The 115,343-nt window shown below is 44.3% G+C and carries 97 protein-coding genes and 1 tRNA gene (1 of these 98 running past the window's edge); 42 read left to right on the top strand and 56 right to left on the bottom strand.

From position 1 onward, the window contains the following. The 4 genes in view from AB4589_RS02865 to AB4589_RS02850 are tightly spaced (at most 16 nt apart) and all read left to right on the top strand, a layout consistent with a single transcriptional unit that may run on beyond the window. On the top strand, nucleotides 1–882 hold the final stretch of the coding sequence (locus AB4589_RS02865) for a penicillin-binding protein activator (protein WP_017098302.1). Its footprint begins 936 nt before the window's first position; 882 of the gene's 1,818 nt are visible here — the last part of the coding sequence; its start codon lies beyond the left edge, outside the window; its stop codon occupies nucleotides 880–882. Beyond that, nucleotides 869–1,267: a YraN family protein gene (locus AB4589_RS02860; protein ID WP_135382847.1), complete on the top strand. Its 399-nt coding sequence runs from the start codon at nucleotides 869–871 to the stop codon at nucleotides 1,265–1,267. The genes AB4589_RS02865 and AB4589_RS02860 overlap by 14 nt, the downstream gene beginning before the upstream one ends. A 2-nt stretch (nucleotides 1,268–1,269) precedes the next feature. Continuing rightward, nucleotides 1,270–1,860 (top strand): phosphoheptose isomerase, encoded by a 591-nt coding sequence (locus AB4589_RS02855; protein ID WP_004729817.1) that lies wholly within the window; start codon nucleotides 1,270–1,272, stop codon nucleotides 1,858–1,860. Nucleotides 1,861–1,876: 16 nt separating this feature from the next. Then, a complete protein-coding gene (locus tag AB4589_RS02850; protein ID WP_012603205.1) occupies nucleotides 1,877–2,482 on the top strand; it encodes a BON domain-containing protein in 606 nt (201 codons plus the stop codon). Between the two features lie 164 nt (nucleotides 2,483–2,646). Here AB4589_RS02850 and sspB read toward each other — a convergent pair whose 3' ends face one another. The 8 genes from sspB to zapE all read right to left on the bottom strand — a co-directional run bounded on the left by sspB (nucleotide 2,647) and on the right by zapE (nucleotide 8,986). After that, a complete protein-coding gene (gene sspB, locus AB4589_RS02845) occupies nucleotides 2,647–3,141 on the bottom strand; it encodes a ClpXP protease specificity-enhancing factor (RefSeq protein WP_012603204.1) in 495 nt (164 codons plus the stop codon). Nucleotides 3,142–3,147: 6 nt separating this feature from the next. After that, nucleotides 3,148–3,783, bottom strand: coding sequence for a stringent starvation protein SspA (gene sspA / locus AB4589_RS02840; protein WP_009848943.1), 636 nt, complete (start codon nucleotides 3,781–3,783; stop codon nucleotides 3,148–3,150). Nucleotides 3,784–3,880: 97 nt separating this feature from the next. After that, nucleotides 3,881–4,618: a cytochrome c1 gene (locus AB4589_RS02835; protein ID WP_009848942.1), complete on the bottom strand. Its 738-nt coding sequence runs from the start codon at nucleotides 4,616–4,618 to the stop codon at nucleotides 3,881–3,883. After that, nucleotides 4,615–5,880, bottom strand: a complete 1,266-nt coding sequence (locus tag AB4589_RS02830) for a cytochrome bc complex cytochrome b subunit (protein WP_009848941.1) — start codon at nucleotides 5,878–5,880, stop codon at nucleotides 4,615–4,617. Before AB4589_RS02830 ends, AB4589_RS02835 begins: the two co-directional genes overlap by 4 nt. Continuing rightward, nucleotides 5,880–6,470 (bottom strand): ubiquinol-cytochrome c reductase iron-sulfur subunit, encoded by a 591-nt coding sequence (petA, locus tag AB4589_RS02825; RefSeq protein WP_010434692.1) that lies wholly within the window; start codon nucleotides 6,468–6,470, stop codon nucleotides 5,880–5,882. The genes AB4589_RS02830 and petA overlap by 1 nt, the downstream gene beginning before the upstream one ends. 330 nt (nucleotides 6,471–6,800) lie before the next feature. Then, the gene (gene rpsI, locus AB4589_RS02820; protein ID WP_004740758.1) at nucleotides 6,801–7,193 is read right to left on the bottom strand and encodes a 30S ribosomal protein S9; all 393 of its coding nucleotides are present in this window, start codon (nucleotides 7,191–7,193) and stop codon (nucleotides 6,801–6,803) included. A 13-nt stretch (nucleotides 7,194–7,206) separates the two neighbouring features. Beyond that, nucleotides 7,207–7,635, bottom strand: a complete 429-nt coding sequence (rplM, locus tag AB4589_RS02815) for a 50S ribosomal protein L13 (protein WP_010434689.1) — start codon at nucleotides 7,633–7,635, stop codon at nucleotides 7,207–7,209. A gap of 247 nt (nucleotides 7,636–7,882) precedes the next feature. Further along, complete coding sequence (zapE, locus tag AB4589_RS02810) at nucleotides 7,883–8,986, bottom strand: cell division protein ZapE (RefSeq protein WP_017102961.1); 1,104 nt, start codon at nucleotides 8,984–8,986, stop codon at nucleotides 7,883–7,885. A 219-nt stretch (nucleotides 8,987–9,205) separates the two neighbouring features. Here zapE and zapG point away from each other — a divergent pair, with 219 nt between their 5' ends. The 3 genes from zapG to degS all read left to right on the top strand — a co-directional run bounded on the left by zapG (nucleotide 9,206) and on the right by degS (nucleotide 12,366). Further along, on the top strand, nucleotides 9,206–9,661 hold the full coding sequence (gene zapG, locus AB4589_RS02805; protein WP_372099267.1) for a Z-ring associated protein ZapG: 456 nt from the start codon (nucleotides 9,206–9,208) through the stop codon (nucleotides 9,659–9,661). A gap of 126 nt (nucleotides 9,662–9,787) precedes the next feature. Next, complete coding sequence (locus tag AB4589_RS02800) at nucleotides 9,788–11,143, top strand: Do family serine endopeptidase (protein WP_372099304.1); 1,356 nt, start codon at nucleotides 9,788–9,790, stop codon at nucleotides 11,141–11,143. Nucleotides 11,144–11,301: 158 nt separating this feature from the next. Then, nucleotides 11,302–12,366 (top strand): outer membrane-stress sensor serine endopeptidase DegS, encoded by a 1,065-nt coding sequence (gene degS, locus AB4589_RS02795; protein ID WP_029225535.1) that lies wholly within the window; start codon nucleotides 11,302–11,304, stop codon nucleotides 12,364–12,366. 137 nt (nucleotides 12,367–12,503) lie between these two features. On the opposite strand, the gene parC is transcribed toward degS, so the two are convergent. The 6 genes from parC to nudF form a co-directional block, all read right to left on the bottom strand. After that, nucleotides 12,504–14,762 carry a DNA topoisomerase IV subunit A gene (parC, locus tag AB4589_RS02790; protein ID WP_372099265.1) on the bottom strand — a complete coding sequence of 753 codons (2,259 nt, stop codon included), beginning with the start codon at nucleotides 14,760–14,762 and terminating at the stop codon, nucleotides 12,504–12,506. Between the two features lie 3 nt (nucleotides 14,763–14,765). Then, entirely contained in the window at nucleotides 14,766–16,646 is a 1,881-nt protein-coding gene (gene parE / locus AB4589_RS02785) for a DNA topoisomerase IV subunit B (RefSeq protein ID WP_372099263.1), read from the bottom strand. Between the two features lie 239 nt (nucleotides 16,647–16,885). Further along, nucleotides 16,886–17,491 carry an esterase YqiA gene (gene yqiA / locus AB4589_RS02780; protein ID WP_009848964.1) on the bottom strand — a complete coding sequence of 202 codons (606 nt, stop codon included), beginning with the start codon at nucleotides 17,489–17,491 and terminating at the stop codon, nucleotides 16,886–16,888. Then, nucleotides 17,491–18,315: a 3',5'-cyclic-AMP phosphodiesterase gene (gene cpdA / locus AB4589_RS02775; RefSeq protein WP_372099261.1), complete on the bottom strand. Its 825-nt coding sequence runs from the start codon at nucleotides 18,313–18,315 to the stop codon at nucleotides 17,491–17,493. The genes yqiA and cpdA overlap by 1 nt, the downstream gene beginning before the upstream one ends. Nucleotides 18,316–18,374: 59 nt before the next feature. Then, complete coding sequence (locus tag AB4589_RS02770) at nucleotides 18,375–18,815, bottom strand: DUF1249 family protein (RefSeq protein ID WP_009848962.1); 441 nt, start codon at nucleotides 18,813–18,815, stop codon at nucleotides 18,375–18,377. Between the two features lie 4 nt (nucleotides 18,816–18,819). Further along, on the bottom strand, nucleotides 18,820–19,449 hold the full coding sequence (nudF, locus tag AB4589_RS02765; protein WP_372099259.1) for an ADP-ribose diphosphatase: 630 nt from the start codon (nucleotides 19,447–19,449) through the stop codon (nucleotides 18,820–18,822). Between the two features lie 226 nt (nucleotides 19,450–19,675). Here nudF and tolC point away from each other — a divergent pair, with 226 nt between their 5' ends. Next, entirely contained in the window at nucleotides 19,676–20,986 is a 1,311-nt protein-coding gene (gene tolC / locus AB4589_RS02760) for an outer membrane channel protein TolC (protein WP_017102956.1), read from the top strand. A 160-nt stretch (nucleotides 20,987–21,146) separates the two neighbouring features. On the opposite strand, the gene hldE is transcribed toward tolC, so the two are convergent. From hldE to AB4589_RS02745, 3 genes are all read right to left on the bottom strand, one after another. Next, on the bottom strand, nucleotides 21,147–22,577 hold the full coding sequence (hldE, locus tag AB4589_RS02755) for a bifunctional D-glycero-beta-D-manno-heptose-7-phosphate kinase/D-glycero-beta-D-manno-heptose 1-phosphate adenylyltransferase HldE (RefSeq protein WP_009848977.1): 1,431 nt from the start codon (nucleotides 22,575–22,577) through the stop codon (nucleotides 21,147–21,149). 176 nt (nucleotides 22,578–22,753) lie between these two features. Then, a complete protein-coding gene (gene glnE, locus AB4589_RS02750; RefSeq protein ID WP_372099256.1) occupies nucleotides 22,754–25,603 on the bottom strand; it encodes a bifunctional [glutamate--ammonia ligase]-adenylyl-L-tyrosine phosphorylase/[glutamate--ammonia-ligase] adenylyltransferase in 2,850 nt (949 codons plus the stop codon). A gap of 254 nt (nucleotides 25,604–25,857) precedes the next feature. Next, the gene (locus tag AB4589_RS02745) at nucleotides 25,858–27,114 is read right to left on the bottom strand and encodes a methyl-accepting chemotaxis protein (RefSeq protein ID WP_012603193.1); all 1,257 of its coding nucleotides are present in this window, start codon (nucleotides 27,112–27,114) and stop codon (nucleotides 25,858–25,860) included. 97 nt (nucleotides 27,115–27,211) lie between these two features. Here AB4589_RS02745 and AB4589_RS02740 point away from each other — a divergent pair, with 97 nt between their 5' ends. After that, entirely contained in the window at nucleotides 27,212–27,961 is a 750-nt protein-coding gene (locus AB4589_RS02740) for a potassium channel family protein (RefSeq protein WP_017100419.1), read from the top strand. A gap of 39 nt (nucleotides 27,962–28,000) precedes the next feature. On the opposite strand, the gene AB4589_RS02735 is transcribed toward AB4589_RS02740, so the two are convergent. Continuing rightward, nucleotides 28,001–29,518: a CYTH domain-containing protein gene (locus AB4589_RS02735; RefSeq protein WP_371701391.1), complete on the bottom strand. Its 1,518-nt coding sequence runs from the start codon at nucleotides 29,516–29,518 to the stop codon at nucleotides 28,001–28,003. Nucleotides 29,519–29,725: 207 nt separating this feature from the next. Between AB4589_RS02735 and AB4589_RS02730 the strand changes: the two genes are divergently transcribed. From AB4589_RS02730 to AB4589_RS02720, 3 genes are all read left to right on the top strand, one after another. Then, on the top strand, nucleotides 29,726–30,406 hold the full coding sequence (locus tag AB4589_RS02730) for a TIGR00153 family protein (RefSeq protein ID WP_029223984.1): 681 nt from the start codon (nucleotides 29,726–29,728) through the stop codon (nucleotides 30,404–30,406). Nucleotides 30,407–30,534: 128 nt separating this feature from the next. Further along, the gene (locus tag AB4589_RS02725) at nucleotides 30,535–31,797 is read left to right on the top strand and encodes an inorganic phosphate transporter (protein ID WP_012603189.1); all 1,263 of its coding nucleotides are present in this window, start codon (nucleotides 30,535–30,537) and stop codon (nucleotides 31,795–31,797) included. A gap of 205 nt (nucleotides 31,798–32,002) precedes the next feature. Beyond that, nucleotides 32,003–32,614: a TIGR04211 family SH3 domain-containing protein gene (locus tag AB4589_RS02720; RefSeq protein WP_086050104.1), complete on the top strand. Its 612-nt coding sequence runs from the start codon at nucleotides 32,003–32,005 to the stop codon at nucleotides 32,612–32,614. 132 nt (nucleotides 32,615–32,746) lie between these two features. On the opposite strand, the gene AB4589_RS02715 is transcribed toward AB4589_RS02720, so the two are convergent. Both AB4589_RS02715 and AB4589_RS02710 read right to left on the bottom strand, forming a co-directional pair. Further along, nucleotides 32,747–33,718 (bottom strand): general secretion pathway protein GspB, encoded by a 972-nt coding sequence (locus tag AB4589_RS02715; protein ID WP_372099253.1) that lies wholly within the window; start codon nucleotides 33,716–33,718, stop codon nucleotides 32,747–32,749. Next, a complete protein-coding gene (locus AB4589_RS02710) occupies nucleotides 33,718–35,406 on the bottom strand; it encodes an AAA family ATPase (RefSeq protein WP_372099251.1) in 1,689 nt (562 codons plus the stop codon). The genes AB4589_RS02715 and AB4589_RS02710 overlap by 1 nt, the downstream gene beginning before the upstream one ends. 36 nt (nucleotides 35,407–35,442) lie before the next feature. On the opposite strand from AB4589_RS02710, the gene AB4589_RS02705 reads away from it, so the two are divergent. Then, nucleotides 35,443–36,759, top strand: a complete 1,317-nt coding sequence (locus AB4589_RS02705) for a multifunctional CCA addition/repair protein (protein WP_372099248.1) — start codon at nucleotides 35,443–35,445, stop codon at nucleotides 36,757–36,759. A 113-nt stretch (nucleotides 36,760–36,872) separates the two neighbouring features. Here the strand turns inward: AB4589_RS02705 and AB4589_RS02700 are convergent, their stop codons facing one another. The 3 genes from AB4589_RS02700 to folB are packed head-to-tail and all read right to left on the bottom strand — an operon-like array spanning nucleotide 36,873 to nucleotide 38,530. Then, nucleotides 36,873–37,676: an undecaprenyl-diphosphate phosphatase gene (locus AB4589_RS02700; RefSeq protein ID WP_004735967.1), complete on the bottom strand. Its 804-nt coding sequence runs from the start codon at nucleotides 37,674–37,676 to the stop codon at nucleotides 36,873–36,875. 15 nt (nucleotides 37,677–37,691) lie between these two features. Further along, nucleotides 37,692–38,174 carry a 2-amino-4-hydroxy-6-hydroxymethyldihydropteridine diphosphokinase gene (gene folK, locus AB4589_RS02695; RefSeq protein WP_004735968.1) on the bottom strand — a complete coding sequence of 161 codons (483 nt, stop codon included), beginning with the start codon at nucleotides 38,172–38,174 and terminating at the stop codon, nucleotides 37,692–37,694. Beyond that, a complete protein-coding gene (gene folB / locus AB4589_RS02690) occupies nucleotides 38,171–38,530 on the bottom strand; it encodes a dihydroneopterin aldolase (RefSeq protein ID WP_004735969.1) in 360 nt (119 codons plus the stop codon). The genes folK and folB overlap by 4 nt, the downstream gene beginning before the upstream one ends. A gap of 138 nt (nucleotides 38,531–38,668) precedes the next feature. Between folB and plsY the strand changes: the two genes are divergently transcribed. After that, a complete protein-coding gene (gene plsY, locus AB4589_RS02685; RefSeq protein WP_004735970.1) occupies nucleotides 38,669–39,265 on the top strand; it encodes a glycerol-3-phosphate 1-O-acyltransferase PlsY in 597 nt (198 codons plus the stop codon). 92 nt (nucleotides 39,266–39,357) lie between these two features. Here plsY and AB4589_RS02680 read toward each other — a convergent pair whose 3' ends face one another. Both AB4589_RS02680 and tsaD read right to left on the bottom strand, forming a co-directional pair. Further along, nucleotides 39,358–40,173: an alpha/beta fold hydrolase gene (locus AB4589_RS02680; protein WP_372099245.1), complete on the bottom strand. Its 816-nt coding sequence runs from the start codon at nucleotides 40,171–40,173 to the stop codon at nucleotides 39,358–39,360. 124 nt (nucleotides 40,174–40,297) lie between these two features. After that, a complete protein-coding gene (gene tsaD, locus AB4589_RS02675; RefSeq protein ID WP_009847795.1) occupies nucleotides 40,298–41,314 on the bottom strand; it encodes a tRNA (adenosine(37)-N6)-threonylcarbamoyltransferase complex transferase subunit TsaD in 1,017 nt (338 codons plus the stop codon). A gap of 258 nt (nucleotides 41,315–41,572) precedes the next feature. On the opposite strand from tsaD, the gene rpsU reads away from it, so the two are divergent. From rpsU to AB4589_RS02645, 6 genes are all read left to right on the top strand, one after another. Continuing rightward, nucleotides 41,573–41,788, top strand: coding sequence for a 30S ribosomal protein S21 (gene rpsU / locus AB4589_RS02670; protein WP_004396009.1), 216 nt, complete (start codon nucleotides 41,573–41,575; stop codon nucleotides 41,786–41,788). Nucleotides 41,789–41,813: 25 nt separating this feature from the next. Further along, a complete protein-coding gene (locus tag AB4589_RS02665) occupies nucleotides 41,814–42,257 on the top strand; it encodes a GatB/YqeY domain-containing protein (RefSeq protein ID WP_009847797.1) in 444 nt (147 codons plus the stop codon). Nucleotides 42,258–42,376: 119 nt separating this feature from the next. Beyond that, nucleotides 42,377–44,128, top strand: coding sequence for a DNA primase (gene dnaG, locus AB4589_RS02660; RefSeq protein ID WP_372099243.1), 1,752 nt, complete (start codon nucleotides 42,377–42,379; stop codon nucleotides 44,126–44,128). A gap of 99 nt (nucleotides 44,129–44,227) precedes the next feature. Beyond that, nucleotides 44,228–46,072, top strand: coding sequence for an RNA polymerase sigma factor RpoD (gene rpoD, locus AB4589_RS02655; protein WP_009847799.1), 1,845 nt, complete (start codon nucleotides 44,228–44,230; stop codon nucleotides 46,070–46,072). A 163-nt stretch (nucleotides 46,073–46,235) separates the two neighbouring features. Further along, nucleotides 46,236–46,311 (top strand) — tRNA-Ile (locus AB4589_RS02650). A 200-nt stretch (nucleotides 46,312–46,511) separates the two neighbouring features. After that, complete coding sequence (locus AB4589_RS02645; RefSeq protein ID WP_372099241.1) at nucleotides 46,512–47,780, top strand: O-acetylhomoserine aminocarboxypropyltransferase/cysteine synthase family protein; 1,269 nt, start codon at nucleotides 46,512–46,514, stop codon at nucleotides 47,778–47,780. 346 nt (nucleotides 47,781–48,126) lie between these two features. Here the strand turns inward: AB4589_RS02645 and AB4589_RS02640 are convergent, their stop codons facing one another. Next, a complete protein-coding gene (locus AB4589_RS02640; protein ID WP_372099239.1) occupies nucleotides 48,127–48,942 on the bottom strand; it encodes a helix-turn-helix transcriptional regulator in 816 nt (271 codons plus the stop codon). Nucleotides 48,943–49,017: 75 nt separating this feature from the next. Here AB4589_RS02640 and AB4589_RS02635 point away from each other — a divergent pair, with 75 nt between their 5' ends. Beyond that, on the top strand, nucleotides 49,018–49,911 hold the full coding sequence (locus AB4589_RS02635) for a DMT family transporter (RefSeq protein WP_372099237.1): 894 nt from the start codon (nucleotides 49,018–49,020) through the stop codon (nucleotides 49,909–49,911). A 117-nt stretch (nucleotides 49,912–50,028) separates the two neighbouring features. Here the strand turns inward: AB4589_RS02635 and manA are convergent, their stop codons facing one another. The 3 genes from manA to malX all read right to left on the bottom strand — a co-directional run bounded on the left by manA (nucleotide 50,029) and on the right by malX (nucleotide 53,962). Then, the gene (manA, locus tag AB4589_RS02630) at nucleotides 50,029–51,132 is read right to left on the bottom strand and encodes a mannose-6-phosphate isomerase, class I (protein WP_065105570.1); all 1,104 of its coding nucleotides are present in this window, start codon (nucleotides 51,130–51,132) and stop codon (nucleotides 50,029–50,031) included. Then, a complete protein-coding gene (locus tag AB4589_RS02625; RefSeq protein WP_135384553.1) occupies nucleotides 51,129–52,301 on the bottom strand; it encodes a MalY/PatB family protein in 1,173 nt (390 codons plus the stop codon). The genes manA and AB4589_RS02625 overlap by 4 nt, the downstream gene beginning before the upstream one ends. A gap of 83 nt (nucleotides 52,302–52,384) precedes the next feature. Further along, nucleotides 52,385–53,962 (bottom strand): maltose/glucose-specific PTS transporter subunit IIBC, encoded by a 1,578-nt coding sequence (malX, locus tag AB4589_RS02620; RefSeq protein WP_372099234.1) that lies wholly within the window; start codon nucleotides 53,960–53,962, stop codon nucleotides 52,385–52,387. Nucleotides 53,963–54,209: 247 nt separating this feature from the next. Here malX and AB4589_RS02615 point away from each other — a divergent pair, with 247 nt between their 5' ends. After that, entirely contained in the window at nucleotides 54,210–55,232 is a 1,023-nt protein-coding gene (locus AB4589_RS02615) for a Mal regulon transcriptional regulator MalI (RefSeq protein WP_065105567.1), read from the top strand. A 246-nt stretch (nucleotides 55,233–55,478) separates the two neighbouring features. Here the strand turns inward: AB4589_RS02615 and glmS are convergent, their stop codons facing one another. Together glmS and AB4589_RS02605 are read right to left on the bottom strand one after the other, a co-directional pair. After that, entirely contained in the window at nucleotides 55,479–57,311 is a 1,833-nt protein-coding gene (glmS, locus tag AB4589_RS02610) for a glutamine--fructose-6-phosphate transaminase (isomerizing) (RefSeq protein WP_065680160.1), read from the bottom strand. A gap of 107 nt (nucleotides 57,312–57,418) precedes the next feature. Then, nucleotides 57,419–58,189 carry a DeoR/GlpR family DNA-binding transcription regulator gene (locus AB4589_RS02605; protein WP_004736011.1) on the bottom strand — a complete coding sequence of 257 codons (771 nt, stop codon included), beginning with the start codon at nucleotides 58,187–58,189 and terminating at the stop codon, nucleotides 57,419–57,421. 429 nt (nucleotides 58,190–58,618) lie between these two features. Between AB4589_RS02605 and pykF the strand changes: the two genes are divergently transcribed. Then, complete coding sequence (gene pykF, locus AB4589_RS02600) at nucleotides 58,619–60,031, top strand: pyruvate kinase PykF (protein ID WP_012603178.1); 1,413 nt, start codon at nucleotides 58,619–58,621, stop codon at nucleotides 60,029–60,031. A gap of 176 nt (nucleotides 60,032–60,207) precedes the next feature. After that, the gene (locus tag AB4589_RS02595) at nucleotides 60,208–60,879 is read left to right on the top strand and encodes a GntR family transcriptional regulator (protein WP_371695455.1); all 672 of its coding nucleotides are present in this window, start codon (nucleotides 60,208–60,210) and stop codon (nucleotides 60,877–60,879) included. Nucleotides 60,880–61,310: 431 nt separating this feature from the next. Here AB4589_RS02595 and ilvN read toward each other — a convergent pair whose 3' ends face one another. The 9 genes from ilvN to AB4589_RS02550 all read right to left on the bottom strand — a co-directional run bounded on the left by ilvN (nucleotide 61,311) and on the right by AB4589_RS02550 (nucleotide 74,409). Further along, nucleotides 61,311–61,805, bottom strand: a complete 495-nt coding sequence (gene ilvN / locus AB4589_RS02590; protein WP_004735875.1) for an acetolactate synthase small subunit — start codon at nucleotides 61,803–61,805, stop codon at nucleotides 61,311–61,313. A gap of 1 nt (nucleotide 61,806) precedes the next feature. Further along, a complete protein-coding gene (locus AB4589_RS02585) occupies nucleotides 61,807–63,564 on the bottom strand; it encodes an acetolactate synthase 3 large subunit (protein WP_371695454.1) in 1,758 nt (585 codons plus the stop codon). A 460-nt stretch (nucleotides 63,565–64,024) separates the two neighbouring features. Further along, complete coding sequence (locus AB4589_RS02580) at nucleotides 64,025–65,833, bottom strand: long-chain fatty acid--CoA ligase (RefSeq protein WP_135382999.1); 1,809 nt, start codon at nucleotides 65,831–65,833, stop codon at nucleotides 64,025–64,027. A 201-nt stretch (nucleotides 65,834–66,034) separates the two neighbouring features. Further along, on the bottom strand, nucleotides 66,035–66,994 hold the full coding sequence (leuO, locus tag AB4589_RS02575) for a transcriptional regulator LeuO (RefSeq protein ID WP_017100430.1): 960 nt from the start codon (nucleotides 66,992–66,994) through the stop codon (nucleotides 66,035–66,037). 347 nt (nucleotides 66,995–67,341) lie between these two features. Then, the gene (locus AB4589_RS02570) at nucleotides 67,342–68,397 is read right to left on the bottom strand and encodes an MJ1255/VC2487 family glycosyltransferase (RefSeq protein ID WP_372099230.1); all 1,056 of its coding nucleotides are present in this window, start codon (nucleotides 68,395–68,397) and stop codon (nucleotides 67,342–67,344) included. A gap of 94 nt (nucleotides 68,398–68,491) precedes the next feature. Then, on the bottom strand, nucleotides 68,492–69,016 hold the full coding sequence (locus AB4589_RS02565) for a phosphatase PAP2 family protein (protein ID WP_009847812.1): 525 nt from the start codon (nucleotides 69,014–69,016) through the stop codon (nucleotides 68,492–68,494). Between the two features lie 292 nt (nucleotides 69,017–69,308). Further along, complete coding sequence (locus tag AB4589_RS02560; protein ID WP_372099228.1) at nucleotides 69,309–72,416, bottom strand: efflux RND transporter permease subunit; 3,108 nt, start codon at nucleotides 72,414–72,416, stop codon at nucleotides 69,309–69,311. Continuing rightward, nucleotides 72,413–73,750, bottom strand: coding sequence for an efflux RND transporter periplasmic adaptor subunit (locus AB4589_RS02555; protein WP_371709219.1), 1,338 nt, complete (start codon nucleotides 73,748–73,750; stop codon nucleotides 72,413–72,415). Before AB4589_RS02555 ends, AB4589_RS02560 begins: the two co-directional genes overlap by 4 nt. Then, nucleotides 73,750–74,409, bottom strand: a complete 660-nt coding sequence (locus tag AB4589_RS02550; RefSeq protein WP_371709220.1) for a TetR/AcrR family transcriptional regulator — start codon at nucleotides 74,407–74,409, stop codon at nucleotides 73,750–73,752. The genes AB4589_RS02555 and AB4589_RS02550 overlap by 1 nt, the downstream gene beginning before the upstream one ends. A 567-nt stretch (nucleotides 74,410–74,976) precedes the next feature. Here AB4589_RS02550 and leuA point away from each other — a divergent pair. From leuA to AB4589_RS02525, 5 genes are all read left to right on the top strand, one after another. After that, nucleotides 74,977–76,524 carry a 2-isopropylmalate synthase gene (leuA, locus tag AB4589_RS02545; protein WP_009847816.1) on the top strand — a complete coding sequence of 516 codons (1,548 nt, stop codon included), beginning with the start codon at nucleotides 74,977–74,979 and terminating at the stop codon, nucleotides 76,522–76,524. A gap of 97 nt (nucleotides 76,525–76,621) precedes the next feature. Then, the gene (gene leuB / locus AB4589_RS02540; protein WP_372099225.1) at nucleotides 76,622–77,713 is read left to right on the top strand and encodes a 3-isopropylmalate dehydrogenase; all 1,092 of its coding nucleotides are present in this window, start codon (nucleotides 76,622–76,624) and stop codon (nucleotides 77,711–77,713) included. A gap of 116 nt (nucleotides 77,714–77,829) precedes the next feature. Further along, nucleotides 77,830–79,242, top strand: a complete 1,413-nt coding sequence (gene leuC, locus AB4589_RS02535) for a 3-isopropylmalate dehydratase large subunit (RefSeq protein WP_371701418.1) — start codon at nucleotides 77,830–77,832, stop codon at nucleotides 79,240–79,242. Nucleotides 79,243–79,256: 14 nt separating this feature from the next. Beyond that, on the top strand, nucleotides 79,257–79,859 hold the full coding sequence (gene leuD, locus AB4589_RS02530; RefSeq protein ID WP_009847819.1) for a 3-isopropylmalate dehydratase small subunit: 603 nt from the start codon (nucleotides 79,257–79,259) through the stop codon (nucleotides 79,857–79,859). A 156-nt stretch (nucleotides 79,860–80,015) separates the two neighbouring features. Beyond that, nucleotides 80,016–80,798, top strand: a complete 783-nt coding sequence (locus tag AB4589_RS02525; RefSeq protein ID WP_372099223.1) for a DUF547 domain-containing protein — start codon at nucleotides 80,016–80,018, stop codon at nucleotides 80,796–80,798. A 97-nt stretch (nucleotides 80,799–80,895) separates the two neighbouring features. Here AB4589_RS02525 and AB4589_RS02520 read toward each other — a convergent pair whose 3' ends face one another. Beyond that, a complete protein-coding gene (locus AB4589_RS02520) occupies nucleotides 80,896–81,441 on the bottom strand; it encodes a DUF924 family protein (protein ID WP_372099221.1) in 546 nt (181 codons plus the stop codon). A 58-nt stretch (nucleotides 81,442–81,499) separates the two neighbouring features. Then, entirely contained in the window at nucleotides 81,500–82,354 is an 855-nt protein-coding gene (gene djlA, locus AB4589_RS02515; protein ID WP_372099219.1) for a co-chaperone DjlA, read from the bottom strand. A gap of 149 nt (nucleotides 82,355–82,503) precedes the next feature. Here djlA and lptD point away from each other — a divergent pair, with 149 nt between their 5' ends. The 6 genes from lptD to AB4589_RS02485 all read left to right on the top strand — a co-directional run bounded on the left by lptD (nucleotide 82,504) and on the right by AB4589_RS02485 (nucleotide 89,288). Beyond that, nucleotides 82,504–84,861 carry an LPS assembly protein LptD gene (lptD, locus tag AB4589_RS02510; RefSeq protein WP_372099217.1) on the top strand — a complete coding sequence of 786 codons (2,358 nt, stop codon included), beginning with the start codon at nucleotides 82,504–82,506 and terminating at the stop codon, nucleotides 84,859–84,861. Between the two features lie 43 nt (nucleotides 84,862–84,904). Beyond that, entirely contained in the window at nucleotides 84,905–86,200 is a 1,296-nt protein-coding gene (surA, locus tag AB4589_RS02505; RefSeq protein WP_135444494.1) for a peptidylprolyl isomerase SurA, read from the top strand. Continuing rightward, on the top strand, nucleotides 86,190–87,179 hold the full coding sequence (gene pdxA, locus AB4589_RS02500) for a 4-hydroxythreonine-4-phosphate dehydrogenase PdxA (protein WP_167855767.1): 990 nt from the start codon (nucleotides 86,190–86,192) through the stop codon (nucleotides 87,177–87,179). Before surA ends, pdxA begins: the two co-directional genes overlap by 11 nt. Then, nucleotides 87,176–87,991 carry a 16S rRNA (adenine(1518)-N(6)/adenine(1519)-N(6))-dimethyltransferase RsmA gene (gene rsmA / locus AB4589_RS02495; RefSeq protein WP_009847826.1) on the top strand — a complete coding sequence of 272 codons (816 nt, stop codon included), beginning with the start codon at nucleotides 87,176–87,178 and terminating at the stop codon, nucleotides 87,989–87,991. Before pdxA ends, rsmA begins: the two co-directional genes overlap by 4 nt. Nucleotides 87,992–88,072: 81 nt before the next feature. Continuing rightward, nucleotides 88,073–88,453 carry a Co2+/Mg2+ efflux protein ApaG gene (gene apaG / locus AB4589_RS02490; protein ID WP_371709225.1) on the top strand — a complete coding sequence of 127 codons (381 nt, stop codon included), beginning with the start codon at nucleotides 88,073–88,075 and terminating at the stop codon, nucleotides 88,451–88,453. 31 nt (nucleotides 88,454–88,484) lie between these two features. Next, the gene (locus AB4589_RS02485; protein ID WP_371709226.1) at nucleotides 88,485–89,288 is read left to right on the top strand and encodes a symmetrical bis(5'-nucleosyl)-tetraphosphatase; all 804 of its coding nucleotides are present in this window, start codon (nucleotides 88,485–88,487) and stop codon (nucleotides 89,286–89,288) included. Between the two features lie 81 nt (nucleotides 89,289–89,369). Here the strand turns inward: AB4589_RS02485 and folA are convergent, their stop codons facing one another. The 6 genes from folA to rplU form a co-directional block, all read right to left on the bottom strand. Then, nucleotides 89,370–89,849 (bottom strand): type 3 dihydrofolate reductase, encoded by a 480-nt coding sequence (folA, locus tag AB4589_RS02480; protein WP_371709227.1) that lies wholly within the window; start codon nucleotides 89,847–89,849, stop codon nucleotides 89,370–89,372. A 40-nt stretch (nucleotides 89,850–89,889) separates the two neighbouring features. Further along, on the bottom strand, nucleotides 89,890–90,363 hold the full coding sequence (locus tag AB4589_RS02475) for a threonine/serine exporter family protein (RefSeq protein ID WP_371709228.1): 474 nt from the start codon (nucleotides 90,361–90,363) through the stop codon (nucleotides 89,890–89,892). Continuing rightward, nucleotides 90,363–91,130: a threonine/serine exporter ThrE family protein gene (locus tag AB4589_RS02470; RefSeq protein WP_269335457.1), complete on the bottom strand. Its 768-nt coding sequence runs from the start codon at nucleotides 91,128–91,130 to the stop codon at nucleotides 90,363–90,365. The genes AB4589_RS02475 and AB4589_RS02470 overlap by 1 nt, the downstream gene beginning before the upstream one ends. A gap of 167 nt (nucleotides 91,131–91,297) precedes the next feature. Beyond that, nucleotides 91,298–92,470, bottom strand: coding sequence for an Obg family GTPase CgtA (gene cgtA / locus AB4589_RS02465; protein ID WP_009847831.1), 1,173 nt, complete (start codon nucleotides 92,468–92,470; stop codon nucleotides 91,298–91,300). A 322-nt stretch (nucleotides 92,471–92,792) separates the two neighbouring features. Next, on the bottom strand, nucleotides 92,793–93,050 hold the full coding sequence (gene rpmA / locus AB4589_RS02460; protein WP_004735905.1) for a 50S ribosomal protein L27: 258 nt from the start codon (nucleotides 93,048–93,050) through the stop codon (nucleotides 92,793–92,795). A 19-nt stretch (nucleotides 93,051–93,069) separates the two neighbouring features. Next, the gene (gene rplU / locus AB4589_RS02455; RefSeq protein WP_004740823.1) at nucleotides 93,070–93,381 is read right to left on the bottom strand and encodes a 50S ribosomal protein L21; all 312 of its coding nucleotides are present in this window, start codon (nucleotides 93,379–93,381) and stop codon (nucleotides 93,070–93,072) included. A gap of 268 nt (nucleotides 93,382–93,649) precedes the next feature. Between rplU and ispB the strand changes: the two genes are divergently transcribed. Then, nucleotides 93,650–94,621, top strand: coding sequence for an octaprenyl diphosphate synthase (gene ispB, locus AB4589_RS02450; protein ID WP_371709230.1), 972 nt, complete (start codon nucleotides 93,650–93,652; stop codon nucleotides 94,619–94,621). 70 nt (nucleotides 94,622–94,691) lie between these two features. Here ispB and AB4589_RS02445 read toward each other — a convergent pair whose 3' ends face one another. Further along, a complete protein-coding gene (locus AB4589_RS02445) occupies nucleotides 94,692–94,883 on the bottom strand; it encodes a hypothetical protein (protein ID WP_009847833.1) in 192 nt (63 codons plus the stop codon). Between the two features lie 129 nt (nucleotides 94,884–95,012). Continuing rightward, nucleotides 95,013–95,948, bottom strand: a complete 936-nt coding sequence (gene mdh, locus AB4589_RS02440) for a malate dehydrogenase (protein ID WP_009847834.1) — start codon at nucleotides 95,946–95,948, stop codon at nucleotides 95,013–95,015. A 332-nt stretch (nucleotides 95,949–96,280) separates the two neighbouring features. On the opposite strand from mdh, the gene argR reads away from it, so the two are divergent. From argR to AB4589_RS02420, 4 genes are all read left to right on the top strand, one after another. Continuing rightward, nucleotides 96,281–96,751, top strand: coding sequence for a transcriptional regulator ArgR (gene argR, locus AB4589_RS02435; RefSeq protein WP_004735909.1), 471 nt, complete (start codon nucleotides 96,281–96,283; stop codon nucleotides 96,749–96,751). Between the two features lie 343 nt (nucleotides 96,752–97,094). Continuing rightward, the gene (locus AB4589_RS02430) at nucleotides 97,095–98,063 is read left to right on the top strand and encodes a TAXI family TRAP transporter solute-binding subunit (protein ID WP_009847835.1); all 969 of its coding nucleotides are present in this window, start codon (nucleotides 97,095–97,097) and stop codon (nucleotides 98,061–98,063) included. Nucleotides 98,064–98,318: 255 nt separating this feature from the next. Further along, entirely contained in the window at nucleotides 98,319–100,898 is a 2,580-nt protein-coding gene (locus tag AB4589_RS02425) for a TRAP transporter permease (protein ID WP_009847836.1), read from the top strand. A gap of 107 nt (nucleotides 100,899–101,005) precedes the next feature. Then, the gene (locus AB4589_RS02420; RefSeq protein WP_029222921.1) at nucleotides 101,006–101,443 is read left to right on the top strand and encodes a universal stress protein; all 438 of its coding nucleotides are present in this window, start codon (nucleotides 101,006–101,008) and stop codon (nucleotides 101,441–101,443) included. Nucleotides 101,444–101,535: 92 nt separating this feature from the next. On the opposite strand, the gene AB4589_RS02415 is transcribed toward AB4589_RS02420, so the two are convergent. Next, complete coding sequence (locus AB4589_RS02415) at nucleotides 101,536–102,498, bottom strand: D-2-hydroxyacid dehydrogenase (RefSeq protein ID WP_371707661.1); 963 nt, start codon at nucleotides 102,496–102,498, stop codon at nucleotides 101,536–101,538. A gap of 34 nt (nucleotides 102,499–102,532) precedes the next feature. After that, nucleotides 102,533–103,267 carry a bifunctional tRNA pseudouridine(32) synthase/23S rRNA pseudouridine(746) synthase RluA gene (gene rluA / locus AB4589_RS02410; RefSeq protein ID WP_371707662.1) on the bottom strand — a complete coding sequence of 245 codons (735 nt, stop codon included), beginning with the start codon at nucleotides 103,265–103,267 and terminating at the stop codon, nucleotides 102,533–102,535. Nucleotides 103,268–103,425: 158 nt separating this feature from the next. Here rluA and AB4589_RS02405 point away from each other — a divergent pair, with 158 nt between their 5' ends. Next, a complete protein-coding gene (locus AB4589_RS02405; protein ID WP_372099212.1) occupies nucleotides 103,426–104,697 on the top strand; it encodes an NRAMP family divalent metal transporter in 1,272 nt (423 codons plus the stop codon). A 116-nt stretch (nucleotides 104,698–104,813) separates the two neighbouring features. On the opposite strand, the gene rapA is transcribed toward AB4589_RS02405, so the two are convergent. Continuing rightward, on the bottom strand, nucleotides 104,814–107,723 hold the full coding sequence (gene rapA / locus AB4589_RS02400; protein ID WP_372099210.1) for an RNA polymerase-associated protein RapA: 2,910 nt from the start codon (nucleotides 107,721–107,723) through the stop codon (nucleotides 104,814–104,816). Nucleotides 107,724–108,142: 419 nt separating this feature from the next. Here rapA and AB4589_RS02395 point away from each other — a divergent pair, with 419 nt between their 5' ends. After that, a complete protein-coding gene (locus AB4589_RS02395; protein WP_009847842.1) occupies nucleotides 108,143–109,522 on the top strand; it encodes a PhoH family protein in 1,380 nt (459 codons plus the stop codon). A gap of 116 nt (nucleotides 109,523–109,638) precedes the next feature. Here the strand turns inward: AB4589_RS02395 and tldD are convergent, their stop codons facing one another. From tldD to AB4589_RS02380, 3 genes are all read right to left on the bottom strand, one after another. Continuing rightward, the gene (tldD, locus tag AB4589_RS02390) at nucleotides 109,639–111,084 is read right to left on the bottom strand and encodes a metalloprotease TldD (RefSeq protein ID WP_009847843.1); all 1,446 of its coding nucleotides are present in this window, start codon (nucleotides 111,082–111,084) and stop codon (nucleotides 109,639–109,641) included. A 19-nt stretch (nucleotides 111,085–111,103) separates the two neighbouring features. Further along, nucleotides 111,104–111,916 carry a carbon-nitrogen hydrolase family protein gene (locus AB4589_RS02385; RefSeq protein WP_017098898.1) on the bottom strand — a complete coding sequence of 271 codons (813 nt, stop codon included), beginning with the start codon at nucleotides 111,914–111,916 and terminating at the stop codon, nucleotides 111,104–111,106. 75 nt (nucleotides 111,917–111,991) lie between these two features. Further along, a partial coding sequence (locus tag AB4589_RS02380) for a YhdP family protein (RefSeq protein ID WP_372099208.1) occupies nucleotides 111,992–115,343 on the bottom strand: 3,352 nt, incomplete at its 5' end.

The raw sequence follows: 115,343 nt of genomic DNA, 5'->3' as shown, positions 1-115,343 counted from the left end.
ATTAAAGCGAAACTGGAAGAGAATAACGTTGATTTCATCGTTGGCCCTCTGATTAAGAGCAATATCACTAAGCTTCAACAAGCGCAGAAAAACCACGAAAACTCGATTCCAGCATTAGCTCTTAATATTCCAACTCAGCTAGAACCAGATACTAATATTTGTTATCTCGCTTTATCGCCAGAACAAGAAGTCGCTCAGGCTGCGAAACACCTTTTTGCACAAGGCTATAAGTACCCACTTATTCTTGCACCCAAAGGACGCTTAGGTGACCGCGTTAAGCAAGCATTTAACGAAGAGTGGCAGAAATACAGCAACAACGACGTTGCAATCAGCTTCTTCTCTGACAAACGCCAACTGCAGCGTAATGTGAATCAGATTTTCGGTTTACAAGAGAGCCAACAACGTATCGCTCAAATGGATGGGCTACTTAACCTAGACCTAGAAACAGAGCCACGCAGTCGTCGTGATATCGATTCTGTCTACATTGTCGCTAAGAACTCAGAGCTAACACTCATCAAACCCTTCATTGAAGTTGCAATTAACCCTGATGCTAGCCAACCTGCACTGTTTTCAAACTCACGCAGCAACAGCGGTGACAAGCAATATGAAGACCTAACGGGTGTCTTCTACAGCGATATCCCGCTATTGGTCGAGAACAAAAACGAGCTTAACAAAGCGCTTAATGACCTATGGCCTTCACACTCGAACAGCCAAAAGCGTCTACAAGCTCTAGGAATGGATGCATACTATCTAATGGATGCACTACCACAGATGAAAGCCGTACAAGATTACAGCATTACAGGTGAAACCGGCGTATTAACCATCGACAACAACTGTGTTGTTCAACGTGAAATCAGCTGGGCAGAGCATGGGGCTTTTTAGCCGTAAGTTCCTATCCAAGCCATCAATCACCCACAAACAAGTGGGTGATAAATACGAAGCCGTGGCAAAAAATTATTTAGTTCGCCACGGTTTATCGTTAATTGAAGAAAACTTCATAGCAAAATGTGGCGAGATTGATCTTATAATGCGCCATAACAAAACAGTTGTGTTTGCTGAGGTAAAATACCGCAAGCAAACACGCTACGGACATGCCGCTGAAATGGTGACAGCCAAAAAGTCACAAAAGCTACTCAAAACAGCCAATGTTTGGCTTATGCAGCAAGGCTTGTCGGTACACTCTACAGATTACAGGTTTGATATCATTGCCATCGAAGGGCCGAATGACACTATCGACTGGATTCAAAACGCTATTACCCAAGGATAAACATGCTAGACAGCATCAAAGAAAGTTTTACAGAAAGTATTCAAATCCAAATTGCGGCGGCAGAAGCTCTGCCAGACGCAATCACGCATGCCGCTCAAGCAATGGTTGCAACCCTGCTTAACGGAAACAAGATTCTTTGTTGTGGTAACGGTGGTTCGGCATCGAATGCTCAGCAATTTGTCTCTTGCCTACTTAATCGCTTTGAAACCGAGCGCCCTAGTCTTCCAGCAATGGCTCTCACTGCTGATAACACCACACTAACGGCTGTGGCAAACGACTACCACTATGAAGAGATCTTCTCTAAGCAGGTACGTGCGTTTGGTCAAACTGGTGATATTTTACTGGCTATATCTACTAGTGGTAACAGTAAAAATATCATCAAAGCAATGGAAGCTGCGGTAACACGTGATATGACAATCATCGCCTTTACTGGTAAAGATGGTGGTGAAATGGCTGGCCTGCTTGGTGAGCACGATGTAGAAATTCGTATTCCCTCACACCGTACAGCACGTATCCACGAAGTACACATGGTGACACTACACTGCTTATGTGACCTAATCGATCAAGTACTCTTCCCAGCTCACGAAGAGTGATATACGGAGCATCACGATGAAATCATTAACTTCTATGAAGCTGCTTAAGCTGATTAGTGTTTCGCTACTTACACTGTCGTTATCTGGTTGTGCTGGTCTTTTCATTGCTGGTGCAGCAACTACTGCAAATCTAGTCACAGATACACGAACCACCAAAGAGATTTGGAGCGACAACAATATCGAATTTGAAGTTGCAGCTATGACAAATAAACCGCCATTTCGCGGCAATGTCAGTATCACAGCAAGCTCTTACCGTGGTTCAGTAGTTCTGATGGGGCAAGCAACGACAGATGCTGAACGTCGTGCTTTTGAAAGCCAAGCTAAAGCAGTAACGGGAGTTGAAAGTATACACAACCAGATCCGAGTGAAAGAGCCACTGTCTGTTAGTGCTATCAGCAAAGACAGTTGGATTACCACTAAAGTGAAGTCTGCCCTACTTGCCAAGTCTGAGCTTAACGGTATCAAAGTCAAAGTCATTACTGAAGATTCAGAAGTATTTCTGCTTGGATTAGTTTCTCGAGAACACGCTGATATCGCGACAGAAGTTGCGCGTAATATCTCTGGTGTGAAGCAGGTGATTCGAGCGTTTGAATATGGTGAAGAAGACGCTTCTGTAAACTAACTTACTTTGAATTTACTTAGACAAGTTAGCTGCTTATTAGCTGGTTGGTTGGCTGGTAAAGCCTAACGAAATGAATCAGATTAATAAAAGTCAGTTAGCACAAAAAGAAAAAGCAGCGATAAATCGCTGCTTTTTTTGTATTTGGAGTTATTTAAAAAATAACGCTATTTGATAACACGAAGGCTTGGGCGACCTTTCGCTGGACGAGATGGCTCAGGTTCTGAGTCAGACTCTTCAGCATCTACGTCTGCTGTTGCAACACTCAAAGATGGGCCTTTTTCTGGTTCTTCAAAAGGACTTTCTTCAATTCCTTCTTCAAACGCTTCCATGTAAGCCTCTTCAGGTTCAAACATGGTACCAGCACCATTCTCACGAGCATAAATTGCTTGTACTGCGTATAGCGGAACGATCACAGAGTGTGGACGACCACTAAAGCGAGCACTAAACGTCACAGCTTCGTTACCCAGTTCAAGTTGTCCAACCGCACGAGGCGCGATGTTCAGAATGATCTGACCATCTTGAACAAACTCGTCTGGAACTCTCACACCCGGCAATGTTGCTTCAACAACCAAGTGTGGAGTCAGTTCGTTATCAACCAGCCATTCATAAAATGCACGAAGCATGTATGGTCGCCGTGGAGTCATATTTGAAATATCCATAAACGCTTAGCGAACGAGTCGCATCTCACGCTCAGCTTCTGTTAGAGAAGCTAGGAATGAATCACGTTCGAATACGCGGTTCATGTAAATCTTAAGTTCTTTAGAACCAGGACCAATCAGTTCGATACCAAGCTCAGGTAAACGCCATAGTAGCGGAGCTAGGTAACAATCAATTAGGCTAAACTCTTCACTCATGAAGTATTCATACTCAGCGAAGATAGGAGCAAGAGTTAGTAGGTCGTTGCGTAATTTCACGCGAGCTGCTTCAGATTCTTCAGCGTTGCCTTTAACGATCTTCTCTGCAACTGAATACCAGTTACGCTCAATTCGGTACATCATTAGACGACTGTTACCACGAGCAACCGGGTATACTGGCATCAATGGTGGATGAGGGAAACGCTCATCTAGGTATTCCATGATGATCTTAGAGTCATATAGAGCAAGCTCACGATCGACAAGAGTAGGTACTGATTTGTACGGGTTCAGTTCAACAAGCTCTGCTGGTAGATTTTTTTCATCAACCAACTCAACTTCAACACTTACGCCTTTTTCAGCAAGAACAATGCGCACCTGATGGCTATACATATCAGAAGCACTTGAGAAAAGAGTCATTACAGAACGTTTATTGGCAGCTACAGCCATGGAGCCCTCCAGTACACTTTAAATAAAAACAATGGAGGCCTAAAGCCTCCATTGAACATTAACATAATTTGGGAATTAGCACGGTATTATAGCACAATTAGTGCACATCACGCCAATACTCTTTCTTCAGCAAAATCACGATGATAGTGAAGATTACTAAGAAGGCCATTACCCACCAACCCATAGCATGACGCTCAAGTTGAACAGGGTCGCCCGAGTAAACCAAAAAGTTAACAAGGTCACGAACTGCTTCGTCATATTCACCAGCACTTAATTCGCCAGAGCCATCCGTTTCAGTACCAACAACAACCTTAACTTCCTCACCATCGACCATGTGAGTATCGTAGATTGGCGTTGGGATACCTTGTAGCTCTTCAAGAACATGCGGCATACCAACACTTGGGAAAACCAGGTTGTTCACACCAAATGGACGAGACGGATCTTCATAGAAAGTACGAAGGTACGTGTATAGCCAATCTGCGCCACGAACACGAGCAACCAATGTTAGATCTGGTGGTGGAGCACCAAACCAACTAGCAGCTTGCTCAGAAGGCATAGCGTTAACCATCAAGCTACCAATTTTCACTTCAGGATCGAAGATCAGGTTTTCCTTCATTAGGTCTAAAGGAATCTCCAAATCATTCGCAACACGTTCATAACGTTGGTACTGCGTTGAGTGACAAGCGAAACAGTAGTTCATGAACATCTTAGCGCCATTTTGTAATGAAGCTTTGTCTGTTAAATCATTGTTTGCTTTGTCTAATGGTACGCCTGCACCCGCTGCCATCGCTAGTGACGGCAACATAGCAAATAAAATTACAATCCACTTTTTCATTTGAATGTCACCCTTTCTGGTAATGGTTTCGTCGCTTCATTTTTACTGTAGAACCACAGCAGAACGAAGAACATGAAGTAACCTAAGCTAAAGATTTGAGCTAATAGCGTGTATGTTGGCGTTGCTGGAAGCGCACCAAGTACACCAAGCGCAATAAAGCTTATTGTGAATTGGATGATGTTAATCAAATGCAATTTGCTACGGTAACGGTAAGAACGCACTTTACAACGGTCGAACCATGGCAGTAGGAATAGCACAACAATTGAAGCGCCCATTGCAACTACACCTAACAGCTTATCTGGAACAGCACGAAGTACAGCGTAGAACGGCGTGAAGTACCAAACTGGAGCAATATGCTCAGGTGTTTTCAGCGGGTTTGCAGCTTCAAAGTTAGGCGGTTCAAGGAAGTACCCCCCCATTTCTGGGTTAAAGAACAGCACGTAACAGAACAAGAATAGGAAACCAGCAACACCAACCATATCTTTTACCGTCCCGTATGGGTGGAAAGGAATAGAGTCAATGATGTCGTATTTCTTAGTGTAATCCTTGTGGAATGGGAACTGAGTTTTGTAGTCGTCGCCCATTGTGCCTTTAGGAAGCTTGGTTTCGATACCGTCTGGGTTGTTCGAACCCACTTCGTGCAGCGCTAGTACGTGAAGTACGATAAGCAGCAGAAGTACAATTGGCAGAGCAATAACGTGCAGTGCGAAGAAACGGTTCAGCGTTGCACCAGAGATGATGTAGTCACCACGGATCCAAAGCGTTAGGTCATCACCTATAACAGGGATCGCACCAAACAGAGAAATGATTACCTGAGCACCCCAGTAAGACATTTGACCCCATGGTAGTAGGTAGCCCATGAAAGCCTCAGCCATAAGCACTAAGAAGATCAACATACCGAAGATCCAAAGTAACTCACGAGGCTTTTGGTAAGAACCGTAGATTAGACCACGGAACATATGCAGGTAGATCACAACGAAGAATGCCGATGCACCTGTTGAGTGCATGTAACGCAGTAGCCAACCGTATTCCACATCACGCATGATGTATTCAACAGAAGCAAATGCACCCTCACCAGACGGTACATAGTTCATTGTCAGCCAAATACCCGTAAGGATTTGGTTAACCAGTACTAACATTGCTAAAGAACCAAAAAGGTACCAAAAGTTAAAGTTCTTAGGCATTGGGTATTCAGATAAATGCTTCTTGTAAGCATTCATCGCGGGTAGACGTTTCTCTACCCAATCAAGCAATCCTTGCATTACGCGTCTCCCTCGTCCACACCGATCATGATCTTAGTGTCACTCAAATACATATGCTTTGGTACAACAAGATTCAATGGAGCAGGTACGCCTTGGAATACTCGACCTGCCATATCAAACTTTGAACCATGGCAAGGACAGAAGAAACCAGACTTAACACCCTGAACTTGTTCTGCAAAAGAATCTGGCAGGTAAGTTGGAGAACAACCTAAGTGCGTACAGAAACCAACAGCAACGAAGAATTCCGGCTTAATTGAACGAAACTCGTTCTGCGCGTATTCTGGTTGTTGTTCAGCTTCAGATTGAGGGTCACGAAGTTGACCACCGATCGCTTTTAGATTCTCTAGCACCGATTCAGCACGGCGTACAACCCATACAGGTTTACCTTGCCACTCGACACGAACCATTTGTCCCGGCTCTAACTTACTGACTTCCACTTCCACCGGTGCGCCTGCAGCTTTCGCCTTGGCACTCGGGTTCCATGATTTAATAAAAGGCACGGCTACAGCAGCTGCTCCTAAACCACCAACAACGGCTGTTGTTGCGGTTAAGAAACGCCTGCGACCGTTATTTAAAGGCGCGTTGCTCATCCAAACATTCTCCCATTTGCTCCTTATGGATTGAAATAATTCCGAATAAAGAGCATGGCTAACAAAATATGTATTTAGTTCTATTTATTGACGGCAAATGATAAATAAAACCCTACTTTTTGACAAGATAAAGCTACCTTTTTGTAACAATCATGAGGCAAAGCGCACATTGGGTTACAAAAGCTTTCAAAATATAAGAATTTGGAAATAAAACGAGGGAGGGAAAGCGTTTAGAGGGGGCATAAAAACAAAAAGCCCGGCATATAGCCGAGCTTTGAACCACAATTCCAGTCGAAAAACTGGGAGCGTGTACTTTTTCGTAAAGAAAAATTAACGCTTAGAGAATTGAGGTTTACGACGTGCTTTACGTAGACCAACTTTCTTACGTTCAACGCAACGAGCGTCACGCGTAACATAGCCAGCTGCACGTAGAGCAGGACGTAGAGTTTCATCGTATTCCATAAGAGCACGAGTGATACCGTGGCGGATTGCGCCAGCTTGACCTGAAATACCACCACCAGAAACAGTGATGTAAAGGTCAAGTTTCTCAGTTAGTTCAACTAGCTCAAGAGGTTGTTTAACAACCATACGAGAAGTTGGACGACCGAAGTAAACATCAAGGCTGCGCTTGTTGATTACGATCTCACCAGAGCCTGGTTTGATGAAAACACGAGCTGCTGAGCTTTTGCGACGACCAGTGCCGTAGTATTGATTCTCTGCCATTGTCTTAATCCCCTTAGATGTCTAGTACTTGTGGCTGTTGAGCAACATGGTTGTGCTCAGTACCAGCGTACACTTTAAGCTTACGGTACATCGCGCGGCCTAGTGGACCACGTGGAAGCATACCTTTAACTGCTAGTTCAAGAACCATTTCTGGTTTCTTAGCAATTAGCTTTTCAAAAGTGATAGTTTTAAGACCACCTGGGAACTCAGAGTGACGGTAGTAAACCTTACCCTTAGCTTTGTTACCAGTTACAGCAACTTTCTCAGCGTTAACAACGATGATGTAATCACCAGTGTCTACGTGAGGAGTGTATTCTGCTTTGTGCTTGCCGCGTAGGCGAGAAGCGATTTCACTTGCTAGACGGCCAAGAGTTTTGCCTTCAGCGTCTACAACATACCAGTCGCGTTTTACAGTTTCTGGTTTAGCAACGAAAGTTTTCATGCTAATAATTACCTATTTAAAAAATTTACACTTAAGGAATACTCGCGTATTCCCACTGTCTAAGAGTTACCATTCATCACCCCTTCGAGTGTTGGAAAACTCTTGGCATAACGTGATTTTACTCATCGCTAGAGGCCCGCAGTAACGGTAGGTCGCAGGATTATAGAGAAGAGCGAAGAAAAAATCACCTCTTTTTGAACAAAATCACGATTTTTTTAATTCTCTTTCTTATTCGAGATAATCAAAGCTAACTTAAGTGTTCTTTTGCCAAATACTCATGGCTCTGCATTTCAATTAAACGCGACTGACAACGTTTAAACTCAAACTCTAGTTGACCATGGGTGTATAGTTTTTCTAGCTCCACTTCCGCTGAAATAATCAGTTTCACATTGCGCTCATAGAACTCATCAACTAACGCAATAAAGCGTCTAGCAGCGTCATCGGAAGTCGCGCCCATTTGCAACACATCAGCCAATAGAACCGTGTGATAAACCCGAGACAACTCAATATAATCGTTCTGGCTACGAGCCGACTGACAAAGCTGAGCAAAAGTACCATGCAGCACGCCATCACTCGCTTCGACTACATCTAATTGACGGTGATTAACCTCTATCTGCTTAAGCTTCTCTTTATCTTCACCAACAAGCTGCGCGTAATATGTTTCGAGGTTAATGTTCGCTTGGCTATCCAGTGGGTAATGGTAGATCTCAGCCTGCTCTAAGGTTCTCAGACGATAATCAATTCCGCTATCAACATTAAGAATATGACAGTTGTCTTGAATGAGCTTAATAGCGGGTAAGAAACGCGCTCGCTGTAACCCGTTGCGATACAGATCCGCAGGTGGAATATTAGAGGTCGCAACCAAGATAACGTTTCGAGCGAATAACTCTTGGAACAAGGTTCCTAAGATCATGGCATCCGTGATGTCTGAAACAAAGAATTCATCAAAACAGATAATATCCGCTTCTTCTTTCAACTTATCTGCGACTAGAGGCAACGGGTCGCTAACATTACCTAGTGCCCTTAGCTCATCATGGACTCGATACATAAAGCGGTGAAAGTGAACGCGCATTTTTTTTGTGGTCGGTAAGGCATCGTAGAACGTATCCATTAAATAGGTTTTACCGCGCCCGACGCCGCCCCAAAAATAGAGGCCTTTTGGTGGCAGTGGCAGTTCTGGCTTTTTGCCCATTAACTTCTGGAATCGAGTCAGTTGAGGAATAGGGGCATTCATGTAATCTTGGAATTGATGAAAGAGTTCATCTAAAGATTTAACGGCTTGCTCTTGTGCTGGATCTCTTTGAAATCCATGTTCTTTTATATCTTGTTCGTATTTTTTAATGGGATTCATGACGACATTTCCACAATGAAAGCGATATCAGACAGCAAATAAAAATGAGCCCAAACAGTATGAGACATGTCGCTATGCGGTGAATAATTCAGCATCAAACTGCTAACTAGCGCACACGAATTTCTCTTTATACTGCGGCTTTCTCATAGTACCATGGAGCCGTATCACGTGTAACTAAGCAGTAACAAACATGTTAAAAAACAATAATAAGGAGCTGTTATGCCTTGGATGTATGCCGTTGCCGGTTTACTAGTCGGAGTTATTTTAGGGGTCGCTATTTCTCGTCTCATGACACCTGAATACAAAAAACAAAAGAACGTACAGAAAGAATTAGATAGCGCAAAGTTTGCCCTGGAACAGCAGCGACAAGAGCTAGCTGACCACTTTGCGAAATCAGCAGAAATGTTGGACACCTTAGGTAAGGACTATACAAAGCTTTACCAACACATGGAAAAAACAAGCTCAGAGCTACTCCCTAGCCTGCCAGAGCAAGACAACCCATTTGTGAAAACAGCCGCTGCTCATTCGGATAAGCCACAAGATAAGTCTTCAGTTAAAGAGTCGACGCTTGAAGAACAACCGAAAGATTACGCTAATGGCGCAACCGGTTTATTTACAGAGCAGAAGAAAGAAATCATGGATGCTCCCGATGTGGTAACAGCAAAAGCATCGTAAACATTTAACACTTCTGTGAACTTTACAAAGGTTTTTGAGTCATAACTTTCACTCAGGTCATTTGAAACTTCTCATACTTATTAAACGTATAAGAGGGTTAAGACCTTAACTAGAGAGGAGTTTATGATGAAAAAACCTTTGCTTGCTTTATCAGTACTGACTTTAAGCTTAAGTTCAATCATCACCCCCATTCAAGCTACAGCCGCACTTCCATTAAGTGTGGGTAATGAACAATTACCAAGCCTTGCTCCTATGCTTGAACAAGTAACCCCCGCTGTGGTTAGTATTGCCGTAGAAGGCAAACAGGTACAACGTCAGCAAATCCCTGAACAATTTCAATTCTTTTTTGGTCCAGAACAAACACGAGAGCGTCCATTCCGCGGGCTAGGCTCTGGTGTCATCATTGATGCCAAGAAAGGCCATATTGTCACCAATTACCATGTCATCAATGGTGCCGACGATATCAAAGTAAAACTGCATGATGGTCGAGAGTACGATGCAGAACTCATCGGCGGCGACCAGATGTCTGATATCGCGCTATTAAAACTCGAAACAGCCAAAAACCTTACCCAGATAAAAGTCGCAGATTCCGACAAATTGAGAGTCGGCGATTTCAGTGTGGCTATCGGCAACCCATTTGGGCTTGGTCAAACCGTAACATCCGGTATCGTTTCAGCGTTAGGACGTAGCGGTCTCAATCTAGAGAACTTCGAAAACTTCATTCAAACCGATGCCGCGATTAACAGTGGTAACTCTGGAGGTGCGTTAGTGAATCTTAACGGTGAACTGATTGGTATCAACACGGCCATCCTAGGACCTAACGGAGGCAATGTCGGTATCGGCTTTGCCATTCCATCCAATATGATGACAAACCTGACTGAACAGATTCTCGATTTCGGTGAAGTAAAACGCGGCATGCTTGGTGTCCAAGGTGGAGAGGTCACCTCGGAATTGGCTGAAGCGCTTGGTTATGAGTCCAGCAAAGGTGCTTTTGTTAGCCAAATTGTACCCGACAGTGCTGCAGACAAAGCAGGATTGAAAGCGGGCGATGTCATTGTCTCCATTAACGGTAAGCGTATTGATACTTTTAGTGAGTTAAGAGCCAAAGTAGCCACCCTAGGTGCAGGTAAACAGATCGAGTTAGGCGTGGTTCGTGACGGTAAGCATAAGACCTTTGACGTCACGCTTGGTGAATCCACAAATAGTAAGACACAAGCTGAAAAGCTCCATGAAGGACTTGCCGGTGCAGAGCTCACCAACACAACCGACAGCGATTCAGCGACAGGCGTCAAGGTATCAAGTGTCGCTCAAGGTTCGCCAGCAGAAGCTTATCAGCTTCTTAAAGATGACATCATCATCGGGGTAAACCGCCAACCAGTTAAGAACCTTGCTGAATTTAGAAAGATTCTTGAAAAACAACCTGGCGTATTGGCACTTAATATCCAGCGAGACGATAGGACTATCTATCTAGTTATTCGATAGCCATACGTCAGCGTAATTACAGGGAGGCTCAGTAAGTTTGCTTTAAACTTACTCAGTCTCCCTTTTCTTTAGATCAATCAAAATGCTATGCTTCACTGATAATCAAGTCAGTCATCCATTGACGGATGCTTCATACCTTACTTGTTGAAGAGGGAAACATGCTGTCCTTTCTATTTCGTTCTATTTCCCTTGGACTCGTTTCAGCGGCGCTTATTCTTCTCGCATTCCCGAGTTTAAGGCCGGCGATTGTTGCAGACGTCACGAACCCTCAAGTCGATAATATTGGCTCTCTTCAGATCTCATTTAACCAAGCGGTGCGACGAGCTGCACCCGCTGTGGTCAATATTTATAGTCGTAAATACGCAGAAAGCGATCGCAACAAGCTACTAACTCAAGGATTAGGTTCAGGGGTGATTGTTAGCGAAAAAGGCTACATCATTACCAACTTCCATGTTGTTGCTCAAGCTGACCAAATAGTCGTGGCACTTCAAGACGGACGAGTAGCGGCCGCACAACTTGTCGGCTCAGACAAACGCACCGATATTGCGATACTCCGAGTCAGCGGTGACAACTTACCTGTTATTCCACTGAACCCGAATTACAAAGCAAATGTCGGCGACGTGGTGCTGGCTATCGGTAACCCATACAACCTAGGGCAAACGACAACCTTTGGCATTATCTCTGCAACAGGTCGTTCTTCGATCAGTGCAGATGGTCACCAAGCCTTTATCCAGACTGATGCCGCAATCAATGAAGGTAACTCAGGTGGTGCACTGGTTAACTCACAAGGTGAGCTCGTCGGAATCAACACGGCTTCTTTCCAACAAGCTACCGACATGGAAACCTACGGGATCTCATTTGCAATCCCCTACTCACTTGCTAATAAAATCATGGAGAAGATCATCGCCGATGGTCGTGTCATTCGTGGTTATATTGGTATCGACGGACAAGACATCAATTCGGTGACATCACGCTTGCTCGGTACTAAGAACATCGGTGGTATTGTTGTCTTAGGCATTGACCCGAATGGTCCTGCAGCCGATGCCGGCTTTGAAGCACAAGATATCATTATCAGCATCAACAACACCCAAATTAGCGGACGACAGAGCGTAATGGACATTGTTACTGACCTTCGCCCGGGTACTATCATTGATGTTGGTGTATTGCGCAAAGGTGAAAACAAGACACTCAAGGTCACCATTACCGAAGACACACGCCTGTAGTCTTTATTTAGTTTGATTGCTAATAGCTAGTAACTCAAACCGCCAATTACAGAGACAAAAAGTATAGATACAAAAAACCCAGCTCTTAAGCTGGGTTTTCTTTTATCAATCAAAGCTAATGATAAACTCAATCAAAACTAGGCGTCACTAGGTTCATCGATATCGATGCGAGTCACACGCTGCAAACCTCTTGGGAGCAGACCACCACGACGACCACGCTCACCACGGAAGTTTTCAAGATCCGCAGGTTTCAAGCCAAGTTTACGTTTACCCGCGTAAATAGTCAGCGTTGCATTCTCTGGAATAGCCATCAGATGCGATACAAACTCTTCACGCTCTTTTGCTTTCGCAGAAGGGATGTTGATGATCTTGTTGCCTTTACCTTTGCTCAGCTGAGGTAGGTCTTTAATAGGGAACAACAACATACGGCCTTGGTTAGTAATCGCCAGAATCTGGTTACTGTCCAAGTCTGCAATAGGGCTTGGCAACATCACTTCAGAAGCTTGTGGCAAGTTAACTAACGCTTTACCGCTCTTGTTCTTAGACAGCAGATCGCTACCCTTACAAACAAAGCCATAACCAGCATCAGAACCGACTAACCATAGCTGTTTATTCTCTCCCATCACCACTTGGCGAATCGAAGAACCCGGACTGACGTTCAGGCGGCCTGTAATTGGCTCACCTTGGCTACGTGCCGACGGTAATGAATGAGATTCAAGGGAGTAGCTTCGGCCATCACTGCCAAGGAACACCGCTTGTTGGTTACTCTTACCCTTAGCACTCGCTAAGAACTTATCACCAGATTTGTAGTTCAAGCCTTCAGCATCAACTTCATGCCCTTTAGCATGACGAATCCAACCTTTCTCAGACAACACAACCGTGATTGGTTCGCTTGGTACTAAGTCGCGTTCTGTTAGCGCTTTCGCTTCAGCACGCTCAATCAGAGGTGAACGACGATCATCGCCGTATTTATCTGCATCGGCTTGGATTTCTTTCTTGATCAACGTATTCAAGCGACGCTCTGAACCGAGTAGCTTTTCAAGCTTTTCGCGTTCAGCTTCAAGCTCTTCTTGTTCCGCTCGGATTTTAAACTCTTCTAACTTAGCTAAGTTACGAAGTTTAATATCAAGAATCGCATTGGCTTGAATTTCAGAAATGTTGAAACGGCTCATTAATACAGGACATGGTTCGTCTTCTGTACGAATGATTTCAATCACTTCATCGATATTAAGATAAGCAGCAAGCAAACCTTCTAAGATGTGCAAACGTGCTAGTACTTTATCTAAACGGTACTGCAAACGACGGCGAACGGTCGTGCGACGGAACTCAATCCACTCTTTCAGAATTTGAACTAGGCCTTTAACTTGAGGACGATTGTCTAAACCAATCATGTTCAAGTTAACGCGGAAGTTTTTCTCTAGATCCGTCGAAGCGAATAGGTGACTCATCAATTGGTCACAGTCGATACGGTTTGAACGAGGAACGACAACTATGCGCGTTGGGTTCTCGTGATCCGATTCATCACGCAAGTCGTCAACCATTGGCAGCTTCTTAGCGCGCATCTGGTTAGCAATTTGCTCAAGTAACTTCGCACCTGACACCTGATGAGGTAAAGCCGTGATAACAATATCAGAGCCTTCCTTGTGCCAAACCGCGCGCATCTTGATGCTGCCACGTCCAGTACGGTAGATCTTTTCGATGTCCGACTTCGGCGAAATAATCTCAGCCTCTGTCGGGTAATCAGGGCCTTGAATGAAACCCATCACATCTGGAAGTTCAGCTTTCGGCGTATCAATCAAGTGAATCGCTGCGTTCGCCACTTCACGGACATTGTGAGGCGGGATGTCAGTCGCCATACCTACCGCGATACCAGTGATACCGTTCAGAAGAATATGAGGCAGACGAGCTGGCAACATTTGAGGCTCTTTCATGGTGCCATCAAAGTTTGGTTGCCAATCAACGGTACCCTGACCTAATTCACCTAGCAGAACCTCAGCAAACTTAGACAATTTCGCTTCGGTATAACGCATTGCAGCGAACGATTTCGGGTCGTCCGGAGCACCCCAGTTACCTTGACCGTCTACCAATGGGTAACGGTAAGAGAAAGGCTGCGCCATCAATACCATGGCTTCGTAACAAGCAGAGTCACCGTGTGGGTGGTACTTACCTAGAACGTCACCAACGGTACGAGCTGATTTTTTATATTTCGATGCAGCCGATAAGCCCAGCTCAGACATCGCGTAGATAATACGACGCTGTACTGGCTTCAAGCCATCACCGATATACGGCAATGCACGATCCATGATCACGTACATTGAGTAATTTAAGTAGGCATCTTCGGTGAACTTGCGCATTGGCAACTGTTCAACGCCATCATATGTAATTTCGTTAGACATCCATTATACCTCGGCCATATCACCGTTAGTCTGTAGCCATGTACGGCGATCATCTGCACGTTTTTTACCAAGCAGCATGTCCATCATCTCGTTGGTCGCTTCGTTATCATCAATCGTTAATTGAACAAGACGACGAGTGTTTGGATCCATGGTGGTTTCACGCAACTGAAGTGGGTTCATTTCACCCAGACCTTTGAATCGTTGCACGTTGATCTTGGCTTTCTTCTGCGACAGTCGCTCAAGCACACCATCTTTCTCTGCGTCATCAAGTGCGTAGAACACTTCTTTACCGCAATCGATACGATACAGAGGGGGCATTGCCACATAGATATGACCCGCTTCAACCAATGCATGGAAATGGCGAGTAAATAGTGCACATAGCAGTGTCGCGATATGAAGACCATCCGAGTCCGCATCGGCAAGGATACAGATCTTACCGTAACGCAGGCCTGACAAGTCATCGTTATCAGGGTCGATACCCAGAGCAACCGAAATATCATGTACTTCTTGTGAAGCCAATACTTGGTCCGCTGACACTTCCCATGTATTTAGGATCTTACCGCGAAGTGGCATAACCGCTTGGAACTCACGATCACGTGCTTGTTTAGCAGAACCACCCGCCGAGTCCCCTTCCACGAAGAAGATTTCGGTACGACTTAAATCTTGAACCGAACAATCGGTTAGCTTACCCGGCAGTGCTGGGCCTGAAGCAATCTTCTTACGCACAACCTTTTTGCTTGCGCGCATGCGACGGTGAGCATTCGCAATACAAGCTTCAGCTAACTGTTCTGCCAGTTGTGGTTTTTCGTTCAACCACAAGCTAAAGGCATCTTTTACCACCCCAGACACAAACGCTGCGGTTTGACGAGAAGAAAGACGTTCTTTTGTTTGACCAGCAAATTGCGGATCTTGCATCTTCACCGATAAGACGTACGAACAACGATCGAAAATATCGTCACCCGTTAACTTAACGCCACGCGGTAGAAGGTTACGAAATTCACAGAACTCACGCATTGCATCAAGCAGGCCTTGTCGAAGACCGTTTACGTGTGTACCACCTTGCTTAGTTGGTACTAAGTTCACGTAACTCTCGGTGATCATATCACCGCCTTCTGGCTGCCAAATAATCGCCCAGTTCGCCATTTCTGTTTCAGCAACGAATTCGCCAACATAAGGTTCCTCAGGCAGTAAGGTGTAACCTTTCACACCTTCTGCAAGGTAGTCTTTTAGACCATCTTCATAGAACCATTTATGTTCTTCACCGCCAACCTTGTCGATAAAGGTAATTTCTAAACCTGGGCAAAGAACTGCTTTTGCACGTAGGTTGTTAATTAGACGAAGTGTCGAAAATTTAGAGCTATCGAAATATTTTGGATCTGGCCAAAAATGTACCGTCGTACCGGTATTGCGATGACCACAAGTACCTGTAACAGTAAGATCCGTTACGGCATGACCACCTTCAAGGGCAATTTCATGTACCTGACCGTCACGGCGAACCGTCACTTCAACACGTTTTGACAACGCGTTTACCACCGAGATACCTACCCCGTGCAAACCACCTGAAAACTTGTAGTTATTGTTCGAGAACTTACCGCCAGAGTGGAGCTTAGTTAAAATCAGCTCAACACCTGAGATCCCTTTTTCAGGGTGGATATCAACCGGCATACCACGGCCATCATCCGTCACTTCTAACGATTGGTCAGCATGCAACACGACTTTAATCTTCTTAGCGTGTCCCGCTAGTGCTTCATCAACCGAGTTATCAATGACTTCTTGGGCAAGGTGGTTTGGTCTTTCTGTCTCGGTATACATTCCCGGGCGATGTCGCACGGGGTCGAGACCTTCAAGTACCTCGAGGTCTTTTGCATTATATTGTTCAGTCATAATACGGAGTTTACTCAAAAAGTTTGCGTCAGTTCGCTGGCTCTAGTTTGACTAAAGCGAAATCATTACTATGAACCGTCATAGTAGAGCGAACGAGCGAAGTATTGGGGAATATAGTCTGGAAGCTGAGTAATGATGTCAAGCTAGTTCAAAAACTAAGGCATCAAACTATGATATTTCACCACTGATAGATGAAATAACAGTCAAACAAGAGAAAATTACTTGATTGCTGAAACAGATTAAAGATTTAGAAAGGTGATGATTTGTTGGGGGTAGCGTTCAAAATTAACAAAGCTATGATCCCCCCCCTCTTCTACTGTCTGTACTGCACCTTGGTACTTCTCTACCGCTTGTCGGTAATCCAGAACTTCGTCTTCCGTTTGCTGAAGTAACCAGAAGTCACTCGGCTGAGCGATAGCCGGAACCTCTAACGCCTTCAGTTCATTGATATGTTTTGTTTCCAGAACATATCGCTCTTCTGTATATGGATTTACTTGTTCACCTAAATAGTCAGCAAGAAGCTCATACGGCTTAACGGCTGGGTTCACAACCACAGCTTTAAAGCCATAGTGACTATTCAGCCATGTTGAAAGATAGCCACCCAACGAGCTACCTACCAACGCTATCTGATATTGCTCTTTATATTGCTCCACCAGTTGCTGCAAATAAATGGCCGCTTGCTGAGGAAAACTCGGCAGTTGAGGTGTCATCACCTTGATATCAGGACGATGCTCCGCGCAATAGTCAGTCATCACCGTTGCTTTGTGAGAACGTGATGAACTGTTAAAACCGTGAATATAGAGAAGCAGTGGCGGCTTAGCGGCTTGCTGTTCAGAATCAAACATCAATAACCTGCCGCTTCAAAATCAGGTAAGAATTGTCCATGAGGTAAACGGCGTACTTGCGTACTTACTGATCCATCTTGATGCAATTCAATCTCTCTCCAACCAGGCGACAAAGTATCAACCGCAAAGTCATCTGAGTTAGGTTTGAATTGCACACAAGTCGACGGTGTTGCCATGACTTGTACACCATGATGATTGCGATTCATATCTTGATGAACGTGACCACACAGTACCGCTTTCACATTGGTGTGCTGTTGAACCACTTCCCAAAATTGATCAGCATCTTTCAGATTATGTTGATCCAGCCATGCACTGCCAACCAATAGTGGATGGTGGTGCAGCAGAACCAAGGTATTACGTTCGGGAAATTCGGTTAGCTTTTGTTCTAGTAGATCAAGCTGTTGATCACTGAGACGTCCGTGAGGCACACCAACCACTTGCGAGTCCAGCATCACCATCTGCCAATTATTACCTAGCAAGACATGCTCAACGCATTGTATTTGTGGTGATGGTAAAACACTGCCCATATTCGGTTTGAAGTCATGATTCCCTGGCAACCAGTAACACGGTTTATCCAAAGGTTGAATTCCTGACTCAAATTTTTGGTACGACTCAGCACTGTGATCTTGAGAAATATCACCGGTTGCTAAAATCGCTTGATAGTCAAAGCCCTGACTAACAATGGCATCGACTACAGCACGAAAGCTATCTTGAGTGTTGATGCTTAATAAGCTGCCATTGCTCGGCGCAAATAAATGCGTGTCCGTTAGCTGTACAAGCTTAATACTGCTCTCATCAAATTTTGAAGTGTGTGATAATTCCAAAATAACAAATCCAGATACGTTACTGTTTAGACTTTAAAAGTGTTTTTAAGTAGGCTCAATTAAAAAGAAACTGGAGTTCGGCTGATGCCCGTTTTTAAACAAAACGTTAACCATTCCCCAAGAAATTTGTTCAATTGAAATTTCTCATCCTTTTGCAGAAGTTTTGTGTTGGGATAGTCATATTTTGCTTTGACTCGCGAAAAATCCCCGCTAGCGCACACTTCTGCAACTCGAGCGTCGTGATATAGCCTGACAGACATTTTTGGCAAAGGAAACACTGGCATCGCGTCACTCTGACATATATCTATTAATGTGGTGTATTTTGTGACCTCATTCACTGTCAATTGATACACCATATTAACGGCTTGGTAACAGCGAACGTCACCAACCTCATGCTCAACCGGTAACAGAGCATTAAGTTTGGCATAGTTAGTCTCGTAAACTCGCATCAATTCAGCCAGATCGACATGATACGGTTTTTTGACTGCTATATTTGGCATGACGTTAATCTATCCGCTCTAACTGTAATTCTTGGTAGTTCAATTGTAGCCACTGCAGCGCAATGATCGTGGCGCCATTTTCAAACACACCGTCTTTTACTAACTGATAAGCCGCTTCGCGACTCATCACTTGCACGCGAATATCTTCACCTTCGTAATCCAATCCGTGAACCCCTTTTGCTGTCGTTGCATCAACACAACCAACAAAGACGTCGAGCTTTTCTGAACAACCGCCGGATGAAGGATAATACGAAGTAATAGGCAATACAGATCCGACGTCGACCCCCGCTTCTTCCATCGCCTCACGACGAGCAACATCTTGTGGTGATTCATCGGTATCAATAATCCCCGCAACAATTTCATATTGCCACGGGTTCTCATGCTCTAGAGCACCGACACGGATCTGTTCGACGATCACGACTTCGTCACGTACAGGATCATAAGGTAGCAAAGCGGCAGCATGTCCACGCTCAAACATCTCACGCTCGATTGGTTGGCTCCAGCCGCCCTCAAACAGTCTATGTTTAAATGTGTACTTAACCATTTTGAAAAAACCACGAAACAGCGTCTCTTTTGAGACTATTTCCACATCTTGCGGAGTAAACTCATGTCGTTGATTGTCATACTGTTGCATTTGATACCTCACTAAGTGATCTTATAGTTTACTCATTGTCCGAGTTAACTACCAAGGATAAGGTTCAACTTTTAGTATAAAACTTATAATTAAAGTTAAGTTTTAAAAAATAAATATTGCACAAGTGGACAGTTAACTGTAAAAAAGTGCAAAGTTTCGAGTAAATTACCACCAAACTGGGTTAAACTCTTTTAAAGAAAATTCCATTAAAGGCAGGAATAGGAAAATGAAAAAACTGCTTCCACTATTTATCAGTGCAGCAATTGGCAGCCTGAGTTCGTCAGCTTTCGCTGATACGCTAGCTGAGGTTTACGACCAAGCAAAACAGAACGATCCTCAACTTCTTCGTTCAGCAGCGAAGCGCGATGCCGCTTTTGAAGCAGTAACGTCAAACCGTAGTGATTTGCTACCACAAATTGACTTGAGAGCTAACTACGACATCAACCGTGGTGAGCGAAGTGATGTAAATAATGACAGCAATCAATGGGGAGCTGGAATTTACTTTTCTCAGGAGCTGTACAAGCGCTCTTCTTGGATCACGCTAGATACAGCAGAGAAAAAAGCTCGCCAAGCTGATTCTTCATACGCAGCAGAGCAACAAGCTCTGATCCTTCGTGTTGCTACCGCTTACTTCGAAGTACTTCGTGCTCAAGATAGCCTAGAGTTTGTTCGTGCAGAAAAAGCCGCAGTTGCTCGTCAACTGGAACAAACTAAGCAGCGCTTTGAAGTTGGCCTTTCTGCCATCACCGATGTGCATGATGCGCAAGCTCAGTACGATGGTGTTTTGGCTGATGAAGTTTTAGCAGAGAACACTCTGATTAATAACTACGAAGGTCTACGTGAAATCACAGGTCAAGAGCACTCTAACCTAAACATCTTAGATACAGACCGCTTCTCAGCAAGCAAGTCTTCTGAATCTGCTGTTGCACTGGTTGAGCAAGCTCAAGAGAAAAACCTGAAGCTATTGGCATCACGTATTGATCAAGACATCGCTAAAGATAACATCACGCTAGCAAGCTCAGGTCATCTACCTAGCCTAACGTTGGACGGTAGCTACTCTCTTGCCGATCAATCAAGCAGCCCTAGTGATTACGACCAAGATAACCTAAACGTTGGTTTAAACTTAGTTGTTCCTCTATATACGGGTGGTAGCACAACTTCTTTGACTAAACAGGCTGAATACAACTATGTTGCAGCAAGTGAAGACCTAGAGGCGACTTACCGTAGCGTTGTAAAAGACGTTCGTGCCTTCAACAACAACATCAGCGCTTCAATTGGTGCGCTACGCGCTTACGAACAGTCTGTTGTTTCTGCTCAGTCGGCTCTAGAAGCTACAGAAGCAGGTTTTGATGTAGGTACTCGTACTATCGTTGACGTACTAGATTCAACTCGTCGTCTATACGATGCCAACAAGAACCTTTCAGATGCTCGTTACAACTACATCCTAAGTGTACTTCAGCTTCGTCAAGCTGTTGGTACGCTAAGCGAACAAGACATTGTTGATGTAAACGCAGGTCTAAAAGTCGCAAGTAAGTAATGCTTAAATCCTAGTTAAATACTCTAACCAGAGTCTTTAATAAAGTGACTAGATTACCGTTACAAAAATGCCGCTCAATGAGCGGCATTTTTATTATCTGTTGAAAGCTAATTCTCAGCTTAACCCAAAGGTTGAGACGAGAAAGCTAGAAGACTAAGAGTTAGCCTCGACCACCTTTAATCGCTTTAATGATTTCAGTCGTAGAGCAACCATCTTCAAAGTTAAGTACTTTAACTTCACCGCCAGCCGCAATCACTTCCGCGCCACCAGCAATCTCTTCAGGTTTGTAATCACCACCTTTCACAAGAATGCTTGGAAGAACTTCAGAGATCAAACGTTGCGGTGTATCTTCAGAAAACGGAACAACCCAATCAACCGCACCTAAACCAGCCAGTACCGCCATACGACGATCAGTTGGGTTCACAGGACGACCTGGACCTTTTAAGCGTTTCACTGATTCATCCGTATTCACAGCAACGATCAAACGATCACCTAACTCAGCAGCATGGTTCATGTAAGAGACATGTCCCGCATGCAGGATATCAAAGCAGCCATTAGTCATAACGACTTTCTCACCTTTCGCACGAGCACGTTTCACAGCTTCAACTAGGGCAGCTTCAGAGATCACACCGTAGTCAGTATCTTGGCTACCATGAATCGCTTCCGCTAACTCAATCGTAGACAACGTCGATGTACCTAGCTTGCCGACTACCACGCCAGCTGCAGCGTTTGCTAATGCACACGCTTCATCAAGTGGCTTACCTGCAGCAACTGAAGCTGCTAATACTGAAATAACCGTATCACCAGCACCAGTAACGTCATACACTTCTTTTGCTTGAGTCGGTAAGTGGAATGGTTCTACGCCTTTGCGGAGCAATGTCATGCCATGCTCACTGCGAGTCACTAACAAGGCTTCAAAATCAAACTCTTCGATTAACGCGAGCCCTTTTTCGATCATTTCATCTTCAGACTTAACCTTACCGGCAACCAGCTCAAACTCCGCCATGTTTGGCGTAAGTAATGTCGCACCACGGTAGCGTTCAAAATCTGCACCTTTAGGATCGATAAACACCGGAACGTTCGCTGCGCGCGCTTTTTGAATAAAGCTCTGCACATGCTCCAAAGCACCTTTCGCATAATCAGATAAGATTACCGAGCGTACATTAGGCAGTGCTTGCTCCATGCGAGATAAAACAAGCTCAGGATCCGTGTTCTCAAATTTGTCTTCAAAATCAAGACGGATCAACTGCTGTCCACGGCTCATGACACGCAATTTTGTGATGGTCGGGTAATCGTCCAACTCAACAAAATCACACTTAACCTTTAATGCACCCAAGGTATTTTTCAATACCTCAGCTGGCTCATCTTTTCCAGTTAAACCAACGATATGAGCATGACCACCAAGAGAGGCAATATTCATTGCTACGTTGGCAGCACCACCAGGGCGCTCTTCGTTATTTTCTACTTTAACAACGGGCACAGGTGCTTCTGGTGAAATACGGCCAGTAGGGCCATACCAGTAACGGTCAAGCATTACATCACCGACAACAAGAACGCCTGATTGGCTGTAGTCAGGTAGAATTGGTTTCATTGTGGATCTCCAAAAATCGAATCTGGCTAGAGTCTAGCACACTGATTACAGTGGCTAAACCATAGAAAAATGAGTGAAAGCCTAACTCGATAGATACTCTAGTAGCTAATAAGCAGCTAAGAAGTCGATAAGCGATCACTAAATGATAATGACGTAACCGTTAAGAAATAGTTCCGTTACGCTTCCATCCATTGCTTCCATGCCTGAACAACATGTTCCCTTTCCATTTTAAATTTATCAATCGCCACGTCCGCATCAAGGTTGAGTAGGTTTCGGTGATGGATTTCATCTCTTAATGTTGTATAGGCATTAGTTAATGCCATGCCTTGCTGTTCGTCCATGATCCCTTGTGACAACAGACTTTCAAAGATTCGTACATTGTCACACCAACGAGTCAACTTAGGTTTTTCATTACTGTATCGAAGTACTAAATATTGCGCCAAGAACTCAATATCAGTAATACCGCCCGCATCTTGTTTTAGCATGAATCGATCGGCTTTTTTTCCTCCGAGGTGCCCGCGCATTTTTTCACGCATATCGACAACGGATTTTTTAAGTACAGCTTCATCTCGAGTCAAACACAAAATCTCATGGCGAGTCTTGTTAAATGCCGAAGCCAATAAGTCATCACCATAAATCATACGAGCGCGAGTCAAAGCTTGGTGCTCCCAAGTCCACGCGTCATTATGCTGATACTCATCAAAGGCATAGGTTGGACTCACTAATAGACCAGAGACACCTGAAGGGCGCAAGCGAGTGTCGACCTCGTACAAAATACCAGAAGCAGTTCTGGTCGAGAAAATATGAATAATGCGCTGTGCCAACCTCAGATAAAACTGGCGTCCATCAATCTCTTTCTTACCATCAGTATAGATGTGTACTGGGCAATCGTGCATGAACACAATATCAAGATCGGAGTTGTAACCCAGCTCCCAGCCACCAACTTTGCCATAACCAACCACCGCAAAACCGCGCCCTTCTCGATCTTTCACATGAGTGGGCTCACCGAACTTAGCCGACACTTGCAGCCATGCTTGATTAATACCCGCCTCAACAATCGCTTCCGCTAAATAGGTAAGGTGATCACTGACCTTCATTACAGGCAAAGCGCCCGCAATATCCGCGGCAGCAATTCTCAGAATACAAGTCTGCTTAAACTGACGCAGACCTTCCATCTGCTGCTCCATGTCATCTTCAGGAATACGGGCTAGATAATCACGTAACTCGGTCTTGTAAGACTCTAAAGGCACGGGATTATAGAGTTGCTGCGGATCAATAAGTTCATCTAACAGGATTGGATAGCGACCCAACTGCTCCGAGATCATCGGGCTCGCTGTACATAAGCGAACGAGTTGAGTGAGGGCCGCGGGGTGCTCATCCAATAGCTCAAGATACGTGGTACGCGTAACAATTTTTTGCAGCAGGTGCAGTACTCGAGACAAACCAAATTCAGCATCCTTGGCGGTGTAGAGCGCTTGAAACACTTTGGGCATTAATCGATTGAGTACCTCACGTCCACGAGGGCCAAGGGTTTTCTTAGCCAAATCAGCTTTGAATTGGATAATGGTTTTCGCCGCTTGCTGCGGGTTAGCAATCGCGATGTCATGCTCTAGAACCTGCTCAATCACATCTTGCTTATGAGCCATATCCCACAACTCACTAAAGTGACTCGCGATTGGGTTAGCATCATCTTCATCAACCCCAATTAGGTCTTCGAATACGGTGTGAACATTCGCCATATGAGCACGGGTCGCATCAATCAAACCGTCCCAATCTGCAAACTGCATGGCGACAGCAAGTTGCAACTGTTCGAAATCGCCATCAGGTAATGTTTGAGTTTGCTTGTCGGCCATCGCTTGTAATAGGTTCTCAAGGCGGCGTAAAAACAGGTATGCCTCACGTAAGTGACCGACCTCTTCTGCTTCTAATAAATGAAGAGATTCAATCGCACTTAACGTCTCCAACAAACCTCGACCACGAAGGCTCGGTTCACGTCCACCACGAATCAGTTGAAAGACTTGAGCAATAAACTCGACTTCACGAATACCACCAGAGCCAAGCTTAATGTTGTTTGATAAGCCGCGACGTCGCACTTCGCTACTGATCATCGACTTCATTCGACGCAAAGATTGAATGGCACTGAAATCAATATAACGACGAAAAACAAACGGACGCAGCATCTGGCGGAGCTCTTGGTATTCAGGGTACATTTCGCTGCCCATCACACGCGCCTTAACCATTGCGTAGCGTTCCCAGTCACGGCCTTGTTCTTGGTAATAGTCTTCAAGAGCAGCATAGCTCATGACCAAAGGGCCGCTCTCCCCGAATGGACGCAAGCGCATGTCGACTCGATAACAGAATCCGTCAAAGGTTTGCTGATCAAGCGCCTTGATAATACGTTGCCCCAAACGCGTGAAGAACTGCGCGTTGGCGATACTTCTTCTTGCTCCTTGGGTTTCACCATTCTCAGGGTAAGTAAAAATTAGATCGATATCGGAAGAGAAATTCAGCTCACCGCCACCTAACTTGCCCATACCTATGATCAACATAGGCTGCGCTTCACCTTGCTCGTTACAAGGTGTGCCCCACTCTTTACAACAAATATCGTACTGCCATTGATAGGTCTCGAAGATCATCGCCTCTGCTAGCATCGACAAATGATTTAAGCTCTGTTCTAGATCCCATGAGCCCATAAAGTCACGCCAAGCAATGTAGGTCATCTCACGATTACGGAATTGACGCAGTACACGTTGACCGCTCATTTCATCAACACAACCTGAAAGTAACTCGGCCAAACGCTTACGATACCCTTCCGCACGCTCTTGGCATCTCAGCACCTCTGGCAAGGTGCTGGATAAAATCGAGTCACGCTGTAAACAATCACCCACAAAACAGCTCAAGCCTAATACACGCTTGAGATCGGCAATCAATGGCTCAGGCCAAGTGTTAATGGCGTCACTTTGATGCTCTAATAATTGCTCAAAAGCAGACTGGGAATGAGTGACGAGTAGAGAAGGCAATGGCATGTTTCTTCCTTGTGTAAGCTGCGCACCGAACAATTGGTTTGTCGGTTCGGTTCTTCAATAACGAGTTCTAAAAACTAATGATTAGTTATACCAAAGTTCTGCCAATAAAAAACGCCCACATTAGCAATGTGGGCGTTTTATCAGTGAACTTATCAAGTTGAGTCTCTATCTCTAATAACAAGTCTCCGTGGCCAAACCTCTAGGAATAGACCTATAGATCTTGCGAACTAGAGCTCAAGACCGAGAACAGGGGATTAAACCTTAAACTGCTTAATCTTACCGTCTAGCTCTTGTGCGTTGCTTTCCATGATCTCAGAAGTCTCGAGAAGCTCACCCACCACCACTACGGAAGCTTCAACAAGCTCACGAACATTGGTCAGGTTGACACTCATCTCTTCCGCGACACTAGTTTGTTGGCCCGCAGCAGTCGCGATCTGGAAGTTCATATCATTAATCTGGTTTACCTGACTTACGATGCCATCAAGCTCAGAACCAGCGTTAGTCACTAGGTCTACGCCTTCAGCGGCTTCAACAACACTCTTTTCCATCAGCTCTACAGCCGAGTTAGCACTGCTTTGTAGATGGCTAATCATATCTTGAATTTCTACTGTCGCTTGCTGAGTACGTTGCGCAAGGTTACGAACCTCATCGGCAACAACCGCAAAACCACGTCCCGCTTCACCGGCACGCGCGGCTTCAATCGCTGCGTTCAAAGCCAATAGGTTCGTTTGCTCTGAAATGCCTTGGATAGTACCAACCACACTGCCAATCGAGTCTACGCGCTCTTCTACTTGGTTTACCGCTGCTGCAGAGGCTGCGATGTCCGAAGAAAGCTCACTCATCTTAGAAACAGAACCTTGAACGAACTTCTGACCTGTTAGTGCTTGACCTGATGCTTGCTCAGTAAGAGAAGAAGCACTTTGCGCGTGCTCAGCCACAGTTTGCACAGTAGACGTCATCTCGCTCATTGCTGTCGCTAGTTGGTCGATTTCGTTAAATTCTTCCTGGGCTGAATCTTTGGTTTCGGACATGCTGATGGTCATCACTTCCGTCAGGGCAAACAACTCATCAGAAGAGGCCACCTGAGTTTTGATCATGTCATTCAACTGGACTCGAGTTTTTTCGAGTTCTCGTGCCACATCACCGTATTCATCTTTACAATCCATATGAATTGGCACTGATAGGTTCTTATCGGCCATCGTTTTAATGGCGTCATTGAGGTATTGAGTTTGGCGAAGCATAACGCGCGCTGCCGCCAATAGAAGAACCACAAACACAATGATCATCAAGGCTGTTTGCCAAGCCACTTGAACTAGGTAAGTCTCGTAATGCTGCTGTGCAACTTGTGCATTGTTAGTGACTGCAAGTAATGAATCGTAAAACGCACTTGCGTCCCATAGCTGCTTCGAAATAATCAAGATAGTGCTGAAAACCATCAGCATGATCATTTTTGGAACGAGACGGATGTCCGAGATAATCCTTTCCCACGGCTTGAATGACAGTTTAGTCATTGTCAGTTCTCCATTAACTCTTATATATTGATGGCTTCTATATCCGCGAGATGGCTATGTCAGTCAAAGTTCGCGATTTATTTTGAGCCTCGTATGAATGTTAAATAGTATCAAAGACACCACTAAGCCGATGAGCTTATTATCACTGATTCTCTCTTTCTTAGCGTTATTTGTGATCTCAGGCTTATTGTTTGCACCGATTGATAAAGAATCGAAACAAGTTCTTATCGGCCTGGACTTTATAATCTGTAGCGTTTTTCTTTTTCAGCTCACTATTGATCTATTCAGATCACAAAATAAGAAAGAATATCTAAAAGTACACTGGATCGATTTCTTGGCAAGCATCCCTATGGTCGAGCCACTTCGATTCGCTCGCATTTTTCAGATCTTGCGCGTGATTCTCGTTCTTCGGTCAGGAAAACGTGTTTTCAGGGAGCTGTTTAGCAATCGAAAAGAAACGACACTCGCCTCAATTATTTTGCTATTGGTTATTCTCCTGACCATAGGTGCAGGAACAATACTGCTGCTAGAGCACAAGGATCCCAATGCCAACATTACCACTGGCCAAGATGCTTTATGGTGGGCTTTCGTAACGATTAGTACCGTGGGGTACGGCGATCATTATCCAGTGACGAGCTCAGGCAAGTTAGTCGCTTCTCTGGTGATCATTTGTGGTGTGGGTGTTTTTGGTATGATTTCAGGGTTGATTACTTCTTTGATCACCTCTCCAACTCGCCATGACAATCAACGAGCTGAAAACAAAGAGAAGCACCTTGAGAAGATCATTGAGCAACAACAGAAAATTCTCGAACGACTAGAAAAGCTGGAACAACAAACAAAAAAATAGGGCCGAAGCCCTATTTTCAATTTCATGTTGTTATGAAACTCAGTCTTGCCAATACGGCTCAACTTCTACACTTATTTGGCGTGTCTGTTCCATCGCATGCAGAATAGACACCTCTTGACGAGCTAACCAACGCTCTAGCTGAACCTTCTCATCGCCTTCTAACTTCTCAGTCAAAGGCTCTAATGTTTTAAGTGCCAGCAAATCGTCAATACCTTGCACCATATCGGCCCATGGCAAGCGGAAACTGTTTCGTTCATCGTCATCATACAAACTCGCGAAACCAACACCAGAATATAGGTTTCTCATCAAACGATATTGCTGTTCAATATACGCTTGGCTAGTCATCACTCGCTCTGGCGGGAAAGCTTCCATCAAGTCGGCCCATGTGCGATCGAGTTGCTTAACCGAAAACCATTCGATACCACGTGCCATTTGTTCACGTGCTTTTTCGTCTAAGAATGGTTGCCAGCCACGAGACAAGATCCAGCGACTCAGATCTAGCAACAAACCCGTGTAACGAGCAGAGCTCAACAGGGTAAGCAGCTCTTCGCGATCGGGAAGTTGCTCTTGCATCTCTTTAAGTTCAGCGACCAAAAACTTACGCGCATCCAATTTACGCAGTACGTGGCCTTTATCTTCGAGCAAATCTTCGAAGTGGTCATAGCTTTTCAGCCAGTTGAGCTCTTGCTCAAGCCACTTGAGCTCTTGGCGTAAAATAGCACTCGCGCGTCTTGGGACAATACCACCATAGATAGTGAAGGTTTGACGGATGAAACTCAGCGAGTGACTGATCTCATGTAACGCTTCAATTGATTGGCGCTCGGTGAAGATCTGCTCATGATAATGCCAATGAGCGAGAGCATGCTCTAAAGATTGAATAAAACACGATTCAACGGTATCACTTTTATCAGTATCAACTAAGGTCAAAGGAGTCACTTCATCTCCTTGATAACCTTGAGCAAGGCGGTAACCCTTAGCGGCTTTGCTTAGATTACCTAAACGCATGCCACCTTGTTCACAGAATTGACGAGACAATGTAAATAGAGCATCTGTTTGACCGGACTTAAGTTCCAATTCGACTTCACAAATCGGTTCTTGCAGTTCGCCTGATTCAACAAAACCTTGATCGAATGCGACCTCGACTTGACTGCCATCAGGCATACCAATCAACCACTGCTCACGTGTGAAGTTGGTAGAAAATAGAGGAGTCAGCTCAGCTTGCAGCGTTTCGATGTCTTTACCCGCTGGCCAGATGTCCTCTGGATGTAGGGCTAGCTTAGGTTCATTGCTGTCATGTTCTGCATTGTATTCAGGCCTTTGATGCAGGCCTGCAACCACACGACCAGCCGTCTTTACGGTTTGTACAAATACGTCATCAAAGCGTCGAATGCGCAAGCCAGTATCGTGCTTACGTAACCAGTTATCGGGGGTGTCAAAGTAGATGTTACCTAGCTCACGACAACTGTGCTGAAGTACTTTAGTTTCAGCAATTTTCTTGCGTAAAGTCTCTGAAAAATCAGGAGAAACAAAAAACTTCAGTTCTATCTCGGTTTCCATAGTTATACCTTTCTGTGAAGATAGGGACAGGATATTGCCAATTTGAAAACTCAGCAAGTCAGAAATATCGCCCTTATGATGATCTAAAACAGTTTTAATGAGACATTGATTAGGTTAACATGCGCGACTTTGTAGCCATCGCTTAACATTTCACCATGAATATGGTGTATGTTGTTTTAAGGTTATTATTTATTAGGTTGGATGACCATGCCAGTAAATACAATTATGGGGTTATTTGCAAAGTCCCCAATTAAACCTTTGCAGCGTCACGTAGTATGCGTGAACGAATGTTGTTCTCACCTAGTTAATTTCTTTGAAGTTTCTTCAAAAGGTGACTGGGAGAAAGCATCAGAAATTCGAGCTCAGATTTCTCACCTTGAGAAAGAAGCTGACGTACTAAAACGTGAAATTCGCCTTAAACTTCCTCGCGGTTTGTTTATGCCAGTTGATCGCACCGATATGTTGGAGCTATTAACTCAACAAGACAAACTAGCAAACCTAGCGAAAGACATTGCTGGCCGTGTATATGGTCGTCAACTTGTCATTCCTGCTCCTATGCAAGAAAACTTCATCGCTTACGTTAAACGTTGTCTAGATGCAGCGAACCAAGCACAAAACGTAATCAATGAACTAGACGAATTACTTGAAACGGGCTTTAAAGGCCGTGAAGTAACACTCGTTGCTGAAATGATTCATCAATTAGATGTAATTGAAGATGACACGGACGCGATGCAGATCGAACTACGCCAACAACTAATGGCGATTGAAGATGGTCTGAATCCAGTTGATATCATGTTCTTATACAAAATTCTTGAATGGGTTGGTGGTATTGCAGATCAAGCACAGCGTGTAGGCGCTCGTCTTGAAGTAATGCTTTCTCGATCTTAAATCATACGCTAACTATATAACGAAGAGCATTTTTTGAACAAACCACTTATGCGCTGAGTATTTCTCTCGCTGAGCGGTTTTTTGCGTCTAAATTTGTTCCGCTTGTTATCAAACAACTAGGTATTACGATGGATATCCTTGCTAACTACGGCACTGTCCTGATTATTGTTGCAGCAGCTTTCGGTTTCTTGATGGCTATTGGTATTGGTGCAAATGACGTTGCGAACGCAATGGGCACTTCAGTAGGCTCTAAAGCTCTAACCGTTAAACAAGCGATCATTATCGCAATGATCTTTGAATTCGCAGGTGCTTACCTTGCGGGCGGCGAAGTAACAGACACGATCCGTAAAGGTGTTATCGAAACATCTCTGTTTGCAGATCAACCTGACGTACTTGTGTACGGTATGATGTCTGCACTACTAGCTGCTGGTACATGGCTACTTCTAGCTTCATACATGGGCTGGCCAGTATCAACGACTCACTCAATCATCGGTGCAATCATCGGTTTTGCTTGTGTGTCTGTGGGTACTGAAGCTGTAGATTGGAACAGTGTCCAAGGCATTGTGGGAAGTTGGATTGTCACACCATTGATTTCCGGTATCTTCGCCTATCTCATATTTGTCAGTGCCCAACGACTGATATTCGATACAGAAAACCCGCTATTCAATGCGAAGCGTTTTGTACCGGTATACATGTTCATTACTACAATGGTCATTGCACTTGTAACGATCAAGAAAGGTCTTAAGCACGTAGGCCTTCATCTAACCGGTACTGAAGCATGGTTATGGGCTGCAGGTGTTTCTGCTGTCGTCATGATTGGCGGTTACTTATACATTCAGAAGAAGTTTGCTAACCGCGAAGAAGACCACGGTTTTACTGGCGTAGAAGGTATCTTCAGCGTACTAATGGTTATCACTGCTTGTGCAATGGCATTCGCACACGGTTCAAACGATGTTGCCAACGCGATTGGTCCACTATCAGCGGTTGTTTCAACGGTTGAGCACATGGGCGAAATCTCAGGCAAGAGCACTATCGCATGGTGGATTCTTCCACTAGGTGGTATTGGTATCGTTGTTGGCCTTGCAACAATGGGTCATAAGGTAATGGCAACCGTTGGTACTGGTATTACAGAACTAACTCCTAGCCGTGGCTTTGCAGCTCAACTAGCGACCGCGTGTACGGTTGTACTTGCTTCTGGTACTGGCCTTCCGATTTCAACCACGCAAACATTGGTTGGTGCGGTATTAGGTGTAGGCTTTGCTCGTGGTATCGCAGCTCTAAACTTAGGCGTTGTGCGTAACATCGTAGCTTCTTGGATTGTGACGTTACCTGCAGGTGCTCTACTTGCTGTTGTATTCTTCTACGCAATTCAGGCTATGTTTACTATGTAATAGCCCTGACGCTAGTCAATATTAGCGTCAGAAAACGGTGAGCTTCAGTAAAGATATGTAAATACCATGTCATTATTGACTCAAACGCACAGAAAGGGAGGCTTTGCCTCCCTTCTTTGTTGCACCATATAAAAAAACTAAATATTATTTGCTCATTGAGGCTGACTCATACGCCTACCCAATTTGAATCGTTAAAGGATTTACTGTGAAAAAACTGATTAGCTTAGTTTTGTTCGCAATGCTTGCGGCTCCAGCTGCCTTTGCTCAAGACCGTTATATTGCTGACAAACTATTTACTTATATGCACTCTGGCCCAAACAATACTTTCCGTATCATAGGTAGTATTGATGCTGGTGAAAAGATTACTTACCTGCAAACTAACAAGAGCACGGGTTACACTCAGGTTCAAGATAGCCGAGGACGCAAAGGTTGGGTTGAGAGTAAGTTCGTAAGCACAAAAGAAAGTATGGCGCTGCGCATGCCTAAGCTAGAGAAAGAGCTCTCTGAAGTAAAAGGCAAACTGGCGAATGCTCGCCAAAGTGCTGACAGCGAAAAAGCAGGTCTCGCAAGCTCTCTAGACTCTCGTAACAAGCAGATTGCTGAACTAGAGCAGAACTACAGTGAGATTAGCCAACAGCTAACGAGCTCTCAAACAGAGAACCGTGAACTACGCGCTAAGCTAGATACTCAAAAAGATGACTTACTATTGAAGTACTTCATGTACGGTGGTGGTGTTGCTGGTATTGGTCTACTTCTTGGCCTTGTTCTGCCACACATCATGCCTCGTCGTAGAAAGTCACCAAACGGCTGGGCGTAAGCCTCGCATTTGGTACAGTAGGTTCAGTATCGAATATCAAAAAGGAGCACCGAGGTGCTCCTTTTTATTTGTCTGGATTTATCATTCAAGTCACAGCGCTAACATCAATCACAGTAAGTAATATCGATAGTACTAACCTTTCCACTCATACAAAGCTGGGATTTCTATTTTCTGCTGATTGAATTCAATGATTACCGATTGTGGTTTAATCTCAAGCAACTGAATACCCGGCTCGATCCATTCCCCTTGAGCAACTTCATGTCCATTCACTTTTACCCAACGCTTAGTTTCGCTACTCGAGTACATGTGAGTTTGTAAGTCTAACTTAGGTAATACACCAGACAATCTATTGCCATGTGTTTCTAAACCGATGACCTGAGAATCCATATTCCCCACAGGTCTAGAATCCATCGGTTCAGGTGAAACCGACTGCTCTCCCATCATTGATTCAAGCTTCAACGCTAAATCGGGTGGCAACTCGGTGAGGTCTAACCCTTTCAGTAAATCACGGTCCGATTGCAGCGTGACATTATCATTATTCGTTCCAGGTTGAACTGACGGTTCAATAGATAATGGATCTAAATTCGTTGCTGCTTGATTACTATTATCTACATTTGCCACGATCGCTTTCGAGTCACTAGCGATATTACCGATGTCGGTGCCCATCTTTGCATGTATCTCTTGACGCGGTAGTGCTTTCAAAAGCTGGCTTACCGGTGCCGAGCGAACAGAAAATAACGCTTCATCGCCTGCATCCACTGACACTGCATCCACTGACACTGCATCCACTGACACTGCATCCACACTGGCAATGCCAGAACCGGCAATTTGAGGCTCAAAGTCTGATTGAAGCTTTGATTCAGGCAGAGCTCCGGAGGCAACGGGGCTAGCCGAGCCTTGCTGCTGTTGATTATACGACTGATAAACCAGAACGCCGCCCACCAATAGAGAAGGCACCAAGACAAGGATCAGTCCCATTGTTAACGATGAACCTCGTTTGTTGCTAATCCCTTTAGCAGAACTAGGCACGTGATGGTTTTGGTAACCTTTAAAGCTAGGTTTATTATTAGAAGACTGTTTAAGCTCGTGCATAATACGTGACATTAGCTTTCGCCTCCTTCTAATGACATCAACTTGGGCGAGTCGAGTTGAGCTAATCTCTGCAACCTTGCTAAGGTGCGCTTACCTGCGATGCCATCAACAGACATACCCTGCCAAGTTTGAAACGCTTCGATTTTCATTTTCAATTCATAGTCAAATACATCACTGCCCGATACGTCTTCACCCAAGACTTCTGAAAGCAATAGATCAAGTAAAGCAACCGCCTCACCTTGATAGCCCTCTTTCAGGGTCTCTCTTAGCGGCTGTTTCCAAATCGCGACATAATCACCTTGCCAAATTTGCTTTAAGGTGCGCTTAGGCATCACCAATAGCTTTTCGTTGACTAGGAGCTCAACAGACTCCTCAGACGCGCCATAAAGTACAGCAAACACAGGTTCTTGACCTAATTCCAGATTAAGAACCACGGGAACTCCAAGTTCAATCAAATATTCTAAATTGGCTTGATGTTGCTCACATACAAATACACTTTGTTGTTCACTCAAACATAGCCAATCACGAAGCGAAGATTCATACCCCCAAAGCGTGTATAGGTCCCTAATTGCAAGCGTTTGATTATTCCCTTGCTTTAAGTGATTCTGAACATCTTGTGGTAGTGCAAACTTCGAAGCCTTGAGATCTTGAACCAATATAGATTTATCATCCAATATCGGTGTTTCAGCCACAAATGAGCGTTGAGTATTCGCCGCTACTTCCGTTTTCACTTCACTGGAAGTATCCGCAGGCATCCATGAACTAATATAGGTTGGGGCGAAGTTAAAGGTCGCGATTGCAAGGCCGACACTTAATGTGGCAATCCCCGCGTATTGGATTAATTTTGGAACTACATGAGTAGCTTGAGTTTTCTCGACGTGATACACATCGGCCTGAAAGGACATGACCTGCTGACAAGCTCGGTTAACCGTTTCATTACTCAGTGATTTATCACCATCATGGAAAGCCAATTGCAGCGCTTTATCACACACCAAGTTAATGAGCCTCGGAATACCATGGGTATATTGGGAGATAAGCTTGATTGAACGATTCGAAAACAACATCTGCTCACCACCAGCCGTTTCCAAACGAAACGCGATGTACTTACCCGTTTCTTCGATATTAAGAGGTAATAAGTGATAGCGACCTGTAATCCGCTGCGCGAGTTGACGTAGCTGTGTGGTTTGTAAGTGTTGCTGTAATTCAGGTTGTCCAACCAACAGCACCTTTAATAGCTTACGACTGTCGGTTTCTAAATTGGTCAGAAGGCGTAGCTGCTCCAACACATCAGCTGCAAGGTGTTGGGCCTCATCTATCACCAATAAGGTTTGAATGCCTTCAGCATGGCTATCAAGCAGGAAGTGATGAATTGCCTGACTCAGCTGTTTCAACGATGCTTGTTCAGGGTATTCGACCTCAAACTCATCACAGATAGCTTCCAGTAAATCCGTATTCGAAAACGTAGGGTTGAGTATAAGGCCAGCTTGAGTCTGATTATCGAGTGATGACAACATCGCTTTGGCGACCGTTGTTTTTCCTGTACCGACCTCACCAGTAAGCATCGCAAAGCCCCCACCTTCGCCTAAACCGGCTTGTAGGTTCTGCATCGCTTCTTGATGGCGCTGACTTAAAAACAAGTAGCGAGAATTTGGTACAATCGAAAATGGCATCTCAACGAAGCCAAAATATTCCTTATACATGTGCTGCCCTATAATTACGATTAATGGAAAGTACCATTGCTTGCAGTAAAGTCCAGCAGTGATAAAACATTTCGAGGTGATAAGTTGCAAATATACGATAGCCTACCAAAAGACAATGGGCTACAACGCTACCTAGTCGGTGGAGCGGTGCGCGATAAGCTGCTCAACATTGATAGCTATGATAGAGATTGGGTCGTGGTAGGGAGTACCCCTCAAGAGATGGAAAACCTTGGCTTTACTGCAGTGGGTAAAGACTTCCCCGTATTCTTACACCCAAAGACGAAAGAAGAGCACGCACTGGCTCGCACCGAAAGAAAGTCAGGTTCGGGTTACACAGGTTTCGAATGTTACTTTGCACCAGATGTGAGTTTGGAAGAAGATCTTATGCGTCGAGATTTGACCATCAACGCCATTGCTCAAGACGATAAAGGCCAGCTTTACGATCCTTACCATGGCCAGAAAGATCTCTCTGATCGTGTTCTAAGACACGTCTCGGATGCTTTTGTTGAAGATCCTCTGCGTGTACTGCGTGTGGCTCGCTTCGCCGCCAAACTCCATCACCTCAACTTTACGGTTGCACCCGAAACCATGGTGATGATGAGTGAGATAGTTCAATCCGGTGAACTGGCACATCTCACTGCCGAACGAGTTTGGCAAGAGTGGCATAAATCCCTTAGCACTCCGCATCCTGAAGTGTTCCTTTCTGTACTGAAAGAGTGTGGCGCATTGGCTGTTGTGTTGCCTGAAATTGACGCGCTGTTTGGTGTACCTCAACCTGAAAAGTGGCACCCTGAGATCGACACGGGCATTCACACTCTGATGGTTGCTCAGCAAACTGCGCGATTAAGCTCATCGTTACCCGTGCGTTTTGCCGCTCAAGTACATGATTTAGGTAAAGGCGTCACGCCAGAAAGCGAGTGGCCAAGCCACAAAATGCATTGCCATACAGGCTTAAAAATCATTAAGAAGCTGTGTGAAAGAGTCAGAGTGCCCAATGAATTCAGAGATCTCGCACTGTTAGTTTGCGAGCAACATTCTAATATCCACCGTGCAGGCGAGCTCAAGCCAACCACCTTTCTCAAGGTTCTGAACAAGTTTGATGTTTGGCGTAAACCAGACAGGCTCAACGACATACTGCTTTGCTGTCAAGCTGATCACGCTGGCCGAAAAGGATTAGAAGATCAGCCTTACCCTCAGAAAGCGCGTTTTGAAGTGGCTTACCAAGCAGCGCTTCAAGTCGAAGTTAAAGCGATTATTGCCGATGGTTTTCAAGGCAAAGATATTCGAGAAGAACAAGAGAAGCGCAGAGCTGCCGCAATTGAGAGCGCGTTATCAGAACTCTCTAATAGTTAATCTGCACAATGCTGATTACCATGCATTAAAAAACCCGCGACTAGGCGGGTTTTTCCGTTTCAATCTGTAGGACGAAACATTTGTCTACGTAAGTCGTGAACTTAAGTCGATTGCTACTGCATCATCAAGAAAGCAAATAGACCAAAACCTAGAATCAGGCGGTAGATAACAAATGGTGTCATGCCCATACGTGAAATAAGCTTCAAGAAGAAGTGAATACAGATATAAGCACTGATGAAAGAAACCACGATACCCGTAAGCAAGGTGCCAACATGGATAGGGTCACCACTGGTCACTAACTTCAGACCTAAGTAACCACCCGCCAGAGTGATGATTGGGATAGACATTAGGAAAGAGAATCGAGCCGCGGCTTCACGTGTGAAACCAAGGTAAAGCGCTGCAGTAATCGTCGCGCCAGAACGAGACGTACCTGGAATAATCGCCATTGCTTGAGCAAGACCAATAAACAGCGCCTTTTTCCAACCCGCTTGGTATTCGTCATCACGCAGGCTTGAGTTTTTATCCACCCACCATAGCAATAAACCAAAAATAATCGTTGTCGTCGCAATCACCCACGCACTGCGCAAATAAAGCTCAACAATATCTTTCATCAACAAACCAAAGATACACGCTGGAATCGTCGCGAGAATGATCATCCAAGCGAGCTTCGCTTCTTTACTACGATCACCTTTAAACACGGAACCAAAGAATGCGCTCAAAAGAGAGACCACTTCTTTGCGGAAATAGATCACGACGGCAGCCAAAGTACCAACGTGGACAGCCACATCAAAAGCCAAGCCTTGATCTTCCCAACCTAAAACAGCCGAAGGAAGGATTAAGTGTGCAGAACTGGAAATAGGTAAAAACTCAGTAAAGCCTTGCACCAACGCCAACATAAACGCTTCAAAATAACTCATTACTTACCTTAAAAATTATAGTGTTATATCTACGACAGAGAGCGAATCTAATTGCTGCATCTTCTGCCATATTTCACTGACGGTTCTTCCATCTTGCGGGATCACTCTCGCAGGACACAGATCATAAAGTGGTTGTGTTACAAAAGGATATTTATAGATATCACTGCGTGGTAATTCTGGTTCGCTTTCAGAAACCACGTCTCCAAACAGCACAATATCAAGATCGAGCTTTCGGTCTTGAAGTTTATGAGCATCTTGAGAGCGACCCCATTTAAACTCAATTTTACGAAGTTGCTGTGAAAATTCAGTCAATGAGAGTGATGTGTCGAGCTCTATCACAAAGTTATAAAACGAATGGCTTTCAAACCCTACAGGCTCACAATGATAGATCTTAGAGCATTTAAGGTTAGTCCCTAACGATTGAAGCTCTGTCCATGCCACCCTTGCATGCTTGTCGCGGTCTATGTTCGTGCCAACACCAACATAGGCTATTGTCATGCTTGACCTCGTTCGATGATCACACCGACGGCTTTTGCTTGTGGCACTGCGCCAGGTTTCGCTAAACGGATTTTAATCCAAGGCACTGAGAACTGAGTCATGATTAATTCAGCGACTTCTTCTGCCACACGCTCAACCAATAGGAATCGGCCATTCGCAATGTGGTCAAGTACGGCTGTACTGACTGTCGAGTAATCCAAAGCATCGACAACATCATCACTCTTACCTGCAGGGCGGTTGTCATGAGCCATTTCAATATCAAGCACAAGTTTTTGTTTAATCTCTTGTTCCCAATCGTAAACACCGATCGTTGTAATTACTTCTAGCTGTTCAATGAAAACTTTATCCAGTGCCATGACTTGTCCTTTTAGAGGTCGGATACCCATATGGGGGAAAAAAACGTATTATTCGTGTAATTCCAGATATGATATCAATTACTCTTGGATTGAGCATTATTTTCCCATCGTTAGACTTATAACCGTTTAAGGAAAAACATGACCCCTTTGGCACTTATCATGATCATTGCAGCCTATTTGCTAGGTTCAATTTCGAGTGCGGTCTTGATATGCCGAGTCTTAAGACTTCCTGATCCAAGAACGGTAGGCTCCAACAATCCAGGAGCCACCAATGTACTGCGTGTGGGCGGCAAAGGCGCCGCTGCAGCCGTGCTACTTTGTGACATGCTTAAAGGCACCATTCCAGTCTGGCTTGGCTACTACCTCAACATCGACTCGATCATTTTAGGCGTCGTGGCGATTGCTGCATGTCTTGGTCATATGTACCCAATATTCTTCCACTTTAAAGGTGGTAAAGGCGTCGCAACGGCACTCGGAGCCATCGCCCCAATTGGATTCGATCTAACGGGCATGATCATGGCGACTTGGTTGGTTGTGGCATTTTTGTTTCGTTATTCTTCTTTAGCGGCACTGGTTACTGTGTTGCTCGCACCTTTCTACGCTTGGTTAGTCAAACCTCAATACACACTACCTGTGGCCATGTTGTGTTGTTTGATCGTACTACGTCACCATCAGAATATTCGTCGCCTACTCGATGGCAGTGAACCAAAACTCGGGCAAAAAAAATCGGCTTAAACTGTCATGTCTAAGCCGAACCATTTTTAAACCGAGATAAATTTAAACCGACACAAGTCTCAATCGATCAATACTATTCAGTCTTTAAGAGCTTACAGCAGATGTTTATCTAAAAACGTCTTCAGCATTGTGTTCACAAACTCTGGTTGCTCTAGCGAGCTAATATGACCAGCACTAGGAATCACCACTAACTCACTGCCCGTAATGCAATCGTGCATTAGGTATGACTCTAGTGCCGGACGTGGCTTATCTTCTTGTCCAACGGCAATCAAAACAGGCAGTGCAAAGTTCTCTACCGCTTCAATCATATCGCGGCGCCCAAACACCATTCGACCGATTCGTGCGACTTCTTCTGCTTTCTCACCCTCAAGTGATGATAGCTGCTGAGTAAAACCTTCCACTAAAGCTGGTGAGTTAGTTTGAGCATCATTGGCGAAGAACAGTGGAACAACCGCTTCTACAATCGGCTGAGGAACCATTTTGGTTTGAGTAATGGTGTCTAACATGCTGAAGTATTTAGCATGAGCAACTTCTGGCTCTAAACCAACAAAGGTATCCATAAGTACCAGAGACTTGATTCGTGCAGGAGCTAACTCCGCCAACTCTGTTCCCCACATACCGCCAACCGATAAGCCAACCACAGAGAATTCTTCGATCTCTAAATGATCAAGCAGAGCCAAAACGTGCTGAGCGTAATCTTTCAAGTTACGCATCGAAGCTGGTGCAGCTTGAGACTCACCATGAGACCAAAGCTCTGGAACAATACAGCGATACTGAGTTTTTAATGCATCGATCTGCGGTTTCCACATTGCACTATCCCAAAGGTAGCTGTGACCTAACACAACAACAGGGCCTTGACCTTCATCTAGGTACGCCATCGACTGATCGTCTACTGTAAACTTGTTCATTTTCTTCCCTAATCTCTATTAGCAATTATTTATCGACACATAGTCGGTAAACTAGGATATAAAAACGGCCGCACAAGGCGACCGTTTATCGAAATACTATGGTTTATTTGGCGATTGGTTATGATTAAACAATCGGCTCTAGCTGGTCAATTGGCCAACGCGGTGTGGCATGGACAGATAAATCAGCCGTTTCACCATTCTTCAGGCGCTGCATGCCCGCATAAGCGATCATCGCACCGTTATCTGTACAGAACTCAGTGCGTGGGTAGTACACCTCTCCACCGATTTTCTTGGCTAATGCTTCAAGCTCAACTCGTAGTTGTTTGTTGGCACTCACACCGCCAGCAATCACGATACGTTTCATACCCGTCTCTACCAACGCACGCTTACACTTGATTACCAAGGTCGCACAAACCGCTTCTTGGAACGCATAAGCGATGTCAGCACGAGTTTGGTCATCATTGTCATTAGCACGAATGGTATTTGCCGCGAACGTTTTCAAGCCCGAAAAGCTCATATCTAGACCCGGACGATCGGTCATTGGACGTGGGAACTTAAAACGACCTGGCGTGCCTTTTTCTGCGAGTCGAGATAGCAGTGGACCACCAGGGTAATCTAAACCCATTAGCTTCGCGGTTTTATCAAACGCTTCACCCGCCGCATCATCAATCGATTCACCAAGAATTCGGTATTCACCAATGCCTTTCACTTCTACCATCATGGTATGACCGCCAGAAACCAGCAGAGCAACAAATGGGAATGGTGGAGGATTGTCTTCTAGCATTGGCGCAAGAAGGTGACCTTCCATATGGTGCACTGGCACAGCAGGCACGCCCCACGCATAAGCAATACTGCGACCAATCGTTGCGCCCACAAGCAATGCACCAACCAAACCAGGGCCAGCCGTGTAAGCCACGCCATCAATGTCTTTCGACGTTAGATTCGCTTCTGCCAATGCCGCTTTAATCAGTGGAATAGTTTTTTTTACGTGGTCACGCGACGCTAGCTCAGGTACTACACCACCGTAATCGGCGTGCAGTTTTACTTGGCTGTATAACTGATGAGAAAGCAGCCCTTGCTCATCATCATAAATTGCGATTCCTGTTTCATCACAAGAGGTTTCAATACCAATAATGCGCATAATTTTCTCGGCACGCTTTCGTCTAAAATGGGAAATTAGCGCAATATTACCCTGCCTAAGCTCTTCAAACAAATATTGTACAGACTATAATCGACAAAGTGCTTTACAAAGCCACTGTGATCGGATTAAAATTCCGCACCATTTTTGATCAAGCTGGTTAATGACCAAACGCGAATAGAGAGTTAGCTCGATGGGTAACTTCTCTGATTTGGTACTGAATAACCAGCGATAATGAATAACCCCTGAGGTGAAAGGCATATGCCAATAGTTAAAGTACGTGAAAACGAACCGTTCGACGTTGCACTACGTCGTTTCAAGCGCTCTTGTGAAAAAGCAGGTATCCTTTCTGAAGTGCGTCGTCGTGAGCATTACGAAAAGCCAACTACAGTTCGCAAACGCGCTAAAGCAGCAGCTCAAAAGCGTCACGCTAAAAAGCTAGCTCGCGAAAACGCACGTCGCGTTCGTCTGTACTAATAACTTAATCCATAAGGACTGAGTTATGGCTCTTATTGAACAACTCAAAGAAGAGCAAAAATTAGCGATGAAAGCCAAGGACAAACCGCGCCTTGGCACTATCCGCTTAGCTCTTTCAGCAATTAAGCAACGTGAAGTTGACGAACGGATCACTCTGAACGACGACGACATTATTGCTATATTAGTTAAAATGGTTAAGCAACGTCGCGATTCTGTTGCTCAATATGAATCGGCAAATCGTCAAGATCTTGCTGACGTGGAAAAAGCAGAAATTACGGTACTTGAAGGCTTTATGCCTCAACCGCTAACTGAAGAAGAAGTTATTGCACTACTTGATAGCGCAATTGCAGAAGCTCAACCTGCGGGCATGCAAGACATGGGTAAAGTAATGGCTATCTTGAAACCACAAATTCAAGGGCGTGCAGATATGGGTAAAGTTAGTGGTTTAGTTCGTTCTAAACTCGCTTAATCCCAAATCAAATTGCAACAAGCCGTGCAATCCTTCGGAACGCACGGCTTGTTTGTATCTGTAACCTATTCAAACTATTATTATCCACACTCTCAGTTAGTGCATTTTTCTAAGGTTTTATGGCAGGACACATCCCGCGTAGTTTCATCGATGATCTCCTAGCGCGTCTCGACATTGTCGATATTGTGGACGCACGCGTGAAACTTAAGAAAAAAGGCAAAAACTATGGTGCTTGTTGTCCATTTCACAACGAGAAGACCCCTTCTTTTAGCGTAAGCCAAGAAAAACAGTTTTATCACTGCTTTGGTTGTGGCGTACATGGCAATGCCATCGACTTCATTATGGAGTTCGAACGTCTCGATTTTGTTGAAGCGATTGAAGAGCTGGCCTCATTTTTAGGACTTGATGTTCCTAGAGAACAGCGCAGCGGTGAAATATCCACGGCGCCAAGAGCCAACAGCGAACAAAAACGTAACCTCTACGATTTGATGGGCGGCATCAGTAATTTTTACCGCTCTCAGCTGAAAATCTCAGCGAACAAACCTGCGATTGATTACCTAAAAAATCGCGGTCTTTCTGGTGAAATCGTACAGAAGTTTGGCATTGGCTACGTCGCTGATGAATGGGACTTGGTTCGTAAGAACTTTGGCCAACAAAAAGAAGCCCAAGACATGCTCGTGACTGGCGGCATGTTAATCGAGAATGATAAAGGCAACCGATACGATCGATTCCGTGGACGCGTCATGTTCCCGATTCGCGATCGTCGTGGTCGAGTGATTGGTTTTGGTGGTCGTGTCTTAGAAGACGGCACACCGAAATACCTGAACTCACCAGAAACGCCGATCTTCCATAAAGGTAAAGAGCTTTACGGCCTTTATGAAGTGCTGCAAGCCTACCGTGAACCGCCGCAAATACTTGTGGTTGAAGGTTACATGGATGTCGTGGCATTAGCGCAATATGGTGTTGATTACTCAGTGGCATCACTGGGCACCTCGACAACCGGTGACCACGTTCAAATGTTGTTCCGCCAAACCAGCATAGTGGTTTGTTGTTACGATGGTGACCGAGCAGGTAAGGAAGCGGCGTGGCGCGCACTCGAAAATGCGCTTGAATACCTGAAAACAGGTAACACGCTCAAGTTTCTATTTTTACCCGACGGTGAAGACCCAGATAGCTATATAAGAGAGAATGGCCAAGAGGCCTTCGAACAACTGGTACAGAATGCGACACCGCTTTCTACTTACTTGTTCGATAATCTTATTGAGATACACAAGTTGAACCTGGGAACAACGGAAGGGAAGTCGGCACTGCGAGCACACGCAAGCGCCTTGATTAACAAAATCCCTGACAGTTATTTCCAAGAACTGCTCGAAAAATTATTGGATGAGCGTACTGGTTTTGATAACCAACTGAGACGAGCTCGTGTTCATACTAAGAACCCGACACCTCAACCGCATAAAGAACTAAAACGCACTCCAATGCGAGAAGTTATCGCTTTGCTTATCCAAAATCCGAGCTATGCTGATATGGTACCGGATTTATCAAGTGTCAAAGGCTTACAGTTGCCTGGACTAAGTTTATTCGTCGAAGTACTTGATAAATGCCATGCGCATCCCCATATCAACACAGGCCAATTATTAGAGCATTGGCGACACAATAAACATGAGGCGCTTCTGTCTCGTCTCGCGAGCTGGGAAATCCCCCTCGACGAAGACAATCAAGAAGACATATTTTTAGACTCATTGGACAATATCCTTGCCCAGTGCGTTGAAAAACAAATTGAAAACCTGCAGGCCAAAGCAAGAAGTGTCGGTTTATCAGCCGAAGAAAAAAGGGAGCTACTAGCTTTAATGCTAGATCTAAAAGCGTAACCCTGTTTGATTAGTCAGCATTTAATAAATTTGTTAACATAATTGGTTTGCATTTGAGAATGCAACGTCCTTCACCAGACCTGAAGTTGGATATCATCTATGGATCAAAATCCGCAGTCACAGCTTAAATTACTTGTTATTAAAGGCAAGGAACAAGGCTATCTGACCTACGCCGAAGTAAACGACCACCTACCTGCAGAAATCGTGGATTCTGAACAGGTAGAAGACATCATTCAAATGATCAACGACATGGGTATCAAGGTAGTAGAAACTGCACCTGACGCTGATGATCTAGCACTTAATGATGACGATGCCAATATAGATGAAGATGCAGCTGAAGCTGCTGCTGCTGCGCTTTCAAGCGTAGAAAGCGAGATTGGCCGTACAACTGACCCAGTTCGTATGTACATGCGTGAAATGGGTACAGTTGAACTACTGACTCGTGAAGGCGAAATCGACATTGCGAAGCGTATTGAAGATGGTATCAATACTGTTCAATTATCTGTAGCTGAGTACCCAGGCACGATTCCATACATCTTGGAACAGTTTGACCGCGTACTCGCTGAAGAGATTCGTTTAACAGATCTAATCAATGGCTTTGTTGACCCAGACGACGATGGCACAGCTGCGCCAACGGCGACTCACATCGGTTCAGAGCTCGCTAAAACTGATCTAGAAGACGAAGACAAAGAAGAAGCAGAAGACGACGAGGAAGAAGAAGAGGAAGATACAGGTATTGATCCTGAGCTTGCTCTTGAGAAGTTCACAGCACTTCGTACTAGCTACCAAAACCGTCAACTAGCAATCAATGAATACGGCCACGAAAGCCCGAAAGCAACGCTTGCAACAACAATGATGCAAGACGTATTCAAAGAATTCCGTCTGACGCCAAAACAGTTTGATTACCTAGTAAACGAACTGCGTACTTCAATGGATCGCGTACGTACTCAAGAACGCCTAATCATGCGTCAAACGGTTGAGTACGGCAAAATGCCGAAGAAATCTTTCATTGCTCTATTTACTGGCAATGAATCTAGCGAAGCATGGTTGGACGAAGTTCTTGCTTCAGACAAGCCATACGCAGAAAAGATCAAACGTAACGAACACGACATCCGTCGCTCTATCCAAAAGCTGGATATCATCGAACGTGAAACGTCTCTTACTGTTCAAAGCATCAAAGATATCAGCCGTCGTATGTCTATCGGTGAAGCGAAAGCTCGTCGTGCTAAGAAAGAGATGGTTGAAGCGAACTTACGTCTAGTAATCTCGATTGCTAAGAAGTACACAAACCGTGGTCTACAATTCCTGGATCTAATTCAAGAAGGTAACATCGGTCTGATGAAAGCGGTAGATAAGTTTGAATACCGTCGTGGTTACAAGTTCTCTACTTACGCTACGTGGTGGATCCGTCAAGCAATCACTCGTTCGATTGCCGACCAAGCTCGTACTATCCGTATTCCGGTTCACATGATCGAAACGATCAACAAACTAAACCGTATCTCTCGTCAAATGCTACAAGAGATGGGTCGTGAACCACTTCCGGAAGAGTTGGCTGAGCGCATGCAAATGCCTGAAGACAAGATCCGTAAAGTACTGAAAATCGCTAAAGAGCCAATCTCAATGGAGACACCAATCGGTGACGACGAAGATTCGCACCTAGGTGATTTCATCGAGGATACAACGCTAGAACTGCCTTTAGACTCTGCAACGGCAACAAGCCTGCGCGGTGCAACTAAAGACGTTCTTGCAGGCCTAACGCCTCGTGAAGCGAAAGTACTGCGTATGCGTTTCGGTATCGACATGAATACTGACCACACTCTTGAAGAGGTTGGTAAGCAGTTCGACGTAACTCGTGAACGTATCCGTCAGATCGAAGCAAAAGCACTGCGTAAACTTCGTCACCCAAGCCGCTCAGAAACTCTGCGTAGCTTCCTAGACGAGTAATTACACGCTTTAGTGTGGTTAGCTTTTAAGCATAAAATAAAAAAGGTGAGCGTTGGCTCACCTTTTTTGTGCCTACGTGATTTAAGTGGCTAAGATGTAAGCGGAATTGCCCCTCATAGTGTCTAGACACCATTGATTGGTTCCCCTATAATCTATGCCCTACGGCCCCTTAGCTCAGTGGTTAGAGCGCACGACTCATAATCGTTCGGTCCCCAGTTCAAATCTGGGAGGGGCCACCAAATTAGAAAAGCCAGAACAATTCACACTGCTCTGGCTTTTTGCTTTTCTGAAGCTGCACAACTCACAGCTATGTTTCCTACAAATAACCAATCGTCCCACACAATTCCAATTCCCTCTCTGTGACTAAATATACTTTTCTTTTATAAAAAAATCGGCAATATGAGAGTACGTAAATAATTCAATCGTTCAGGGAAGAAACATGAAAGACGAAACGCTCTCGATTCACTTCGGCTACGACACTGATCCAACAACCAAATCGGTTGCGACACCTATTTACCAAACCGTTGCTTACGAATTCGATGACGCACAACACGGCGCTGACCTCTTCAATCTTGCGGTACCCGGTAATATCTACACTCGCATAATGAACCCAACCAACGATGTGTTGGAAAAACGCATGGCGGCCTTAGAGGGTGGTATTGCAGGCTTAGTGGTGAGTGCGGGCAGCGCGGCGATCAACTATGCCATTCAAACGTTGGCACAAATCGGTGACAACATCGTTTCAACGCCTCAGCTTTACGGCGGTACTTACACTCTATTTGCTCACATGCTGCCAAATCAAGGGATAGAAGTTCGCTTTGCCAAAGACGACAAACCAGAAAGCTTAGCGGCACTGATTGATGAAAAAACCAAGGCGGTTTACTGCGAAAGTATCGGCAACCCAGCAGGTAATATCATCGACTTAGAACGTGTTGCCGAACTTGCTCACGCAAAAGGTGTGCCTGTGATTGTCGATAACACGGTAGCAACACCTGTACTGTGTAAACCTATCGATTTTGGTGCTGATATTGTGGTGCACTCGCTAACTAAATACGTTGGTGGTCACGGAACAACACTCGGTGGCGTAATTGTCGATTCAGGAAAATTCCCATGGGCAGAGCATAAAGATCGCTTCCCAGTTTTTAATCAGCCAGAGCCTTCTTACCACGGTGTGGTGTACACCGAGGCTTTTGGTGACGCCGCGTTTATTGGACGTGCTCGAACCGTTCCACTGCGTAATACGGGTGCAGCACTGTCGCCAATGAATGCCTTCATGCTAATGCAAGGTCTAGAAACGTTGTCGCTACGCATGGAGCGACACACAGAGAACGCACTAAAAGTAGCAGAGTACCTTCAGCAACATGAGAAAGTGAGTTGGGTGAGCTACGCTGGTTTACCAACGTCTGAGTTCTATCCGCTGGCTGAGAAATACATGCAAGGTAAGCCGTCTGCCATTTTATCTTTTGGCTTGAAAGATGGTTATGAAGCAGGTGTTCGTTTCTATGATGCGCTACAAATATTCAAGCGCTTGGTGAACATTGGCGATGCAAAATCTCTCGCTTGTCACCCTGCTTCTACAACACACCGTCAATTAAGCGAAGCGGAACAAAAACAAGCGGGTGTATCACCAGAGATGATTCGCCTCTCAGTAGGTATCGAGCACATTGACGATATCTTGGCTGACCTAGAGCAAGCACTTAATACTTAACGCTTAATAACAGGAAAGCTAGATCTAACACTGATCGTTAACTAACAGACACAAAAAAGCCCATCACAGGATGGGCTTCTTATTATCTATATTCCGGAAAGCGTTAGAACTTTTCTCAAGCAATTGTTCATTACTCAGCTATGTAAGAAAGTGGCCGAACGATAAAGGTTTAAACTCACTAGAAGTCCATAAACGAGAGAACCATGCACAAAATGATGAAGCCTTTTTCTAGGTCACTTTTTCGTATTAACTTTCATTTGAAGTTTGGGTATTCGCCATCAGGCGATTTAAAAGTAATTCTCACATGGACCATGTATAGCATCCAAAGTTCGAATTCTTTCTAAAATCAATACTGTTGGTTTTGTTTCCTAAATTGCTCTGGCGTTACTCCGGTAAGCTTGCGAAACATTTTAATAAAAGATGACCCTTGACTATAACCCAGTTGAAAAGCAACTTCGTTAATTGATATAGACTCCTTTAATAATGCCATAGCTTTAACTAACTTTGCCCGTTGGCGCCAATCACTAAAACTCATTCTTAGCTCTTTTTTAAAACGTCGAGCAATCGTTCGTTCGGTACTAAATACACGCTTTGCCCACATCGCTAAACTGGAGTTATCGGAAGGATTTTCCTGGAGATGAGCCATAATAGGGGCGAGCAATTTATCATCGCTCGAAGGGAGGTAATTTTCTATGGGCTCAGTTTTCGCGAGCCTTTCCATTAATACATGGCTTAAACACCTATCTTCCTCGGTCAACACCACCGTTGTTTTTCGTTCTACCAAATCATCTATTATTGCTCTTAATAATGGTGTTAGGGGGATCATACAAGCCTGCTTAGGTAGGCTTGGGCTAATACTTAAAGCGATATTAATAGCGCAGTACTCGACATCACTTCGATTAAAAGCACGGTGCTGCTGCTGTGCTGGGGTCCAAATTGCATAGTTAGCGGGACAAACCATTTTTTGCTTATCTACCTCTATCTCAAGTACACCTTGTTTGATTAGATGCAACTGCCCCCAAGCGTGTGAATGAGGCAAAGTTTCGGTTTGCGCCTCAAGAAAAAAATAATGAAAAAACACATCAGTAGGGAGCGTTTCATCCAGTCTCGGCATAAATGTTTTGCCTGTCGTGTTAGCTATGTTCTCTGTCGTGAACGGCATACAGCTTTCCCCTTCGTTGATGTGACAATTCTGTTAGTTGATCTTCCGAAACAAGTCCCCACAACAGAGATTATTATGAATATTTTATTTCCTATTGCCGCCGTATTTATATGGGCAGCAAATGCTGTAATCAGTAAATTAGCAACCAGTGTGATAGAGCCTGGTGCCATAGCTTTTTATCGTTGGCTTTTTGCACTGTTAATCCTATTACCATTTTGCATTAAGCCAGTATGGCAACAACGAGAGCAAATAAAGCCACTTATATTAAAATTAACGATCTTAGCTTCACTCGGTATGGTCCTTAATCAATGTCTAGCGTATTACGCTGCACATACTACTAGCGCGACAAATATAGCGGTGTTCTTATCATTAATGCCATTGTTTGGATTGTTTCTTGCGGTTCCACTCTTGGGTAGCAAATTGAAAAAACAGGCACTATTTGGCGCCGTAATCTCCCTCTCAGGGTTAACGTATATGTTGAGTAAAGGTAATCCGGTGAGTTTGTTGTCTGATGGTATAAAACAAGGTGATGGCTTAATGCTTATCTCTAGCTTGGCCTATGCTCTTTACTCAGTTTTGCTCAATAAATGGAAGCTGCCATTAAAACCTTGGACGTCTGTTTTTTGCCAAGTCGTTATTGGTGCCCTGATTCAATTACCTTTATTATTGAGTAGTGACTCCTACCTAATCGCAGTTGATGCTTTTCCTATGGTGATCTTTGCTGCGGCTTTTGCTTCAGTTCTTGCCCCTTGGTTTTGGCTTCAAGGTGTACAGCGTATTGGCGCTTCACAAGCCACATTATTCATGAATCTAGTTCCTGTGTTTACGGTCCTAATTAGCCTTATCTTCCTTGGTCAACAACCAACTATGTACCATTTGATTGGCGGCGGTTGTGTTCTAGTTGGACTGTTGATTGCTCAAATGAAAACTCTATCATTACGAGTAACCTTGAACCCTGAAGCAGCCTAATGGAAGTTAGTTTAATTTAGGGTGACTTAAACGTTTAGTTAGTGGTTAAAATCCATCTCCAATATGAATTATAGATGGATTGGGAAGAAAAGAACCTAACACCATTTGGGCTCTTTTCTATTCAGACTCAAAAGCCCGAACTAGTAAACCATCGCCAGATACTTGGTAAGTACCCGGTTCAATAAACAGAGATTGCCCAGTAGACAAAGTGATATCATTAAGTTGGGCTGTACCTTTCACAACTAATAAAATGGAGCGAGTCGGCACATTAAGCGGTTGCTTATCTTCAGTGGTTTGGCGTAGTGCTAAACCGAAGTTGGTCTCTGTAGGTTGTAATACTCGGTCGTGATTGATGACACTCGCCACAAGCTTTTCGGGGGTAAAAGGAGCAAATTGCGTACAAGTGATCAATTCCGCTGTATCGATATGTTTAGGTGTTAGTCCGGCTCTTAATACGTTGTCTGAACAACCCATTAATTCGACGCATGTACCTTTGGTATAGGCGTGAATAGTACCCGCTGGAAGGTACATTGCCTCGCCAGGCTCTAGAGTTAAACAGTTCATGTAGAGTGGTGCGAGTATGCCTATATCATTTGGATAGTAATGAGCAAGTTCAATAACCTGCTGCCACATTGGAACATTTCTAGTAATCGCAATCGACAGTACTTTAGAGATAACATCCTGCTTTTCAGAGAATGAAAGCTGGAGCAAAGAGATCACTAAATCCTGATGATTGAACCCACCCTTTTGAACAATCGCTTTCAATGCCTCTGACTCAACTAAGTTCAAATTATCCGTAATCTCTTCTAACTCTCGAAACCCGACCATAATTTTAAACGGGGATAATGCCATGACCATTTCAGGCTTAGCATAAGCATCTTTGTAATTCCGATGCGGTGCATTTAGGGGGATATTAAGAGCACTCTCACGCGCAAAACCCTCTTCTGCTTGTTGCTCGTTTGGGTGAACTTGCAGCGATAAAGGTTGAGATGCACTGAGTACCTTAAATAAAAAATTCAGCGGTTTCTGCTCTAGGAACAGGTCTAAGCCTTGCCACAATTGATCATTGACCTGTATTTGTGATGGCAAAGAAGAATGTCCACCAAGCCACAGCTCAGCAAGTGGATTATTCTCTTTTTTTTCGAGGCCAAACAGCCCGTAAAGTAAGTGAGAACCCCATTGGTAATGTTGTTGTCCAGCTTCTAAGCGGTATGTATTCATTGAGTTAACTCTTTTATCGCTAAAATGAGGGCGGATAAGCCTTGTTCTACTTTGCTACGTGGACAGCCTAAATTTAAGCGCACAAAATTCTTACCTACATCTCCATAGGTGCTGCCTTGCATAATTGCTACTTTATGCTTTTTGATTAGGCACTGATTTAGCGCATCCATATCAATAGAGAGCGAAGAAAGATCAATCCAAGCAAGATAAGTCGCATCTGGGATCTGATATCCAATCATTGGAAGTTGAACTGCCAAAGTATCTTGTACATATTGATGATTTGCGTATAAGTAGGTTTTTAATTCATCAAGCCATGGCGCGCCGTGTTGATATGCCGCCATTAAGCCAATCACACCTAAAATAGATGGTGAAGAAAGCCCATCTATCTGTTTAAGGTTAAATAGATAATTTTCGCGTGCAGAGTCTTCTGCAATAAAAGCATAAGAGCCATTTAAAGCCGGGATATTGAATGATTTGGATGCGGAACTAACCAAAGCCCAACGACTACCAGCATCAAATCCTTGCCAAGGAGTGTGAGGCTTAAAGCTCACATCCATATGAATTTCATCACTAATCACCGCAACATTATGCTTAATACATAACTTTGCCATTTTTATTAGTTCTTCTTTACTCCACACTTTTCCCGTCGGATTGTGCGGGCTACATAGCAATAAAATAGTGTTGTTAGGGTCAGCTAATTGGGTTTCAAATTGCACCCAGTTAACCTGGTAGCCTGAGGGTGAGGCTTGTAATGGACTCGCGACAATATTGCGGTCTAAACCTAAAATCATTTTATCGAACGCATCATAGGCCGGAGTATGAATAAGAACTCCTTCACCAAGACGACTCCATTGCCTGATAAGCTGGGATACGATGTAAATAACAGAAGGACCGTAGACTAAATATTCATCGTTGAATTCAGCATCAAAACGATTTTTGAACCACTGAGTCACCGCATTTTTGAAATCACTGTGATTCCAGCGACTGTAACCCAATACGGGGTGTTTTAAACGCGAGTGTAGCGACTCAATTACCTCTGGAGCAGCGGCGAAATCCATATCAGAGATAGTAAATGGAAGGAGATCGGCTTCACCGAATCGATCTTCGACATAATCCCATTGAGTACAATAACTGCCTTTACGATCGATCTGCTCAGAAAAATTGAACATAGTAGAGACTCCCAAAACTCATCATGAGCCCAAAATTTGAAGTGGAGAAGAGGCGGAAGAGACTCCCGCCTTAAGTAAAAAGACTAAGCTGTTGTTACCATTAAAGATTGCATCTCATTTTTCACTAAGTGAACTTGAGTACCAATAACTACTTGTAAGCTATGCTCATCAAGCTTCACTACCCCAAGAGCACCGTAAGACTTAAGTTTTGCATCATCAACTAAGCTCATGTCAGCCACAGTCAAGCGTAAACGAGTGATACAGTTATCAAGTGATGTAATATTTTGTGCGCCGCCAAGAGCCGCAAGGATTAGTCCACCTTTACCACCTTCAGTTGCAAGAATAGTTTCAGCTTCTTCAGACACAACCGCTTCTTCAGCTTCACGACCTGGAGTTTTAAGGTTGAATTTAAGGATTGCGAATTTGAATACAAAGTAGTAAACCGTGAACCAGATGCTCGCAACAACAGGAACCAAGTACCATTTCGTAGCAGTGCCTTGAAGAATACCGAACACTAAGAAGTCAATAATGTTGCCATCTGTGTTACCAATAGTCACATCAAGCATGCCCATAATCATGAAGCCGAAACCAGTAAGCATTGCGTGGATGAAATACAAGGCTGGCGCAACGAATAGGAATAGGAATTCAAGTGGCTCAGTAATACCACCTACTACACAAGCAACGACACCAGAGAGTAATAGAGCTTTAATTTTGCTGCGGTTTTCAACTTTTGCACAGTGGTACATAGCTAGAGCAGCACCAGGAAGACCACCTAAGAATGCCGGCATTTTACCTTGCGATAGGAACGCGGTTATTGATGGAGTGAAGCCTTGAGTTTCAGAACATGCAAGCTCGGAATAGAAGATATTAAGCGCGCCAGACACACTTTCACCACACACTTCCATCGTGCCACCGGCTTCAGTGAAGCGAATAAGCGCCACAAGGATGTGATGAAGACCAATAGGAAGAAGTAAACGTTCACCAGCACCAAAAAGGAAAGGACCAAAGTCACCAGCGCCTGCAATAGCGTAACCAATGCCGTTAATACCAGCAGCAAAATATGGCCATACAAAAGGAACCAATAGACCAACTAGACCTAAAGTAATGGTTGAAATAATAGGGACAAACCGTGCACCGCCAAAAAAAGCTAAAGCATCAGGCATTTTGAATGTGTAAAAACGAACATGCAATTTTGCCACGATAATACCGACAATAACGGCACCAAGAATACCAGTATCGATAGAGTCAGTACCTAAGATCGATTTCACACCGTAAGCTTGACGTTCAATATCGCTATCAAGTACGCCAGTGACCGTTAGGTAGAAATTAATCGCTAGGTTTAGCGCTGCATAGCCAACTAAACCCGAAAAAGCTGCTACCCCTTTTTCTTCACGAGCGAGCCCCATTGGAATCGCAATAGCAAACATAACAGGTAAGTAGATAAACGCTACTAGGCCAATTTTAGTCATCCAAATAAAGATATATTGCAAAGCAATATTATCAAAAAATGGCATCGCTTCTTTTAGTGCCGAGCTGGAAAATGAACTGCCAACCCCAAGAAGAATGCCCGAAAATGCGAGCAAAGCGACGGGAACCATGAAGGTTTTCCCTAGGCTTTGTAGAAATTCCCACAACGTTGTTTTATTAGCTTTTTGTTGCATAGGTTGTCTCCAGTTAAATACTTAAGAATAAAGTCAGAGATCATTCAAAACGTAGGATAAGGGGCGAATGTACTCTGTATTTGAATGCAGAATACACATGATAAAAATGTGGTGAAACGTTTTACCACATTTATTGTGATCGTGATCGAGATAATTTTTCAATCTGTATATAAATACGATAGAATAGGCGAGGTACAGGTGGTTTTATTAGGTGTAACGTTTTATCAATTTTTGATAAAGAAGAGCTATGACAAATAAAAAAGCAAATATTAAGGACGTCGCAGAACGAGCTGGAGTCTCAGTGACAACCGTTTCGATGGTACTCAGTGCTAAAGGACGTATATCTACAGATACGATCGACAAGGTTAATCAAGCAGTACATGATCTCGGCTATATAAAAAATCGCAGTGCATCTAATTTACGCTCACAGAAGTCGGCACTGATTGGATTAATTCTAAGAGATATTAGCGATCCATATTATGCAGAGGTCACCGCAGGTTTAAGTGAAGTATTGGAAGATAAAGGCTACATGCTTTTTCTTGCCCAATCGGGAACGAACCAAGATAAATTTGATCAATGTATAGCAACTATGGTGGCGCAGGGCGTTGGGGGAATTGTGTTCTGCCCAATCCGTGATATCGGGGTTCCTAACATCGATAAAGTAAAAGAGCTAAATGTACCCATTGTTTGTGTGGCACGAGCAAAGGTAGGACAACAAATAGATTTTGTTGGGCCAGATAATATGCAAGCGGCAAAAATTGCCACCGAATACCTTATCAAACAGGGACACCGCCAAATTGCTTATGTCGGAGGGCAATCTGACTCGTTAAGCCGAGCAGAACGTTTAGGTGGTTATTGCAGCACATTAATGCAGTTTGGCTTGCCATTTAAACCTGAATGGGTAATTGAGTGTGATAAAAGCCAAACAGCTTCAGCAGAAGCGGTCAATCAGTTGATTAATAAAAACCCAAAGATAACCGCTTTACTTTGCCATTATTCTTCAACAGCATTTGGGGCAGTGTACGGTGTTAATCGTTCCAATCGTAGTGTTGGTAAAGATAACTATATTGGCCAACAAGTTGCAATCATTGGTTTTGATGATGTGCCGGAAGCTGAACTGATCCAACCTTCTCTAACTTTTGTTTCTACGCCAGTTCGTGATATTGGACGTGAAGCAGGACATCGATTAATCAGTCAACTTGAAAATAAAGATAGCATTCCGCAAAGTGTTATTTTAACGCCAGAGTTAATAGCGCGCGACTCAGCATAATATGACAGCAATAAGTACCGCGACAGTGAAATAAACCACGAAGTCCGTTAACGCATCTCGTTGGTTAAGTATTTACAGCTAACTATTGAAATTGCTTCCTCAGCTATTTTTCAGCAGTATCGTAACTCGTAGCTTCCCCATACGTGATACAAAAAACCTCCAACTAAGTAAGTTGGAGGTTAACGATTAATTTATAGTTCAAACTTTCTTGTCTACCGACAACCCGATTAAAGCCGATCTTTTGCTTTACTCTACCGTTACGGCTTTTGCTAAGTTACGCGGTTGGTCGACATCGGTACCCTTGATTAGTGCTACATGATAAGACAGCAGCTGCATCGGTACTGTGTAGTAGATAGGTGCTGTTACTTCACTTACGTGAGGCATCTTGATGATCTTCATGTTCTCATCGCTTTCAAAGCCTGCGTCTTCATCTGCGAATACGTAAAGTAGACCGCCGCGAGCACGTACTTCTTCAACGTTTGATTTCAGCTTCTCTAGCAAGTCGTTGCTTGGTGCAATAACGACGACTGGCATATCTGCATCGATAAGAGCCAAAGGACCGTGCTTAAGCTCGCCAGCCGCGTATGCTTCTGCGTGGATGTAAGAGATCTCTTTCAGTTTAAGAGACGCTTCCATCGCGATTGGGTAGAACTCACCACGCCCCAAGAACAGTGTGTGATGCTTATCAGCAAAATCAGGTGCTAGCGCTTCGATCTCTTTATCAAACGCCAATGCTTTCTCGATATCAGCAGGCAGTTGATGCAGTGATTGAACGATTTCCGCTTCTTTCTCTTCATTGATACGACCTTGTAGACGACCAATTGACGTTACCATCATCAGCATAGCCGCTAGCTGTGTTGTGAAGGCTTTAGTTGAAGCAACACCGATTTCAGTTCCTGCGCGAGTCATGAAGGCAAAATCAGATTCACGAACTAGCGAAGAACCCGCAACGTTACAGATAGTCATTGCCGACATGTAACCTTTTTCTTTTGCAAGACGAAGTGCAGCAAGCGTATCCGCCGTTTCACCAGACTGAGACAGAGTCACCAATAGGCTGTTCGGGCGAACAACGAAATCACGGTAACGGAATTCAGAAGCAATCTCTACATCACAGCTTACGCCTGCTAGAGACTCAAACCAGTAACGAGCTGCCATGCCTGAGTTGTAAGACGTACCGCATGCGATGATCTGCACGTGTTCTACCTTGCTTAGGATCTCTTCAGCTTTAACACCGATTGCATTAGTGATCACAGAAGTGTCAGAGATACGACCTTCCATTGTGTTGATCAGCGCTGTTGGCTGCTCAAAGATCTCTTTCTGCATGAAGTGACGGTATTGACCTTTATCACCAGCATCGTGCTCTGCGTTTGATTCAACGATGTCACGCTCAACACGCTCGCCCGCTACATCAAATACCGTTACATCACGACGAGTAACCTCAGCAACATCACCCTCTTCTAGGTACATGAAACGACGAGTTACGCTTAATAGCGCTAGTTGGTCAGAAGCAAGGAAGTTCTCGCCCACACCAAAACCGATAACGATCGGGCTACCTGAACGAGCAACAACGATACGGCTAGGATCTTTACGATCAACCGCCACCGTGCCGTATGCACCATCTAATTGTTTCGCGGTCTTTTGAAGCGCTTCAACCAATGAATCAGAAGTACGAAGTTCCCATTCAACTAAGTGAGCGATAACTTCAGTATCCGTTTGTGAAGTAAACACATAACCACGCTCTTGAAGAAGAGCGCGCAGTGCTTCGTGGTTTTCGATAATACCATTGTGTACAACAGCAATATCACCAGACATGTGTGGGTGTGCGTTTGCTTCAGAAGGCTCACCGTGTGTCGCCCAACGTGTATGAGCGATACCAGTACCGCCAATAACATGTTGTTGATCGACTGCGTCTGCTAGCTCTTGTACTTTACCAAGGCGGCGTACACGAGTTAGGTTAGATTCGCTATCAACTACAGCGACACCCGCTGAATCGTAGCCTCGGTATTCTAGGCGGCGAAGGCCTTCTACTAAAATTTCGGCTACATCACGCTGTGCTACTGCACCAACAATTCCACACATAGTTTCACTCCATCAATTTCGTTTTATTCCTATTGGCAGCAAGCAAAGGCCAGATCTTTATCAAGATCAACTATAGGAAGGTAAATGCATAATACTTAAATTTGTTTTTACGCTGGATCGGTCAGGATCACTCGAACATCATGTGATTCGATACTTGCTTTGGATTCTTCGCCTAAGTCTGTATCGGTAATTAAGATGTCAATGTGTTCCCATGCCAGCTCTAAGTTCGGGATCTTTCGTCCCACCTTTTCCGACTCAACCATCACGATCACTTCTCGTGACACTTCAGCCATTACTTTACTTAGACCAACCAATTCATTGAACGTGGTTGTGCCTCTATCAAGGTCAATACCATCAGCCCCGATAAATAGTTGATCAAAATCGTAAGCTCGAAGTACTGATTCTGCGACTTTGCCTTGAAAAGAATCCGAATGGGTATCCCAAGTGCCGCCGGTCATTAGCAGTGTTGGTTCGCTTTCCAACTCATTAAGTGCATTAGCAACGTGCAACGAGTTGGTCATCACAACCAAACCACGCTTGCTATTGAGCTGCTGAATTAGCGCTCCTGTCGTGCTACCACTATCGATCACAATGCGGTTATGGTCGCGAATTAAATCTGCTGCGGCTTTCGCCAATGAAATCTTTCGAGTCGAAACTTGTGGACCCAGTTCTTCGTTGACAACCTCTTTCGGTAATGAAATCGCACCACCATAACGGCGCAAAAGCTGACCATTTTTCTCTAAAGACGCCAAGTCCTTTCTAATCGTGACCTCTGAGGTTTCGAACTTAGCGGATAATTCATCAACACTAACCTCCCCTTTTTCATTCACTAGGTTAGAAATTGCATGTCTTCTGAGCTGGGTGTTTCGTTTCGACATTTAAAAAAGGCCATTAAGTTTCGATATGAAACATATTATAGTTACAACGAAACTATTTAGTCCATTTATTTTGATCCAAAAAATTAATAAATAGCGATAAAACCTTGTCCTAAGACAATTGTTAAGCAGTGATATTGAACTCATTAGGTGGTAGAATCCGCACCCGAAAAGAAAAAAAATTACAAAACTGACTGTTATTTTTTTGCAACTTACCGCCTATATAGTGGGGTAAGTCACAGAAAACCGATATTGAATCAAAATCTTTTGGTCATAAAATGACTAAAATTGATGAAAGACTTACAACTCTGAAGGACATATTGGAAGTCCCGCGCTTTTACACAACAGGCACAAAATGTTGATGTAGCGGACCAATCTTCAGAACTTAAATAAATTTCAAATTGTAACAATACTTACCGGAGAGTACCTTCCATGAAAAAGACCAAAATCGTATGTACGATTGGCCCTAAAACTGAATCTGTAGAGAAGCTAACTGAACTAGTAGATGCTGGCATGAACGTTATGCGTCTTAACTTCTCTCACGGTGATTTCGCAGAGCACGGCACTCGTATCGCGAACTTCCGTAAAGTAATGGAAAATAATGGTGAGCAACTTGCGATCCTTCTAGATACTAAAGGTCCAGAAATCCGTACTATCAAACTTGAAGATGGTAACGACGTAGATCTAGTAGCTGGTCAAGAGTTCACTTTCACAACTGACGCAACAGTTGTTGGTAACAAAGACGTAGTAGCAGTAACTTACCTAGGTTTCGCTAAAGACCTAACAGCAGGTAACACTATCCTTGTTGATGATGGCCTAATCGAAATGGAAGTTATCGCAACAACAGAAACTGAAGTTAAGTGTAAAGTTCTTAACAACGGTGCTCTAGGCGAAAACAAAGGTGTTAACCTTCCTGGCGTTTCTGTTCAACTTCCAGCTCTTTCTGAAAAAGACAAAGCTGACCTTAAGTTTGGTTGCGAGCAAGGCGTAGATTTCGTTGCTGCTTCTTTCATTCGTAAAGAAGAAGACGTTAAAGAAATCCGTGAGCTTCTAAACGCTAACGGCGGCGAGAACATCCACATCATTTCTAAGATTGAAAACCAAGAAGGTGTAGATAACTTCGATTCAATCCTTGAAGCTTCTGACGGCATCATGGTTGCTCGTGGTGACCTAGGTGTTGAAATCCCAGCTGAAGAAGTAATCTTCGCTCAGAAGATGATGATCGAGAAGTGTAACCGCGCACGTAAGATGGTTATCACTGCAACTCAAATGCTTGACTCTATGATCAGCAACCCACGTCCAACTCGTGCTGAAGCGGGTGACGTTGCGAATGCAATTATGGATGGTACTGATGCAGTAATGCTTTCTGGTGAAACTGCTAAAGGTAAGTACCCAGTTGAAGCTGTAACTATCATGGCTCAAATCGCGAACCGTACTGATTCAGCTCTTAAAGCTGAGCTAGGTTCTCGTCTAGACAGCCCACGTCTACGCATCACTGAAGCAGTATGTAAAGGCGCTGTAGACACAGCAGAGAAGCTAGCTGCTCCTCTAATCGTTGTTGCAACTGAAGGCGGTAAGTCTGCACGTTCAGTACGTAAGTACTTCCCAACTGCAAACATCCTTGCTCTAACAACTAACGAAAAGACAGCTGCACAGCTAGTTCTTACTAAAGGTGTTAAGCCAGTTCTTGTTGACTCTATCGAGAACACAGACGCGTTCTACATCAACGGTAAAGAAATCGCTCTACAATCTGGCCTAGGTAACAAAGGCGACATCGTAGTTATGGTTTCTGGTGCTCTAGTCGCTTCTGGTACTACAAACACAGCATCTGTTCACGTTCTATAAGAATGAACCGATTCGCATAAAATATAAAAGAGGGCTTCGGCCCTCTTTTTTTATGAAACAAAATCTTGCCTAACTTTTCAGTACGCTGTATTATCAATCACATTAGAACTACGTACTGTTAAACTCCAATAAACTCTTCCTAAGAAACGGATTAGCAGACTAGAAATCAAATATACATGAGGTTTGTAATGTCTAGTCCTACGCTTACTGACAAAGTATCAAAGATGATTCGCCAAGATATTCTCAATGGTGAATTAACCCCAGGTAAAAAACTCGTTGTAGCTGATCTCAAAGCACGATACAACGTCGGCGCATCTCCAATTCGCGAAGCCTTAGTGCAGCTATCTTGGAGTAAATACGTAAAGCTAGAGCCACAAAAAGGCTGTTGGGTATCACCGGTATCAAAGAAAGAACTCAATGACCTATATGAAAGCCTTCGTGTTGTCTCTTCTGTTCTGCTTAAAAAGGCAATTTCAGCAGGCGATGAAAGCTGGGAATTGGAAGTATTAACCTCCTACCACAAGCTATCACGCATACAATATGTCTCAGAAGAGTTTGATTGTGTTGAGTGGGAAGAGCGTCACCAGCAATTCCATGCAGCGTTACTTGAAGGCGCAGACTCAGAGAACATGTTTAAGTTCTTTGATGATCTTATCAATCAAGTAAAACGCTACCGCTTCCTAGCGATGTCAGCGAAAAGCGCGACTGATGATCTGTTCAATATTGATGAGCATGAAATGATCATGAAACTAGTACTTGCGAAAAATGTCGATCAAGCGACAGAGCTCTTGGATCAACACCTGTTAAGTTCAATGAAACGAATTGAAGAAGTTATCGAAGCCGCATAATGCCAAGATAGATTCTAACCACATAAAAACGGAGCCTAATAGCTCCGTTTTTTATTTCCAGCATTACGGCTGAACTACCACCCAAAAAACTCTTTGTGATGAGTATTGAGTAGCACAACCATAGGTAAAAAATACAATGCACTCAGTTGAAAGCCAAGAACGGCTAATATACCTATGGTTAACCTCACTAAAAAATCGACAAACATACCACGCCTCTTTCAATCAGACTGTATGGTTATCGTTCAGTTTAGTTCAAATCATCGAGAGCATTAGACTTTAGTCTAATCATATAAACTTTGTGGATAAACGATGCTTACTTCCAGAAAGCAAAACGGCCCAAATTAAGGGCCGTTCGTATCAGTAAAATCGCTATTTTTTCAAACGATTAAATGCTCTGTTTTAGCTTAAAAGCAGCTTTAAATCTTTCTTCGTTAGGCTTTCAACGCTCGTTCACCACGTGCGATGCCAACAACCCCACTTCGAGCCACTTCAAGTACTTCCGTTACTTCAGACAATGCCTGAATGAAAGCATCCAGCTTCTCGCTAGTGCCGGCCATTTGAACCGTATATTGCGAAGCCGTCACATCAACGATTTGACCACGGAATATATCCGCTGTGCGTTTCACTTCAGCGCGAGCAAAGCCGCTAGCGCGTACTTTTACCATTAGAAGTTCACGCTCGATATGCTCAAGCTCAGACACTTCTTGTACCTTAAGTACGTCGATTAACTTGTGTAGCTGTTTTTGGATCTGCTCAAGCTGCATTTCGCTCGAGTTAGTGGTGACATTCAGACGAGAAAGCGTTGGATCATCCGTAGGGGATACATTCAAAGACTCGATGTTGTAGCCACGCTGAGAAAACAAGCCAACCACACGAGATAGTGCACCAGGTTGGTTTTCCATTAATAGTGAAAGGATGTGTCTCATATTATGTTCTCTCCGTTTTGCTTAGCCACATGTTATCCATACCCTCGCCTTTGATCTGCATTGGGTATACGTGCTCGGTGTCATCCACACTGATATCGACAAATACCAAACGGTCTTTCATCGCTAGTGCTTTTTCCAAACCTGATTCCAGTTCATCCGGAGATGAAATACGCATGCCAACGTGGCCATAAGCCTCAGCGATAGCAGCAAAATCAGGAACAGAGTCCATATATGAATTAGAGTAACGACCTTGGTAAACAATGTCTTGCCACTGTTTTACCATGCCTAAGAAACGGTTGTTAAGATTAATAATCTTAACGGGAATATTGTATTGCAGCGCAGTCGACAGCTCTTGGATATTCATTTGAATACTCCCGTCACCAGTAACAATCACAACTTCTTCATCAGGTTTCGCAAACTTAACGCCCATACCAGCAGGTAAGCCAAAGCCCATCGTGCCTAGACCACCAGAGTTAATCCAACGGCGCGGCTTGTCAAACGGGTAGTACAAAGCAGCAAACATTTGGTGTTGACCTACATCAGAAGCAACATAGGCATCACCATTGGTTACTTTATGCAGCGTTTCAATAACTTGTTGTGGCTTAATTCGACCCGACGTTTTGTCATACGCTAAGCAGTCACGTTCTTGCCACTGTTTAATTTCATTCCACCAGCTTTCCATCGCTTCTGCATCGTTAGTTCCACCTTGCTCAATAAGCAGGTTAACCATGCTTTCTAGTACTTTTTCCGCTGAACCTACAATCGGAAGATCCACTTTAACGTTCTTAGAGATAGAAGATGGATCGATATCAATGTGCATGATCTTCGCATCAGGACAGTATTTATCTAGGTTATTGGTCGTTCGATCATCGAAACGTACGCCAATACCAAAGATCAAGTCCGCATTGTGCATCGCCATATTGGCTTCATACAAACCATGCATGCCCAACATACCCAAAGAATTCTTATGAGTACCAGGGAAAGCGCCAAGCCCCATTAGGGTACTTACCACGGGTAAATTCAGTGCCTCTGCTAATTTTAACAGCGGCTTATCTGCCTCAGAAATAACCGCACCACCACCGACATAAAGTACCGGTTTCTTCGCTTCAAGAAGGGCTTTTAGCGCCTTTTTGATCTGACCTTTATGACCCGTAACCGTTGGGTTATATGAACGCATTTTGATCGTTTCTGGGTATTCATAAGGAAGCTTAATTTGTGGGTTTAAAATGTCTTTTGGCAGGTCAATAACCACAGGACCTGGACGTCCTGTCGTTGAAATATAGAATGCTTTTTTAACGACTTCAGGGATATCTTCCGCTTTCTTAACGAGGAAGCTGTGTTTAACGATCGGGCGTGATACACCAACGATGTCACACTCTTGGAAGGCGTCGTTACCAATAAGGTTATTTGGTACGTTACCAGAAATAACAATCATTGGGATTGAGTCCATGTAGGCTGTTGCAATACCAGTAACGGTATTGGTCGCACCTGGACCAGAACACACAAGTACTACACCCGGCTTACCGGTAGAACGAGTATAGCCATCTGCCATGTGGGTAGCGGCTTGTTCGTGTCGTACTAATACGTGTTTAATTTCAGCAGTTTTAGCATGCAGCGCATCGTAGATATCAAGTACAGAACCACCTGGATAACCAAAGATTTGTTCTACACCCTCTTCAATTAGAGACTGCACCACCATCTCAGCGCCGGATAACATTTCAGCGCCGGATGACATAGCTGTTTCAGGTTTTGTTGTCATATTGCTCTCCTCACCAGTTTCCAATCACATTTGGTGAATATGTTGGGCTGGTTTTTCATAGTCTAGGGCTTATTCGTAGCCTAATTCGAAATACTTCCACTTTTTCGGCTATGGCTGTCTGTAGTGATAACAACAAACAGTAATACGAAACAACTTTAACGCTTTATTATCATCTGGTCTAACGCCTGTTATTCGGCAACTGTGCCAAAAAACCAACTATTAGCTCAAAGCATCAAATAAAACCCAACACAGGCTTTTACACTAGGCTTAAACACTGCTTACTTGATAAAAAAAAGCACTTAATATTTCAACAGATCGCTATTTATCGATAAACAGCGAGCTTGTTGGTGTGCGCTTTCGCACATTGTGCTGTGTCATTAGATACAAAAAATCCCCCTAAAAATGCAATCACATTCGTAGGGGGATTTTTAAACAACTGAAAATTTATCTAAACAGAAAACTACTTATCTTTAGGCTTTTCGTTGTACATTTCTTCGATTTCGTCTTGATACTTATCGTTAATAACCTTACGACGCAGTTTCTGGGTCGGTGTTAGCTCACCATCATCCATAGAAAATGCTTTTGGCAGCAACTTGAACTTCTTCACTTGCTCAAACTTCGCTAGCTCTTGTTGTAAGTCATTCACACGTTTCTCTAGCATTTCTACTATTTGGTGATTTTTAACAAGTTCCACACGGTCATGATATTTGATATTAAGCTCTTTGGCATACTCTTCTAGCGAGTCATAACAAGGAACAATCAGTGCAGAAACGAATTTGCGCGTATCAGCGATAACAGCAATCTGCTCGATAAAGTGATCTTTACCAATTGCGCCTTCAACCACTTGCGGTGCAATGTACTTACCGCCAGAAGTCTTCATTAATTCTTTGATGCGATCAGTAATGAATAGATTACCATTTTCATCAAAATGACCCGCATCACCCGTTTTCAGGAAACCATGCTCGTCAAATGTCTTAGCTGTCTCTTCTGGCATCTTGTAGTAGCCGCGCATCACCATTGGGCCACGAACAAGGATCTCATCCTTAGCGCCAATTTTCACTTCAGCGCCCGGCATCGACATACCGATCGAATCAGGGTTAAAACAACGGTCATCCCAGCACGATACTGTTGCCGTGGTTTCTGTCATGCCGTAGCCAAGTTTTACATTGATACCAATCGCGTGGAAGAAGCGACCAATGGTTTCATCAAGCTTCGCGCCACCACATGGCATGAAGTTGATGTTACCACCTAACAGAGCTCGCAGTTTAGATAACACAAGCTTGTCAGCAAGCGCATGGCTCTTCTTCAGCATGAATGATGGTGTACGACCTTCTTGATGACAAACAGAAAGCTTCGCGCCCATGTTCACCGCCCAAGTAAAGAGTACTTTACGAATAAACGGTGCTTTAGATACTTTCTCGTGAATCGCTGAGAAAATCTTCTCGTAGAAGCGAGGAACAGCAGACATAACCGTTGGTTTAACATCACTCAATGCATCACGAACTTGCATGGTGTCTTGCAAATAGCAGTTGGTTGCGCCTTTATAAAGGACATAGAAAGTCCAAGCGCGCTCAAATACATGTGATAGAGGTAAGAAACACAATGAGACGTCGTCTTTGCTTAAGCTGAGACGCTCATCATGGCCTTTTAGTTGATAGCCAACATTAGTGTAATCAAGCATTACACCTTTAGGCTGGCCCGTTGTACCAGAGGTATAGATAAGCGTCAGTAAGTCATCCATGCTGGCATCCGCAAGACGAACATCAAGCTCAGCTCGCTGCTCTTCAACACCACGAGCCATGAACTCTTTCCAAGAGACGGCAAAGCGATGTCCTTGCAGATCGATATCATCAGACATCGCCACAACAACTTCTAGCTGTTCACACTCTTCAAAAAGGCTAACCGCCGCATCGAACTGAGCTTGCTCGCCAACGAATAAGATCTTCACATCTGCATTTTGGATAATGTAAGAAGACTGCGCCGCTGTGTTGGTTGGGTAGATTGGTACCGTTACAAGACGCGCTTGTAAGGATGCGAAGTCAGCCACAGTCCACTGAGGCATATTGTTCGAGAAGATACCGATCTTATCCTGAACTCTCAATCCTTGAGCCAATAGCGCTAATGAAAGCGTATCGATTTGTTGTCCAAATTGTTCCCAGCTAATACCTTGCCATACATTGCCTACTTTGTGCTTCAAAGCTGTACGGTTGCCACCTTGGGCAATTTGGTCACGAAGTCTTTTTACGATATGAAAATCTAAATTGGCCATCTCTTTACCTTTGGCTTACACCTGTAAGCTTTTTTGAGCGCACAAGTGTACCTCTGATCATGGAAAAGGCAACTGATGAAGCTCAAAGTTATAAGTAATAGTACGTCTCACGCTAAGTTTTCTATCAACAAAAATAGCAGGTACAAAAAAACCCCAAGCCAGACTCCTAGCTTAGGGCTTATAAATCATAGGAATTAGTGTCTAGTTAAGCGCCACTACTTCGCCACAGATCATCATTAACTGATCTCGTAACCAGATGTGTCCTTTGTCCTTTTCACTTGATTCGTGCCAGCTAAGGAAGCCAGAAATCGCCGCATTATCGAATGGGAAATCTAGAATCTGAAGCTGATCTTTGTTTGCTGCATGTTCTACCATCCAACGAGGAGCTATCGTCACAAGTTCAGATTGACCAACAACGTAAAGTACGTTGCTTAAGCTCGTACCTTCGTAGAAAGGTGTGCAATCGAGGTCACGGTAAGCTTGCTCAGAGAAGCTACGTTGACCATGGATGCGAGACAGTTTAGCGTGCTTTTCGTTAAGCAACTCTGCCGCTGAAACTTCACCGTTGATGCGTGGGTGAGAAGCAGAAGCGACCACAACCAATTCATCTTGGAAGATTTCAGTGCTTGAGAAACCTTGCTCATCAAAACGCGAGTAATCAATAACGAAGTCAATTTCTTGGTAACGCATGCGCTCAGAAAGTTGACGGTCAAATTCCGCATCCATGTGCAGATTAACGCTAGGTGCTTGGTCGTTGATTGTCGACATAATCTTAGGTGCAAAACGCATGTCGCAAGGGCTACAAATTGCAAGTTTGAACAAACGAGAAGACGACTCTGGTGAGAATACAGAACTTGGCAATTCGTTGCGTACTAACTGCAGCGCTTGGCGGATTGGGCCAAACAACTGACGAGCACGTTGAGTCGGTTGAATACCACGACCTTGACGCATGAATAGCTCGTCGTTGAACATTACTTTCAAACGAGCAACAGCATTACTTACCGCTGGCTGAGACATGCCCAGATTATGAGCTGCACGTGTAATATTTTGCTCTTGCATAACTGCATCAAATACAGTCAAAAGATTTAAGTCGACTCCACGAAGTGTGCTTTCCATTCTGTAGCTTGCAATTGCACTCATTGCGTCTTTTTTCTCTAACATTCAAGTTGCCTCTTGTCGGTTCGACAGGGTTAAATTGGTAATGGTGTGGGAATAGATAACCACTAATTCTTATATTTATCAGACCGATGTTTTTCGGATTGCCATTACTATTAACCAATAAATCTCGAGCTACCAACAAGATTGATAAAGAATAATTTAATTTTACCTTAATGATTAAACAACACCTAAAAATCAGTTGCTTATGGAGTTATAAAAAAACATAAAATGCGTCACTTATGAATTTCATTTCGACTTATTTAGCTGTTCTATCGTTTTGGTTACATTTGTTACAAATTATTGAACTCGTGAATCGTTCAGCTAGGCAATTCAGAAATAACACTTATGGGTTAAGTGAGCGATGCATAACTAGGAAAATCCACCTTATCCCAAAGTTGCTTTCTCAAGTCATCTTGGTTGGACCATTTGCCCGCCAAAACCCACTCAACAAGTGCACTTGCCACGTCAGGGTAAGTGACCCTTTCAGCCTGCTTTTCACCGAGCCAACTACGCAAGATAGCCGCGTCTAAAAAACTCATGGTTTGAGCCAACCCGAGCGCTTCAAGCGTCGCCACATTACTTTGTTGTTCGAACTGTCCCTCAAGAGGCTTAAGAAGCAACTTCTTACCTAAAGTTAAGGCTTCAGATGGCAATTCAAAACCGCCGTTGGCCACCACACCAGAGCACTGATTGAGATCGAATTGGAAGCCGGCATGACTGAGTGGTTTGAACTCTATATTTTCGACTCGGCTATACTCAATCACATTCGGGTGATAACAGACAAAGTGATGAGAAACAAACTTCATCAACAACTCAGAGATCGCATCAAGATCCTCAAATGGTAGATAAACCAAGGTGAAGTCTTGTGTTGCTTTCGCTCGCTCATCACACGCTGGCGTGTGAACGATAGGTGGCAATATTGGCTGTTCAAAGTGATACCAGTGCAACCCAATGGCATGCTCTGTTGGTGCAAAATGCTGAATAACGGAATGTTCAATCCAGTTGCCCCCTTCTTTAGGCACATCGTAACGGAACGCATTTTGGTGGCTTATCCCAATACATGGCACACCTTTCCTCTTAGCCGCCCATGCCGTCACAGGTTCAAAATCATTAAGCACTAAGTCATAAGGCGCAAGATCGATCTGGTTAACCTCGCGGAGAAATCGCCAGATGTTGTTCTTGATGAATGTCTTGCCGTATTTAACCTTCCCCTGCTCGCTGTAAAAAGTTAAACCGCTGCGGGTCTGATAGTTGCCAAACGCTTCCATCGAAAAGAATTTACTCTCGTCTCGCCCAGAGAACAGAAAGTCGACATCAATATTTTGCTGACGAAAAGCGACGGCCATTGCTCTCGCTCTAGCGATGTGCCCATTTCCAGTGCCCTGTACGCCATATAAAATTTTCATTCAGGTTCCTTGAAGATGAATAATTCGAGCTCTGCTGTCTTTGCCTGTGTCTTTTTAATATGAACAACAGAACAAACAGCCATACGACTAAGCGCTATAAAATGAAGTAAATGGCTAGGCTTGTGCACGCTATACCTAGCGCTGCGCCAATCAGTACGTCCGTTAAAAAGTGCACACCGAGTAGGATTCGAGAGCCTGCAATCGCTGTCGCCCAAATCAAGCTAAAGAGATAGAGACTTGGATAAAAATGTCCGATTAGAGTCGCCATAACAAATGCAGCAGCGGAGTGCCCAGATGGCAGGCTGTATTTATCTGACGGCACAATGTGAGAGTGAAGTAATGAAGAGAATTCAGCGGGTCTGCGGCGCTTTAGGGTGTTTTTGGCTACCCAATAAATCGGTAGCTCTATCGCAAAAGCGGCTAGACCAACCATTAAAAATTCACGACCTGTGTAGCCATCAGCTAACAGCGCAATCAGAGCGATCAACACATATAGATGACCATCCCCGGTATGAGACACCGCTTTACTCAATGTTGCATGTTGCCCGCTATAACGGTTCTTCAAACAGAAAACAGAAAATGCCACATCCCAGCGGACAACAGGTTCGATAGTACGCATACGATCTCCTTAACAATCCTTATTCAGTTAAGGCTCAAGGTATGCCCCTGAAATGACAGTTAAGTGACGTTTTGAATGAACTAAAATGAATTTTGAAGCGAATTAACCGCTTTCACTAAGTAAGCTAATAGGAGCCTAGAAGCAGCCGATAAAAATAAAGCGACACAAGGCCGCTTTATTCTTCTATGTTTTTGCTTCTTTATATAAGCAAACAAACGCTACTTCTATCGTGCTAATGGTTATAGCGTTCGCTAATGATAGTAGTGCTGACTAATGATAATAGCGCTAAAGGCTATAGCGCTAATGGCTCATGCTTTTTCACCAACCCAAAATCCGCCAATATGGCGTAGGCAGCAGGGATCATAAACAACACCAGTAAGGTTGAAGCAAATATGCCAAACACAATTGAAATAACCAGAGGCTGGATAACCTGAGCCTGCAAGCTGGTTTCCGTCAACAGCGGTAGCAAACCTGCTGCGGTCGTCATTGATGTCAAAAATACCGCACGGAAACGCTCGCGACTGGCCTTCACCACCGAGTCATGAACGCTATCTCCCTCATCAACATGGTGACGAATGTATTGCACTAACAAGATGGAATCATTGACCACGATCCCGGCAAGCGACACAAAGCCCATCATGCTTGGCATACTCAAAGCGTGCCCAAGTATCCAGTGACCAACCACTACCCCAATGAAGGCTAGTGGAATCGCCAACATGACGACCACAGGTTCTAAGTAACTTCTGAACTGATAACTTAGAATCGCAAATACGCCGAATAAGCCGAGCAAGAACCCTTTGCCCATTGAGGCTCCGGTCTTCGCGGCATCTTTGGCTTCACCTTCAAAATCAAAACGTAAACCCGGGTACTTCTGAATAAGTTTGGCGGCTTCATCTTTTTGGAACTGAGCCAGAATCGCGGATGAACTCGCTTTCTTATTATCAATATCACCAAAGATACTGATGGTTCTCAGCCCATCAATACGTTGAATTCGCACGTAGTTACGCTGGAAATCTAACGTTGCCAATGTAGCTAGCGGGATTTGGCTGCCATCTGCAGTGATGATTGGGAAGTTAGCCAGTTGCTGTAAATCACCCGCTTGTTCTTTATCAAGGCGTACCTCAATCGAAATGTTCTCAACCCCAATTTGGATTTCATCCGCAGTCTGACCAAAGAAGGCCGCACGCAATTGGGAAGCAATCATCTGCCCATTCACATTGTAGGTTTCCGCACCTGGGCGAAGTTTAACTAAGATCTCTTCCTTACCCATGCGCATGTCATCAAGAACACCATGCACACCATCAAACTGATTAAGGTACTCCTGAATATCCAAAGAAGCCGATTTCAATGCAGCAAGATCATCATGTTTGGCGCGGAGCTCGATAGCACGACCACCCGGCCCCATCGTCGGTTGTTTGAAAACCAGCGAGATAGGGTCCGCCAAATCGCCGATGTCTTCCCGCCATGCATCAATGAAATCATCGATCACCGTGTTGCGACTTTCTGCACCTCGTAAGTCTAAGCGCACGGTAGCTAAGTGTGGCCCTGATTCATTGGCATCCGCGTTTGCATTGAATTGGCTGGTGATATGCTCAACCAATCTATTACCGTCCTCGACGTCTTCACTCCACTGCTCATTCAAACGTTCAGCAGATGCGACTATTTTATCGACCACTTTCTCGGTTTGAGACAGTGATGCGCCCGGTGGAAGAATGATGCGAGCCTCGGCAATATCACCATCCAACTCAGGAAATGGTTGGAATTTGACAACACCACCAGCAATCAAGGCTACCGAAAGCAACAGCAGGGTCAGCACTCCGCCCATAAAGGCATAGCGGAATGTCACCACTTTCTCAACCATGTTCATCAAAGTGGTATTACGAAAGTTCTCAAACTTCTCTAACAACACAACTTTGAAGCGCAGCGCTGGCTTGTCATTCTTTTCTTTGTGTAATGAATGAGACAAGTGATTAGGCAAAATCAGGAAGGCTTCAATCAAGCTCAACGACAGCACTAATATCAATACTTGAGGAACAGCCTTAAGCACCGCGCCCATCTCTCCATCGAGAAACAGCAAGCTACCGAAAATACACACCGTAGTTAAGAAAGAAGATAACACTCCGGGAAGCACTTTCTTAACGCCGTTGTACACCGCATCATCAACGTTTTGCCCCCGATCTAAATGGGACGCTATCGATTCGGCTATCACGATGGCGTCATCCATCATGATACCAATCGCCATTAGCAAGCCAACCAATGACATGATGTTAATCGATAAACCAAGGTTAGCCATCAAGAACAAACCACCAAGGAAGGCTACCGGCAGGCCAGCAGCTACCCAGAATGAATAACGCAAACTGAAGAACAACCACATGGTGGCAAATACCAGAACAATACCTTGCCAGCCATTGCGCACCATCATGGTTAAGCGATCCCAAAGTACCGACGAGAGATCGTTGGTCATTTGTAGCGTCACGCCATCAGGGGCAATCGCGCTCTGATCTTCAACGAAACGCGTCACGTTCTCTTTGATTCGTAACGCATCATCTTCTTTGTTTTTACTGATTTTCAACAGAGCCGATGGCTTTCCATCAAACAACACCTTCTGTTCATCAAGCTCAAAGCGGTCGGTTATTTTTGCAATGTCTCTCAGACGGATCACTGATCCATTAGGCGCAGAGCCAACCACGATACTTTCCAGCTCAACCGGTGTAATTCGTCTTTCATCAAAACGAATCAGAAAATTCTTGTCTGGTGTTTCAACGTTACCGCTTGGCAGTTTTACATTCTGACGGCCAATCTGGTCTGCGATATCACCGACACTCAAACCCAGCTGGCGAATCGCTTGAGTATCCAGTTCAACGCGGTATTGATGATCAGAGAAGCCGCTAACATCGACTAGTGAAACATCATAATCAAGCTTCATGATACGTTTGAGGTCTTCAGCGTAGGCCTTAAGCTCCGGCCACGACGTTTCTGCTGTGATGGCGATATCAACAACTGGTTCATTCCAATCCAGTTCTTGAACAACAGGCGATTCAATCTCAGTCGGGAAATCATTGATCGAGTTGATTTGAGTTTGTACATCCACCAGCATTCGGCCGATATCCGCTTTCTCATTCAACTTCAGGATTAGACGTGCGCTACCTTCGATGGCTTCACACTGAGTCTCTTCAATGTTAGCTAGGCCATCGACGGCATCTTCCATTCGTACACACAAGCTCTCTTCCACTTCTTGTGGTGATGCACCGGGATACACGATGGCAGCCATAATGTAAGGCGGATCATAAGCGGGGAAGGTTTCACGCTTGATGGTTGATAATGAGCTTATACCCATGATCAATAACCCAAGCATCAACAAGTTTGCCGCTGTTGGGTGCCTAGAAAAGAACTTGATCATGACGCACTCTCCTGAGTATCCGATTCAAGCTTGGCCTCTTCAGAGTTCGACTCTTTCAGTAACATGCCTTCAATTGCTGGCAGAACATCATTGAGAACCAGTTTATCTCCAGTTTGTAGCTCGCCACTCACAACCACTTGATTGTCTCTGCGATAAAGCACTTCAACATTCACCACTTGCAAGCGCTGATTGTCATCCATCAGATAAACCTTATCACCGTGCAAAGCGCGCTCTGGGACAACCCAACTAAGGTTGGCCAAGCCTTCAATCTCTGCTTTGACGAACATGCCATTGACCAAAGGCGTTGCACTGCTTGGCTGCAGAGCTGAATAGTCTTGACCAATTTCAAGAATGATCCCCGCAGTTGCTTGGTTCTCATCAACGGTTTCACTGATTCTCGCAACCTTTGCAGGCCAATTGAGGTTAAGGCTGCCACTGTTTAGCTGAATACTTGCTTTGATTGGCGCTTCATAAGGGTTTGGTATGCCTGCGGCATCACGAGGGAATTGAGTAAAGCTTGAGGCTAAAGTTTGCATATCGTGAATAGAGAGTTGCGCCTCAACTTCCATAACTTTAATCCCGTGAGCAACAAACATCTCTTGCTGAAGATTAACCACTTGGTTCTGTTCAATATCGACCTGAGCTATTCGCATCGCTCTAGGTAAAGTAATGGTCGTTTTATCCAAAGAGCGTTGCGCCTCTTTTACTTTAGAGACATTCACCTTAATCACTGCTTCCGCAACACGCTTTTCATCTGGCATCAATGCAATTTGGTTGTCAATATCCAATACAAGCTTCTGTTGAGACAACGCACTTTGCTGCTGGAGATCAACATCGGATTGAGAAGTTAGGCCTTTCTTGCGCAGATCTTGTTTACGTTGCAGCTCTTTATTGCTGATCACTAAGCGGTTCTTTTCGATCTTTAAGGTCTGCTTAAGGTTATCTTCTTCTTGGTTTAACTTAGCTAATGAAGTCTGGCTTGATTTAAGATCCGCTTCAGCTTGTACCAACTTCAACTCGTAATCCAAAGGATCGATCTTAAGTACCTCAGTTCCCGCTGGAATGATCTGCCCTTTTTCTAGGTCTGGATGTCGATAAACAATCTGCCCTGTCACCTCGGCGATGGCTTTCCATTCAACTTTAGGGACTACTTTGCCAAAGCCCACTGCCAACGGCGCGATCATTTGTTGTTCTAAACTGACTGTTTCGACTAGACGAGCCCTATCTCCCGCGGGCTTAGTCGGCAGATCCGGCTTTAAGCCAATCGCAGTCACAAGGCCGATGACACCAACCGCAAGTGCTGGAAAGAAGAGTAGTTTTTTATTTATTTTCATTATCTTTTGTCCTGCTCTGCAGAAGGGCTCGGTGCATTGATAAAGCCTTCGGTCATCAATTGAATGTTGTGTTCGATTAAACGGTTAAGAAATTCTTCATTAATCTCAATACCATGGATTGCTAATAGAGGGGGCGGAGCAATGAAGGGAAACACCATCAAGCTTATATACGAAACTCGACACAACTTTGGATCCATATTCTGTTTTAAGATGCCTTGTTCAACCAGCTTTTCAAAAATGACATCTTGTGCTGGCTTGGCGACATCGAGAAAAACCTTTTCGAGCAACTCTCTTTGCACTTCAGAGGGAGGCATATTCATCACTTGAGCAATCAAGCGAGGAAACTTGGGGACCTTGACCATCTCTTTATAATAAGTCCGCATTAAATCAAGAAAGTTCTCATGGCTGCTTTCTTCAACCAATCTCTGCATTTGCAATTGCATCGGTCGTAGCGTTTCACGCAGCATCGCCTCAAATAATCCAGCCTTACTGCCAAAGTAATAACGGATCATCGCAATGTTCACACCCGCACGATCAGCAATCAGGCGTGTCGAGACCTTGTCGTATGACTGAACGACAAACAGATCACGAGCATGCTCAATCAATAATTGTCGAACATCTAAGTTCTGTTGAGGTCGCCCCGCTTTTCGTGCCGTCATGCATCAACCTATCTCTATAATTAATCATTCGATTAATTATAGAGATAAACAGGCATAACAGTAGAAGATTAATTACTCACTATTTAATCAATTGATTAATTACTTTAGTCACGCTTGTGATTTTTTTGGTGAATCGTTCCATTAAAAATATTTACTACAAAGTTTTAACCTACACATCAGCCAAACGATAAACTAACCCGCCAATACAAAACCACCATTTAGTTGATATCGCTAACACTTAAACAAAAAACAGCACAAACAAAACCAAAACACTGCCAATGCACGCTGATATTGGATTTTCTTGTTTGACGCTCAGAATAAATTACGGTAAATATGGTGTTAACAGTTTATTTACGGATATTTGTGTAATGATTTTTTCTTCTTCTCTACTGCTGAAACTTCTCCTTATCGTGAACCAATCGCGCGGGTAAGTTGTGGGTCAAGAACTACACAAATATTAAAACCCGCACTAAGCGGGTTTTTTTGTAACTGGCACTTTTAAAAGAACATCATTCTTAATAATAATTTGGATAGCAATCGATTCATTATCGATATAAGGAAGCACCCATGAACGATCAAGTAATAATTTTTGATACTACCTTACGTGACGGCGAGCAAGCATTGGCTGCAAGCCTTACGGTAAAAGAGAAGTTACAGATCGCTTATGCTCTTGAGAGACTGGGTGTAGATGTTATCGAAGCTGGCTTCCCTATTTCTTCTCCAGGCGATTTCGAATCAGTACAAACCATCGCTAAACACATCAAAGACAGCCGTATTTGTGCGCTTTCTCGTGCCGTAGCGAAAGATATCGATGCCGCTGCAGAAGCGCTTAAAGTTGCTGACCAGTTCCGTATTCATACCTTCATCTCAACATCAACGGTTCACGTACAAGACAAATTACGCCGCAGCTACGATGACGTAGTAGAGATGGCAGTGAAAGCAGTCAAGCACGCTCGTAACTATACCGATGATGTTGAATTCTCTTGTGAAGATGCCGGCCGTACCCCTATCGACAACCTATGTCGTATGGTTGAAGCCGCGATTAACGCAGGCGCTAAGACCATCAACATTCCAGACACGGTAGGCTATACAGTACCGAATGAGTTTGGTGGCATTATTAAAACGCTATTCGATCGCGTACCCAACATCGACCAAGCGATCATCTCTGTTCACTGTCACGATGACTTAGGTATGTCGGTTGCAAACTCAATTGCAGCTGTGCAAGCGGGCGCTCGCCAAATTGAAGGCACAATCAATGGTATTGGCGAACGTGCAGGTAATTGTTCTTTAGAAGAAATAGCAATGATCATCAAAACTCGTCAAGAGCTTTTGGGTGTTCATACTGGCTTGGATCACAAGGAGATCCACCGTACCAGTAAGTTGGTAAGTCAGCTTTGCCACATGCCAATTCAAGACAACAAAGCAATCGTCGGTGCTAACGCATTCAGCCACTCTTCAGGTATTCACCAAGATGGCATGCTAAAGAACAAGAACACTTATGAGATCATGACGCCTGAGTCTATTGGCTTGAAAAACAAAGCCTTAAACCTAACAAGCCGTAGTGGCCGAGCAGCGGTTAAGAGTCACATGGACGCTATGGGTTATAAAGATAATGAGTACAACCTAGATTCATTGTACGAAGACTTCTTGAAGCTTGCTGACCGTAAAGGACAAGTGTTCGATTACGACCTAGAAGCATTGATGCACTTCGCGAATCTACGTGATGAAGATGACTTCTATAAACTTAACTACCTAAGCGTACAATCTGGTAGTGTTATGTCTACCACCAGCATCAAACTGCAATGTGGTGATGAAGAGAAATGCGAAGCCGCTGTCGGCAATGGCCCTGTTGATGCTTTATACCAATGTATCTACCGCTTAACAGGCTACGAAATAGCGTTGGATAAGTTCGACCTAACTGCAAAAGGTGAAGGCGAAGATGGCTTAGGTCAAGCGGACATCATTGCTAACTATAAAGGCCGTAAGTACCACGGTACTGGCGTTTCAACCGATATCGTTGAAGCTTCTGGTCAAGCGTTGCTACACGTTATCAATAGCATTCAACGCGCAGACACTATTGCTGAAATGAAGCAGCAAAAATTCGCGACTGTTTAAGACCCCAATAACAGAGCCCTAGAGCCGATGTTGTTGGCTTTAGGGACAAAATTTAAAACGAGCCAAACAGCTCAGTAACAAGAATTAAAGGATTAACATGACAGATAAATCATACAAAATTGCCGTACTACCTGGTGATGGCATTGGCCCAGAAGTAATGCAACAAGCACACAAGGTGCTAGACGCGATTGAAAAGAAACACGCAATTAGCTTTTCTCGCGAAGAGTATGATGTTGGTGGTATCGCAATTGATAACCACGGCTGTCCACTTCCAGAAGCAACAGTTGCAGGTTGTGAAGAATCTGACGCGGTACTTTTTGGTTCTGTCGGCGGCCCTAAATGGGAACATCTTCCACCAAACGACCAACCTGAACGTGGTGCGCTACTTCCGCTACGTAAACACTTCCAACTGTTCTGTAACCTACGTCCTGCACAAATCCACAAAGGTCTAGAGTCTTTCTCTCCTTTGCGTGCTGACATCTCAGGTAACGGCTTCGATATCGTTGTAGTTCGTGAACTAACAGGCGGCATCTACTTCGGCCAACCTAAAGGTCGTGAAGGCGAAGGCGCAACTGAGAAAGCTTTTGATACAGAGGTTTATCACCGTTACGAGATCGAACGTATTGCAAAGATTGCGTTTGAATCTGCACGTCTACGTAACAAAAACGTTTACTCAATCGACAAAGCAAACGTTCTGCAGAGCTCTATCTTATGGCGTGAAGTGGTTGAAGAAATCGCAAAAGATTACCCAGATGTCACGCTAAACCACATGTACATCGACAACGCGACCATGCAGCTAATCAAAGACCCATCTCAGTTTGACGTAATGCTATGTTCAAACATCTTTGGTGACATCATCTCTGATGAGTGCGCAATGATCACAGGCTCCATGGGTATGCTTCCTTCTGCAAGCTTAAACGAAAGCAACTTCGGCCTATACGAACCAGCAGGTGGCAGCGCACCAGATATCGCAGGTAAGAACATTGCGAACCCAGTCGCGCAAATTCTTTCTGCAGCGCTAATGCTTCGTTACAGCCTAGGCGAAGAAGCGGCAGCACAAGACATCGAATCAGCGGTATCTAAAGCACTTTCTGCAGGTGAGCTAACGGCAGACCTTGCAGGTAAGAACCAAGCACTGACTACCTCTGAAATGGGTGACAAGATCGCTGAGTACATCTTAGCTTCATAAGCTAAATGCTCCGATTGAAGCAAGTACATAAGAATAATATCAAGCCAAGTCATCGTAAACCGCATGACTTGGCTCGAAACAAACACTGGGACTGATGATCCCAAGGAAGAAAAGCTATGTCGACAAACCAGCAAGCAAAAACCTTATACGAAAAAGTTTATGACGCTCACGTTGCAGTTGCAGCAAAGGGCGAAACGCCAATTCTTTATATCGATCGCCACTTAGTCCACGAAGTAACATCACCACAAGCCTTTGATGGCCTGCGTGAAAAAGGTCGTAAAGTTCGCCAAGTAGGCAAAACTTTTGCAACCATGGATCACAACGTATCGACACAAACGAAAGACATCAACGCCTCTGGTGAGATGGCTCGTATCCAAATGGAAACGCTATCGAAAAACTGTGAAGAGTTTGGTGTCACGCTCTACGACCTAAACCACAAATACCAAGGTATTGTGCACGTAATGGGCCCTGAGCTAGGTATTACTCTGCCGGGCATGACCATTGTATGTGGTGACTCACACACAGCAACACACGGTGCATTTGGCTCATTAGCATTCGGTATCGGTACTTCAGAAGTTGAACATGTTCTAGCAACTCAAACGCTAAAACAAGCTCGCGCTAAAACCATGAAGATCGAAGTAAAAGGCAAAGTCGCTGAAGGCATTACAGCAAAAGATATCGTGCTCGCAATCATCGGTAAGACAACAGCCGCTGGCGGTACAGGCTATGTAGTTGAATTCTGTGGTGAAGCAATTACTGACCTTACAATGGAAGGTCGTATGACGGTATGTAACATGGCAATCGAGCTTGGCGCGAAAGCAGGCTTAATCGCTCCAGATGCAACGACATACGAATACATCAAAGGTCGTAAGTTCTCTCCACAAGGTGAAGACTTAGAAGCTGCAATCCAATACTGGGATACGTTAAAAACCGATGCTGATGCAGAGTTCGATGCGGTTGTTACACTAGACGCAGCAGACATCAAACCGCAAGTTACTTGGGGCACTAACCCAGGTCAGGTTATCTCGGTAGACACGCCAATCCCAGCACCAGAAAGCTTCGCAGACCCTGTTGAAAAAGCTTCAGCAGAAAAGGCTCTGGCGTACATGGGCCTTGAAGCGGGTAAATCTCTATCGGATTACAACGTCGATAAAGTCTTCGTAGGTTCTTGTACTAACTCGCGTATCGAAGACATGCGTGCAGCTGCAGCAGTAGCGAAAGGCCGCCAAGTAGCGAAACATGTTCAAGCATTAATCGTTCCGGGTTCTGAGCAAGTAAAAGCACAAGCTGAAGCTGAAGGCCTAGATAAGATCTTCATCGAAGCAGGCTTTGAATGGCGCCTACCGGGTTGCTCTATGTGTCTTGCAATGAACAACGACCGTCTAGGTCCACAAGAGCGCTGTGCCTCTACATCAAACCGTAACTTTGAAGGTCGCCAAGGCCGTGATGGTCGTACGCACCTAGTTAGCCCAGCAATGGCAGCCGCAGCAGCAATCGCTGGTCACTTTGTCGATATTCGTGAACTTTAATTAGAGGATTTAACATGTCAGGTTTTCAACAACACACCGGATTAGTCGTTCCTCTAGATACGGCCAACATCGATACTGATGCGATCATTCCAAAGCAGTTTCTACAGAAAGTAAACCGCATCGGTTTTGGTAAACACTTGTTCCACGATTGGCGCTTCCTAGATGACGCAGGCCAACAACCAAACCCTGAGTTTGTAATGAATGCACCACGCTATAAAGGCGCTTCTATTCTTCTAGCTCGTGAAAACTTTGGTTGTGGTTCATCTCGTGAACACGCACCTTGGGCGCTTGCCGATTACGGTATCCAAGTAATGATCGCACCAAGCTTTGCCGACATTTTCTACGGAAACTCAATCAACAACCAGATGGTGCCTGTTCGTCTTTCAGAGCAGGAAGTCGATGAACTATTCCAGTTCGTTGAAGCAAACGAAGGCGCAGAGATCGACGTTGATTTAGAAGCAATGAAAGTCAGAGCGAACGGTAAAGAGTACTCGTTTGAAATTGATGAGTTCCGTCGTCACTGTTTGCTGAATGGTTTAGATAATATCGGCCTTACACTTCAACATGCCGATAAGATCTCTGAGTTTGAAGCTAAGATTCCTAGCTTCCTAAAATAATGAGACGTTTCTGAATAAATCTAAAGGTTGGCCAAGTGCCAACCTTTTTTATTTGTCTAAGCTATTAACTTAACTTCATATATTTATTTAAATGAAGAGCAATGAAAGAAAATGGTAAGCCATAAGGTCTTAGTAGTCAGTCATCAGGAGAATGCCATGAAACAACTACTTTTTATTGTCAGCCTACTTTTCTCAACCTTAGCTTGGTCTGCGCCTAAATCCGATCTTTGGCGATACTGGAACCAAAGCGACGAAACCAACCTAGAACAGGTATCTCATCAAGATTGGCAGCAACTCCTCGATAGCTACTTGGTTAAACAGGGGCAAAATACGTTAGTTCGCTATAAAGCGGTGAACACTGCCGATAAGACAAAACTTAAGCAATACATCAAGCAACTCGAACAAGTTAATCCGCTCGACTATTCAAAAGCGGAGCAGTATGCCTATTGGGTTAATCTATATAACGCCGTGACTGTCGATTTGATTCTTGATGCCTACCCGATCAAATCCATCACTAAACTTGGCGGACTATTTAGTTTTGGGCCGTGGGGAGATGATGTGGTAATCGTTAACGGAAAATCACTGACACTCAACGATATTGAACACCGAATCCTAAGACCGATTTGGCAAGATCCGCGCACTCATTATGCGGTGAATTGTGCGAGTTTGGGTTGCCCTAACTTACAACCTCAGGCCTTTACTGCTGACAAGACTGATATGTTATTGGAGCTTGCTGCATCTGAGTATGTAAACAGTGATAAGGGTGTATTGGTTAGCAACAGCAAACTACAACTATCATCGATTTACGAATGGTTTGCAGTGGATTTTGGTACAGAAAAACAACTCATTCAACACCTAGACCAGTATCGTACTCAACCTGTCACGAATACTAACAAAATCAGCTATGACTACGATTGGTCGCTTAACCAAGCAAACTAGCTCTAACGCTAACGTTCAACACTAAAACAAAAAAAGAGGCTAGAGGTTTTTATTAACCGCTAGCCTCTTTTTTATCTATTGAACTGTGTTTCTACAATTAAAAGCTTGAGCCCGGTTGCTGCAAGAATTCAATTTCTTCGGGAGTCGAAGCTCGCCCTAACACCTCATTACGGTGCGGATAGCGACCAAATCGCTCAATGATAACCTTGTGCTTAAACTCAAAATCCAGATTATGCTCTAATCCCGTTTGAGAAAAGAGTTCCACGGCTTGTTCATGGACTAACAAAGACTCACTGTGCATATAAGGCATATACAGGAAGCTTTTCTGTTGCTCGTTAAGCTGGTGATCAAAACCACCCGCTACCGCCTCTTGGGCTAGAGCCAACGCCATCGGATCAGCCGAAAAAGCTGTCGGACTGTTTCTACCAATATTTCGAGAAAACTGATCAAGCACGATAATTTCAGCCAATCGTCCTTGTGCGTTTTGTCGCCATTCAAATAGCTCACCTTGAGCCGCTGCCTTGTGCACCTCAGCAAATCGAGACTCTATCAAAACATCAATTTCTTCGCCGCCAGTAAACCAGTCTTTTGGCGTCAATTCATCGAACCAAAACTCTAGAACATCCTGATACGTTACCATCATATAATTCCTTTTAATAAAAAACCGAATCATTTAATAGTATGACTCGGTCTATGTTCGATTACTTAAAACCTTTTACTTTCTTTATCAGATCATAAGCATTCTGAATTTCTTGCGATTTTTCTTTCGCGACATTCATCATTTCTGGTGGCAAACCCTTCGCCATCAGTTTATCTGGGTGATGCTCATTCATCAGCTTGCGGTAAGCTTTCTTCACCTCTTTACCCTCAGCACTTTCACTCACACCAAGAACTTTAAACGCATCGGCCAATTGGTTTTGTTGCGAAGCCTGTTGCCAACCAGATGACTGCCCGTGACCTTGATGACCACCAAAGCTTCCACCCTGCTGTTGAAAACGGAATGCTGCTTCTTGCATCTGTAAACGGCGTTCTAGTTGTTCTGCAGAAAAGCCAAGACCTTGCGCTATCTTATGCAGAACTTGGCGCTCACTAGGATGCAAACTTCCATCAGCAAATGCAGCAGATACTTGTAGCTCTAAAAAAAACTGCAGGAGATCAAAACGGCCACCCGATGAGATCTTCACACGCTCAAGTACATCGCTTAACGGGAAGTCACTTTCTTTGCCATCACGAAACGCATCTTGCGCCGCTTTACGTTGCTCGCCATGCAGGTTCATACGCTCCATCATTGTAGAAGCGAGCTGAATCTCTTCCGGAGTTACCTGCCCCTTGGCTTTAGCAACATGTCCCATAACCGCAAAGGCGGATTTAAAAAACTCGTTTTGTCTTTCAGCTTGGTTTGGACCTCGTCCAAAACCAGAGCTATTGAAGCCCGATTGGTTCAATCGGCGAGCTTTATCGAACTGGTGCCCTAAGAATAGGCCAAAAACTAAACCGAGCGGCCCCCCAAATAAAAAACCAAAAAAAGCGCCCAAAATTTTGCCAAATATTTGCATTATGTGTTCTCTATCTATGAATTTTGTCTGAGTAATGCTGTCTGATGATGCTGAATGCTAATATTTCCTTTATCATAAGGAAAATGCTTTATTAATTGGATTGATACTAGATCAACCCTTCATCTAGTGACACAGGATAGTTCAACTTCATGCAATCTTTTTCCCGCACCTTGTTAGCCGCGTCTATAAGTACGGCATTATACGTATCGACAACTCAAGCTGAAACAATCACCGATAGTAGTGTGCAGGAAATGCCCTCTATAGATCAATGCTTGATCGAGCCCGCTGCAGAAAACGAGACACAACTTCCCGCTCATGTTGAGTCCGATCGCTTAGAGGCTATCAATGGTGACAAGGCAATCTACTCAGGTGATGTAAGAGTTACCCAAGGAAACAAAACCATCCTTGCCGACAATGTAACGCTTCACCAACAAGAAAATATCGTTGTAGCTGAAGGCAACGTAAACTTTAGCGATGGTCAAATAAAGTCAGTGGCAGACAGAGCCACTAACAATCTGACCACCGATGAAATGACGCTCGAAAATACCGATTATGAGTTCCTCTGTGAGCAAGGGCGAGGAGATGCGGTTTACATCGCGAAAACCGGAAAAGCGGTTTATGAGATTGAAGATGGCTCAATCACCTCTTGCCCTATCGGCGACAATGCATGGCGACTAAGAGCGTCAAGTATCGATGTCGACCAAAATGAAGAAGAGGCTACGTTCTACAACCCAAGGTTTGAAATTCAGAGCGTTCCTGTTTTTTATCTGCCGTACTTAACCGTTCCGATTGGTGATACACGTAAAACAGGTTTCTTATATCCGACGGTATCATATGGCTCAAGTGATGGTTTTGAATTTGAGATCCCGGTTTATTGGAACTTGGCACCAGAGTATGACCTGAAAACCACTTTTAAGCATATGAAAGAGCGTGGTACTCAACTTAACAGTGAATTTAGATATTTAAGCGATTTTGGTTCTGGGATGATTAAATCTGAATACTTACCAGATGATAAAAAACACCCAGAGAAAGGCAAACGTTGGGGGGCTCAGCTTTATCACACAGGGATATTCCAAGAATCTTGGTTGTTTGAAATTGATTACTCAAAAGTTGGTGATATCGAGTACTTCACAGATGTCAACGGAAGCGGCATTGGTAGCCGTGAAGATGGCCAACTGCTTCAGGAAGGAAAAGCAACCTACCGTTCACAAAACTGGGATGCTTCCGTACTTGTAAGGGATTTCCAAGTCCTCACAGAAAATAACCAACCATACCGTCTAATGCCACAACTCGAGTATAACTACTATGCTCCGGAAGTCATGGATTACCTAGATTTCGACCTCATCAGTCATGTATCTATGTTCGATACTGATGCCTCGGGCAAGCCATCAGCAACTCGTATTCACGTTGAGCCGGGAATTACTATCCCTGTAGGCAACACTTGGGGTACTTGGACCACAGAAGCCCGACTGCTTGGGACTTACTACCAACAAAATCTTGATGGTGTAGATACGACAACGGGAACAAAAGAAACTAACCCCAATTACGGCCTCGAAGAGAGCGTAACTCGAGTTATACCTGAGTTTAGAAGCCATGCCGGCATCGTTTTAGAAAGAGATACCAAGGTTATTGGTAACTACACTCAAACTCTAGAACCCCAAGTTCAATACCTGTATGTACCAAAAGAAGATCAAAACAACATAGGCCTTTACGATACGACACTTCTGCAGACTGATTATTATGGTCTCTTTAGAAGCCGTAAATACAGTGGTGTAGACCATATCGCTGCAGCTAACCAAGTCAGTTATGGTGCATCATCTCGTTTCTTTGATGATGAATATAAAGAACGCCTCAATGTGTCTTTTGGACAGATTTTTTATATCGACAAAGGTACCAAACAACATCTAACACTTGATACTAAAGATAAGAACTCGAATTACTCATCTTGGGCGGTTGAGGTCGATTTTAATTACGACGACTACCTGTTTTATCATGGTGGGGTTCAGTACGATATCGATACCACAGCAATGCAACTAGCCAACAGCACCATTGAATACCGTTTTTCTGGTGGTTATATACAAACCAACTACCGCTACGTAACCAAAGAGTATATCGAAGACACTGTTGATTTTAATGTTGGATCGATTACTAAAGATGGTATATCTCAAGCAGGATTACTCGGAGCCTACCAGATTTCACGTAAGTGGAATGCCAGCGCTCAGTACTTCTATGATTTAACAACCGAAGAGAACCTTGAGTGGTTAGCTAAACTCAATTACAAGTCAGATTGTTGGTATATCGGCTTCACCTACAGTAATCAATTACGTAGATGGGAAGACAATTATGTGACTAATCCTAACGCAACCCCAGTATATGAGAAAAACTTTGGCTTTAACTTCGGTATTGTTGGCTTTGGTACCAACATAGGCTCAGACTCAAGCGAAGTAAGTGAAACAAGCTCAGGTAACGCACTCAGCTATGGTCGCCCATTCTTCTTAAACAACTAATTTTCTTTATTGATAAACAATCAATAAATATAAAGGATTACACATGACATTGTGGAAACGCACATTAATTGCTATCGCAGCGGCTTGTACTATCTCAATAAGCTATGCAGCACCAGTTGAACTCGATAGTGTAAAAGTGATCGTCAACGAAGGCGTGATCTTACAAAGTGACATTGATACTTCTATGAAAACACTGCGTGCAAACGCGAAGAAAAGCGGACAAACATTACCATCACAAGATGTACTGAATGAGCAAGTTCTAGAAAAGCTGATCATTGATACGATTCAAACTCAAGAAGCGGAACGTATTGGGGTTCGAATTGATGATGCGCGACTGGATCAAGCGATTGAAGGCATTGCCAAAGATAACAACCAAACAGTACAACAACTTACTGCATCGGTCGCTGAAGAAGGCCTGAGCTACAATGCATTTCGTGAGCAAGTAAGAAAAGAGATTGCGGCAAGTGAAGCGCGCAATGCCTTGGTTCGTCGTCGTATTAATATCCTCCCAGCAGAAGTCGACAACCTAGCGGACATTTTAGCGCAAGAAACCAATGCGACGGTTCAATACAAAATTGGCCACATTCAACTTCGATTCAATGATGACCAAACCAAAGAAGAATTAGAAGCACAAGCGACTGATTTAGTGGAAGAGCTAAACAACGGCAAAGACTTTAGCACCATGGCATATACATACTCTAAAGGCCCTAAAGCGTTACAAGGTGGTGATTGGGGTTGGATGCGTAAAGAAGAGATGCCTACGATTTTTGCAGACCAAATCAAAATGCAGAATAAAGGCAGCATCATCGGTCCTTTCCGAAGTGGTGTTGGCTTCCATATTCTAAAAATTGAAGACGTAAAAGGTTTGGAAACCGTTGCAGTTACCGAAGTTAATGCACGTCATATTTTGATTAAGCCAACGGTTATCTTGAGTGATGACGGTGCGAAAGAGCAGCTTGAAGAAATCACTCGTCGTGTAAACGCAGGTGAAGCGAGCTTTGGTGATCTTGCACAGCAATACAGCCAAGATCCCGGTTCAGCAGTACAAGATGGTGAGTTAGGCTACCAAACTCCAGATTTATACGTTCCTGAGTTCAAACACCAAGTAGAAACGCTACCTGAAGGTAAGATCAGTGCGCCATTCAAAACCGTGCACGGTTGGCACATTGTTGAAGTACTAGACCGTCGCGAAGTCGACCGTACCGATTCAGCATTGAAAAACAAGGCTTATCAAATTCTATTTAACCGTAAGTTCAACGAAGAAGTCGGTGCTTGGCTGCAAGAAGTAAGAGCTAGCGCCTTTGTTGAAGTGGTCGAGGATGACCAAGATGACAACTAAACGCCTTGTCATTACAGCAGGTGAACCGGCGGGAATTGGGCCAGATTTAACTCTCGCATTATCCCAAGAAAGCTGGCCACATCAGCTCGTGGTTTGTGCGGATAAAAGCCTATTAGCAGAGCGAGCTGAAATGTTAGGGATTGAAGTTGAGCTGTTGGATTACGACTCAACCGCGCCCAAGCAACCTCAACGCTCTGGAACATTGGTTGTGAAACACGTTCCACTAGCTGAAACAGCAGTTGCAGGCCAACTCAACGAGGCTAACGGTCATTACGTATTAAATACTTTAGAAACCGCAGCAATTGGCTGTATGAATGATGAATTTGATGCTATTGTCACCGGCCCTGTTCACAAGGGTGTAATTAACCGAGCTGGCGTTGCTTTTAGTGGCCATACCGAGTTCTTTGCAGAGAAGTCCAATACTCCACTGGTGGTGATGATGTTGGCAACAGAAGGGCTGCGTGTTGCTCTAGTAACAACGCACATCCCGCTAGCTTATGTATCTCAAGCAGTGACCGAAGACAGATTAGAGCAAATCATTGCTATTCTGCATAAAGACTTGGTTGAAAAATTTGCTATTGAGAAACCAACTATCTACGTGTGTGGTTTGAATCCACATGCTGGTGAAGATGGTTGTTTGGGTCGTGAAGAGATAGAAACTATCACCCCTACGCTAGAAAAAATTCGCCAGAAAGATGGTATTAATTTAGTTGGCCCATTGCCAGCAGACACCATCTTTAATGAAAAATATTTGCAAGATGCAGATGCTGTTTTAGGTATGTATCACGACCAAGTACTCCCGGTATTGAAATACAAAGGGTTTGGTCGCTCAGTGAACATCACGCTTGGCTTACCGTTTATTCGCACATCAGTCGATCACGGTACCGCCTTAGACTTGGCAGGGAAAGGCCAAGCCGATACAGGGAGCTTTAGAACAGCGCTCACGCACGCCATTGAATTAGTAGAGAAAAAGCAATGAGAAATGATGTCCACTTAGGGCACAAAGCGCGTAAACGTTTTGGTCAAAACTTCCTTAACGACCCATACATTATTGATGGAATCGTATCGAGTATTAACCCACTACCAGGCCAGAACTTAGTAGAAATCGGCCCTGGTCTTGGTGCGATTACTGAGCCTGTTGGCAAGCTTGTCGACAAGTTCACAGTAATTGAACTGGATAGAGATCTTGCTGAACGTCTGCGTAATCACCCTGATCTTGCTGAAAAGTTAACGATCTATGAAGGCGATGCAATGAAGTTCGATTTCGAACAACTTGTTAAGCCAAACAACAAGTTACGTATCTTCGGTAATTTGCCATACAACATCTCTACACCATTGATGTTCCACCTTTTTGAGTTCCATAAAGACGTGCAAGACATGCACTTTATGCTTCAAAAAGAAGTGGTTAACCGATTAGCAGCGGGTCCTGGCACTAAAGCTTACGGTCGTCTAACGGTTATGGCTCAATATTACTGTAAAGTCACTCCTGTGTTAGAAGTGCCACCAACAGCATTTGTTCCGCCACCGAAAGTAGACTCTGCAGTCGTTCGTCTTCAGCCTTATGAAGTACTGCCTTACCCGGCAAAAGATCTTAAGTGGTTAGATCGCGTATGTCGCGAAGGCTTTAACCAGCGCCGTAAAACAGTACGTAACTGCTACAAGAGCCTAATCGATAAGGAAGTGCTTGAAGAGCTAGGTGTAAACCCTGGCATGCGCCCTGAGAACCTGACGCTCGAACAGTTTGTCGATATGGCGAACTGGTTGCACGACAGTCACAACGCTGACAAATAATCGAAAAAGGCTCCTACACTTCGGTGAGGAGCCTATTTTTTATGTAATACTAAAAGCATACCAACAACAAAAGGTGCGAATATGGATATATCTACGCCTTGTATCAAATGCCAAGTTCATTCTAAATATATTGAAGAACAATCTGAGCCATCTAAGAATCGCTACGTTTTCGCTTACATCATTACCATCAAAAATCTAAGTAAAACAACGGTACAACTTATGTCTCGCCGCTGGCTGATTACCGACTCTAACGGTAAACAACTCACCATAGAAGGTGATGGCGTGGTTGGACAGCAGCCTGTGATTGAAGCCAATGACGAATACACATATACCAGTGGTACGGTCATCGAAACCCCTGTGGGTGTTATGCAAGGTCACTATGTGATGACCAATCATAAAGGCATTGATTTCATAACAGAAGTCGACCCATTTAGACTGGCTATCCCCAATATCCTTAACTAGTACGCATCTCTACCACTTACAGGAAAATACTGTGTCGAATTATATTGTCGGAGACATTCAAGGATGCTTCGACGAGCTTCAGTTACTGCTTGAAACCATCAACTTTGATAGACAACAAGATACTTTATGGGTCGCCGGAGACTTAGTTGCTCGTGGCCCTAAATCCTTAGAGACGTTACGTTTTGTTCGTAACCTTGGCAGTTCAGCGAAGGTGGTATTGGGTAACCATGATTTACATCTACTTGCGGTATCCTTAGGCCTCTTTTCAGCTAAACCAAAAGACAAGACTCAACCAATTCTTGATGCTAAAGACCGTGACCAATTGCTGGAATGGTTAAGACAACAACCCTTGATGCAAGAACACCCTGAGTTTGTCATGACACATGCAGGCATCTCTCCTCAATGGAACTTGGAACAAGCACGTATAGAGAATCGAGAGATAACATCATTACTGAAATCGGACCGTTGGCAGTGGCTTATTGAGAACATGTACAGCAACACGCCAGATCTCTGGAACAACGAGTTGCAAGGCATAGAGCGCTATCGCTATGCGATCAATAGCCTGACAAGAATGCGCTTCTGTTTTGAAGATAGCCGACTCGACATGGCATGTAAGCTACCACCGAATGAAATTACCGATGAACCACTAGTGCCATGGTTTGACCTTCCGCAACGCATAAAGCTCGATAAAACCGTTGTTTTTGGACACTGGGCTGCGCTTGAAGGCTATAACGGAAAAGATGTAATTGGACTTGATACTGGATGCGTGTGGGGAGGAGAATTGACGATACTTCGCTGGGAAGACAAACAGTTTTTTACTCAAAAAGCGCTATAAAAAAACGAGATACGAGATACTTGCGCTAGCTGGGTACAGTAACGCAAGTATTTTTCAGAGCCTAACTCTTAATAACCACAGTTAACGCTCGAGAACCACAAACTCCATGTTGTGTTTATTTTTCTCGTCCGCTTGATAGGCCTCGCGAAAGCTTAACTTCCAATCTTCACCCCAATCAGGGAATTGCGTGTCGCCATCCACATCAAAATCAATATAAGTCAGATAGAGCTTGTTCGCTTTAGGCAGACAGCTTTCATAGATAGAACCGCCACCGATGATCATCACTTCATCAACATCGCTTACTAGCTCTAATGCTTGATCAATTGACGTTACAGTCGTCACACCTTCGATTTCTAAACTTTCGTCGCGGCTGATTACGACATTTACTCGGCCAGGTAAAGGGCGACCAATCGAATCATAGGTCTTACGCCCCATCACTACCGGTTTACCCATCGTTGAGCGTTTAAACCATGCGAAATCTGCAGGTAAATGCCAAGGCATCTGATTATCTTTACCAATTACACGGTTGTTTGCCATTGCCGCTATCATACTGATGATCATAAATAGAAAGTCCTGTCCTTACCTGAAAATGAAATTGAAGTTAGACGATAGGTCTACGACGATAGAATAACAGCCCCGGCACCGCCAAGCCAATCGCTAGCCCTGCGATAATGAACATCGACTTTAAGAAGTTCTCCATCAACATGGCGAGCAAATCTGGGTTATACCCTGCTCTGTTTATTTCTACCATAGCGATCATCGCTTTGAACGCAAAGACTCCTGGAACCATCGGAATCAAAGCGGCGACTGTAAAAACTTTTGGGTGTGCTAACAGTTTGTGTGACCAATGAACCCCAATCATCCCCACAATAGTCGCAGCAAAGAACGTCGCCCATTCAATGGGAATGCCAAAATGCATCATTAAGTAACGGCTACCGTGGCCAATTGAGCCTCCAAGCGCGCAATAGATCAACGCTCGTTGTGGTACGTTAAAAACCAATGCAAAGCCGACGGCAGGTATGGCAGCAAAAAACATATCGTTCAGAAGGCCTACCAATAATTCAAAGATAGTCATTAGCTTGCCCACCCCCACACGTCTGAAAGACTCATCGCCGCAACAATGCCTAAGCTTGTTGCCAACGTTAATAAACTAGCCATGGTAAAGCGTGCGAGCCCCATATTAATATGGCCTTTAAGCATATCCGCAACAGAGTTAATTAAAGGGAAACCGGGCACAAGCATCAGCACAGAAGAAGCCATCACGATAGTGGGTTGGCCACCGATGTTATAAAGAACCGCTTGCGCTGAAATAGTTGTCGTAACAAACGCTGTGATAGCAAAGTTTAATAAGGGGTTAAAATGGCGATGACCAATTTCTTGTCTGACGATCATGCCGCAAGCTGAAGCAATAAAAGTCATCATGAAGACTTGCCCGTCTCCGCCCGCAAGGTGGCTGAAAGAGGCGCACGACAACCCTATCATCACAACCACTAACCAACGGTTGTAGCGCTCGGGGCTGATGTTTTGAATCTTTTTATACGCCAAATCATAATCGAGAATTCCCTTCTCCATCATGATGCAAATGCGTTGAATGTCGGTGATAACCTGCATGTTAATGCCACGATCAGCACAGCTTCGAGTAGTCGTTATGCAATGATCATCCATTACTGTTGTCACGACCAACGCATTGGCTGACAGTGCAACTTCAACCTCATTCACCCCACAAGCAATACCGATGCGGCGCATAATATCACCGACCAGTGTGCTCTCGGCGCCGTGTGCCAATAACATTTGTCCTGACTGAGCGACTAACCTTGAGATCGCTCTTTGTTCTGATGCCATGATTTCCTTCCCATAGGCGTAAAGTATCTAGAAACGAATTCTGCATTAAAATTCGATAAGACATAATGATTTAGATACAAAAAAACCGCAATTTTCATTGCGGTTTAGTAATACTATTAGTGTGCTTTAGAAGAAGCGACCAAAGTATTTATAAGAAACTCTGAGACTTAGTCACGAACATAGATAACATGACCGTCATCTTCTTCGTCATCCCAGTCATCCCAATCGTCGTCATCTTCAGTAACGACATTCTTACCGGCCATCGCATCTTTATGGTAGTCATCCCACATAAAGTTAACTTTTTCTTCTTCTTCAATTGCTTCAACTTCACGAGGTAGGTTCTCCATGAACTCACCCAGTTTAAAGCAAAGATCTTTCGTGCCGATCTTGTTTACAGCAGAGATCTTGAAGTACTCGCCTTCCCAACCTAAAGCTTCGACGATTTCTTGAATCTTTTCATCCGCTTCTTCTTCAGGCATTAGATCAACTTTGTTGAATACTAACCAGCGAGGTTTCTGTGCCACTTTTTCGCTGTATTGCTCAAGCTCGTCAATGATCGTCAGTGCATTCTGAATAGGATCAGAACCATCAATCGGCAAAATATCGATCATGTGCAGAAGAACACGACAACGCTCAAGGTGCTTCAAGAAACGAATGCCAAGGCCAGCGCCATCAGCTGCACCTTCAATTAGACCCGGGATATCAGCAACAACGAAGCTCTTTTCAGGGACAACACTAACAACACCTAAGCTAGGGATTAGCGTGGTAAACGGGTAATCAGCAACTTTCGGTTTCGCAGCAGATACTGAGCGAATAAAAGTAGATTTACCAGCGTTTGGCAAGCCAAGCATACCAACATCCGCTAATAGAAGAAGCTCTAAACGTAGTTCGCGAACTTCACCTTTAGTACCCATTGTCTTTTGACGAGGAGCACGGTTAACAGACGACTTAAAACGCGTGTTACCAAGACCGTGCCAACCACCTTTACCAACCATTACTTTCTTGCCATGTTCAGCAACTTCAGCAACGATTTCATTAGTGTGGATATCAACAGCGCGAGTACCTACAGGTACTTTCATGGTCATATCTTTACCACGTTTACCCGTACAGTTACCACCGCGGCCATTTTCGCCACGCTCTGCATTGTAAAAACGTTGGAAACGGTAGTCGATCAGTGTGTTTAAGTTTTCATCCGCTTGGATGTAAACATCACCACCATCACCGCCATCACCGCCGTCAGGACCACCTTTAGCGACGAATTTTTCGCGCCAAAAGCTTACTGTACCATTACCGCCATCACCGGCTTCTATTTTTACTGATGCTTCATCAACGAATTTCATTTTTTAACTCCGCACTTACGTTGCGTTACCACTCATCAAGGAGTGATATAAATTCTAGCAGATCCGTGTTTAGATCGATCACCTAAGATCTAGATCGATCTGCAACCAAGGAACAAATAAGGAGAGGTTCTTTGCTTTCTGTTTCTTAAAAAACAAACGGCTTCTCAAAACTAAACTGTTTATCAAACACCAAATTGCTTCTCAAACTAAAGCCAGAGCGTCTACTTTTTTATTCTCGCTATAAATAAAAAACCCTGCCGAATCGGCAGGGCTTTTGAATTCAGCTTGAAAGCTAGTATAAATAATCTAATAAAAGATTAAATTACTCAGCTTCGATGCTTACAAACTTACGGTTTTTAGGACCTTTTACTGCAAATTTCACTTTACCTTCAGTAAGAGCGAAAAGAGTATGGTCTTTACCGATGCCAACGTTTGTGCCAGCGTGGAACTTAGTACCACGTTGACGAACGATGATGTTACCTGCAAGAACAGATTCACCACCAAAACGCTTAACACCAAGACGTTTGCTTTCTGAATCGCGGCCGTTATTAGTAGAACCGCCAGCTTTTTTATGTGCCATTGTTAAACTCTCCTAATACTTAAGCGTTAATGCCAGTGATTTTCACTTCTGTGAACCACTGACGGTGACCAGCTTGCTTACGCGAGTGCTTACGACGACGGAACTTAACGATTTTTACTTTATCGCCACGACCGTGTTGTACTACTTCTGCAGTAACCTTGCCACCTTCAACAAGAGGTGCACCAACAGCGATTTCTTCGCCGTTAGCAACAAGAAGAACTTTATCAAATTCTACAGTTGCACCAGTTTCAACGTCTAATTTCTCTAAACGAAGTGTTTGACCTTCGCTTACTCGGTGTTGTTTGCCACCAGATTGGAAAACAGCGTACATATTTTACTCCGCTTTTTCCGCACAGCCTATGGTTGTTAATTCTACAACTCGGGTGTGCGCTAAACTAATCAATAGGGCGCAGATTCTACGGGAATCATGCCGCTATGACAAGCCATATTTTTAAAATATTGGCGAAAACATGTTCGCCAAAGAAAAGTGCGGCAATGATGCCTTTAAGTGATGTATTAATCAACGTTTTTTAGTGTATTATTCAACAATTAAATACAACGTATAAGCCTTACAGGGTCTAACTTCAGCCGGATGAACAATGGATTTTAAAGCTATCCAAACGCTTACTGCCAATGATATGGCAAAAGTGAATGAAACAATTCAAGCCCAACTTAATTCTGACGTAAGTTTAATCAACCAGCTTGGTTTTTATATCGTTAGCGGTGGTGGCAAACGCCTACGCCCTTTGCTTGCTCTTTTATCAGCTCGCGCACTTGGTTACCAAGGAGAGGCTCATATAACCTCAGCCGCGTTTATTGAGTTTATCCACACAGCAACACTGCTTCATGACGATGTTGTCGACGAATCAGACATGCGACGTGGCAAAGCGACAGCGAATGCTGCTTTTGGTAATGCAGCTAGCGTTTTGGTTGGTGATTTTATTTACACCCGCTCATTCCAGATGATGACGACGCTTGGATCTTTAAGGATCCTTGAGCTAATGAGCGAATCAGTAAATGTGATTGCCGAGGGTGAAGTTCAACAATTGATGAACTGTAACAACCCAGACACCACAGAAGAAAGCTACATGCAGGTGATCTATTCAAAGACCGCTCGTTTGTTTGAAGCCGCAACCCAAATCGGCGCAATTCTTACAGAGTCTTCACCTGAGATCGAAACTGCGATGCAAAACTACGGTAAGTACCTAGGAACAGCATTCCAGCTTATTGATGATGTGATGGACTACACCGCTGATGGTAAAGAGATGGGTAAAAATGTTGGTGATGACTTAGCAGAAGGCAAACCGACGTTACCATTACTTTACGCTATGCATAATGGCTCGCCAGACCAAGCGAGCATGATTCGTGAAGCGATTGAAAAAGCCAATGGTATGGAACATCTCGACGACATCATGTCTGTCATGAAAGAGACCGGCTCGTTAGAGTACACGACCAATAAAGCCTATGAAGAAGCTGATAAAGCTATTGCTGAGCTTTCTATTCTTCCTGAGTCAGAATACAAGCAGGCTTTAACTACGCTAGCTCACCTTGCAGTAAAACGTAGCAAGTAAATAGACAGCTATATAATAAAAAAGAGCCTGTTGGCTCTTTTTTTGATCCTGCTAGATAATACTCTGGGTCTCAATAACGACTCGATTCTAACGATAGAGGTAGTTGCGCTTCGATCTCTTCAAGTTCTTCCAACGGAACTGCATATTGCTTATGACTATTGTAAGACTCAAACAACGCGAACTGCTCTTGCTCATCGATAACCAATATCTTGCCCAAGCGACCTAGATAGTTAACATTCATCCCTTTTTGTACTCTAGTCATCGTTCAATACCCTAATTCTTCGTGGTTAGAAAAAGATTACGAGTGGATTGAATACAAGGATCAAAAAAGCCGATCGCAATGATCGGCTTTCGTTAACTGTCGTTTTAGCAGAGTTCAGTTATCTATCGCTTATTTAGCGAATTCAACACCAATCTCAATATCGCCATTTAGCGTTTCTAGCATGCTGTCTAGTGCATTGCGTTCGAAGTCGCTCAGTTCACCGTAGCTAAGAATCGCTTCAGCGCCTTCTTTGCCAAGTTTAACTGGTTGTGCGAAGAATGGTGCGTGCTCGCCTTCACCTTCAACGTAGGCACACTCAATCACGTTCTCTTCGCCTTGAAGTGCTTTCACTAGAGCAAGACCGAAGCGACAAGCTGCTTGACCCATAGATAGGGTCGCACTACCGCCACCCGCTTTAGCTTCTACTACTTCAGTACCCGCGTTTTGGATGCGAGTTGTTAGCGCTGCGATTTCTTCGTCAGTAAACTCAACACCTTCAACTTGAGAAAGCAGAGGAAGGATCGTTACACCTGAGTGACCACCGATAACAGGAACACGAATGTCGCCTGGATCTTTATCTTTCAGCTCAGCAACGAACGTTTCAGAACGAATGACATCAAGAGTAGTAATACCGAATAAACGACGCTTGTCGTAAACGCCCGCTTTCTTAAGTACTTCAGCAGCGATTGGCACTGTTGTATTTACTGGGTTAGTAATGATACCAACACAAGCAGTAGGACAAGTAACGGCAATTTTTTCAGCTAGAGACTTAACAATGCCAGCGTTCACATTGAAAAGATCCGCACGATCCATACCAGGTTTACGAGCAACACCCGCAGAAATAAGCACAACATCCGCACCTTCAAGTGCTGGAGTTGGATCTTCACCCGCGTAACCTTTGATCGAAACAGGCGTTGGGATATGGCTAAGATCGGCAGCAACCCCCGGGGTTACCGGAGCGATGTCGTAAAGTGCAAGATCTGAACCAGCAGGCAGGCGGTTCTTTAGTAGTAGGGCTAGGGCTTGACCGATGCCACCAGCGGCACCAATAACAGCTACTTTCATTGTTATTCTCCTTGAGAGCTTTCTCTTATAGATTCTTTGTAGGGTAATTCTTGAGCTAAATTTAAGTTAAAAAACTATATTAATCACAAAGTGATTACAATCAATTAACGCTAGCTTTGCGACTTCGCGCAAGTCAATAAAACCGTGCTACACAGCAAGTTCGCATTATGGCGATAATCATTTGAAATGACAAAACAACTCGTCTTAAATAACACATTATCCTATTAAATTTTTACAGTGATATGACTAACAAATTACCGTGATATTTTGGCGAGAACTGAATATGTATGCGAGAATATGCAAACATCTTTGTTAATGAATAAGAATGACATATGCGCAATACAGAAAAACAAGACAACTTAGTTCGAGCTTTTAAATCACTACTAAAAGAAGAACGTTTTGGTTCGCAAGGCGAGATTGTCGATGCCCTGAAGCATGAAGGCTTTGAAAGTATCAACCAATCTAAAGTTTCGCGTATGTTAACTAAGTTTGGCGCCGTGCGAACACGCAATGCAAAAATGGAGATGGTTTATTGTCTTCCTGCTGAACTTGGTGTTCCGACGGTTTCGAGCTCTTTAAGAGAGTTAGTGTTAGATATTGATCACAACAATGCATTGGTTGTGATACACACTGGCCCTGGTGCCGCGCAGCTTATTGCTCGCTTATTAGATTCATTAGGTAAGTCAGAAGGCATACTGGGGGTAGTTGCTGGAGATGATACTATCTTCATTACTCCAACCTTATCAGTTACCACTAAGCAACTGTTCGATTCTGTATGCGAACTGTTTGAATACGCAGGATAATTGCTCACAGTTTCATAACTATCAGCCATTGCTATTGGATCACAAACACCTATTTAGTTCGTGATCCAAATCACATCCTAAGATATCTATCCCGCCTCTCCCAAAAATCACTAACTCATTGATTTTAAAAAACTCAATAGCAAATCAAACACGAGATCCAACCGTCATTTGTTAGATTTTTTCGCTATATCTTTTAACATTTGAGTAATTTTCTGCCAATTTTTGATATTATTCAGCCACTTTTTCATCACATGGATTGAAAAAGGTGCCGTTTCCAAATAGGAAACTCCAGAAACGACTACACTTGTTTCAGGGTTAATAATGAATAAAGGAAGGGAAATTCATGGCATTTACCAAACTGATTAAAGTTGGGGCTATTGCAGCTGCTGTAATGGGCGCTGGCGCAGTTAACGCTCAAGAGTTCATCACAATTGGTACTGGTTCAGTAACGGGTGTTTATTACCCGACTGGTGGTGCAATTTGTAAGCTAGTGAACAAAGGCCGTAAAGACCACAACATTCGTTGTTCTGTCGAGTCTACTGGCGGTTCAATCTACAACGTTAATACCATCCGTGCTGGTGAACTAGATTTCGGTGTTGTTCAATCGGACTGGCAATACCACGGCTACAACGGTACAAGTAAGTTCAAAGACCAAGGCGAATACAAGAAACTTCGTGCTATGTTCTCTCTACATACAGAACCGTTCAACATCATCGCTCGCACCGATGCAGGTATTAACAATGTTTCAGACCTAGCTGGTAAGCGTGTCAACATTGGTAACCCTGGCTCTGGCGATCGTGCAACGATGGGTGTTGTAATGGACTCTATGGGCTGGACTAACGATAGCTTCAAGCTTGCTTCTGAACTGAAAGGTTCTGAGCGTTCACAAGCACTTTGTGATAACAAGATTGATGCATTCATCTACATGGTTGGTCACCCGAACGGATCAATTAAAGAAGCGACAACGTCTTGTGATGCAAAACTGGTTTCTGCAACAGGTCCACAGATCGACAAGATCGTAGCTGAAAACCCATACTACGCATACAGCACAGTACCTGCTGGTATGTACCGCGGTACAGATGCTGACGTAAATAGCTTCGGTGTTGCTGCAACTATGGTAACAACTTCAGACGTTTCGGATGAAGTAGCATACAACGTTGCTAAAGCAGTATTTGAAAACTTCGCAACATTCAAACGTCTGCACCCAGCATTTGCTAACCTGAAAAAAGAAGACATGGTTAAAGCGGGTATCTCTATCCCTCTTCACCCAGGTGCCGCAAAATACTACAAAGAAGTAGGTCTTCTAAAGTAACTCTACTTTAAGCCTACTAAACCAATAAGGAGGCTAGTCCTCCTTATTGGCTTTTCACGTTTTATAAAAATAATTTAAGTGAAAAGAACAACCCTTTAAGTTTCTCCAATTTGGAGGACTTACCTTCGTATCAAGCCTAAGACAAAGACGAACAAAGAACGCATTTCTCTATCCATTCACTACACTAGATAGGAAAGAAATCACGTTTAGTTGTTCGTAACAAAAGGCAGACCATCAATAATAAGGATAAAGTACATGACGCAGACAACATCACCGTCTCCAGATGTGCAAGAAATGGTGGCACAATCAGATACTGGTGCGCGTAGCCCTCGTGGTATCCAAGGCCGTATTTTATGGTTTGTGCCTCTATGTTGGTCACTGTTCCAACTTTGGTATGCATCTCCGCTGCCATTCATTTTTAACTTCGCAATTTTAAACGACACTGAAGCTCGAGCAATTCACCTTACGTTTGCTATTTTCCTAGCCTTTACCGCTTATCCAGCCATGAAGAATTCGCCTAGGGATCGCATCCCAGCTGTCGACTGGATACTAGCGCTTGTAGGTAGCTTTTCAGCTTCTTATATCTATATTTTCTATACTCAGCTCGCTGAACGCTCGGGTGCACCAACAACATTCGATATTGTTGCGGCCGTATTCGGTATGGTTCTACTGCTTGAGGCAACACGACGCGCTTTAGGTCCACCTCTTATGGTTGTGGCAGCCGTCTTCCTACTTTACACCTTTGGCGGTCCACACATGCCAGACGTTATCGCCCACAAAGGTGCGAGCCTGAACAAGGCAATGTCGCATCTGTGGTTAACAACAGAAGGTGTGTTCGGTGTTGCTCTTGGCGTATCAACGTCATTTGTATTCTTGTTTGTACTGTTTGGTGCAATGCTTGAGCGCGCGGGTGCAGGTGCTTACTTCATCAAAGTGGCATTCTCTCTGCTTGGCCACATGAAGGGCGGCCCAGCGAAAGCAGCCGTTGTAGCATCTGGTTTATCTGGTCTGGTATCAGGTTCTTCGATTGCTAACGTAGTTACCACAGGTACCTTTACTATCCCGCTAATGAAGCGTGTTGGTTTCCCGGGAACAAAAGCGGGTGCAGTAGAAGTCGCAGCTTCAACCAATGGTCAATTAACACCACCGATCATGGGTGCAGCAGCATTCTTGATGGTTGAGTATGTGGGCATCTCTTACGTAGAAGTAATCAAAGCAGCACTACTGCCCGCTCTGATCTCTTACATCGCCCTGATTTACATTGTTCACTTAGAGGCATGTAAAGCAGGTATGACGGGCTTACCTCGTCGTCACACACCAACTATCGTACAAAGCCTACTGTCTTTTACGGGTACCATTTTAGGTCTGTGTGTTATCAGCGCTGCGGTTTACTACGGTGTCGGCTGGACAAAAGATGTCTTTGGCGCTGCGGCCACACCAATTGTGACTGTTGCTCTATTAGTCTCTTATGTCGCTCTGGTTCGTGTTTCTGCTAAATACGCAGCTGAAGGTGGCATGGAAATCGACGAGAACCTAACAGAAGTACCTGATCCAGGCCCAACGATTAAGTCTGGCCTTCACTTCCTACTGCCTATCGTAGTTCTAGTTTGGTGTTTAACGGTTGAACGTTTCTCTCCAGGTCTGTCGGCATTCTGGGCGACCGTGTTCATGATCTTCATTCTGATCACTCAGCGTCCTTTAATGACTCTGATGAACAAATCAGACGATCTTGCAGAGCAAACTAAAGCAGGTTTCGTTGACCTAGCAGAGAGCTTAGTTTCAGGCGCACGTAACATGATCGGTATCGGTGTAGCGACAGCTGCAGCAGGTACGGTTGTAGGCGTGGTAACGCTGACAGGTATCGGCCTTGTAATGACCGATTTTGTTGAGTTCATCTCAGGCGGTAGCATCATTCTAATGTTGTTATTCACTGCGGTAATCAGCTTGATCTTAGGTATGGGCTTGCCAACAACGGCGAACTACATCGTTGTATCAACATTGATGGCACCAGTAATTGTTACCTTAGGTGCAGCGCACGGCTTGATCATTCCACTGATTGCGGTTCACTTATTCGTGTTCTACTTCGGTATTCTTGCGGACGATACACCTCCGGTAGGTTTGGCTGCATTTGCGGCCGCTGCGATTGCTAAATCAGACCCGATTCGTACCGGTATTCAAGGTTTTACCTACGATATCCGGACCGCGATATTGCCGTTCATGTTCATCTTCAACACCCAACTACTGTTGATGGGCATTGATTCTTGGTGGCACTTAGCACTGACGATTTTCTCTTCGGTTACTGCGGTACTTATCTTTGCAGCAGCGACACAAGGTTGGTGGTTCACTAAGAACAAGTGGTGGGAAACTATACTGCTTATCGTTCTGACCTTCTCTTTCTTCCGCCCTGGCTTCTGGTGGGACATGATTTATCCAGAGAAAGTTCTTTCACCTGGAGTTGAGATTGCTCAAATCACAGAAAATCTATCTGTGGGACAATCGCTTGAATTGAGAGTCGGTGGCGAAAACTTAGAAGGTAACTATTCTGAGAAAACAGTTCGCCTTCCGTTTGAAGATTCTGCGACAACAAGTGAAGACCGCATTGCTTCAATGGGCCTAATGCTGACCCAAGCTGACGACAAGATGATTGTTGATATGGTTGAGTTTGGTAGCCCTGCTGAAGCCGCTGGCATTGACTTTGATTGGGAAATTAAATCCGTTATCCAAGATGCAGAACGACCAATGAAAGAGTGGGTATTCTTACCTGCCCTATTAATTTTGATTGGTTTAGCGATGAACCAAAGAAGGCGTGCTCGTAAGGATGAGATTAGCGCGTAATGGATAGAGCCAAATAGCGCTCTACTCTATTTGGCTTTTTTACTACATGGAAAAGATAATTACAGCGCTTGGTATGTACTCGGCGCTGATCAAAAAGAGACGAATACATGTATAGACAAATCCTTGTTCCCGTTGATCTGAACGACAAAGGCTTTTCTGATAAAGCGGTCGAGCTAGCGGTATGGCACGCGAAACACAGTAATGCTGAGATCCACATTCTGAACGTATTACCGGGCATCCACATGTCGATGGTAGCGTCTTACTTCCCGAAAGATGCAGCAAACCAAATGAAGCTTGATGTTAAAAATCAGCTGAAAGAATTTGCTGATAAGCATATCGACGATGATGTGATCTATAAAGTTCACGTTGCCGAAGGCAAGACCTACACAACGATTCTTGATTGCGCAGAGAAACTAGGGGCAGATCTTATCGTGATGCCTAGTCATAAGCGTTCAAAAATCGACAAGGTTGTACTTGGTTCTGTTGCAAGCAAAGTGGTTCAGAACTCACCAATCAATGTATTGGTAGTTAAGCCGCAAGGCTAAATCACTTAATCGACACAACGATCTAAATCTAAAAAGGTTGGCCTAATAGCCAACCTTTTTAGATTTTGTGATTGCACCATTCAATTCTTCAATCAACTCACTAAGTTCTGCGGATTACCTGCAACAAACCCATCAATATTATCGATTAAGATATCAGACAGTTTTTGAATTGAACTGTCGCTGCCCCACGCCACATGTGGTGTTAGCAGTAAATTAGGTAAGTGACTGTTAGCCAATAGTGGATTCGAATTATCTGCAGGTTCTTGTGTAAACACATCCATGCCCGCACCTGCAATCTCATTACTTTTCAAAGCTTCAACTAAGGCCTGCTCATCGACAAGTCCACCACGGCCAGCATTAATTAATACCGCACTTGATTTCATCATGGTTAGCTCTCGCTCTGAAATCAGATTTCGAGTCGCTTCAGTCAATGGACAATGTAAGCTGATCGCATCCGCTTGCTGTAACACCGTATCAAAAGGTAGATACCCTTCTCGACAAGAATCAGCCCCTTTACGCTCAGTAAAGATGACATTCATACCAATCGCTTTTGCTAATATCGCGGTCGCTTGCCCTAAGCTACCACTCCCGATTAAGCCCAATGTACTGCCTGCAACATCTTGAATCGGATGAGTAAAGAAACAGAATTGTTTGTCCTTTTGCCACTCGCCAGCCTCGATATCTTGATGATAACCAACGAGGTTTCGCTTAAGCGTAAACAGCATCGCGATAACATGTTCAGGTACCGATTGAGTCGCATAGCCCTGTACGTTAGCCACTGCGATATTGTTACCCTTGCAGTACTCTACATCGACATTGTTCATACCCGTTGCTGAAACAGCTATTAGCTTAAGTTGTTGTGCTTGAGCTAAATTCGATTCGTTGAGCACAACCTTATTGGTAATAACCACATCAGCGTCTTCAACTCGTTCAGACACTTGCTCCGGCGAAGTTAAATCATACTCAACCCATTGATGTTCAAAGCTAAGAGGTTTTAAATGTATTTGAGATGGGATGGTCGCTCGGTCGAGAAAGACCACTTTCAACTGCGGCATTGTACGTCCTTGAATTTATGTCAATTGAGTCATTCTAAGCTTTTAGCTTACTGTAGTCTGGAAGCTCTGGCGCAATTTCAAAGTGCTGTTCGATTTGTGGTGAAGCTTGAGGATAAAAATCACATGGCACGAAGGCTTTGAAAAGCTGATTATTAGCCGGATGATAAAAACTCAGTTCACATGCGTGTAAAGCTAACCTATCGCTATAATTAAACGCATCTTGTGTTGCATAAAACTCGTCGCCCACAATTGGATTCCCTAGTTCCATGCAGTGAACACGCAACTGATGAGAGCGACCAGTGATCGGCAGCAATTTCAATAATGTCGTTTGAGGCTCTTGTTGCTCAACCACATAGCGAGTCTGAGATGGTTTACCCTCGTCGAAACACACTTTCTGTCTAGGGCGATTCGGCCAGTCGCAAATAAGAGGAAGGTCAATCAAACCTTCCTTGTCTTCCATTGAACCCCACACTCGTGCGTAATAAAGTTTGTGTGTCTGTCGATATTGAAATTGCTTCTTCAAATTCCGCTCAGCCTGCTTATGCTTAGCCAATAGCATCAAGCCTGATGTCGACATATCCAACCGATGCACAACCTGAATCTCCGGAAAATCCACAACCAACCGACTCCACATACTGTCGTAGTGTTCTGGCAGTCTCCCCGGCACCGAAAGTAGGCCTGCAGGCTTGTTCACCACAAGAATATCATCATCTTGATAGATAATATCAGTCCACGGTTCACGTGGTGGTGTGTACTGTTCTAACGCCATTAGAGCCTCTTAATTACTGGTTAATAAATAACTCATGGTCGATTCGTTTATTAAAAAATACAATTTTAAACACTTTTGTACATAAAAGTTGACGAAATCACGAAACATGGTATTGATAAGGTAACGGAAAATAAGAACTAAGCCTCAAAGGAAAAACGATGGAAAGTACGGCTAAAACCACCTCAACACCAACCTCCACACCACTTTCAAGCCTGATTAAATCTTTTGGCCCAGGAATCATGATGGCCGCAGCTGCGGTCGGTGGATCTCACTTAGTCGCTTCAACGAAAGCTGGCGCTATTTATGGATGGCAACTAGCCGCACTGATTCTTTTAGTTAACGTATTTAAGTACCCATTCTTTAGAGCCGGCATCCAATATACCCTTGGTACTGGGCAAAGCTTGGTGGAAGGATATTCTAACCTCGGTCGACCTTACCTTGTTATCTTTTCGATACTAAGTGCCATTTCCGCCGTGGTAAATACCTCAGCCTTACTGCTATTCAGTGCAAGCTTACTGAGTTACTTTATTCCTTTTGATTTGGCCACCAGCACATTGTGCATGATCGTTTTAGCTACGTGCTTGATCATTCTATTCGCTGGCCATTATCGCGCGCTCGATACACTGTCTAAAGCGATCATGGCGATCCTGACCATCACAACCTTGGCTGCAGTCGCTATTGCTATCGGCTCTCCAGTTGAACCTGATGCGGCTTTTGTTCCACCATCACCTTGGTCATTGGCAGCTATTGGCTTTATCGTTGTCACTATGGGTTGGATGCCCGCGCCTATCGAGATATCAAGCATCACCTCTATGTGGCTAAAAAGCCAAAAAGAGAAACAAGAAGTGACCGCTCAATCTGCACTGTTCGATTTCAATGTAGGCTACATTGGTACGGCACTGCTTGCTTTGGTATTCGTTGCTTTAGGTGCACTAGTACTTCATGGAACAGGCGTTGAACTGTCTCGCTCTGGTGTTGGCTTCACCCATCAATTGGTCGGCATCTACGCTTCCACGATTGGTGAATGGTCTCGCCCACTGATCGCTCTTATCGCCTTCTTCTGTATCTTTGGCAGTACCATTACCGTTATCGATGGTTACTCACGCGTGCTTGCCGAGTCACAGCGCCTGTTATTGAAAAAAGAATCGAGCCCAAAAATGCTGCAAGGCTGGATCATCATTGTCTCTCTCGCGGCACTCGCAATTGTGATGTTCTTCAGCGCAGCACTGATGCCAATGCTTGATTTTGCGATGGTGCTTGCCTTTGCTACTACGCCATTCTTCGCATTGCTTAACTTCATCTTAGTAAGCAAAACTAAGCTTCCTGAAGCGTTGGCGATTGGCACTAAGCTAAAATGGTTGTCTGTGGCAGGCCTTATTTACCTATTTGGCTTCTTAGCTCTGTTCGTTTGGTGGAAATGGTTGATGTAATCTGCTCTCCAAATTCTTAGCCAAACTGTTAACCACGCTCTTAACCAAACTACAGATACAAATAAGGCCTTCGTAATGAAGGCCTTATTTCGTTAAAGCATTTAGCTAATTCAAAACTAGTTGTGAGAAACCACAATCATGCGTAACGAATCCAGCTGAACTTGAGCTTTGCTGATGTAACCCGTCAGTTCATTGATTTGAGCTTCGATAACCTCTAACTCTTCATCACGAATGTTAGGATTAACCGCTTTAAGCGCTTGTAGACGTTCTAACTCACCGTTCAAGTTAGTTTGCATATCTTTCTGAGCTTGCTGACGAACTTCTTCAACCTTCGGCAGTACATGCGTCTCACCTGCTTCGATTAGCTTGTGAATCTCACCTTGTACCGAGTTTACTAGCTTGCTCGCTAAATGACGGTTTACCGGGCTTAGTTGACGGTTAAAGCTATCGAATTCAACCTGAGCAGATAAATCGTTACCACGACCATCCATCATCAAGCGAATCGGAGTCTTAGGCAGGAACTGGCTGATACCGCTGCGCTTTGGCGCTTGTGCATCAACAAGGTAAACCAACTCAAGCAGAATTGTGCCCACTGGCAGCGCTTTGTTCTTCAGTAGAGATACCGCAGACGCACCCACACCTTCACTCAATAGCAGATCAATACCGCCCTGAATCATTGGGTGTTCCCAGCTAATGAAGTTCATGTCTTCACGAGACAGCGCGGTATCACGATCGAACGTAATGGTTGCACCTTCGTAAGGTAAACCTGGGTAGCTTGGCACCATCATGTGTTCAGAAGGTGTCACAACTAGTGCATTTTCACCCTTGTCATCTTGGTTCAGACCAATGGTGTCAAACAGGCTCAGTGCAAAAGAAACGAGGTTAGTATCACCATCGGTAGAAGCAATTTTCTCTGCAATCTCATGGGCTTTATCACCACCATTTGAATGCATTTCTAATAGTCGATCTCGGCCTTTTTCTAGATCCGATTTCAGGCTTTGATTGAGCTTCGCTGATTCTTCAATGACTTCATCAAGCTGCTCAGTGTTACCAGAAGCCAGCATTTCGATCAGTACATCAGAATACTTATCGTAAACCGTGCGACCAGTAGGACAAGTCTCTGCGAATGCATTCAAACCTTCATCGAACCAACGCGCTAGAATCGCTTGCGATGTGCCTTTTAGGTAAGGGACATGAATGTCGATATCTCGAAGTTGACCGATACGGTCCAAACGACCAATACGTTGTTCAAGCAAATCCGGGTTAAACGGAAGATCGAACATCACTAACTGGTTAGCAAACTGGAAGTTACGACCTTCAGAACCGATTTCGCTACAGATAAGAACCTGAGCGCCGCCCTCTTCTTGAGCAAAATAAGCCGCAGCTTTATCACGCTCTAGAATCGACATGCCTTCGTGGAATACCGTTGCACGCACGCCTTCACGCTCACGCAGTGCTTGCTCTAATTGCAAAGCAGTACTCGCACGCGACGCGATCACTAGGATCTTCTCGCTGCGCTTGTCTTGAATCTTTTCAATCAACCAGTTCACACGAGAATCGAACTGCCACCAGCTTGAGTCTTCACCTTCAAATTCTTGGAAGATCTCTTCTGGATATAACATCTTCATCGCTCGAGCTTCTGGTGCCATCTTGCCACCGATCATGCCCGATACACGCATCGAGGTTGTGTACTGCGTTGGAATGTCCATCGGCAGTAGGTTTACATTACGCTTAGGGAAGCCTTTGATTGCAGCACGTGTATTTCTAAAAAGAACACGGCCAGTACCATGGCGATCCATAAGGTTATCAATCAGTTCTTGGCGAGCTAAGGCTTGCTCTTCTTCGCTGCTATCACCTTCGATAACACGGAACAGTGGCTCAACATCTTGCTCAGACAGAAGTTCTGTAATTTGGTTCTTCGCGCTGTTTTCAAGCTTCACGCCAGAGAACAATGCCGTTACTGCATCAGCAACTGGCGCATATTGGTCTTCTTCTTCAACGAATGCTTCGTAATCGTAGAAGCGATCAGGATCAAGCAGACGCAGACGCGCAAAGTGACTCTCACGACCCAGCTGTTCAGGGGTCGCTGTCAGTAGCAATACACCAGACGTGTTTTCAGCTAATCCTTCAACCACTTGGTATTCGCGGCTCGGTTTGTCTTGGCTCCACTCAAGGTGGTGCGCTTCATCGACAACCAACAAATCCCACTCACCTTCAAGTGTTTGCTCGTAGCGCTTACGGCTCTTGCGCAGAAAATCCAAAGAACACAGAACGTATTGCTGTGTATCGAATGGATTATCTGATTCTGCGAAAGATTCTATGCAACGCTCTTCATCAAAGATAGAGAAGTGCAGGTTGAAACGGCGCATCATCTCTACTAACCACTGGTGTTGTAGAGTTTCAGGAACCACAATCAGGATACGTTCAGCACGGCCAGACAACACCTGTTGGTGGATGATCATGCCCGCTTCTATGGTTTTACCTAGGCCAACTTCATCAGCCAGTAAAACGCGCGGAGCGTGACGACGACCCACTTCATGAGCAATGTAAAGCTGATGAGGGATAAGACCTGCACGCATACCACACAAGCCGCGCATTGGGCTCTTATGTTGTTGGTATTGGTTGCTTAAAGCACGGTAGCGCAACACAAAGTTATCCATACGGTCGATTTGACCTGCGTACAGCTTATCTTGTGGCTTGTTAAAGCGGATCTGGTTACTTAAAAAGATTTCACGCAGAGTCACCTCTGTCTCTTGAGTATCTTCACGAGTACCCAAATAAGTCAGTAGCCCTTTATCTTCGATAACTTCTTCAACAGATAAATACCAACCTTCTTGGCATTCGATGACATCGCCTACATTGAACGCCACTCGGGTTACGGGAGCATCTGTGCGTGCATAGACGCGGTTTTCTTCTGACGCAGCAAACATTACTGTTACTGTGCGAGCATCCATTGCTACAACGGTACCTAAACCTAAATCGCTCTCCGTATCGCTTATCCAGCGTTGCCCCAAAGCAAATGTCATGAATCGACTACCTCAATCTTATAGTTGGAATTTGGTCTTTCTAATTGCAATTTCAAACAAGAACGTTATTGCTCTTGAACTAAAAATATAGCCAAAAATGCCTAGTTTGCAGCCACTTTTTAAGTGCGCTCTTAATAATAAATATCTTGAGAAAATGGTGCAGAAAAAGGTCGCTAATCTTACTCGATGCTGTGATTTAGGTCACGCCTAAAGGAGACGATTTCATACTTTTTTTCTGTTTTCATAAGTGCAATCAAACTGTCAAAAAATCATGGTTATTCTATGGAGAGCAGAATGCAGCTCTCAAATGAAGTTTAGGTGAGTTGTTGACTATCACTAGAATCAGATACTAACCTTTATATGAGCTTAATCTACGTTCAATGAATGCAAGGCAAGCCGTACGTCGGCAAGGAGATGCTATGGGCGAGACCAACCGGAAGCTATTTGTTTTAGACACCAATATCCTACTTCACGAACCCTTCGCTATATTTTCTTTCCAAGAGCACGATGTCGTTATCCCCATGACAGTGCTAGAAGAACTCGACAGAATCAAAGACAGTAAAAGAGATGTTGCTCGTGATGCGAGAATTGCGATTCGAACGCTCGAAGACTTATTCAGGGAAGCCACACCAGACCAAATATCGGAAGGCATCCCTTTTTCTAAAGACATAAACGCATCTGGCAGTATTTCAATACTCGCTGACTACGAACTTCAAGAAAGTATCAAAGCCTTCGCCGATGACAAAGCTGGCGATAACCGAATCCTCAACGCAGTCCTCTATCTTCAAAATAAACGCGCGCCACGAGAAGTGGTTCTTATCACCAAAGACATCAACATGCGTTTACGAGCCAAAGGCGCCGGTGTCCGTTTTGTTGAAGACTATCAAACCGACCAATTGATTGATGATATCCAATACCTCACCAAAGGCTTCCAACAACTGGAAGGCTCATTTTGGGATGGTATCGATAATGTCGAGAGCAGAAGTTTAGGCGGAAAGACCCTGCACACCTTAGCAAGAGCGCCGTTCGAGCCAACCTTTCTCAACCAGTATGTGATTGACGAAGAAAGTGACTTTGCAGCTCGAGTCGAAGAGATTGAAACTGAAAGCATTACACTAAGAGACCTCAGTCGCGAAAGACTAATGAATCGCAGAGCATGGGACATCACACCCAAAAACGTATACCAAGGTATGGCGATCGATGCCCTGCTCGACCCTGATATTGATCTGGTGATTCTCACTGGCGCTGCTGGTAGTGGTAAGACACTGTTAGCCATGGCTGCTGCACTTGAACAAACTATTGAACGTAAACAGTTCGATAAGATCATCGTAACCCGAAACACACCTGATATAGGTGAGTCGATAGGGTTTCTTCCGGGTACAGAGGAAGAGAAGATGTTGCCTTGGTTAGCTGCAGTGACCGATACACTGGAAGCGCTGCACAAGAATGATCACTGCACAGAAGGCTCAATGAAGTACATCTGTGATAAAGCTAACATCCAGTTCAAATCGATTAACTTTATGCGTGGCCGTTCAATTCAGAATGCGTTTGTGCTTTTGGATGAGTGTCAGAACCTCACCGCTTCACAAATCAAAACCATCATCACCCGTTGTGGTGAAGGGACCAAGATCGTCTGCTCAGGAAACCTAGCGCAGATAGATTCTTCCTACCTAACTCCTGTGACCTCGGGGCTCACCTACATGGTCGAGCGTTTTAAAAACTTCGAAGGCAGTGCCAACATCCACCTCAATGGTGTGGTGCGTAGCCGACTGGCTGAGTTCGCGGAAGAGAACATGTAGACTCTGCGCGCTCACAGAACCAGTAACCTATAAACAAAAAGCGCCTCACAATAGAGGCGCTTTCAATCTATTTTATGACGAGAGATTTTGAAATTAACTCGTGCTGCTGACCTGAATTACTCAGTACCACCAACCGTTAGCGAGTCTAGTTTCAATGTTGGCTGACCAACACCCACTGGCACACTTTGACCAGCCTTACCACACACACCAACACCACGGTCAATGCTTAGGTCATTACCGACCATAGACACCTGCTGCATTGCTTCGATACCAGAACCGATCAGCGTCGCGCCCTTCACTGGGTGAGTGATCTTGCCGTTTTCAATCATGTACGCTTCAGAAGCTGAGAACACAAACTTACCTGATGTGATATCAACCTGACCGCCACCGAAGTTCGGTGCGTAGATGCCTTTCTCAACCGTTGCAATGATCTCTTCCGGTGTGTGTTCGCCCGGCAGCATGTATGTATTCGTCATACGTGGCATTGGAAGATGCGCGTAAGACTCACGACGACCGTTACCTGTAGGTGCTACACCCATTAGACGAGCGTTTAGCTTATCTTGCATGTAACCTTTTAAGATGCCGTTTTCGATTAGCGTATTGTACTGACCATTAACACCCTCATCATCAACGTTCAATGAACCGCGTAGATCCGTTAATGTACCGTCATCAACAATCGTACATAGGCTTGATGTAACTTGCTCGCCGATTTTGCCAGAAAATACTGAAGACTCTTTACGGTTGAAATCACCTTCTAAACCGTGGCCTACCGCTTCATGCAGTAGAACACCCGGCCAACCAGAACCAAGAACCACAGGCATTGCACCAGCAGGCGCAGCAACCGCTTCAAGGTTAACTAATGCTTGGCGAATGGCTTCATCAGCGAATTGGTAAGCAACTTGAGAACCGTTAGCATCACTTAAGAAGAAATCGTAACCAAAACGACCACCGCCACCGGCACTGCCACGTTCACGACGATCGCCTTTCTGTGCAAGTACGCTAATTGATAGACGAACCAACGGGCGAATATCACCAGCGAAAGTACCATCAGTTGCCGCAACGAGCATCTGTTCATGTACACCACTTAGGCTCACCGATACTTCAGTTACCATCGGTTCTTTAGTGCGAATGTAAGCATCAAGCGCTTTAAGTAATTCTGTCTTTTGCTGCTTTTCCCAGCTTGCTAGCGGGTTAACTGCATCATAGTAAGCTTGGTTAGAGTTACGTTTGAAAGCTTGTACCTTACCGTTTTGCCCTTGCTTAGCGATACCGCGAGCCGCGATTGCACTCTGTTTAAGGCCATCCAATTGGATTTGGTCAGAGTAAGCAAAACCGGTTTTTTCACCAGATACCGCTCGTACACCAAGACCACAATCGATATTGAAAGAGCCGTCTTTAATAATGCTGTCTTCTAGCACTAAAGATTCATGCCAGCTTGACTGAAAGTAGATATCAGCATAATCAATTTGGCGGGTAGCAATGCTCGCCAATGTATCTGCGATATTTTGCTCCGTCAGCCCTGTTGGGTTCAGTAGCGCTTCTTCAATTTGATTGATGCTCATAAATGGCTCTTATTTGTAATTAAAATTGATTGGTAAATCGAGAATGCTGCGCGATTGGCATATTTTGCCTGATTGATTCGCAACTGGATGTGTCTATCTCAACCACCATACTTTTAGGATCTTGGTCTAGCTGTGCAACCACTCGCCCCCATGGATCAACCACCATTGAGTGTCCCCATGTTTCTCTTTGGCAAGGGTGATTTCCGCCTTGCCCTACCGCGATAATCCACGATTGCGTTTCGATCGCGCGGCATCTTAATAATGCTTCCCAGTGAGCTTGCCCTGTTACTGCGGTAAAAGCTGCCGGTACCACTATGATTTGTGCACCTTGCTTGCGTAACTCTGAATACAAGTGCGGAAAGCGCACATCATAACAAATACTCAAACCTAAGCGACCAAAAGGCGTTTCCGTTGTTACCACTCGGTCACCGGGCGTGAAAATATCCGATTCTCGATAGCACTTATGTGCATCAGCAACATCCACATCAAACATGTGTAACTTATCGTAATGGGCCACTAGACAACCAAAATCATCAATCACCAAGGTTGTGGTAGTCACGCCTTTAGCTGTGCTTATCGGCATACTGCCAATAACAATCCAAATTCGGTAAAGCTTTGCTAGCTCAGAGACTTTCTTTTGCAGTGGGCCATCATTTAGAGGCTCAGCATACTGGTGATAGTCGGCTTTACTGCCAAAGACTAACGCGTTTTCAGGGCACACAACCCACTTAGCCCCCAACTCTTTGCACTTTGCTACTTCTTGAGCAAGATAATCAAAGTTCAAGTCAGGGCGAGGGCCTGATGTCATTTGAATCAACCCAACACAATCCATGTGTATCGCTCCTCCATTCATTATGATTCAGAAATCAGCATTTGACCGTATATTAACCGACTGGCTTGTTATCAACTACTCAGCTAATTTTCTCAATTTTTCGGGTAGCTGGAACTCGCCAGAACTACGAGAAAGCTCACTCACCGTAGGTGAATCCAATGGGCCTTTTACCGAGTAATTCACTTGAGTAAAGACTTCAACCACCGGCGATATAACCGTAGTCACCGCCAATACATACAGCGCCGTTTGAGGCGTTACCGCAAAGGCCGTTAATACTGGAATACCCGAGGTAATATCAGGGGTAAAGTTCACCTCAGCATCGACCAGACGCGTGTTGAGGTTAGCGATTCCTTTGATCTTCATCTCACCCGCGACCGCATCCATGTTCAGATCGTTCGTTAGGAAGATACCATTTTGAATCTTGCCGGTTCCTGTGATGCTATTGAATGCCATGCCATTATCAAATACGTCCGAGAAGTCGAGCTGCATCTTACGGATAATCGAATCTAGGCTAAACAGCCCCAGTAATCGAGCTGCGCCACTCACATCCGAGATAATACCTTTACCAAATTGGGTTTTAACGTTGCCATCAAGGGTATCCATTTTGATCCCCCAAGGCGAACCATCCCAATTCAATTGACCTTCTAACTCAAAGGGCGCTTTTTGAATCCCGGAAGTAATACCGAAGCGTTCCATTAACTCGCTGTTGTTTTCACCTTCAACATCAAGAGTTAACGATGAGTGACTCTTATCACCTTGCAGTTCCCACCAGCCACTGATATCCGCTTTATTTCCGCCGCTTCGAACCTGAATCTTATTCCACTCAATGCGATCTTCCTGCCTAGTCATCTCAACATCAACCTTACCAACTTTATACCCTTGCAGCCAAAAGTCGTTCAGGGTCAGCGTCAAATTCGGCATCGCATCATGGAGCTTTCTATCCAACTCAGAGATCAACGGTGCTTCTTGCGCCTTACGCTGTAGCAGTTGGTCTTGGTTTTTCTTGTCACTCCACTCAGGAACAAACAGATGCAGGCGATCCAATGAAACAGTCAAATCATAAGGAGGCAAGTAATTGACATCACCTTCTAACTCTTGACTAGAGACTTCCATTTGCCATGCTTGCTTATTTTTTCGAGCGCTAAAATCAACATCATTCCAAGAAATACCACCTAAGATCAGCTCTTTGCTCTCGAAGGTGATGCGACGTGGCGCTGGAATGGTTGGCGTGTTCATCTGGCTAAGGACAGCATCCGATGGTTGCACTGGCTCCATGACTACTGACAGCCAGTCATCGGCATTGAACTTATCGGTACGAATCAAGGCATGGTGCCCTACCACGGGGCTAATTTTATAGCCACCACGACCAAGGACTAAATTGGTCGCCGTTAATTCAGGAACATCGCCGGAAATATCAATCTCAGCTTGGTATTTAGTGCTCGGCAATTGCAGACGCGCGGTAATCGATTCTTGATTGCCCGAGGCTTGTAGCCTTGCAGAACCACTTTCTAATGACTTTTTGGCTAATGGGTATGGGTAATCACTCGCTAAGTATTTGAGGTCTGACTGTAAGTCGAGTTGGTAAGTAAAACCAATATCATTAAGTTGAATATCGATCTGGCTTTGCCATTGTGCATGACCCGACAAACGGCTTAACCACTGCTCTCCGACATACGGCTTTAGAGGATTGACGTCCCAATCACCTAACACATCAAGATCCACTGCATAGCCAGGTCCATCATTAAGACCTTTAAAGTCAACCGAGATACCTTGATTAAGCAAATCAGCGGCAAGACCACTTGCTGTCACGACATCATTATCAAATTCAATACGACCAGTGGTGTTCTCTAGCACCATTGGTGGAGCTTCAATCTCAACATGATTACCACTCAGATCTGCATATCCCCACGCTCTAGGTTCTTGTTCAGAATCAAACGGAATATTAAGCTGGAACTCAGAAGAGACATCACCACTCACTTTAAGCGCAGTTAACGCAGCACCCACAGAATCTACGAGTGGCGAAGCAGTCATGTAATTTCGAACTGCATTACCAGACGCCGTTGCTTTAGCTTCAATTTCGATATGACCGCCTTCCCCTAAATAAGGAATACGACCAGTGATTCGATCTGCCGCCACATCCATCAATTGAGCGGAGCGAGAGTCTAAATACATCGCATCATTTTCAAATAACAGGTCAAGTTGAAGGTCGGTTATCAATGGCCACGCGGTATCGAAGCTGAACTTAGCGTCTTCTAAGCCAACCCAAACTTGGAAAATACCATCATGATTGGTGTACGGGTATTGGGCTAATTCACCATGCCAAAGTAATTTAACGGTGTCGGCCTTACCCGCTTGAATCGCTGTTGAAAGGTAATCGGTTAAGTCTTGGCCAAGTGCCAATGTCGGCAAATAGCGCCATGTCTCACCGACGTTGTAAGCGTCCGCTTCACCATAAAAAGAAAGGTAAGGGCTAGCGTTATCTGGAAAGTCCAAGCGAAATGCGCCTAGTACTTGTAAATCTGGCGTGGCTGCAGTGATTTTGTCCGACCACAGTTTCCAGCCGTTTTCATCTTGCTGCCAAACAATATCAACCTGACCTTGTTTGATATTCAGAGGCGCTTGGAAAACATCACCATAAGGAAACACATCATCAATAACATATAAGCTGGCTTTCGCTTCCGAAGCCGAGCCAAACACATGCCCTGATACTTGGCTAAAGCCAGGGACTAACTCCCATTGTTCGATCGCCAAATCGGAAAAGTTCGCAGAGTAACGCAAGCTTTCAATTCCAGAGCCCATCGCAACGCGAATGTCTGAAACGATACCGCCCGGAGCCAATGCATTGATCATTTGGGTAGATTGCGAAGAATCTGGCATCAACTTGATCAACGGGGTAATGGTTTCAACATCAAGTTCAGAAACATTAAGTTCCCACGGGCCTTTATTCCACTTGAAAGCGACATCAAGCTCAGGCCAAGGCCTGTCATCCGTTCTTAGATTTAGTGAGTGACCATTTACCTGCCATCCACCATCAATTGGTGATAATTTAAAAACACCCGACTCAAGCATCAAGTCATGTTGACCACCTTCATTCCAAGTCAGTTCTGAAGGTAATACCTCAACATAAGCGCTAACTGGCTTGCTATTTCGTAGCGTTAGCCAGCTATTCAAGCTCACCGTGCCCGTCTCAATGCCGGATTCTGCCTGCATATAACGAGTTAACCAAGGCATTACTGAGATACTATCCGCGCTGACATAAAACTCGCCCGTCATATCAGTTAAAGAACCACCATCAACAAAGTTAGCACTTACTGACAAAGAGTTGAGGTTAGCGTCTTTAATACTTACTACACCCTCCGCAAGGTGATGTTTACCTGAGTTTTGCCATTTTAAAGTTTCGAGATCAAGCTGACGTTCTTCACCAGAG

Source organism: Vibrio sp. 10N.222.49.A3 (assembly GCF_041475145.1).
GTDB lineage: Bacteria > Pseudomonadota > Gammaproteobacteria > Enterobacterales > Vibrionaceae > Vibrio > Vibrio tasmaniensis_A.
The sequence above is the reverse complement of the archived record's forward strand: the minus strand, read 5'-3'. Positions and strand labels throughout refer to the sequence as shown.

What these genes read in the sequence shown, in the direction of transcription:
- rplM (WP_010434689.1), bottom strand. Translation starts at nt 7,635, where the DNA reads ATGAAAACTTTCGTTGCTAAACCAGAAACTGTAAAACGCGACTGGTAT.
- AB4589_RS02595 (WP_371695455.1), top strand. Translation starts at nt 60,208, where the DNA reads ATGAGGTTTGTAATGTCTAGTCCTACGCTTACTGACAAAGTATCAAAG.
- rsmA (WP_009847826.1), top strand. Translation starts at nt 87,176, where the DNA reads ATGAGAAATGATGTCCACTTAGGGCACAAAGCGCGTAAACGTTTTGGT.
- nudF (WP_372099259.1), bottom strand. Translation starts at nt 19,449, where the DNA reads ATGCAACAGTATGACAATCAACGACATGAGTTTACTCCGCAAGATGTG.
- leuO (WP_017100430.1), bottom strand. Translation starts at nt 66,994, where the DNA reads ATGTTAGAGAAAAAAGACGCAATGAGTGCAATTGCAAGCTACAGAATG.
- mdh (WP_009847834.1), bottom strand. Translation starts at nt 95,948, where the DNA reads ATGAAAGTAGCTGTTATTGGTGCCGCTGGTGGCATCGGTCAAGCCCTA.
- degS (WP_029225535.1), top strand. Translation starts at nt 11,302, where the DNA reads ATGCTGTCCTTTCTATTTCGTTCTATTTCCCTTGGACTCGTTTCAGCG.
- AB4589_RS02525 (WP_372099223.1), top strand. Translation starts at nt 80,016, where the DNA reads ATGAAACAACTACTTTTTATTGTCAGCCTACTTTTCTCAACCTTAGCT.
- AB4589_RS02520 (WP_372099221.1), bottom strand. Translation starts at nt 81,441, where the DNA reads ATGATGGTAACGTATCAGGATGTTCTAGAGTTTTGGTTCGATGAATTG.
- folA (WP_371709227.1), bottom strand. Translation starts at nt 89,849, where the DNA reads ATGATCATCAGTATGATAGCGGCAATGGCAAACAACCGTGTAATTGGT.
- parE (WP_372099263.1), bottom strand. Translation starts at nt 16,646, where the DNA reads ATGACTGAACAATATAATGCAAAAGACCTCGAGGTACTTGAAGGTCTC.
- rpmA (WP_004735905.1), bottom strand. Translation starts at nt 93,050, where the DNA reads ATGGCACATAAAAAAGCTGGCGGTTCTACTAATAACGGCCGCGATTCA.
- AB4589_RS02420 (WP_029222921.1), top strand. Translation starts at nt 101,006, where the DNA reads ATGTATAGACAAATCCTTGTTCCCGTTGATCTGAACGACAAAGGCTTT.
- AB4589_RS02560 (WP_372099228.1), bottom strand. Translation starts at nt 72,416, where the DNA reads ATGATCAAGTTCTTTTCTAGGCACCCAACAGCGGCAAACTTGTTGATG.
- sspA (WP_009848943.1), bottom strand. Translation starts at nt 3,783, where the DNA reads ATGGCTGTAGCTGCCAATAAACGTTCTGTAATGACTCTTTTCTCAAGT.
- AB4589_RS02665 (WP_009847797.1), top strand. Translation starts at nt 41,814, where the DNA reads ATGGCTCTTATTGAACAACTCAAAGAAGAGCAAAAATTAGCGATGAAA.
- leuB (WP_372099225.1), top strand. Translation starts at nt 76,622, where the DNA reads ATGACAGATAAATCATACAAAATTGCCGTACTACCTGGTGATGGCATT.
- rluA (WP_371707662.1), bottom strand. Translation starts at nt 103,267, where the DNA reads ATGGCGTTAGAACAGTACACACCACCACGTGAACCGTGGACTGATATT.
- tsaD (WP_009847795.1), bottom strand. Translation starts at nt 41,314, where the DNA reads ATGCGCATTATTGGTATTGAAACCTCTTGTGATGAAACAGGAATCGCA.
- rplU (WP_004740823.1), bottom strand. Translation starts at nt 93,381, where the DNA reads ATGTACGCTGTTTTCCAATCTGGTGGCAAACAACACCGAGTAAGCGAA.
- hldE (WP_009848977.1), bottom strand. Translation starts at nt 22,577, where the DNA reads ATGAAACCAATTCTACCTGACTACAGCCAATCAGGCGTTCTTGTTGTC.
- rpsI (WP_004740758.1), bottom strand. Translation starts at nt 7,193, where the DNA reads ATGGCAGAGAATCAATACTACGGCACTGGTCGTCGCAAAAGCTCAGCA.
- leuA (WP_009847816.1), top strand. Translation starts at nt 74,977, where the DNA reads ATGAACGATCAAGTAATAATTTTTGATACTACCTTACGTGACGGCGAG.
- zapG (WP_372099267.1), top strand. Translation starts at nt 9,206, where the DNA reads ATGCCTTGGATGTATGCCGTTGCCGGTTTACTAGTCGGAGTTATTTTA.
- AB4589_RS02405 (WP_372099212.1), top strand. Translation starts at nt 103,426, where the DNA reads ATGGAAAGTACGGCTAAAACCACCTCAACACCAACCTCCACACCACTT.
- dnaG (WP_372099243.1), top strand. Translation starts at nt 42,377, where the DNA reads ATGGCAGGACACATCCCGCGTAGTTTCATCGATGATCTCCTAGCGCGT.
- leuD (WP_009847819.1), top strand. Translation starts at nt 79,257, where the DNA reads ATGTCAGGTTTTCAACAACACACCGGATTAGTCGTTCCTCTAGATACG.
- glmS (WP_065680160.1), bottom strand. Translation starts at nt 57,311, where the DNA reads ATGTGTGGAATTGTTGGTGCAGTAGCACAGCGTGATGTAGCCGAAATT.
- tolC (WP_017102956.1), top strand. Translation starts at nt 19,676, where the DNA reads ATGAAAAAACTGCTTCCACTATTTATCAGTGCAGCAATTGGCAGCCTG.
- AB4589_RS02640 (WP_372099239.1), bottom strand. Translation starts at nt 48,942, where the DNA reads ATGCCGTTCACGACAGAGAACATAGCTAACACGACAGGCAAAACATTT.
- malX (WP_372099234.1), bottom strand. Translation starts at nt 53,962, where the DNA reads ATGCAACAAAAAGCTAATAAAACAACGTTGTGGGAATTTCTACAAAGC.
- leuC (WP_371701418.1), top strand. Translation starts at nt 77,830, where the DNA reads ATGTCGACAAACCAGCAAGCAAAAACCTTATACGAAAAAGTTTATGAC.
- sspB (WP_012603204.1), bottom strand. Translation starts at nt 3,141, where the DNA reads ATGGATATTTCAAATATGACTCCACGGCGACCATACATGCTTCGTGCA.
- cgtA (WP_009847831.1), bottom strand. Translation starts at nt 92,470, where the DNA reads ATGAAATTCGTTGATGAAGCATCAGTAAAAATAGAAGCCGGTGATGGC.
- AB4589_RS02715 (WP_372099253.1), bottom strand. Translation starts at nt 33,718, where the DNA reads ATGTCACGTATTATGCACGAGCTTAAACAGTCTTCTAATAATAAACCT.
- folB (WP_004735969.1), bottom strand. Translation starts at nt 38,530, where the DNA reads ATGGCACTGGATAAAGTTTTCATTGAACAGCTAGAAGTAATTACAACG.
- AB4589_RS02855 (WP_004729817.1), top strand. Translation starts at nt 1,270, where the DNA reads ATGCTAGACAGCATCAAAGAAAGTTTTACAGAAAGTATTCAAATCCAA.
- manA (WP_065105570.1), bottom strand. Translation starts at nt 51,132, where the DNA reads ATGAATACATACCGCTTAGAAGCTGGACAACAACATTACCAATGGGGT.
- AB4589_RS02550 (WP_371709220.1), bottom strand. Translation starts at nt 74,409, where the DNA reads ATGACGGCACGAAAAGCGGGGCGACCTCAACAGAACTTAGATGTTCGA.
- AB4589_RS02745 (WP_012603193.1), bottom strand. Translation starts at nt 27,114, where the DNA reads ATGACTAAACTGTCATTCAAGCCGTGGGAAAGGATTATCTCGGACATC.
- AB4589_RS02570 (WP_372099230.1), bottom strand. Translation starts at nt 68,397, where the DNA reads ATGAAAATTTTATATGGCGTACAGGGCACTGGAAATGGGCACATCGCT.
- AB4589_RS02770 (WP_009848962.1), bottom strand. Translation starts at nt 18,815, where the DNA reads ATGCCAAATATAGCAGTCAAAAAACCGTATCATGTCGATCTGGCTGAA.
- petA (WP_010434692.1), bottom strand. Translation starts at nt 6,470, where the DNA reads ATGAGCAACGCGCCTTTAAATAACGGTCGCAGGCGTTTCTTAACCGCA.
- apaG (WP_371709225.1), top strand. Translation starts at nt 88,073, where the DNA reads ATGGATATATCTACGCCTTGTATCAAATGCCAAGTTCATTCTAAATAT.
- ispB (WP_371709230.1), top strand. Translation starts at nt 93,650, where the DNA reads ATGGATTTTAAAGCTATCCAAACGCTTACTGCCAATGATATGGCAAAA.
- AB4589_RS02430 (WP_009847835.1), top strand. Translation starts at nt 97,095, where the DNA reads ATGGCATTTACCAAACTGATTAAAGTTGGGGCTATTGCAGCTGCTGTA.
- pdxA (WP_167855767.1), top strand. Translation starts at nt 86,190, where the DNA reads ATGACAACTAAACGCCTTGTCATTACAGCAGGTGAACCGGCGGGAATT.
- lptD (WP_372099217.1), top strand. Translation starts at nt 82,504, where the DNA reads ATGCAATCTTTTTCCCGCACCTTGTTAGCCGCGTCTATAAGTACGGCA.
- AB4589_RS02445 (WP_009847833.1), bottom strand. Translation starts at nt 94,883, where the DNA reads ATGACTAGAGTACAAAAAGGGATGAATGTTAACTATCTAGGTCGCTTG.
- AB4589_RS02710 (WP_372099251.1), bottom strand. Translation starts at nt 35,406, where the DNA reads ATGTATAAGGAATATTTTGGCTTCGTTGAGATGCCATTTTCGATTGTA.
- AB4589_RS02740 (WP_017100419.1), top strand. Translation starts at nt 27,212, where the DNA reads ATGTTAAATAGTATCAAAGACACCACTAAGCCGATGAGCTTATTATCA.
- AB4589_RS02860 (WP_135382847.1), top strand. Translation starts at nt 869, where the DNA reads ATGGGGCTTTTTAGCCGTAAGTTCCTATCCAAGCCATCAATCACCCAC.
- djlA (WP_372099219.1), bottom strand. Translation starts at nt 82,354, where the DNA reads ATGCAAATATTTGGCAAAATTTTGGGCGCTTTTTTTGGTTTTTTATTT.
- AB4589_RS02580 (WP_135382999.1), bottom strand. Translation starts at nt 65,833, where the DNA reads ATGGCCAATTTAGATTTTCATATCGTAAAAAGACTTCGTGACCAAATT.
- yqiA (WP_009848964.1), bottom strand. Translation starts at nt 17,491, where the DNA reads ATGTTTGATTCTGAACAGCAAGCCGCTAAGCCGCCACTGCTTCTCTAT.
- ilvN (WP_004735875.1), bottom strand. Translation starts at nt 61,805, where the DNA reads ATGAGACACATCCTTTCACTATTAATGGAAAACCAACCTGGTGCACTA.
- AB4589_RS02735 (WP_371701391.1), bottom strand. Translation starts at nt 29,518, where the DNA reads ATGGAAACCGAGATAGAACTGAAGTTTTTTGTTTCTCCTGATTTTTCA.
- pykF (WP_012603178.1), top strand. Translation starts at nt 58,619, where the DNA reads ATGAAAAAGACCAAAATCGTATGTACGATTGGCCCTAAAACTGAATCT.
- tldD (WP_009847843.1), bottom strand. Translation starts at nt 111,084, where the DNA reads ATGAGCATCAATCAAATTGAAGAAGCGCTACTGAACCCAACAGGGCTG.
- AB4589_RS02615 (WP_065105567.1), top strand. Translation starts at nt 54,210, where the DNA reads ATGACAAATAAAAAAGCAAATATTAAGGACGTCGCAGAACGAGCTGGA.
- AB4589_RS02415 (WP_371707661.1), bottom strand. Translation starts at nt 102,498, where the DNA reads ATGCCGCAGTTGAAAGTGGTCTTTCTCGACCGAGCGACCATCCCATCT.
- AB4589_RS02470 (WP_269335457.1), bottom strand. Translation starts at nt 91,130, where the DNA reads ATGGCATCAGAACAAAGAGCGATCTCAAGGTTAGTCGCTCAGTCAGGA.
- AB4589_RS02830 (WP_009848941.1), bottom strand. Translation starts at nt 5,880, where the DNA reads ATGCAAGGATTGCTTGATTGGGTAGAGAAACGTCTACCCGCGATGAAT.
- AB4589_RS02800 (WP_372099304.1), top strand. Translation starts at nt 9,788, where the DNA reads ATGAAAAAACCTTTGCTTGCTTTATCAGTACTGACTTTAAGCTTAAGT.
- parC (WP_372099265.1), bottom strand. Translation starts at nt 14,762, where the DNA reads ATGTCTAACGAAATTACATATGATGGCGTTGAACAGTTGCCAATGCGC.
- AB4589_RS02645 (WP_372099241.1), top strand. Translation starts at nt 46,512, where the DNA reads ATGAAAGACGAAACGCTCTCGATTCACTTCGGCTACGACACTGATCCA.
- AB4589_RS02680 (WP_372099245.1), bottom strand. Translation starts at nt 40,173, where the DNA reads ATGAACAAGTTTACAGTAGACGATCAGTCGATGGCGTACCTAGATGAA.
- AB4589_RS02730 (WP_029223984.1), top strand. Translation starts at nt 29,726, where the DNA reads ATGCCAGTAAATACAATTATGGGGTTATTTGCAAAGTCCCCAATTAAA.
- AB4589_RS02475 (WP_371709228.1), bottom strand. Translation starts at nt 90,363, where the DNA reads ATGACTATCTTTGAATTATTGGTAGGCCTTCTGAACGATATGTTTTTT.
- AB4589_RS02555 (WP_371709219.1), bottom strand. Translation starts at nt 73,750, where the DNA reads ATGAAAATAAATAAAAAACTACTCTTCTTTCCAGCACTTGCGGTTGGT.
- rapA (WP_372099210.1), bottom strand. Translation starts at nt 107,723, where the DNA reads ATGACATTTGCTTTGGGGCAACGCTGGATAAGCGATACGGAGAGCGAT.
- AB4589_RS02635 (WP_372099237.1), top strand. Translation starts at nt 49,018, where the DNA reads ATGAATATTTTATTTCCTATTGCCGCCGTATTTATATGGGCAGCAAAT.
- AB4589_RS02850 (WP_012603205.1), top strand. Translation starts at nt 1,877, where the DNA reads ATGAAATCATTAACTTCTATGAAGCTGCTTAAGCTGATTAGTGTTTCG.
- AB4589_RS02425 (WP_009847836.1), top strand. Translation starts at nt 98,319, where the DNA reads ATGACGCAGACAACATCACCGTCTCCAGATGTGCAAGAAATGGTGGCA.
- glnE (WP_372099256.1), bottom strand. Translation starts at nt 25,603, where the DNA reads ATGCCATTGCCTTCTCTACTCGTCACTCATTCCCAGTCTGCTTTTGAG.
- argR (WP_004735909.1), top strand. Translation starts at nt 96,281, where the DNA reads ATGCGCAATACAGAAAAACAAGACAACTTAGTTCGAGCTTTTAAATCA.
- AB4589_RS02725 (WP_012603189.1), top strand. Translation starts at nt 30,535, where the DNA reads ATGGATATCCTTGCTAACTACGGCACTGTCCTGATTATTGTTGCAGCA.
- AB4589_RS02605 (WP_004736011.1), bottom strand. Translation starts at nt 58,189, where the DNA reads ATGTCGAAACGAAACACCCAGCTCAGAAGACATGCAATTTCTAACCTA.
- AB4589_RS02625 (WP_135384553.1), bottom strand. Translation starts at nt 52,301, where the DNA reads ATGTTCAATTTTTCTGAGCAGATCGATCGTAAAGGCAGTTATTGTACT.
- zapE (WP_017102961.1), bottom strand. Translation starts at nt 8,986, where the DNA reads ATGAATCCCATTAAAAAATACGAACAAGATATAAAAGAACATGGATTT.
- surA (WP_135444494.1), top strand. Translation starts at nt 84,905, where the DNA reads ATGACATTGTGGAAACGCACATTAATTGCTATCGCAGCGGCTTGTACT.
- AB4589_RS02385 (WP_017098898.1), bottom strand. Translation starts at nt 111,916, where the DNA reads ATGGATTGTGTTGGGTTGATTCAAATGACATCAGGCCCTCGCCCTGAC.
- AB4589_RS02835 (WP_009848942.1), bottom strand. Translation starts at nt 4,618, where the DNA reads ATGAAAAAGTGGATTGTAATTTTATTTGCTATGTTGCCGTCACTAGCG.
- AB4589_RS02395 (WP_009847842.1), top strand. Translation starts at nt 108,143, where the DNA reads ATGGGCGAGACCAACCGGAAGCTATTTGTTTTAGACACCAATATCCTA.
- rpsU (WP_004396009.1), top strand. Translation starts at nt 41,573, where the DNA reads ATGCCAATAGTTAAAGTACGTGAAAACGAACCGTTCGACGTTGCACTA.
- AB4589_RS02565 (WP_009847812.1), bottom strand. Translation starts at nt 69,016, where the DNA reads ATGCGTACTATCGAACCTGTTGTCCGCTGGGATGTGGCATTTTCTGTT.
- AB4589_RS02585 (WP_371695454.1), bottom strand. Translation starts at nt 63,564, where the DNA reads ATGACAACAAAACCTGAAACAGCTATGTCATCCGGCGCTGAAATGTTA.
- rpoD (WP_009847799.1), top strand. Translation starts at nt 44,228, where the DNA reads ATGGATCAAAATCCGCAGTCACAGCTTAAATTACTTGTTATTAAAGGC.
- AB4589_RS02700 (WP_004735967.1), bottom strand. Translation starts at nt 37,676, where the DNA reads ATGAGTTATTTTGAAGCGTTTATGTTGGCGTTGGTGCAAGGCTTTACT.
- folK (WP_004735968.1), bottom strand. Translation starts at nt 38,174, where the DNA reads ATGACAATAGCCTATGTTGGTGTTGGCACGAACATAGACCGCGACAAG.
- plsY (WP_004735970.1), top strand. Translation starts at nt 38,669, where the DNA reads ATGACCCCTTTGGCACTTATCATGATCATTGCAGCCTATTTGCTAGGT.